At 51.6% G+C, this 90,019-nt stretch carries 75 protein-coding genes; 24 read left to right on the forward strand and 51 right to left on the reverse strand.

The window, feature by feature from the left end; genetic code table 11:
• The first annotated feature begins 261 nt into the window (after nt 1-261).
• Complete coding sequence (locus H6F67_RS21345) at nt 262-411, forward strand: hypothetical protein (RefSeq protein WP_190768669.1); 150 nt, start codon at nt 262-264, stop codon at nt 409-411.
• On the opposite strand, the gene H6F67_RS21350 is transcribed toward H6F67_RS21345, so the two are convergent.
• The 4 genes from H6F67_RS21350 to H6F67_RS21365 all read right to left on the reverse strand — a co-directional run bounded on the left by H6F67_RS21350 (nt 394) and on the right by H6F67_RS21365 (nt 3,214).
• Nucleotides 394-627 carry a hypothetical protein gene (locus H6F67_RS21350; RefSeq protein WP_190768670.1) on the reverse strand — a complete coding sequence of 78 codons (234 nt, stop codon included), beginning with the start codon at nt 625-627 and terminating at the stop codon, nt 394-396. The two genes, H6F67_RS21345 and H6F67_RS21350, sit on opposite strands and share 18 nt — an antisense overlap.
• 100 nt (nt 628-727) lie before the next feature.
• Nucleotides 728-937 (reverse strand): glycogen debranching protein, encoded by a 210-nt coding sequence (locus H6F67_RS21355; RefSeq protein ID WP_190768671.1) that lies wholly within the window; start codon nt 935-937, stop codon nt 728-730.
• Between the two features lie 69 nt (nt 938-1,006).
• On the reverse strand, nt 1,007-1,993 hold the full coding sequence (locus tag H6F67_RS28390; protein WP_190768672.1) for a GNAT family N-acetyltransferase: 987 nt from the start codon (nt 1,991-1,993) through the stop codon (nt 1,007-1,009).
• A 54-nt stretch (nt 1,994-2,047) separates the two neighbouring features.
• Nucleotides 2,048-3,214 carry an RpoD/SigA family RNA polymerase sigma factor gene (locus tag H6F67_RS21365; protein WP_190768673.1) on the reverse strand — a complete coding sequence of 389 codons (1,167 nt, stop codon included), beginning with the start codon at nt 3,212-3,214 and terminating at the stop codon, nt 2,048-2,050.
• Between the two features lie 817 nt (nt 3,215-4,031).
• On the opposite strand from H6F67_RS21365, the gene priA reads away from it, so the two are divergent.
• Nucleotides 4,032-6,521, forward strand: a complete 2,490-nt coding sequence (gene priA, locus H6F67_RS21370; protein WP_190768674.1) for a primosomal protein N' — start codon at nt 4,032-4,034, stop codon at nt 6,519-6,521.
• Nucleotides 6,522-6,576: 55 nt separating this feature from the next.
• Here the strand turns inward: priA and H6F67_RS21375 are convergent, their stop codons facing one another.
• The 10 genes from H6F67_RS21375 to H6F67_RS21420 all read right to left on the reverse strand — a co-directional run bounded on the left by H6F67_RS21375 (nt 6,577) and on the right by H6F67_RS21420 (nt 15,630).
• Nucleotides 6,577-7,017: a ferredoxin gene (locus H6F67_RS21375; RefSeq protein ID WP_190768675.1), complete on the reverse strand. Its 441-nt coding sequence runs from the start codon at nt 7,015-7,017 to the stop codon at nt 6,577-6,579.
• 27 nt (nt 7,018-7,044) lie between these two features.
• Complete coding sequence (locus H6F67_RS21380; protein ID WP_190768676.1) at nt 7,045-7,431, reverse strand: DUF1257 domain-containing protein; 387 nt, start codon at nt 7,429-7,431, stop codon at nt 7,045-7,047.
• Between the two features lie 57 nt (nt 7,432-7,488).
• On the reverse strand, nt 7,489-7,695 hold the full coding sequence (locus H6F67_RS21385; RefSeq protein ID WP_190768677.1) for a DUF2997 domain-containing protein: 207 nt from the start codon (nt 7,693-7,695) through the stop codon (nt 7,489-7,491).
• A 203-nt stretch (nt 7,696-7,898) separates the two neighbouring features.
• Nucleotides 7,899-8,519: a hypothetical protein gene (locus tag H6F67_RS21390; RefSeq protein ID WP_199304560.1), complete on the reverse strand. Its 621-nt coding sequence runs from the start codon at nt 8,517-8,519 to the stop codon at nt 7,899-7,901.
• A 134-nt stretch (nt 8,520-8,653) separates the two neighbouring features.
• Nucleotides 8,654-9,889, reverse strand: a complete 1,236-nt coding sequence (locus H6F67_RS21395) for a type II secretion system F family protein (protein WP_190768678.1) — start codon at nt 9,887-9,889, stop codon at nt 8,654-8,656.
• 83 nt (nt 9,890-9,972) lie between these two features.
• Nucleotides 9,973-11,091 carry a type IV pilus twitching motility protein PilT gene (locus H6F67_RS21400; protein WP_190768679.1) on the reverse strand — a complete coding sequence of 373 codons (1,119 nt, stop codon included), beginning with the start codon at nt 11,089-11,091 and terminating at the stop codon, nt 9,973-9,975.
• 102 nt (nt 11,092-11,193) lie between these two features.
• The gene (locus H6F67_RS21405; protein ID WP_190768680.1) at nt 11,194-13,191 is read right to left on the reverse strand and encodes a GspE/PulE family protein; all 1,998 of its coding nucleotides are present in this window, start codon (nt 13,189-13,191) and stop codon (nt 11,194-11,196) included.
• 487 nt (nt 13,192-13,678) lie between these two features.
• Entirely contained in the window at nt 13,679-14,350 is a 672-nt protein-coding gene (locus H6F67_RS21410; protein ID WP_190768681.1) for a GUN4 domain-containing protein, read from the reverse strand.
• Nucleotides 14,351-14,461: 111 nt separating this feature from the next.
• Nucleotides 14,462-14,956, reverse strand: coding sequence for an adenylyltransferase/cytidyltransferase family protein (locus tag H6F67_RS21415; RefSeq protein ID WP_190768682.1), 495 nt, complete (start codon nt 14,954-14,956; stop codon nt 14,462-14,464).
• Nucleotides 14,956-15,630 (reverse strand): response regulator transcription factor, encoded by a 675-nt coding sequence (locus H6F67_RS21420; RefSeq protein WP_190768683.1) that lies wholly within the window; start codon nt 15,628-15,630, stop codon nt 14,956-14,958. The genes H6F67_RS21415 and H6F67_RS21420 overlap by 1 nt, the downstream gene beginning before the upstream one ends.
• 299 nt (nt 15,631-15,929) lie before the next feature.
• Between H6F67_RS21420 and rpiA the strand changes: the two genes are divergently transcribed.
• Nucleotides 15,930-16,637 (forward strand): ribose-5-phosphate isomerase RpiA, encoded by a 708-nt coding sequence (gene rpiA / locus H6F67_RS21425; protein WP_190768684.1) that lies wholly within the window; start codon nt 15,930-15,932, stop codon nt 16,635-16,637.
• A 35-nt stretch (nt 16,638-16,672) separates the two neighbouring features.
• Here the strand turns inward: rpiA and H6F67_RS21430 are convergent, their stop codons facing one another.
• From H6F67_RS21430 to H6F67_RS21445, 4 genes are all read right to left on the reverse strand, one after another.
• Nucleotides 16,673-17,326 carry a phosphate ABC transporter permease gene (locus H6F67_RS21430; RefSeq protein ID WP_190768685.1) on the reverse strand — a complete coding sequence of 218 codons (654 nt, stop codon included), beginning with the start codon at nt 17,324-17,326 and terminating at the stop codon, nt 16,673-16,675.
• 7 nt (nt 17,327-17,333) lie between these two features.
• Nucleotides 17,334-17,741, reverse strand: a complete 408-nt coding sequence (locus H6F67_RS21435; RefSeq protein ID WP_206753928.1) for a resolvase — start codon at nt 17,739-17,741, stop codon at nt 17,334-17,336.
• 126 nt (nt 17,742-17,867) lie between these two features.
• The gene (locus H6F67_RS21440; RefSeq protein ID WP_190768686.1) at nt 17,868-18,743 is read right to left on the reverse strand and encodes a metal ABC transporter permease; all 876 of its coding nucleotides are present in this window, start codon (nt 18,741-18,743) and stop codon (nt 17,868-17,870) included.
• Between the two features lie 19 nt (nt 18,744-18,762).
• Nucleotides 18,763-19,509 carry a metal ABC transporter ATP-binding protein gene (locus tag H6F67_RS21445; protein WP_190768687.1) on the reverse strand — a complete coding sequence of 249 codons (747 nt, stop codon included), beginning with the start codon at nt 19,507-19,509 and terminating at the stop codon, nt 18,763-18,765.
• 61 nt (nt 19,510-19,570) lie between these two features.
• Here H6F67_RS21445 and H6F67_RS21450 point away from each other — a divergent pair, with 61 nt between their 5' ends.
• The gene (locus H6F67_RS21450; RefSeq protein WP_190768688.1) at nt 19,571-20,641 is read left to right on the forward strand and encodes a metal ABC transporter solute-binding protein, Zn/Mn family; all 1,071 of its coding nucleotides are present in this window, start codon (nt 19,571-19,573) and stop codon (nt 20,639-20,641) included.
• Nucleotides 20,642-20,666: 25 nt separating this feature from the next.
• On the opposite strand, the gene H6F67_RS21455 is transcribed toward H6F67_RS21450, so the two are convergent.
• Both H6F67_RS21455 and H6F67_RS21460 read right to left on the reverse strand, forming a co-directional pair.
• Entirely contained in the window at nt 20,667-22,106 is a 1,440-nt protein-coding gene (locus H6F67_RS21455; RefSeq protein WP_190768689.1) for a TIGR04222 domain-containing membrane protein, read from the reverse strand.
• Nucleotides 22,107-22,294: 188 nt separating this feature from the next.
• Nucleotides 22,295-25,054, reverse strand: coding sequence for a PAS domain S-box protein (locus H6F67_RS21460; RefSeq protein WP_199304561.1), 2,760 nt, complete (start codon nt 25,052-25,054; stop codon nt 22,295-22,297).
• A gap of 220 nt (nt 25,055-25,274) precedes the next feature.
• On the opposite strand from H6F67_RS21460, the gene arfB reads away from it, so the two are divergent.
• Entirely contained in the window at nt 25,275-25,691 is a 417-nt protein-coding gene (gene arfB / locus H6F67_RS21465; RefSeq protein WP_190768738.1) for an alternative ribosome rescue aminoacyl-tRNA hydrolase ArfB, read from the forward strand.
• Nucleotides 25,692-25,761: 70 nt separating this feature from the next.
• Here arfB and H6F67_RS21470 read toward each other — a convergent pair whose 3' ends face one another.
• The 7 genes from H6F67_RS21470 to H6F67_RS21500 form a co-directional block, all read right to left on the reverse strand.
• A complete protein-coding gene (locus H6F67_RS21470; protein WP_190768691.1) occupies nt 25,762-29,022 on the reverse strand; it encodes a hybrid sensor histidine kinase/response regulator in 3,261 nt (1,086 codons plus the stop codon).
• 125 nt (nt 29,023-29,147) lie between these two features.
• Nucleotides 29,148-30,557 (reverse strand): APC family permease, encoded by a 1,410-nt coding sequence (locus tag H6F67_RS21475; RefSeq protein ID WP_190768692.1) that lies wholly within the window; start codon nt 30,555-30,557, stop codon nt 29,148-29,150.
• Nucleotides 30,558-30,612: 55 nt separating this feature from the next.
• The gene (locus H6F67_RS21480; RefSeq protein WP_190768693.1) at nt 30,613-31,344 is read right to left on the reverse strand and encodes a hypothetical protein; all 732 of its coding nucleotides are present in this window, start codon (nt 31,342-31,344) and stop codon (nt 30,613-30,615) included.
• Between the two features lie 39 nt (nt 31,345-31,383).
• Entirely contained in the window at nt 31,384-34,218 is a 2,835-nt protein-coding gene (locus H6F67_RS21485; RefSeq protein ID WP_190768694.1) for a methyl-accepting chemotaxis protein, read from the reverse strand.
• Between the two features lie 156 nt (nt 34,219-34,374).
• Nucleotides 34,375-34,929 carry a chemotaxis protein CheW gene (locus tag H6F67_RS21490; protein WP_242020746.1) on the reverse strand — a complete coding sequence of 185 codons (555 nt, stop codon included), beginning with the start codon at nt 34,927-34,929 and terminating at the stop codon, nt 34,375-34,377.
• A gap of 12 nt (nt 34,930-34,941) precedes the next feature.
• Nucleotides 34,942-35,307 (reverse strand): response regulator transcription factor, encoded by a 366-nt coding sequence (locus tag H6F67_RS21495; RefSeq protein WP_190768695.1) that lies wholly within the window; start codon nt 35,305-35,307, stop codon nt 34,942-34,944.
• Nucleotides 35,308-35,339: 32 nt separating this feature from the next.
• On the reverse strand, nt 35,340-36,506 hold the full coding sequence (locus tag H6F67_RS21500) for a response regulator (RefSeq protein ID WP_206753929.1): 1,167 nt from the start codon (nt 36,504-36,506) through the stop codon (nt 35,340-35,342).
• Between the two features lie 614 nt (nt 36,507-37,120).
• Here H6F67_RS21500 and H6F67_RS21505 point away from each other — a divergent pair.
• The 3 genes from H6F67_RS21505 (at nt 37,121) to H6F67_RS21515 (ending at nt 38,498) form a co-directional block, all read left to right on the forward strand.
• A complete protein-coding gene (locus H6F67_RS21505; RefSeq protein WP_190768697.1) occupies nt 37,121-37,258 on the forward strand; it encodes a hypothetical protein in 138 nt (45 codons plus the stop codon).
• On the forward strand, nt 37,259-37,627 hold the full coding sequence (locus tag H6F67_RS21510) for a hypothetical protein (RefSeq protein ID WP_190768698.1): 369 nt from the start codon (nt 37,259-37,261) through the stop codon (nt 37,625-37,627).
• Nucleotides 37,628-37,787: 160 nt separating this feature from the next.
• Nucleotides 37,788-38,498: an amidohydrolase family protein gene (locus tag H6F67_RS21515; RefSeq protein WP_313926889.1), complete on the forward strand. Its 711-nt coding sequence runs from the start codon at nt 37,788-37,790 to the stop codon at nt 38,496-38,498.
• 275 nt (nt 38,499-38,773) lie between these two features.
• On the opposite strand, the gene H6F67_RS21520 is transcribed toward H6F67_RS21515, so the two are convergent.
• Nucleotides 38,774-43,354, reverse strand: a complete 4,581-nt coding sequence (locus H6F67_RS21520) for a cadherin-like domain-containing protein (protein ID WP_190768699.1) — start codon at nt 43,352-43,354, stop codon at nt 38,774-38,776.
• Nucleotides 43,355-44,113: 759 nt separating this feature from the next.
• Here H6F67_RS21520 and H6F67_RS21530 point away from each other — a divergent pair.
• Entirely contained in the window at nt 44,114-44,740 is a 627-nt protein-coding gene (locus tag H6F67_RS21530; protein ID WP_190768700.1) for a calcium-binding protein, read from the forward strand.
• On the opposite strand, the gene H6F67_RS21535 is transcribed toward H6F67_RS21530, so the two are convergent.
• Nucleotides 44,737-45,537 carry a ChaB family protein gene (locus H6F67_RS21535; protein ID WP_190768701.1) on the reverse strand — a complete coding sequence of 267 codons (801 nt, stop codon included), beginning with the start codon at nt 45,535-45,537 and terminating at the stop codon, nt 44,737-44,739. The genes H6F67_RS21530 and H6F67_RS21535 overlap by 4 nt on opposite strands.
• Nucleotides 45,538-45,836: 299 nt before the next feature.
• Here H6F67_RS21535 and H6F67_RS21540 point away from each other — a divergent pair, with 299 nt between their 5' ends.
• The 3 genes from H6F67_RS21540 to H6F67_RS21550 all read left to right on the forward strand — a co-directional run bounded on the left by H6F67_RS21540 (nt 45,837) and on the right by H6F67_RS21550 (nt 48,424).
• Nucleotides 45,837-46,061 carry a chlorophyll a/b-binding protein gene (locus H6F67_RS21540; protein WP_190768702.1) on the forward strand — a complete coding sequence of 75 codons (225 nt, stop codon included), beginning with the start codon at nt 45,837-45,839 and terminating at the stop codon, nt 46,059-46,061.
• Nucleotides 46,062-46,188: 127 nt separating this feature from the next.
• Nucleotides 46,189-46,383 carry a cation transporter gene (locus H6F67_RS21545; protein ID WP_190768703.1) on the forward strand — a complete coding sequence of 65 codons (195 nt, stop codon included), beginning with the start codon at nt 46,189-46,191 and terminating at the stop codon, nt 46,381-46,383.
• A 220-nt stretch (nt 46,384-46,603) separates the two neighbouring features.
• Nucleotides 46,604-48,424 (forward strand): calcium-binding protein, encoded by a 1,821-nt coding sequence (locus H6F67_RS21550; RefSeq protein ID WP_190768704.1) that lies wholly within the window; start codon nt 46,604-46,606, stop codon nt 48,422-48,424.
• 64 nt (nt 48,425-48,488) lie between these two features.
• On the opposite strand, the gene H6F67_RS21555 is transcribed toward H6F67_RS21550, so the two are convergent.
• Nucleotides 48,489-48,875: a hypothetical protein gene (locus tag H6F67_RS21555; RefSeq protein ID WP_190768705.1), complete on the reverse strand. Its 387-nt coding sequence runs from the start codon at nt 48,873-48,875 to the stop codon at nt 48,489-48,491.
• A gap of 450 nt (nt 48,876-49,325) precedes the next feature.
• On the opposite strand from H6F67_RS21555, the gene H6F67_RS21560 reads away from it, so the two are divergent.
• A complete protein-coding gene (locus H6F67_RS21560) occupies nt 49,326-50,186 on the forward strand; it encodes a GNAT family N-acetyltransferase (protein ID WP_190768706.1) in 861 nt (286 codons plus the stop codon).
• A 158-nt stretch (nt 50,187-50,344) separates the two neighbouring features.
• Here the strand turns inward: H6F67_RS21560 and H6F67_RS21565 are convergent, their stop codons facing one another.
• The 3 genes from H6F67_RS21565 to H6F67_RS21575 all read right to left on the reverse strand — a co-directional run bounded on the left by H6F67_RS21565 (nt 50,345) and on the right by H6F67_RS21575 (nt 53,090).
• Complete coding sequence (locus tag H6F67_RS21565; RefSeq protein WP_190768707.1) at nt 50,345-50,692, reverse strand: hypothetical protein; 348 nt, start codon at nt 50,690-50,692, stop codon at nt 50,345-50,347.
• Between the two features lie 85 nt (nt 50,693-50,777).
• Entirely contained in the window at nt 50,778-52,181 is a 1,404-nt protein-coding gene (locus tag H6F67_RS21570) for a cytochrome P450 (protein ID WP_190768708.1), read from the reverse strand.
• A 111-nt stretch (nt 52,182-52,292) separates the two neighbouring features.
• Nucleotides 52,293-53,090 (reverse strand): hypothetical protein, encoded by a 798-nt coding sequence (locus tag H6F67_RS21575; RefSeq protein WP_190768709.1) that lies wholly within the window; start codon nt 53,088-53,090, stop codon nt 52,293-52,295.
• A 144-nt stretch (nt 53,091-53,234) separates the two neighbouring features.
• On the opposite strand from H6F67_RS21575, the gene H6F67_RS21580 reads away from it, so the two are divergent.
• From H6F67_RS21580 to H6F67_RS21595, 4 genes are all read left to right on the forward strand, one after another.
• Nucleotides 53,235-54,800, forward strand: a complete 1,566-nt coding sequence (locus H6F67_RS21580) for an FkbM family methyltransferase (RefSeq protein WP_190768710.1) — start codon at nt 53,235-53,237, stop codon at nt 54,798-54,800.
• Nucleotides 54,801-54,851: 51 nt separating this feature from the next.
• A complete protein-coding gene (locus H6F67_RS21585; RefSeq protein WP_190768711.1) occupies nt 54,852-56,381 on the forward strand; it encodes an anthranilate synthase component I family protein in 1,530 nt (509 codons plus the stop codon).
• A complete protein-coding gene (locus H6F67_RS21590; protein WP_190768712.1) occupies nt 56,378-56,782 on the forward strand; it encodes a GFA family protein in 405 nt (134 codons plus the stop codon). Before H6F67_RS21585 ends, H6F67_RS21590 begins: the two co-directional genes overlap by 4 nt.
• 238 nt (nt 56,783-57,020) lie before the next feature.
• On the forward strand, nt 57,021-60,161 hold the full coding sequence (locus H6F67_RS21595; RefSeq protein WP_190768713.1) for an efflux RND transporter permease subunit: 3,141 nt from the start codon (nt 57,021-57,023) through the stop codon (nt 60,159-60,161).
• 81 nt (nt 60,162-60,242) lie between these two features.
• Here H6F67_RS21595 and H6F67_RS21600 read toward each other — a convergent pair whose 3' ends face one another.
• A complete protein-coding gene (locus H6F67_RS21600; protein WP_190768714.1) occupies nt 60,243-60,566 on the reverse strand; it encodes a hypothetical protein in 324 nt (107 codons plus the stop codon).
• 172 nt (nt 60,567-60,738) lie between these two features.
• Between H6F67_RS21600 and H6F67_RS21605 the strand changes: the two genes are divergently transcribed.
• Nucleotides 60,739-60,978, forward strand: coding sequence for a hypothetical protein (locus tag H6F67_RS21605; protein WP_206753930.1), 240 nt, complete (start codon nt 60,739-60,741; stop codon nt 60,976-60,978).
• Here H6F67_RS21605 and ruvX read toward each other — a convergent pair.
• Genes ruvX through H6F67_RS21620 form a run of 3 tightly spaced genes read right to left on the reverse strand, consistent with a single transcriptional unit; the run spans nt 60,929 to nt 63,703 of the window.
• Nucleotides 60,929-61,357, reverse strand: coding sequence for a Holliday junction resolvase RuvX (gene ruvX, locus H6F67_RS21610; protein ID WP_190768716.1), 429 nt, complete (start codon nt 61,355-61,357; stop codon nt 60,929-60,931). The two genes, H6F67_RS21605 and ruvX, sit on opposite strands and share 50 nt — an antisense overlap.
• On the reverse strand, nt 61,354-62,493 hold the full coding sequence (locus tag H6F67_RS21615; protein ID WP_199304562.1) for a GNAT family N-acetyltransferase: 1,140 nt from the start codon (nt 62,491-62,493) through the stop codon (nt 61,354-61,356). The genes ruvX and H6F67_RS21615 overlap by 4 nt, the downstream gene beginning before the upstream one ends.
• 43 nt (nt 62,494-62,536) lie before the next feature.
• The gene (locus H6F67_RS21620) at nt 62,537-63,703 is read right to left on the reverse strand and encodes a F420-0:Gamma-glutamyl ligase (protein ID WP_190768718.1); all 1,167 of its coding nucleotides are present in this window, start codon (nt 63,701-63,703) and stop codon (nt 62,537-62,539) included.
• Nucleotides 63,704-64,028: 325 nt separating this feature from the next.
• Between H6F67_RS21620 and cruF the strand changes: the two genes are divergently transcribed.
• From cruF to H6F67_RS21635, 3 genes are all read left to right on the forward strand, one after another.
• The gene (gene cruF / locus H6F67_RS21625) at nt 64,029-64,949 is read left to right on the forward strand and encodes a gamma-carotene 1'-hydroxylase CruF (RefSeq protein ID WP_190768719.1); all 921 of its coding nucleotides are present in this window, start codon (nt 64,029-64,031) and stop codon (nt 64,947-64,949) included.
• Between the two features lie 97 nt (nt 64,950-65,046).
• Nucleotides 65,047-66,252 carry a 2'-O-glycosyltransferase CruG gene (cruG, locus tag H6F67_RS21630; protein ID WP_190768720.1) on the forward strand — a complete coding sequence of 402 codons (1,206 nt, stop codon included), beginning with the start codon at nt 65,047-65,049 and terminating at the stop codon, nt 66,250-66,252.
• A complete protein-coding gene (locus H6F67_RS21635; RefSeq protein ID WP_190768721.1) occupies nt 66,252-67,034 on the forward strand; it encodes a ZIP family metal transporter in 783 nt (260 codons plus the stop codon). Before cruG ends, H6F67_RS21635 begins: the two co-directional genes overlap by 1 nt.
• Nucleotides 67,035-67,177: 143 nt before the next feature.
• Here H6F67_RS21635 and H6F67_RS21640 read toward each other — a convergent pair whose 3' ends face one another.
• A complete protein-coding gene (locus H6F67_RS21640) occupies nt 67,178-67,339 on the reverse strand; it encodes a hypothetical protein (RefSeq protein ID WP_190768722.1) in 162 nt (53 codons plus the stop codon).
• A 95-nt stretch (nt 67,340-67,434) separates the two neighbouring features.
• On the opposite strand from H6F67_RS21640, the gene H6F67_RS21645 reads away from it, so the two are divergent.
• Nucleotides 67,435-69,087 carry an AarF/ABC1/UbiB kinase family protein gene (locus H6F67_RS21645; RefSeq protein ID WP_190768723.1) on the forward strand — a complete coding sequence of 551 codons (1,653 nt, stop codon included), beginning with the start codon at nt 67,435-67,437 and terminating at the stop codon, nt 69,085-69,087.
• Nucleotides 69,088-69,196: 109 nt separating this feature from the next.
• Here H6F67_RS21645 and H6F67_RS21650 read toward each other — a convergent pair whose 3' ends face one another.
• Nucleotides 69,197-70,072 (reverse strand): DUF6997 domain-containing protein, encoded by an 876-nt coding sequence (locus tag H6F67_RS21650; protein WP_190768724.1) that lies wholly within the window; start codon nt 70,070-70,072, stop codon nt 69,197-69,199.
• Between the two features lie 185 nt (nt 70,073-70,257).
• Here H6F67_RS21650 and H6F67_RS21655 point away from each other — a divergent pair, with 185 nt between their 5' ends.
• Nucleotides 70,258-72,051 (forward strand): DUF262 domain-containing protein, encoded by a 1,794-nt coding sequence (locus tag H6F67_RS21655; RefSeq protein WP_190768725.1) that lies wholly within the window; start codon nt 70,258-70,260, stop codon nt 72,049-72,051.
• Nucleotides 72,052-72,275: 224 nt separating this feature from the next.
• Here the strand turns inward: H6F67_RS21655 and H6F67_RS21660 are convergent, their stop codons facing one another.
• The 9 genes from H6F67_RS21660 to H6F67_RS21700 form a co-directional block, all read right to left on the reverse strand.
• Nucleotides 72,276-73,109, reverse strand: a complete 834-nt coding sequence (locus H6F67_RS21660; protein ID WP_190768726.1) for an FkbM family methyltransferase — start codon at nt 73,107-73,109, stop codon at nt 72,276-72,278.
• A 25-nt stretch (nt 73,110-73,134) separates the two neighbouring features.
• Complete coding sequence (locus H6F67_RS21665; protein ID WP_190768727.1) at nt 73,135-74,415, reverse strand: glycosyltransferase; 1,281 nt, start codon at nt 74,413-74,415, stop codon at nt 73,135-73,137.
• A 112-nt stretch (nt 74,416-74,527) separates the two neighbouring features.
• The gene (locus H6F67_RS21670; RefSeq protein WP_199304563.1) at nt 74,528-75,889 is read right to left on the reverse strand and encodes a hypothetical protein; all 1,362 of its coding nucleotides are present in this window, start codon (nt 75,887-75,889) and stop codon (nt 74,528-74,530) included.
• 123 nt (nt 75,890-76,012) lie between these two features.
• Nucleotides 76,013-76,396, reverse strand: a complete 384-nt coding sequence (locus H6F67_RS21675; RefSeq protein ID WP_190768728.1) for a nuclear transport factor 2 family protein — start codon at nt 76,394-76,396, stop codon at nt 76,013-76,015.
• A gap of 60 nt (nt 76,397-76,456) precedes the next feature.
• Nucleotides 76,457-77,335, reverse strand: a complete 879-nt coding sequence (locus H6F67_RS21680) for a bile acid:sodium symporter family protein (RefSeq protein ID WP_190768729.1) — start codon at nt 77,333-77,335, stop codon at nt 76,457-76,459.
• A gap of 54 nt (nt 77,336-77,389) precedes the next feature.
• A complete protein-coding gene (locus tag H6F67_RS21685) occupies nt 77,390-78,505 on the reverse strand; it encodes a DUF2235 domain-containing protein (protein WP_190768730.1) in 1,116 nt (371 codons plus the stop codon).
• A 228-nt stretch (nt 78,506-78,733) separates the two neighbouring features.
• On the reverse strand, nt 78,734-78,919 hold the full coding sequence (locus H6F67_RS21690; protein ID WP_190768731.1) for a hypothetical protein: 186 nt from the start codon (nt 78,917-78,919) through the stop codon (nt 78,734-78,736).
• Nucleotides 78,920-79,096: 177 nt separating this feature from the next.
• Nucleotides 79,097-80,980, reverse strand: a complete 1,884-nt coding sequence (locus tag H6F67_RS21695; protein ID WP_190768732.1) for a S8 family serine peptidase — start codon at nt 80,978-80,980, stop codon at nt 79,097-79,099.
• 9 nt (nt 80,981-80,989) lie between these two features.
• On the reverse strand, nt 80,990-81,412 hold the full coding sequence (locus H6F67_RS21700) for a CAP domain-containing protein (protein WP_190768733.1): 423 nt from the start codon (nt 81,410-81,412) through the stop codon (nt 80,990-80,992).
• A 462-nt stretch (nt 81,413-81,874) separates the two neighbouring features.
• Between H6F67_RS21700 and H6F67_RS21705 the strand changes: the two genes are divergently transcribed.
• Nucleotides 81,875-82,729, forward strand: coding sequence for a C39 family peptidase (locus H6F67_RS21705; protein WP_190768734.1), 855 nt, complete (start codon nt 81,875-81,877; stop codon nt 82,727-82,729).
• Nucleotides 82,730-82,931: 202 nt separating this feature from the next.
• Here the strand turns inward: H6F67_RS21705 and H6F67_RS21710 are convergent, their stop codons facing one another.
• From H6F67_RS21710 to H6F67_RS21720, 3 genes are all read right to left on the reverse strand, one after another.
• Nucleotides 82,932-84,254: an NB-ARC domain-containing protein gene (locus H6F67_RS21710; protein WP_190768735.1), complete on the reverse strand. Its 1,323-nt coding sequence runs from the start codon at nt 84,252-84,254 to the stop codon at nt 82,932-82,934.
• Between the two features lie 372 nt (nt 84,255-84,626).
• Nucleotides 84,627-87,203, reverse strand: a complete 2,577-nt coding sequence (locus H6F67_RS21715) for a CHAT domain-containing protein (RefSeq protein WP_190768736.1) — start codon at nt 87,201-87,203, stop codon at nt 84,627-84,629.
• 10 nt (nt 87,204-87,213) lie between these two features.
• A complete protein-coding gene (locus H6F67_RS21720) occupies nt 87,214-89,712 on the reverse strand; it encodes a filamentous hemagglutinin N-terminal domain-containing protein (protein WP_190768737.1) in 2,499 nt (832 codons plus the stop codon).
• Between the last annotated feature and the right edge of the window lie 307 nt (nt 89,713-90,019).

Here is a 90,019-nt window from a genome sequence, read left to right on the forward strand (position 1 = left end):
CTACGGAAGTCAGGGACTTGCTTGAGCGCTTCAATCAAACTGGTCGGCTGCATGGTCAAACAACGAGCAACCCTTTGATTATCATTTTTCTACAGCCAACGAATCAGCCCTGCTTAACAAGGGGGATTTAGGGGGATCTCCACAGGTCAAACAAACTACCAGCAGGTTTCTAGACACACCCTAGCAGTAAAGCGATCGCTTGCCTTTCCCAAGCGCGATCGCTTATAATTTTGCCACCCAAACTATTCCATGTCGCCACCCATGAAGCCCAGAATTCATGTTTGTCTTTCAATCGACATTGAAAACGCCGTCACACTCGATCCGAATAAACCGGAAGAGCTAGAGGAAAACGTTCGGATTCTGTGTGACTTGCTTAATGACCTCAAAGCCTTGCTAATCCGTCAAATCTAATTTGTTCTCCACCATCGCCAAGCGAGATTCTGTTGCGGCAAGCCGAGATTCTAATGTTCTCAGCCGAACTTCCAGCGACGGCTGATCTTCGCTGAGGTAGTAGCGGATGGCATCGTTGACGATTGCTGTAATCGATCGACTCGTTGTGTTGCTGTAAGCCTCTAGCAATGCCCAAACATCATCGTCATACCGAATGGTGCGTTTCTCGCGTGCCATAACTCCTGTTGCCTACGACAGAGCGATCGTACCTCACAGCGATTCACCGCTTAGAGATTCGATTTCTGATTGGCGCTGTTTTTGGCAGTTGGCGATCGTGCTAATCCAACTTCAAAGCATTAACAGGCACTTCATCCCAGGTGGAAACCGTGCGGAGTCGAGCGATCCAGCCGATCGCCTTTTGCTGCTCAGTCAGATTTTGCTGAAACGATTCGTGACATTCTTGCGCCTGAGTTTGGTCGCAGCAGGCAATGCAGGACGAAATAATACCGGACGGATCAATCTGCTCATTCACCCAAATTGTTTTCATAACGGCCTCGATCGACGCTTCATTTTACTAATCTTGTAGCGGACGAAATGCCGCAATGCAAGCAGTTTTTCACGAATCGTCAAGCGATCCCGCAAGCTGCTTCAGCGCATCACCACCGAAACTACATAATCGCCACTCCTCCATCACGATCGCGCCAACGCGCTGGTACAGCCGCAGCGCATCGTGATTCCACGTGCGGACGCCCCACTCGACTCGTCCAAAGCTGCGATCGATCGCTTGCCGCGCCACCGCTGCGATCAACGCCGTTCCCAATCCACGCCCGCGAAACTGCGGCTTGACAAACAAATCTTCAATGTAGAGTCCGGGCTGCGTCAAAAAGGTGGAATAGCTGGTGAAATACAGCGCCAGTCCTGCAATTTCGCCGTCTTGCTCGATCACGATCGCTTCGGCAAACGCTTGATCCCCAAATAAATCTGCCTCTAGAACCTCTGACTGTCCATTAAATACGCTGCCATCGGCTTCGATGTTGGCGCGAATCAAGTCGTAAACAGCCTGAATATCCGCAGAAGTTGCAAGTCGGGCAGGACTCGATCGTGGCGTCCCGGAACGGGATTGATCCCCAAGCTGCTGCAAGGCATCACCTGTTAATCGACAGATTCGCATGTTCTCAACGATGTTGGCTCCGATCCGCTCGTAGAACTGGATTGCAGGCGTGTTCCAATCGAGTACTGACCAGTTGAGGCGATTCCACTGGCGATCGATCGCCTGCTTCGCCAATGTCGCCAGCAGCGCTCTTCCCACGCCCTGTCCGCGTGCACGCGGCTGGACAAACAGATCTTCGAGGTAAATTCCCGGTCGCAAAATCGTGGTTGAATAGCTACAGAAATACAAGGCAAAGCCAACGGGATCGCCTGCAATTTCAGCAACTAGCGCTTCAATGCAGGGCTGATCCCCAAACAGATGCTTGTCGAGCGCGATCGTGCTTCCCGTCACTTCATGTCGCAACTTTTCGTAGTCGGCAAGGGCGCAAATCTGCTCAAAAATAATCGAAACATCTGCGGGCGTGGCCGATCGAATCGCTACCGAAGCTGTCATTAGAAATGGAAAAAATGCTGCCTCGTTAGTATAGCGATCGACTACCCGCAGCGCTTATTTCAGCCAGCCTTTCAGCCGTGCCGCCACTTGGGGACGCCGCAGCTTCCGCATTGCCTTGGTTTGAATTTGGCGGACGCGCTCCCGCGAAAGGTTGAACAGACCACCGACCTCTTCGAGCGTGTGCGGTTCTCCGGTGGTCAGGCCATAGCGCAGCGAGATGATGTCTTTTTCGCGCTCAGTCAGCACATCGCCCAGCACGCTGTAGATTTCCTGGCGCATCATTGTTTCGCTCATCTGCGCTTCCGGTGACTGCGTGCTGCTGTCTTCCAGCAGTTCCATCAGTTCCGTATCTTCCCCCTTGCCGACGCGATGATTGAGCGAGAGCGATCGCCTACGCACCTGCTGCAAGTTCCGCAACTGATCGGGTGTGATCTCCAGGGCGGCGGCCAGTTCTGCCTCGTTCGGATTGCGGTTAAGTTCTTTTCGCAAATCACGATGCGCTTTCTTGAGCTTGTTCAGCTTTTCAACGATGTGAATCGGCAGGCGAATGGTGCGAGCATCGTTCGCGATCGTCCGCGTGATCCCCTGGCGAATCCACCAGTACGCATAGGTCGAGAACTTGTAGCCTTTGTCGGGATCAAACTTTTCTGTAGCGCGATTCAGCCCCAGTGCGCCTTCTTGAATCAAATCTAGGAACGGAACGCCGCGATTCAGGTAGCGCTTGGCGATCGACACAACCAGCCGCAGATTCGATCGAATCATTTTGCGCTTCGCCGTTCGACTGCGATAAAGCTTGTGTTCAAGCTGCCGCTCGGTCAGGTCGAGGTGAGCAGCGATTTCGGCTTTGCTGGCGGGGTGGCCGAGTTCTTCGCTCAGGCGCTCGCGCAACTGCTCAATTTCGCTCAAAAACTGGACACGCTTAGCCAGTTCGATTTCTTCGCTTGGCTTCAGCAGCGGGTAGCGAGCCATTTCTTTAAAGAACGCGCCTACTGCATCGTCTGAAACGGTTTTGCGATAGCCCGGAGCCGCTTCTGAAAAAATTGCTTCTGTCCCGTCTGCTTCGGGATCGCTAAATATATCGAGCGCCCCATCCAGCGCGTCGTTCAAAAGAGCAACGCCGTCCGCTGCATCCGCACCAAACAGTGCTTCCTCGGTGTTGAGCGAATCGATCGGGTCAGTAGAAACGTCGGCTTGAGATTTTTGATTAAACAGGGCTGTCATAAGAGAACGGCTATCCTACTTGCAAGGTTGGGGTTTGTGCGTTTGAAAAGAAAAATGTGAATGCTAAAGATTCTATAAAATAAAATCCAAAATTGCTTTCTTTCAAAATGGAGAGATTAGTGCAAATCGCAACTGCAAAAATCAATTTCAAACGGTCGAGCGATCGCCCGCAACTTAACTGAGAATTGAGCAGCACGCGCTTTCAAAAGCAACTGCAAAAATGACTTTCTATTAAGTTACTAAAATTTTGACTTCTCGCTGTTGTCCTCACTACCAAACGCGATAAACTCAACAAAATCAAGGTTTTGACAGGTCTCCAGCCCGACTGAGAGCGATCGTGAAGTTTCGTTTTTACCAGCCTAATCGGGATAACGGCACACGATCGCGACCAAAGAGAGTGCAGGCAATTCTTTTTTACAGCAGCCTGGGTCGTCATGTTGCCCAATAGAGCACCTGCTGATCAATTCGCAATTACGAAAGACCAACAACCGCTTTCAACGCTGATAGCCTCCCATATTTGCAGTGAAAAGCAGCTCTACCAATGGGCAGAAAATTAGAAAAAGAATTGTGTTTTCTTCACTACAGTTTGTCAGCTCTACCAATTGATAGATCTATCTTGAAAGCGCCAAATTTCTAGAATCTTTAATATTTTCTTTCGTCACCTGCTGAAAGAAAGCATTTCCATTAAAGCTGGGTGGTTCGCGGCAAGCTCTTGTCTTGGCACATTGCGATCGCCCTAGCAGATCTTCCGAATCCGTTTCAGCAACGACTGGTTTAGACTAGGTGAGCAATCGCTGCCGCTGGCCTGTTTTGCTGCATGAAAAACCTCGAAACGATCGACTACCCGCTGCTAAAAGCTGCTTCTGGACTGCATCTGGCAGAGGCCACCGCTTCCCACTGGGAACAGCGTTACGTCGAGGTACTCGTAGACTGTCCTGGAGCGCAAGACCTCTACACCTATGCGCTTCCTGCCGATCTCAATGTGCAGCCTGGAGATATTTTGAGCGTGCCGTTTGGCTCGCAGCAAGTTGGTGGCATTGCGATTCGCCTGCTCGATCGTCGAACGGGTGACGTTGATCCCCATTCCATCCGACCTGTCGAAGATGTTGTCACTCAAGGATTTTTTCCCGCTCAATTTTGGCAACTGCTTCAGCGCGTTGCCGACTACTACCACACCCCCTTAATGTCTGTCGTGCGCGTTGCCCTGCCGCCCGGACTGCTGGGTCGATCGCAACGTCGCATTCGCCTCAAGCTTGACCTGCCACCACTCGATACCGCCCTGCTGCATCCCGCCGCCCTGCAACTGCTGAATTTGTTGCAGCAGCAAAAAAGCCATGATTACGCTTGGCAGTATTTGCAGCGCCAGATTCGATCGGCCAATCGCGGTTTACGACAACTCTTGCAGCTTGGCTGGGTCGAAAGCTATCTGGAACCACCCGCCACCGTTCGTCCAAAGCAGCGGCAGGCCGTCATTCTCGTTGGCTCAACCACTCAAGCGGGACTGAGTGCCCGTCAGCAAGAAGTCCTCGAAGTGCTGAGGCGGCGCGGCGGCGATATGTGGCTGCAAGAACTGCTTCAGGTTTGCAACGCCAGTTCTTCGATCGTCAAAACCCTGGCGCAAAAAGGCTGCGTCGTCCTGCAACAGCGTGAAGTGCTGCGGGCAGACATGAGCGCCCTGCAAGCCAGCGATCGCCCTCAAACGCTCACTCCTGCTCAATCCGCCGCCTTAGACGCCATTCAGTCTAAACCTGGCTATCGCCAAATTCTGCTGCATGGCGTGACGGGATCAGGCAAAACCGAAGTTTATTTGCAGGCGATCGCGCCCCTCCTGGCACAAGGCCAATCTGCCCTCGTTCTGGTTCCCGAAATTGGCCTGACGCCGCAACTCACCGATCGCTTCCGTGCCCGCTTTGGCGAATCCGTCCGCGTCTACCACAGTGCCTTGTCGGACGGCGAACGCTACGACACTTGGCGGCAAATGCTGAGCGGGATGCCGCAGGTAATCATTGGAACGCGATCGGCTATCTTCGCGCCTTTGCCTCGGCTTGGTCTGATCGTCCTAGACGAAGAGCATGACGGCAGCTTTAAGCAAGACCAGCCCGCACCTTGCTATCATGCTCGCACTGTTGCCCAGTGGCGAGCCGAACTTGCCGACTGTCCGCTAATCCTGGGATCGGCCACGCCCGCACTCGAAACCTGGGCAAGTATGCAGTCAACCGAGCCGCCGACGCTTTACCTTTCGCTTCCCGATCGCGTCCAAGCTCGTCCGCTGCCTGCTGTGGAAGTGGTAGACATGCGCCAAGAGCTTCAGCAGGGCAATCGATCGATCTTCAGCCGCTCGCTTCAGGAGGCGATCGAAAATCTCAACGGTCAGCAGGGATTGCTGTTCATCCATCGGCGCGGCCACAGCACCTTTGTTTCCTGCCGCAGTTGTGGAACCGTGATGCAGTGTTCGCACTGCGACGTTTCGCTGGCTTATCATCAGGTGCAGATTGGCGGCAGCGAACTGTTGCGGTGTCACTACTGCGGCTATACGCGATCGCAGCCCAACCACTGCCCCGAATGCCAATCTCCCTATCTCAAGCACTTTGGCAGCGGAACGCAGCGCGTCATGCAGGCGATCGTCTCTCAGTTCCCCAACCTCCGCGCCATTCGCTTCGACAGCGACACGACCCGCACCAAAGGCGCACATCGAACTTTGCTGACGCGCTTTGCTCGTGGTGAAGCCGATCTGCTGGTCGGAACGCAAATGCTCACAAAAGGAATCGACCTGCCGCAGGTGACGCTGGTGGGCGTGGTTGCTGCTGACGGACTGCTGCACATGGCCGACTATCGCGCCGGAGAACGCGCGTTGCAAACGCTGATTCAGGTGGCAGGCCGAGCCGGACGCGGCGACGATCCCGGTCGCGTCATTTTGCAGACCTATTCGCCCGACCATCCCGTCATTGCGGCAGTTCAGCGACATGAATATGAGCCGTTTGCCCAGGCAGAATTGCAGCAGCGATCGCTGCTCAGCTACCCGCCCTATGGTCGTTTGATTCTGCTGCGTTTGAGTAGTCCGGATGCTTTTGCCGTTCGTCAAACGGCTGAACAGCTTGCTGAGGAACTGCGATCGATTGCTGATACCGACATCCTTGGTCCTGCTCCGGCTGCGATCGCACGAGTTGCTCGTCGCTATCGCTGGCAAATTTTGGTGAAAACGACGCTCGATGCAAAGACGGACTGGCTGGATCTAGCGGAATTGCGATCGCGCTGTCCGGCTACGGTGAGCTTGACGATCGACGTTGATCCGCTCAATTTGCTGTAAACAAAAAGCTGGAGCCATCACCCGATGACTCCAGCCTTAATTAAAGCAATGGAAACTAAGCGTTTTGGTTTTTCTGCCGCTGGACTCGCCGCTTCTGGCGACGCTGCAATGAAGCAATCACGGCTTTATCAATCGGAAATCCTGCAACGGGAATCACCTGGAATTTGCGATCGGTTTCAAGCTTCTTCAGCTCGGTGTAGTCTACCCAGTGGATGCAGTCCACCGGACAGGTATCGATCGCTTCCTGAATAATTTCTTCTGAATCGCCATCTTGCCGCAGAACGCGCGATCGCCCGTAGTCCGGTTCGATGTAGAACGTATTGCGGGCAACATGAGCGCAGTGCTTGCAGCCAATACAGACGATTTCATCGACGTAAACGCCCTTTTGTCGCACCATGCCGCCGAGTTCAGGCTCGAAGCCTGTGCGATCGCCAGCATCACGCCAAATGCCGCCCAATTCAGGCGCAAAGTGAGCAGAATCGTGAGGATCAATCATGTTGCAACCCCCAATCCATCATCCGCTCTAAGCGCTCCAGCGTTGCAGAACCAGCCGAATTGAGCCGTCTTGATTTTGCTTTTGCTCAGTCAGTTGGAAGCCTTGCTTTTCCGTTTCTTTGACGACGGTGTGGTAGGCGTAGCGCTGCGTCACGCGATTCAGGAAGCCTTCAACCGTCAAGGGCTGCTGCCAGTACTGCAAATCCGCAACGAGTTCGTATTCGCGACCGTTCCAGCTAAAGCCGATGTCATAGCCGTTGTCTTGCTCGATCGCAACTTCGGCTTGGCGCGTCTGTCCGCGATAGCCGCGCACTTCCTGCGGCCCTGCTTTCCATTCCACGCCCAGATCGGTGAGTGCCGACTCCAGCGAGGTTAAGTCTTTGATTTGCGTTTTGATTTGGCTAAAGTGCGACATGGGAGTTTTCTATATTGGGAGGTGAACAAGCGAAAATCCAGCGATCGCCGGATGCATCTACCACTGACTAAACGTTTGCGTTGTCACAGTGGTAGACAAATGATTTTGCTGAGCGAAATACTCAGAAGTTTGCTCCTGGCTCATCACTTGACCGAGTTGCGCCTCGATCGCGGCTGTGACCTCGGCACAGGACGATCCAACGATGCCTGTGACCAGTTCCTGCACCCGACCGTCCGGGTAAATAACAAACTCTAGCGTTTCCATGCTTTCAAAATCTTTGTGATTCTTAATAAAAAGCTTAAGGCAGAAGCCGAGGCTATGGGGTATGGCTTGAGACAGAGTTCCTTCGCTACACCTTGGAGATGATTTTATTAAACTTTCTCAGATGTTTTGAATCCATGCAAGCAAAATCTTAATGAAATTTAGCAGTCGTAAAAGGACAGACTTTAATCGATCGCCCACTGCGCTTAATATTCAGCTTCATCCAGTGGATTGCTCAAAAACTCAAAATCTCCGTCACTTTCTGCGGGTTCAGCCGCTGATTCAGGCAAACTGCTCGCGATGAGCATCTGCTCCACAAACGGCAGACTTGCGCCCTTCAGCCCCCGCTTGACTCGCATCGGCGTTTCAGGGAAAACGACAAACAGCGGAAACGTTTGCTCTGCTCCTTCGCTGAGAACGTGCTGGTGGCGGGGCGGAAGAATCCACTCGTATTCGCGGTTAAGCCACACCTGCGTTTGTCGCCAGCGTCCAAGTAAGTCTGAAAAATCTTCTTCAGGGCGATGGATAAAGACGAAAATTTCAACACCCGTTTTAATCTTCCATTCGGGATCGCACATCAGCAGGCCGATTTCGCAAGGCAGGCGCACTGCTTCGCCAGGATTCACCTGAAGCCGTTCAGCAACCGCTGTTGCCGCGCTGCGGATTCGCACGATCGGCAACGGAATGGAAATCACGCTTTCAAACGGACGCCGCATACTCGGAATCATTTCCAGGTAGGGGCGAAACTGCTTGAGTAGGGCGATCGCACCTTGCGGTTCGCTGTATTCGGCCAGCAGTTCTTCATAGACAAACGGCTGAATCGACATGATTTCAATCGGTAAATTTCAATTGTTGCGACAAAAAGCAGGAGACAAAACTGTTTTTAACTGCAATTATTGCTGATTGTAACAAAGCGAGCTAGCTGAAGAGCTAACTCGCTTCGATCGCGTTTAATTCGGTTTTATTGAATGGCATCCATAACAGAGAACATCGGCAGATACATCGCAACCAGAATCGACCCGACCATGCCGCCCAAAACCACAATCATGATCGGCTCCATGATGCTGGTGAGCGCTTTCACCGCCTGTTCAACTTCATCTTCATAGAAGTCTGCTACCTTCATCAGCATCGTGTCAATTTCTCCGGTTTCTTCGCCAATGCTGATCATTTGAATTGCCATAACCGGAAAGACCTGCTCTTTTTGCAGCGCCAAGCTGATCATGCCTCCGGTTTGCACTTCGCGGCGAGCTTCATCGATCGCATTAGCGATCACCTGGTTTCCCGATGTGTCGCGGACGATTTCCAAAGCCGTTAAGATCGGCACACCCGATCGCGACAGCGAACCAAAGGTACGGCAAAAGCGAGCCGTTGCCGTTTTTTGAATGAGATCGCCAAACAGCGGCATCTTCAGAAAGAAGCGATCCATCGTTTCGCGGCCTGCTCGCGTTTTGTAATACTGGCGATAGGCAAATACCATGATGACAATCAGCAAAATCACGCCGCCAACATACTGCGGCGTCCGCAGAATCTCGCTGATCGTCATCATCAACTGCGTAAACGGCGGCAGTTGAGCGTCAAGCTGGGCGAAAATATCGGCAAAGGTCGGCAGCAGAAAAACGGTCATGCCGATGAACACTGTCACAGCAATGACGCCCACCGCGATCGGATAGGCCATTGCCGATTTAATTTGGTTCTGCAAGCGGGCGATATCTTCAAGCAGCGTAGACAGGCGGTTCATCACTTCGTCTAACACACCGCCCACCTCGCCTGCTTCCACCATTGCCGTGTAGAGGTTGTCAAAGCAGGACGGATGTTTTCGCATGGCGTCGGATAGGTTTGTGCCCTGCTGCACATCCGCGCTAATTTCTTGAAGCGCCTTTTTCAGCTTTGGATTTGGGCACTGGTCAGACAGCACGCCCAAGCCGCGCACCATTGCAACGCCTGCATTGATCAGCACGGCAAACTGACGAGAGAACACTGCTTTGTCTTTGACCGTGACGCTGGCGAACGAGCTTTGCACGTCCTTCAGGTCAATCTTGCTCAGGTTGTCAATCAGGCCGCGATCTTCGGTGAGTTCTTGCACAAACAAGCCGCGCTCGCGCAGCAGCGTTCGCGCTTCGGCAGGACTGTTTGCAGTGACTTTTTGCCTTCTGGGGTTGCCTTTAGCATCCCTGGCGCGAACAACGTAGGTCGTCATGGCGAGTACCCAAATGAAAGAAAATCAATTGCTTAAAGCCTCTGCTGCGAGGGGGCGATTGCACAGAGGCCGTTGACAAAATCTTAGCGAGTGGCAGCCGCACCCGGACGGCGATCGCTCATCACGGGCCCACTGCCGATCAAGCGCTGCAATTCGTCGGGACGCGAGGTTTTTGCCATCGCGGACTCAAACGAGATGACGCCCGCCTTGTAGAGATCGGCCATTACTTTCTCTAGCGTTACCATTCCCAGTTTACCGCCCGTTTGAATGGCCGAATAAATCTGCGAGGTTTTGCCTTCGCGAATCAGGTTGGCGATCGCAGGCGTGACGACCATGATTTCTTGCGCCATCTGCCGACCAAATTCATTGGGTTTCGGGTTCTTCTTGGGAACCAGCGTTTGACTGAAGACGGCAACCAGCGAGTTAGAGAGCTGGACGCGCACCTGCTGCTGACGCTCAGCCGGAAACACGTCGATCATCCGGTCAACCGTTTGGGCGGCAGAACTCGTGTGCAGCGTTGCGAAGACCAAGTGTCCGGTTTCTGCGGCAGAAATCGCCAGCGAAATCGTTTCCAGGTCGCGCATTTCCCCGACCAGAATGATGTCTGGGTCTTCTCGCAAAGCGGCGCGGAGCGCGTTGGCAAAGCTCTTGGTGTCTTCGCCAAGCTGTCGCTGGTGGATCAAGCTTTTGATCGGTTCGTAGACGAATTCGATCGGATCTTCGATCGTCAGAATATGCTCGGCTCTCGTCCGGTTGATCAAGTCAATCATCGCGGCCAGAGTTGTCGTTTTACCCGATCCGGTCGGTCCGGTAACGAGAATCAAGCCTCTGGGCTTTTCGGACATTTCGCGCACCACGTCGGGTAGGCCGAGCTTGTCGAAGTTGGGAATTTTAGAACTAAGTGCCCGCAAACAGGCAGCATAGGTTCCGCGATCTTTGTAGACGTTGACGCGGAAGCGAGCTAGCCCTTTAACGCCGTAGGAGCAGTCTAATTCCCAGTTTTGCTCTAGATTTTTGCGCTGCGTGTTGTTGAGCATACTGAAGATCAAGCGCTGGCACTGCTCAGAGGTCAGCGGTTCATCTCCGATCGGTGTTAGATGTCCACTGAGGCGAAAATACGGCGGCAATCCGGCGGAAAGGTGCAGGTCAGAGCCGCCCATTTCGATCAGTTGCTCCATCAAGTCTTCGATCATCATTTCCATGTGGTCTGCTCCTTGGGGTTCGATCGCGGGTTGGGAAAATCAAAAAATGGCTGATCGCAAGGTTGCCCCTTTTGGGAACGGTTGCGATCGCCTGTGTACAAATTAATCGTGGAAGCGCGGCGTCATGCAGTAGGGGCAGTCGAACCAGTCTTGCTGAAGTTCAGCCGTGCAAGTGCGGCACGACAGCGAACTTTTTCGCTTGGCTTTCAGTTCTGCTTCCAATCCGGTATCAGTGAACGTCACTCGTTCGACTTCTTCCAAGGTGGTTGCGCCTTCACGCACCAGATTCAAGCTGTAGGCCAACAGCGTCACCATGCCTTCTTCGACCGCGACTTCTTTAATCCGCTCGGTCGGTGCGCCCTCGGTGATCAGCGTTTGCAGCGGCTCGGTAATCCGCATCACTTCATACACCCCGCAGCGTCCTTTGTAGCCAATGCCGCTGCAAGTGGGGCAAAGCTCGTTGACTTCTTTCGCCGCCTGCGTTTCTTCGAGGGTGAGCGTGTTGGCGCGGTAGAAGGTGACATCCGCTTCGCCCGATGCGGACATTCCGAAGCGAGCGAGTTCTTCAGGCGTGGGAATGTAAGGAATCCGGCAGGTCGAGCAAACGCGCCGCATCAAGCGCTGTGCCAAAACGCCGATCAGCGAACTCGACACCATGAACGGCTCGATGCCCATTTCGTCAAGACGAGCGATCGCGCTTGCAGCATCGTTCGTGTGCAGCGTGGTTAACACCAAGTGTCCGGTCAACGCGGCTTCGATCGCGGTCTTGGCTGTTTCCTTGTCGCGCGTTTCACCCACCAGAATCACGTCCGGGTCTTGCCGGAGAAACGCCCGCAAGATCAAGGCAAAGTCCACACCTTTTTCGCGGATCACCTGCACCTGTGTGAGGCCAGGAAGCGAATATTCGATCGGGTCTTCTGCCGTGCTGATGTTCAATCCTGGATCGTTGCGTTCAGCCAGGGCGGAATACAACGTCGTTGTTTTACCAGAACCAGTTGGCCCCGTGACCAAGATCAAACCAAAGGGACGCGCCACCATGTCTTGCACAACCTGGAGCGTTTCAGGATTCGTGATCAGTTTGTCGAGTCCAAGCTGTGTGGCGGAGTTGTCGAGAATCCGCAGTACCACCTTTTCGCCGTAGCGACTGGGCAAGGTGCTGACGCGAAAGTCAACTTTGCGACTGTTAAAAATCCGGCGAATCCGGCCATCTTGGGGCAGCCGCCGCTCGGCAATGTCGAGGTTGGCAATCACCTTGAAGCGAGCCGTCACTGCGGGCGTGATCTTTTTGGGGAGGCGATCGAACGCTTCACGCAGCACGCCGTCTTTACGAAAGCGGATGCGTAAAAATTCTTCTTGCGGCTCGATGTGAATATCTGAAATGCCTTCTTGCAGCGCTTTCACCATCACCTTGTTGACCAGAGCGATGATTGGCGCGGCTTCGGCATCTTCCAGGGCAGTATCCAGGTTAGCTTCGAGGTCTTCGACGTCTTCGGCCAGTTCTAGATAGCCCAAGCCTTCAAGATCGCCTCGGACATCCACCTTGGCCTGAAAATCAAGCTGCTTTTGGCGTTCGACCTGCTCGTCGAGGTAGGTGGAAATGATGCGCTGGAAGTCTTCAGCCGTGATTACCATCCGCTGAAGGGCAAGCCCTTGGGGACGCAAAATCCGATTGAGGTCATCTTGGGCGGCGAGATCGTCCGGATCAACCATTGCGATCAAGACAGAGGGCGGATCTTCGCTGCGCGAAAGCGGCACGAGTCGATAGCGGCGGCACAGATCAACCGGGATTAACGTGTCAATGAGCTGGCTGACCTGACTGGCTGAAATTTGGCTAATTTCCGGGTCGAGCGATTCCACGCCGTAGAGAATTTTTAGCTCGAATAGCTGCTGCTTTTTGTACTGCCGCAGCAGATCGGGTGGAAGGGCTTGACCTGTGATCAGTTCGAGAATTTCGGTGAGCGGCTTACCGGATTTACGGCTATCGACTAGCGCTTGCTGCATTTGCTCGTTGTTGACATATCCCGACTGCACCAGCTTGTTGCTGAATGGGGAAAAGTTGTGCTGAACGATCAAAGCGCGTCTTTGAGAAGAGTTAGCCATAACGGATGCAGGGGTTGTCCTTTTGTCGGTGGGTAGTGATCGCTGTTTGAGGGTAGCCGTTATCAGATGAAATGAGGCCAGAGCAATCGCGGAGTTGATCAATTGCCTGCTAGCAACTGCAAGAGCAAGGGCGATCGCCCCTCTTCCAGCTTGGCCGAGCGCCACTTTATACTTTCCCTAATGAAAGCTAAAAATTGCACATCGAAATGGCGCGGCTAGATCACCAGCCCTAGTTGAAAGCTTTAAGGAAAATGAGTGCATGGTGTCGGGGAAAAGGATTGTGTCGGTACTGTTCCAGGACGCTGCGATCGCGCCTGTCTCGGCCTAAACCCAAGTTGATGCGAAGTCGCCTTTACAGATGATATCCTCTCGATCGCAATCGCAGCCCCGTAAAAGCACTTTCAGCAATCGAATTTTACTGAAAGTCAGTTCGGAGCTTGGCTTTCAGTAGCAATGAGTACAAAACTGGCTCAAATCAACGTTGACCTTAGCTTGTCCAAGCGGGATGCGCCATCAGCGCGGCGATCGTGCGGACGCCGCGAAGCTGATTGGACAGCGGCAAATGTCCGCGAGGGGCAGACAAATTCCAGGTAAATTCTTGCGGATAGCGCGTCCAGGTGTTGCCCGATCGCCAGCCGATTTTGTCCCAAACCAAATCCCAATTTTTTCCAGTGCTCAGCCAGATTTCGCGCTGAACGGAAAAGCCGAATTTGCCTTCGGAGTGGAGCCGCCACAGCGCATCGATCGTCTGCAAATCGACGGTTGGAAAACGTTCAACTTCGGTGAAATACAGCCACTTGCGCTGAACAGCGGCAGATCCGGCCAGCTCACACATTTTTTGCAGCGTCAGGCGATCGGCAGCCTCAAACTCCTGTTGAGCAAGCAACTGTTGCAGCGGCCAGTAGTCCACGTTGCGATCGCTGTTGAGCGGCACGACGCCTTGGGGAAAATGAGTTTGCAAAAAGGCGATCGTTTCGGGTTGATTCGCTGCAAACAAAACTTGATAGGCTTTTCCAGCCGCCAAATCGATCGAACCGCGCCGCTCTAGCAGAAAGGCTTGCAGTGCGTCGAATCCCTCACGGCCAGCGGCAGCAAGTTCGTCAATGAGCCGGAGTTGATCTTTTGCAGATGCGGAAGTGAGCGATCGAAAATCGAGCATGGTGTTTTGGCGCAAAGCAGGTCAACGAAACAACCTTGCTGCCGACCCTGCAAGTCAACAGCAATCGCAGCGCAAAAACGCCACACTCTATCTACTTTAGCGGCATCGTGCTTACGATCGTGCGGCAAGAATGCGATCAACAATGCCCGATGTGGAACTGGGAATTTCGATCGACACCAATTCCACCTGTCCGCCGTACTGGTGAACGATCGCCGCTTCCGGCAAAGTCGCAATTTGATAGTCACCGCCTTTGACGTAGATATCCGGTTGCAGAGCGGCAATTAATTCGCTAGCGGTTTTCTGCGGAAAAATCACGACGCCATCAACGGCTTTGAGCGCAGCAAGCACCTCGGCTCGCTGGTCTTCCGGCACGATCGGACGCGGCGGCATTCCCATCGGAACAGGTTTAATGGAGCGGACAGAAGCGTCGCTGTTGAGTCCCACAATTAGCGATCGCCCCAGCAGTTTTGCCGCATTCAGGTAGCGCACATGTCCAGCATGAAGCAGGTCAAAGCAGCCATTGGTGAACACAAGCGGACGCCAGCGATCGGGATGGGCGGCGATCGCGTCTTGTAGTTCTTCTAAACCATAAACGCCAGCAATCATCAGGTTTCCTGCATATTTTCAATCACTTCAGGCGGCGGACGATGGCCGCGCTCAAACGCATAGCGAATCAGTTGCGATCGATTTTCCAGTTGCAGCTTGCCCAAAATGTTGCTCAGATGCGTTTGCACAGTGCGCGGACTGACGAAAAGGCGATCGCCAATTTGCTTGTTGGTGAACCCCTGAATCACTTCCCAAAACACTTTTTCTTCAGCAGGCGTCAGCGGCAGCGGATTGGGAGCGGTGACGGGCGCTTCGGCTGCCGCAGTCGGACGCTGCATCAGGCGAATAATTTCGGTGTGGATGCGGCGCGATCGCTCTAGCTGGGCTTCGATTTTGGCAACGAGTTCGCGCGGCTCAAACGGCTTGACAAGATAGTCGTCTGCGCCCATCTTGTGACCCTGGACGCGATCGTCCACTTCTCGGCGGCTCGACAGAAAAATAAACGGCACAAGCTGACCCGATCGCGTTGCTCTGAGGCGGCGACAAAACTCTAGCCCGTCCATCTCCGGCATCAGCACATCCGAAACCACCAGATCCGGCGTATCCTGCTCAAACACTGCCAACCCTTCAACGCCACTGCTGGCATCTTGAACCGCATAGCCACGATTTTCCAAGTAGCGCGTCAGGGCAGTTCTTAAGGTGATGTCATCATCGACAATCAAAATCTTTTTCATCTTGTCACCCGCTTGTCATCTGCCAATTAAAGGAACCCTTGTTCCTGTGAACCGTAGACCCAGTAAGATGACTCTGACTAGGATGGCGTGACCGCATTCGATCGCTAGACTCGCAACGATTGCCACAAGCTAGCTTGTCACGCCGCAATCGCAATCCAACCTGCGACATCGAGTTTTCCCAATTTTAAAGGGATTCGTTCATGATTTGGCGATCGACCCTGCGACGATTCACTTTCCGCTATGCATTCGCACAGCAATCCGTCATGCTAGACGTGTGAAATTTCAGTTAGGAGCAGGGAATGACTTCAGCAGATGCCGTGAAATTGATGAAGCAGCAGGTCGGCAAAGCCGCCGCCGATCGCGTGCAGTCCGGGTCGATCGTCGGACTCGGAACCGGATCAACCACCGCATTCACGATTCAGTTTTTGGGCGATCGCCTCAAGTCTGGTGAACTCAAAGACATCAAAGGCGTGCCCACTTCATTTCAAGCCTCTGTCCTTGCCAAACAGTACGGCATTCCGCTGACGACGCTGGACGAAATCGATCGCATCCACATCGCGATCGACGGAGCCGACGAAGTTGACCCGCAAAAAAATCTGATCAAAGGCGGCGGTGCAGCCCACACTCGCGAAAAAATCATCGATTCACTCGCCGATGAATTCATCGTCGTTGTTGATAGCTCGAAGCTGGTCGATCGCCTCGGCTCTACTTTTCCGCTGCCCGTCGAAGTGCTGCCGCTGGCGGTTGCTCCCGTGACGCGAGCGATCGAGCAGCTTGGCGGCAAACCAGAACTGCGGATGGGCGTCAAAAAAGATGGTCCCGTGATTACCGACCAAGGCTTGATGGTGCTGGACGTGGATTTTGGGGCGATCGACAATCCGGCAGAACTCGAAAAAACGCTCAACAACATTCCTGGCGTTCTCGAAAACGGCTTGTTCATTGGTGTGGCGGATGTGGTGCTGATCGGCGAAATTCAAAACGACCAGCCGATCGTGCGGGAAATGTAGCGGTTTGCATTGTAGGGGCAGGGCACGCCGTGCCCCTAGCGCATTTGTCGCCGCCGCAGTTGCCGACTTACATACAGAAACGCATCACGCCGCAAATATGGATAGTCGCTGACCCACAAATTGTGGTCGGGCAGGTAAATGTCTGAGAGTTTGGAGATGCGGCTGAGGTCTTCCCGGTTGGACATCACGATCATCTCGGCAATGTCGCCGCGCCGAATCACCTTGTGCGATCGCACCAGCGGCACTTGCGTTTGAGTGGTGAAGCCGCTTTCGTCTCCCACTTCCAAATTCAGGCAGCGTTCTCGGTTCTCGACAATCACCAGATCGCCTTTGCTGTTGACGGTTTCTTCTTTGCCGATCAGTTCTTCGGTGACATACACATCCAGCACTTCGCCCTGCCAAAAACCACCATATTGATACTTACGGCATTCGGCGTTGCGGCGGCTGGCGCGATAGGCAGGCTCCCACAGCCAGTAGAGTCCGGCAATCAGACCCAAGCCAAACGTGATGATCGCGAAGCTTTCGCCCAAAACCAATTCAATGATGACGGCGATCACGATCGCAATCACCGAAACTAGCAATCGCTGCAAAAAGTCGCGGGGTTTGCCCCAGCAGTAGCGATATTGTTCGCCCGTACCCACTGGCGGAATTATCTCTTCAAATTTTTTGCGCGTCAGAGGAATGAGCATCGATTCATCACAGCAGGCGATTATGTTCGAGCCTAGCATTTTCGGGTAAAGGCTGCGACGACGGCACATCCTGCCGATCGCTGAGCATCGATCGAATCGTTTGGAGTTCGGTCAGAATCGATCGCAGCAATTCCTGTGTCACCGTTGCTACAGGCTCTTGCACCTGAATCGTCACGGGCTTGATCCCCAGCACGTCGCGAGCAAATCGGGCGACTTCGTTGGGATGAAACAGCAAAACGGCATCTTTGTCGGTACGCAGTTCAGGGTTGAGCCGCTGCGGATCGTAAGGCGGATTGAGCGAATCGGGCGACGTGTTGGCATAACGATAAACCGAAGCTCTAGAGCGATTCAGCACTTTCTGGACAGCTTCGATCGACAGCAACCCTTGGTAATTGTCGGTTTGAACGTCAATCATAATCTCATCATGCTCAAATTGAGACTCAACAATATCATAGCTAGCCTCGATCGCAGCACGAGCATCAGAAAATATTGACTAACCCAATGAAAATGCAATCTGCAAACGCTTTTTCGCTGCTTCAGATTAATCCAACTTCGATCGATTCAGCCAAAATCTTGTCAGACGGTTGGAAGCAGGTTGAGTCAAAATGCCTTGCGAAGGACTAAACAGCAAAGCCAGCAAAAATAGGCTAGACGACACCAGCACGATCGCCGGACCAGAAGGCACATTTTGGTAGTAGCTAATGTAGATACCTGTGACGCTTGCAAACATGCCGATCGCCGCGCCTAATATCATCATCTGGTGCAGTTCTTTGACCAGTAAATAAGCCGTTAGCGCTGGTCCAACTAACATTGAAATCACCAAAATTACGCCGACTGCCTGCATACTGGCAATGATCGTCAGCGTAATTGCTGCCATGAAGCCAAAGTAAATCGCATTGATGGGCAAACCGATCGCTTGCGCCCCAGTTTTGTCAAATGTATAGAACAAAAGCTCTTTATAAAATAGCTTGACTGCCGAAAGAATGAAGACCGCAATGATCAGCGATCGCTGAATATCAGTGGGAGTCACACCCAGAATATCGCCGAACAAAAAGCTATCAAGATCCAACCGATTGCGTAAAACGGTAATCAGCAAAATGCCCAGCGCAAAGAAGGTTGAGAACGTCAAAGCCATTGCAGAATCGACCTTGACGCGAGACTGCGATCGAATCCAGGCAATCAAAAATGCGCCTAAAATACCTGAACTAAACGCCCCGATTAAGATATCGGTTCCCAGAAAAAATGAAATTGATAATCCAGGCAAAACGCAGTGAGCAATTACGTCACCAAGCAGAGCCATTCGCTGCACAATGAGGTAGCTGCCCACAACCGGACACAACACGCCAACGATCAGCCCGATCGTGATCGCATTACGCATAAATTCATAGTCGAGCGGGGCAAACAGCAGATCGAACATGAGTCAGTCGCAAAATGAATTAGCAGAATAAATTTGTTTCGAGATCTGCTTGTCGAGCAGATTGCAGATATGTTCCATAGGCTTGTTGTAGATTTTCAGCCGTCATCACCTGCTGTGGTGAACCTTCGGCAATCAACGATTGATTCAGCAGCAACAAGCGATCGAGCTGATGCAAAGATTGTCCCCATTCATGCGTACTGAGCAGAAGAATTTTGCCTTGCGATCGCAACTCTTCAAACACTTCGAGCATGATGGCTTCGGTTTTTTTGTCAACGCCTGTGAAGGGTTCATCAAATAAAAATAAATCGGCTTGCTGTGCCAGTGCTCGTGCCAAAAAGACGCGCTGCTGCTGTCCGCCCGACAATTCTCCGATGCGGCGATCGCGCAAATTAAACATCTCGACTCGCTCTAGCGCGGCTCGAACAATGTCTCTGGTGGCGCGACCGGGACTGCGAAACCAGCCAAGCTGACGAGTCCGCGCCATCATGACGACGCTCCAAACCGTAATCGGATAGTCCCAGTCGATTTGCGATCGCTGCGGAATGTAGGCGACTTTTTCAAGCTGCTGATGCAGCGGACAGGCGCAATACTTCACCACGCCGCTTGCTTTGGGCACCAAACCCAAGAGCGCCTTTAACAGCGTGCTTTTTCCGGCTCCGTTTGGACCAATAATTCCGACAAGCTGACCCGGTTCAACCTGAAAGCTGACTGCATCGAGTCCACGCACACCTCGGTAATTGACAGCAAGCTGTTGAACCTCTAACATGAAAAGTCAAATTGAAAACGATTATCATTATACTCAGCGATCGTAACACTCGCAAAAGCCAATGAAGATTTTTACCCCTTGGAGATTTGGCCTGCTCGCCCTGACTGCCAGTCTAGTCGCCTGCAACGCTTCAACGTCAACGAATCAGGCTGGCTCCAGCCCCACTGCTCAATCGCCTGCCGCAACGGAAACGCTCAAAGTTGTGGCAACAGGAAGCGTCTTGTGCGATCTGGCTGAGACGATCGCGGCTGAAACGATCGACCTCACCTGCCTCGTTCAAGCCGGAGTTGATCCGCACGTCTATGAGCCAACGCCTGCCGATCGAAGGGCGATCGAAGATGCCGAAGTGATTTTGTATTTTGGCTACGATTTTGAACCGAGCCTAATCCGCCTGATCGAAGCGTCCTCCAGTGCAATTCCGAAAGTGGCGGTTGGGGAAGAAGCCGTTCCCAATCCGCTGATGGGCGAACACAGTCACGCGCATGGCGAGGAAAAGGATGAAGAACATGGACATGACCACGCCGAAGGCGAAGCGCATGACCATGCCGAAGACGAAGCCCATGCGGAAGGCGAAACTCCTGATCCGCATGTTTGGCACAGTGCTGAAAACGGCATTCGCATGGTGGAAGTGATTGAAAATACGCTGTCTGAAGCTGCGCCCGCCAATGCGGAACTCTACGCCCGCAATGCCGAAGCGCTGACGACCGAATTGACGCAGATCAACGACTGGATCAAAGCTCAAGTGGCGACGATTCCCGCGAATTCCCGTAAGCTTGTCACCACGCACGACGCGCTCGGCTACTTTGCGGAAGCTTACGGCATTCCGGTTGAGGGCGCACTGCAAGGACTCAGCACAGATGAACAGCCGACAGCCGCACGAGTGCGCGAACTGACCGAGGAAATTCAAGCGTCTCAGGTTCCGACAATTTTTGCAGAAGCAACCGAAAATACTCAACTGCTGGAGACCGTTGCCAAAGAAGCTAATGTCAAAATTTCCGATCGCGAACTGTTTGCCGATGGGCTAGGCGAAGCAGGCAGCGCAGGCGACACCTACCCAAAAATGCTAATCGCCAACACTCAAGCGATCGTTGAAGGTTTGGGCGGACAGTTCACTCCCTTTCAACCTCAATAGCCTTTGAATCCGGGCGATCGAGCGTTCACCCACTACAGCCGCCGCAGCCGCCGCAGCCACCGCAACCCGCGCCGCCACAGCCTGCCGCTGTCCCGCTGTCGGTACTGAGACTGGTGGAGGTGGACTGTGGAGCCGCTTGCCACAGCGCAGCAAGACTGCTGCCTGCAAGTACCGATCGCCCATCAAGCGCAAACCTCAGCAAGAAAGCGTCGAGATCATCAGGATTCAACGATCGCAGTTCCACCTGCTCTCGCAGCGTTTGGAGATAGCGATCGCCGCTAGGAGTCGATCGCGGCAGTTCCAGCAGTGTCCAGCCCAACATCGCCGTTAGCCAGCACAAGCCCATCAGATAGCCAACAGGTTTATCGCGACTGATTCCCACGCCAATTTTGACGATTCCCAGCAGCAAAACCGCTGCGATCGGCAGCATTGTCAGGCGCAGCAGGCGCACTTGCTGGTTTGTAATCAAAAGCGTGAGCTGCTGGAGGTGCTGCGCGATCGCTGCCGTTGCCGCTTGTGCAGCCGATTCCGTTCGCCAGCGAAGCGCCCAAACAGGGCGATCGGGATCTTCTTCTAAACTGCTGATCACGGCAGCTTCCAGCGGATGCGCCGTAGCCAAGAGCGGTGTGCGGACTGCAACTCGACCTGATTCCTCGACAGGCTGTAGATGCTGTCGCTGAATTAAGCTGGCGATCGATGTGGCGATCGCTCGTTCTGCACTACTCGCCAGATAAGCGACTTCATAGGGGTGCAGATTTGACTCGACGGATTCAACTGTGGATCTCCACACCCGCGATCGCCACAGCCACGTGACTCCAAACGCACTCACCACCGCGATCGTGTAGAACAGCAAAAACTGCCAGCCTACGAAATTGAGCGGATTCGGCAAGGTTGCAGCAGTGCAGCTTGTGAGCAGAACGGCGATCGCTATCCATCCGATCGCCGCTGGCAGCGACCCAAATTGCTGTTGAAGTGCAGACCAGTCAGGCTTGGGGATCACCCAATTTTGCTGAGTGTTGAGCCGGACAAAGCGGCAATCGCGCCCAAAGCGCAGATGTGGCGCAGGCCACAAATCAGCAGGCGGCGTACCAAAGAAAGTTCTGTAGCTGGCGATCGTCCGGGCATACAAATCGTTGAACTTGTTTTGTTCTTGCGCTCCGCCTTTGGTGGGACCGTGATGCAGCGGCATTTGCAAAACCTGTGGACAAAACTCGTCCCAGTACGATCGCGTGTAGGTGAGATGCAGATGCCACACTTGATCTACCTGATCGGAGGGCGTGACCGGATGACCAGCGATCACTGCAAGAAACGCAAACTTTTTGTATTCCTCGATCGCCCGCTTCGCAAACGCGATCGACCAGTTGTTTTCGTGAGCGAGCCGCGCACTAAAGGGAAAATCCGCTTTGGCCTCATCCAGTGCAAATGCCTGAAGACGCTGATAGAGTTCAATCTGCTGCGTGTTCATCGATCGCTCCTAGTAGTCTGCCGCAACGATTATGACAAGGTAGAAGTTGGATAAAGCCGCTTGAATTTTAGCTGCACAGCCGTCCAGCTTGCACACCATTTCTCATGATCGGCGGCTGTATATGAACTTAATCAACGTTCAAGTCTCTACAAACGGTTGTAACAACAAGTGCATAAAATCCGATCGCTTTACTGAATCAAAGACCTGACGACTTCAATAAGCACTTCAGGATCAACTGGCTTGGAGATATGTTTTTGGAATCCAGCGGCGATCGCTTGCTGTCGATCGAATTCTCCCGCATAGGCAGTTACGGCAATCGCTGGAACTTGTTTGGCTAATTTCGATTCCCGCACCTGTTGCAGCAGCACATAGCCGTTCATGTCGGGCATTCCAACATCGCTAACAATTAGATCAAGAGGAGATCGATCGATTTGGTGAAGTGCTTCCGCTCCGGAGGCAGCAGCCGTTACGATTGCGCCCGCTTGCTCCAGCGCAAAGGCAACAAATTCGCGAGAGTCTGTTTCATCATCGACGACTAAAATGCGAATGCCAGTTAAATCATCGGTTGCAGTTGAAGTGGACGCTGAAGACGGCGATCGACTTGATGCAGGCGCAAGGGGAAGTTGCACTGTGAAAATAGCTCCTTGTCCTTCTCCTCGATTTTCTGCACTAATCTGGCCGCCGTGCATCTCAACAATTTGACGAGCGATCGCTAATCCTAATCCCAATCCTCCAAACTTGCGCGTGGTCGAGCTGTCTTCCTGGCGAAAATACTCAAACACATGCGGTAGAAAATGAGGAGAAATTCCTTTTCCAGTGTCAATCACTCGAATTTGAGCGAAATAATCGAGTTGTTGCAGTTCGACGGTAATTTGTCCGCCGCTGGGTGTGAATTTGACGGCATTCGAGAGCAGATTCCACACAATCTGCTGCAACCGTCCAGCATCGCCGTTGACAGTCACGACGGTGGGCGGAAGCGTAGTTTGAATCTGAACAGATTTGGCTTCGATTGCTAGGTGAACCGTTTCCAACGCCGCTAGGATGACTGCGCCCAAATCAACAGGCATTGCTTCGAGATTCAGCTTGCCGCGCAGAATGCGAGAAATGTCTAACAAATCGCTGATCAGTTGAGATTGAAGCTGAGCGTTGCGCTCGATCGCGGCAAGGGCATTCGCCGTTTTGGTTGCATCCAGTTTTCCCTGCTGCAACAGCTTTGACCAGCCCAAAATCGGATTGAGCGGCGATCGCAATTCATGCGACAGCACAGCTAAAAATTCATCTTTAATTCGATTCGCGGTTTCTGCTTGTTCACGGGCAGCTTGCTCTCGTTCTAGCAAAGCTTGCCGCTGCTGTTCAAGTTGTTTTTGGGCTTCAATATCCGTCGCTGTGCCAAACCATTTAACCACCTCACCCTGCTCCCGCAGCGGAATTGCCTCATGCAAATGCCAGCAGTAGGCTCCATCTGCCCGACGTATTCGACCTTCAGCCCGATAATAGCCCTCTTGTTGAGCTACTTCCCACTTGTGGTTGAGCGTTGCAATATCGTCTGGATGCACGATCGCCTCCCAGCCTTCTGTTTGAGCTTGCGCCAGCGTCAAACCCGTAAAGTCTGACCAGCGCTGATTAATATCAATCAGGACACCGTTTGCATTCGCCGTCCAGACCAACTGCGGAATAGTTTCAACCAGATACCGATAACGTTCTTCGCTTTGCTGCAAAGCTGCTTCTGCCTGCTTGCGATCGGTGATATCTCGCTGCGATCCCCAAGCGCGTACCAGCTTTCCATCCTCGATAATTCCAATCAAATTATTCACAAAAATCTTGGGATTTCCTTGTTGATCAAGCTCATAAGACTCAGCATCAACCAGCCGATAATTCGATCGAATAAACGCCCGCAAATATTCCAAATTGCGCGGGTCAGATGGCACTAATAGATCAGCGAGCCGCACCCCAATTAAATCTTCGGGAGCGCAAACGCCATACATTTGAGCCATCACCTGATTACATTCAAATAAGTAACCATGCTGATAGAAATGCTGAATTTGTTCGTCTTCCGGATAGTCGATCGAGATGGGAGCAACTTCAAAGCACCAAATGCCTTCTGAGCTTTGCTGCACAAATGCTCGGTATCGCTCTTCACTTGCCTGTAGCGCTTGTTCTGCTTGCTTGCGATCGTCAATATCAACACAGCCGCCAACCCATTCGACAATTTGCCCGTCACCGTCGCGAACGGGCAAGCCACGACTGAGCAGCCAGCGATAAGTGCCATCGGCTTTGCGGAAGCGGCACTCCATCTCATAAGCTTCGCCGGAATGCACCGCCTGCATCCAAGTCGCTAAAGCGCGATCGCGATCGTCTGGATAAATGCACTCCGCCCAGCCTTGATTTAGCAGTTCGTCACCCAGTCCGGTGTATTCCTGGGCGAAACGGTTGACATAGGTGATGCTGCCGTCTGGTCGCGCTGCAAAGACAATATGCGGCAGCGAGTCCGCCAGTTGACGAAATCGCTGTTCGCTGCGATCGATGACTGGTCGATCGGTGATTGGCAGCAATGAAGCTGCATTGGCAACCGGGCTGAACGTGGTCACTACTGCATCAGGCGTGCTGGCATTCGACTGAAACAGCGGTGTGGCATTGAAGCAAATCCACACTCGCTCACCTGTTGGCTTCTGGAAGCCCAACACATTGCGGCAGGGCTGACCCGACTGCAACGCGACGATCGCTGGAAAATCATCTGGGGCAATTGCTGACCCATTTGGGCAAATCATTCTGCCCATGAAATCCGCGATCGTCATTTCGACAAGCTGCTGGGTGCTGTAGCCTAATAGTTGCTCTGCTACGCGATCGCAAGCCTGGATGCTGCCGCCTGCCGAGTGAAACAGCGTGCCCGTTTCGTCCGCCACGCTAGATGAATTGCCGTTGTGCAGGTTGTTTGCCAGTTGAGCCATTGAAAAGTCCTGCTCGTATGCATCAGTTCCAGCAGTTGACTCAACTGCCAAACTAGCATATTCGCACTCGCATCTTGACGTGCTTGATCGGCCAAGTGACTCCATGCGCCTCCACCTGATTCTTGAAGCGCAGCCCTAGTTGTCAAATTGCCGCTGCGGGCAGATTCACCACTCGACTACACCGTTTTATTTTGGGATCGATCGCGCTTTTGATGAAATCATGCTGCAAATTACGAATACGGTCAGCATTCCTGACGATGAGATTGAAATTCGGGCGGTGCGATCGCAAGGCGCAGGCGGGCAAAACGTGAACAAGGTCGCTACGGCAATTCAGTTGCGCTTTGACATTCAGGCCTCATCCCTGCCCGATGTCTACAAGCAGCGGTTGCTCAAGCTTTCAGATCACCGCATCACTCAAGACGGCGTAATTGTCCTCAAGGCACAGGAACATCGCACCCAGGCGCAAAATCGCCAAGCCGCCCTCGATCGACTGCAAACGCTGATTCAGCGATCGATCGTGCGCCCGAAGCTGCGGCAGGCCAGTCGGCCCACTCGCACTTCTCAAGTCAAGCGGCTCGATCGCAAAAGCAAACGCGGACAGATCAAGGCGCTGCGCGGCAAAGTGAGCGAAGAATGAAGCGTCGTGAGAAGTCAGTTCATTGGGTATCTGGTTCCTAAAATTTGGGACAACCCCTGTCTTTGAGGACTTAAAGCGATCGACTCAGAATTTCCCGAATCTCGCCGAGAAATTCTTGCTCTAGGAACGGCTTGGTGAAGTAGGCGGTTGCGCCGAGCTGTCGGGCGAGCCAGTTGTGTTTGTCGTTGCTGCGCGAAGTGAGCATAACGACGGGAATTGTTGCAAGCTGATTGTCTTGGCGGCGATGGCTGAGAAATTCAAAGCCGTTCATGTTCGGCATTTCAATGTCGCAGACGATCAGCTTCACAAACGGATTTTTCTGAAGCTGGGCGATCGCTTCTCGTCCATCTCGCGCTTGCAGAACGCGAAAGCCGTTTCGCTCAAGCGATAGGGCGAGCGTGCGCCGCAGCGTCACGGCATCATCCACAACGAGAATGGTGGGAACCTGTGGCGTAGGAAGGTGAGTTGGTGGCCGTTGCGGAGCTTGGGTCTGCACCTGATTGAAATTGAGCAGCATCACTGCATCGACGATCGGAACGAGGCTGCCGTCTGCCAAAATCGTGCAGCCATACAGATAGTTCGGTGGCGCGATCGTGCTGCCAAATGGTTTGATCACCAGTTCTTGCTCGGTGATGAGGCGATCGACTTCGAGGGCGAAAAGCTGCTGATCCTGTCGGAGAATCAGCACGGGCAAAGCCCAATCTGTCGGAGTCGGAACGCTGACGAAAGCTTTGCTCAGCGGCATTTCTAGCTGTGGGCAGCCATAAGCAAGCAGATCGCCCAGTCGATAGACCGGAAGCATTTGGTCGTGCCAAGCGAGCAACCGCTCAGCGCCAGACTGTTTCACCTGAGTCGGCTGGGGCGTCAAAATTTCTTCGATGCTGTCAGCCGGAAGCGCCAGCGCAGCAGAACCAACTAGGCAAACAATCAACTTTGTAATCGTGAGCGTCAGAGGAAGCGCGAGCGTAAACGTGGTGCCCTGACCCGGCACAGAGCGAACCGTTACCGCGCCCTTCACCGATCGAAGTTGCGAGCGAACAATATCGAGTCCGACGCCACGTCCCGATAGTTCACTGACGCGATCGACAGTGGAAAATCCCGGTTCAAAAATAAATTCAAGCAGCTGCTCTGGCTGCATCAGCATCAGTTGTTCGGGTGAAAGCAAGCCGAGTTGCAAAATCCGAACGCGGATGCGATCTAGATTAATTCCTTGCCCATCATCTCGAATTTCAATAATCGTTTGACTGCCACGATGATAAGCACGAATTTCAATTTGTCCCTGCTCTGATTTACCCTGCTCCAGCCTGCGATCGATCGATTCGATGCCGTGATCAAATGCATTTCGCAGCAAATGCAGCAGTGGCGCATGTAGTTTTTCTAAAATTGCTTTTTCAACCAGTACATCTGCCCCAGTTAGCGTGAGCTGAACTGGCTTTCCGTAGTTGGTTGAAAGGTCGCGCAGCATTCGAGGAAATCGATCGACCACTTCGCTCAACGGCAGCATTCGTGCCCAAATGATTTCGTCTTGCAACTGGCTGAGGCGATTGCGCTGCTGGTCGAGCAATTGATTCGACTGTCTGGCGAATAAAGTAATGTCATCAATGCTTTCTTCAAGCTGCACTAGATTTTCTAGAATCTCTTGAAACTGCGGGTGAAGCGCTCCATATCGATCCATTTCTAGCGGATCAAATTCCGCTGTTGTTGCTGACGGAATTGCCGGGTAAACGATCGCTGCTGCCTCTGGCATTTTGCTAGTTATCGTTGCAGCATAGCCATAACGCTCTGGAGCAATTAACATCTGATCCGAAATTTCTCGCAACTGTCCGACCATTGCTTGAAATCGTTCAAATCGACTCAATAGTTGACGGGAAATTGCCTGTAGCTGATCGTTTTGAAGGGACAACGCATCGCGATTAATTGCTAGTTCACCGACTAAATTATTCATCTTCTCTAATCGAGACGAATCCACTCGAACGGTAAGATGGCTGGCTGATGCTTGACGCGATCGCCCCTTTTGCGCTTGACGACTAGAACGCTGAACTGGTTGAAGGGCTGGTAATAATTTATCCTCTTCCAGCAAAGGTAAGGCTGGAGCAACTGATTCAGTCAAAGAACGATCGACTGATGCTGTTTCGATCGCCTCCGTTACTTCAAGATCAATCAGCGGATGAGAATTAGAAGCAGTTTCAATTTCAGTGACAAAGCTGCTCTCATCGATTTGAGATGAAACAGCAAAATTTTGAGCTAATTCTGTCTCAGCTTGACTGAATTCTGAAGCCAAATCCAAAGCTGAATCTTCATATTCAATTTCTGATTCGATCGCTTCAATTTCTGCGTCATCAAATAAGTTTTCTAGCGCGATCGCAGCGGTTAATTCTAATGATCCTGCTGTGAAAGCTTCGATCGATTCTTCAACCTTTTGTGGTGAGTCATCGACCGACACAGGCTGTTCGATCGCATCTCCAAAAATTTTCTCAAGACCATCAAGCTGTAACAGTGCCGCTTCGAGATCTGCACCCTCGACTGCGGTAATAGGCGGATCGTCAATCTCAATCGGTACTGCTTCAATAGCAACCGAAGCAGGTTTTTCACTGGAGCGACGTTTGCTGAGAACCGCTTGCCGACAAGCTTCAAATTCAACGATCGCTCGCTTCGCAAGTTCTAAAGCATCGGACGAAGTGTCTAAAGCCTGTTCGATCGATTGAGCGATCGCGCCAAATTCTGGTAGATTTAACAGCTCAGCAAATCCAGCGAACACTTCAATTTGCGCTCGCAGTTCTCCTGCAATTTCATGATTTTCTGGATTGGCGACTGCTGCCGCGAGGCGATCGAGTCCTTCAGCAACATCCACCTCAAAAATTGACGCCACCATATCAACGCCCATATCTTCGGAAGTCGGAATATAGGTTCGCGTTTGCGTCAAGGCATCGCCACAAACCGCCTCAATTTCCTGAAAGACTGGCTCTGCGATCGCGAATGCTTGTTCGACATCAAGATTTCCGGTCGTAATCTGCTCCATCAGCGGCAGACGCAAGCAATCATAAGCCTGAAGCAGATGGCTAACGAGAGCTGAATTAATATCAATGCTATCGCTATAAAGCGCCTTAAAAATATTCTCCAAACGGTGAGCGATCGCTGCAATTGTTTCTAAGCCAACGCTCGCTGCTCCACCTTTGAGCGAGTGCGCTGACCGCATCAAAACGTGAATTTGTGCGGTACTGCGCTCGGAATGAAGCGTCAGCAATTCTGCTTCGATCGCCTGTAAAAGCTCAGGCGCTTCTTCCACAAAAAATTGATAGGCTTGGTCGCGGATGTCAGAATTCATTGCCATCGTTCATCACTCATGCGTTACAGTCGCGATCGAGATTTGCTGCATCAAGAGAATGTCATCGATTTCGAGCGGAGCAGCGATCGAACTCAAAATACAAACGAAGCGTAGGCTAACTATTCATGACGCTAATCGCTGAGTTGTCCTTCGGCTACATCATCACGCTCAATGTTCTTAATGATTTGAGCGCGATGACTTAGCGTTGAGAACAGCCAACCTCCAGCCGCAAGGTAGAGCAAGAAGAAATAGGGAAAGATATTGAAGGGGAAGGATGGAACCGGGTAGAAGCTGCCTGCAACTGGAATTAACATAAAGAATCCAGCCAGAATGGAGATGATTAAATGGTGCGATCGAAGTTCTCCACGCTGCGATAGATAAACGGGAGCCGCGATCGAAACGAGCAGATAAGCAGTCAAAAATCCATAAGTTGAAATGGTTCCCAAGTAGCCATAAATTTCGGTGGGCGCCATGCCAAATAGCAGCATTGAACCCGGAATCAAAAATGCCAGCAGCGCACTGATCGAAACCGCAATATGAGGAGTTCGATTGCGTGTATGAGCGACGCCGAGCGGCGTAGGAAAGAAGCTGTGTCGAGCTAGCGCATAAGCAATTCTGGAGGCCGCATTGATGCTCGCAAGACAGCAGCTAAAGCAGCTAAAAGCAATGCCAACCGTTAAGCCGACGCCTAATAGATCCGCTCGAACTAAGTCAGCCAAAACATTGATGGGAGAAGCTGCTTCATTCAAGGGTGTTTCGTTACTGCGAAAGCCCAGTACTTCAGAGTAGGACAAGAGCATAAAGAAAAGGCCAATTAAGAGTGCGCTCCAAACCAGAGAGCGCGGGATCGATCGCGTTGGCGATTTAGCTTCATCCCCTAAAGTTGCTGCACTTTCAAAACCAACAAAGCTGAAGATGGCGATTACCATTCCCAAACTGATACCGCCTGGCGTTGTGCCAGCCAGCGTCAACTGCTCAACATCTGGGCGAAAACCATGATGTCCTAAAATCAAAAACGCCAGCAGCAAAATAAAGCTCATTGCCACAACTTCGATGATGATCATGAGCATCGCCGCAAGTTGAATGTCGGTATAGGCGTAGTACCAGGCAAAGCCGACGCAGAGCACACACAATAAGAGCGAAGGAACCTGAAGTCCAAACTCAGTTAGCACAATACCAGCATATTCTGCAAAGCCCACTGAAACCGCCGCTGCAACCAGCAGGTAGGCAAGCGTCAGTGCCCAACCGCAAACGATTCCCACTGTTGAACCTAATCCTTTCGCAACGTAAAGATAGAGTGCGCCAGCAGAAGCAGAACGACGTGCAAACTGATTGATGTTGAGGCTAACTAGCACAAGTCCGATCGTGGCAAGTGTAAATGCTAACCACGCACCGTTACCCGCACTTGCAAACACTAAAGGAATATTCAATGCAATGCCGATCGAAGGTGCAGCCAGTGAAACAGACTGACTCAAAACATCCGCAAACGACAAACAGTTTGGACGCAAGCTTGCAGATTTTTTTGTAGGATAGGTTGCCATGTTTTCCTAATAATGAACGTTCTACAATCACGGCGGCATCCTGATTTTGTGGTGTTTAACTACCCGTGAAAACCGCTTTTTTATCAAAGGCGGCTGCGGCAATTCTGCCGTATGCAGAAATCCACTTGAACAAATTTGCTGTATCGCGCGGAATGCTAACTTTGGCAAACAAGATGATGGCAAACAAATTGCCAGAAGGCAGCATTCCACCAAAACCCAAAATCGATCGAATTCCATAGGGAATCACGAAATCTTTTTGTGCAGGGATGTAAGCACTTCCTAATGCTTCAGGAATGTAGAACACGTTGAACGTTGTTCTTTCCAGATCAACCAGCACTTCAGGAGTTGGTTCCAAAACGGTGCTGATCTCTAGGCCAAACTGTTGAATGAGTTGCGAGATCATCGGGGCGCGATCGATAAAGTCTTTGTCGATCAGCGGAATTGCTTTGTGACCGCTTGATTCATGCCTGGAGTTCCAGTGTGGTTCGTCGCCTGCGGTTGCCAACAGCGTCAGGCATTTTGTTCCAAGAGGAATCGATCGACCGCCGATGAGATCGCGAGCATACTCTTGAAGATCACCATTGAGATCTCGATAGGAATAAGTTCTGAAAAACCGCACCAAAGCGCAAGCAGGTTCACCCGTTTCTGGGTTAACAAGCTGCTCATAAAGATAGCGAACCATGCGATTTGCGACCTCTTCCATACTCTGGGCGTTGGCATCCATGTTGCGAAGAGCGATCGCGCAACTTTGCATCTGGCTGTTCGAGAATGACGTTAAATCGTACATGGGTTCCTTGTTCAATTGACACGACACGGTTTGGTCTAACTAGCTCACCTTGAACTGGTTGACGCTTTTTTGCAGCGTTTGAGCGACCTGTTGAAGCTGCTCAAAGGCCGATGACACCTGACTGGTTTCAGTCGAAGTTTTCTCAGCGATCGCTGCCACATCTTTCATCGTTTGCGTCACCACCTCAGAAGCTTGAGACTGCATAACGGTGGACTGCGCGATCGCTTCGACCAGCTTGCTAATTTGAGCGCTGACGGCAGTGATGTTGTTCAAACTTTGGCGAGTTTCATCGACCAGTTTGGTTCCGGTAACAACCTGCTCGATCCCCGCTTCCATGGCGGCCACCACTTCATTCGTTTCAGACTGAATGCTGGAAATCAAGCTGCGAATTTCCTCGGTTGCCTCGGCAGACTGTCGCGCCAAGCCGCGCACTTCGTTGGCAACAACAGCAAAGCCTCGGCCTTCTTCACCCGCACGAGACGCTTCGATCGAAGCGTTCAGCGCCAGCATGTTCGTTTGGGCAGCAAAAGCACTAATCAGCTCAACGACCTTCGAGATCTTCTGAGAAGATTCGCCGAGGTGTTTCACTTTCTTTGCGGTGTCGGCAACCGTTGCTCGAATGCCCTGAATGCCAACAACGGTGCGGTTCATCGTTTCGTCACCGACTTCGACCGTTTGGGCGGCTTGCTGAACGGCCATTTCTGCCTCAGCCGCGCTGTGGGCGACGGTTTGCACGGCTTCGGCCATCTCCTGCACCAGGCTGAGCGCGATCGAAATTGATTTTGCCTGCTCCAGCGCTTCAGCCGACAGCGTTTGAATCGAAGCTTCGTTGGTGTAAGTCGTTGTTGCGACCTGGTTGGCCGCATCTTGCACCTGCAACACAATCTGCCGCAGATTATCGACCGTCACGTTGTAGGAGTCCGCGATCGTTCCAATTTCATCCGCCGTCACTTTGGCGCGAGTCGTCAGGTCGCCTCGGCTAATCGGATCGACTTCCTGAAGCAGCTCTAGCGCTCGCATTTGCAGCCCTTCTTTGATTTGCCGCTGCTCTTCGGCCAGATTCGTAGTTTGCTCCAGCAGTTCAACCCGATAGATCGTCAAGGCCAGTTCACTGCCGAGCCGCTTGAGCAGGTTGATTTCAACTTCTTCCCACTGGTGCGGCTTTGAGCAGGAATGTCCAATCAGCAGACCATAGAGGCGATCGCTCCCTACGATCGGCACAACCAGATTCGCCTTGACTTGCAGGCGCTCCATAAGCTGCATGTAGTCTGGATTCCATTCAGCCTCAGCGCTATCAGGCGTCGCAACCACTCGTCCCTGACGATAGGCTTCCCGCAGTTCGGTGGGAATGCAAGAATCCTTCACGCCTTCTTCTAATGCGCTCGGCCAGCCTGCTGCTGCTGATTCGGCCACGATGCCGTGACCTGAATCGCCCTCAAAGCGGTAGATAACGACGCGATCGAGGTTGAGCAGCGTGCGTGCGCCTTCAACGGCCTGATTAAAAATTTCTTGCAGTTCTGCTCGACCGAGAACTCCCGATCCTTTTGCTGTCGTCAGCAGGCGTTCCTGTGCGGCTTCAAAGGTTTGGGCAGCCAGCAGCGTTTGAAGCTGCGCGGCCATGTTGTTGATGTTGGTTCCCAAAGCGGAAATTTCGTCTCGTCCACCAACTTCGAGGCGAGCATCGAGATCGCCTTCTCCAATTTTCTTGACTGCCTCGGCTGCATCCAAAATTGGGTAGGTGGCGCGATCAGCCAAATACGTTGCCAGCGCAGAAACGACCATTGCAGTGAGGCCAAGTCCCAAAACGAGCGCTAGCAAAAGCTGACGTTGGGCAGCCGAAGCGATGGCGCTATCTTCTGCAACCAAAATGCCCCAATCGAGATCGGGTAGCTGCGCCGTTTCTTTCAGCGGTGCGTAGCTCAGCAAATATTCTTCGTTGTCGATCGCGTTTCGGCTGCGGGTTGCTTCGGCGCGATCGGCCTCAGCAAGCTGCGTAAAAGTCGGAAAGAATTTGTTCAACGGCTGCTCAATTTCTTCGGCATTGGAAGAAACAAAGATTTCTCCTTCGTCATCAGCAATGTAGTAGTTGGTCTTTTGATCTTCGCCGACTAACTCAGCACGAGCCTTAATGCTCGCCTGAATTCGATCGCTGATGTAGCTTGTTGAGGTGCGCGTGCGGATGACATAGAGAAGTTCACCACTTTGGCGATCGAAAACAGGTGCAGCAGCCAGAAATGACAAATCATTGGTGGCTTTTGAACGGCGCACCGGAGCGATCGCGGGCTGCTTGGTTTGAATGACTGCTTGAAAGTAGTCAATGTCGTTGAAGTTGGGAAAAGTTGCTGCTTGATCGGGCGATCGCGCCTCCACCAAAGCATCTCCCGTCTTTGCATTGATAACAACAATACTGTTAACGCCCTGCGTGAGAAACTGCTCAAAATATTGCTGCTGCTGCTGAGTAGAAGTCTCATTCCGCAACTGAGCATCTGTGAGAAACGGAGTTTGCGCTAAAGCTTGAACCGTCTGATATCGTTCTGCCGCAATTCCCGCAACATCCTGGCTGACGGCGATCGCTCGTGCTTTTTGCTCTCGACGCACGTTGGCTTCGAGGGCACGAATCGCAAAATATTCTGAGGCTCCAGTCACGACTAGCACGGGAACTACGCCCAGAGCGATCGCCAGGACGGTTGCCTTGCGGCGAATGCTGATACTTTGCCACCAGCGCAGCAGTTTCAGGTGCGGAGCCTGCGAGTGTCTTGATCCAGAAGAAGCAGGTTGTGCAGGCGAGGAGGCCGTCCAGTTCGACGCATCGCTGATTTCCTCAAATTCAGGATAGACGTTGGAGGCAGTAGGCTTAGAAGGAACTTGAGTCATGAGTTGAACTCCGTCATCAACAGTAATAGATTGCTGCTCGGAAAAAGCTGAATGGGGAAATAGCGGGTCAGTTTTCGATTTTCGATCGCGGTTTAATCTGATGAGAAAAATTGCAATCTTTCCCTGTTAAAAAATCAATGAGCGTGATGGAAACAATTAGGCTGGCATGGCTGCAATCACCGCTGCTCCATCCAGAACGGCCAAAGCTTCACCGTTTGGTTTGCACCAGTAGCCTTGAATTAATGAAGCCAGTTTGCTTGTCACAGCCGTGAAAGGCTGAATTTGATTAGGATCGCACCATTCAATTTCTTCAATTTTGCTAACGACTAGCCCCAGCGTTTTTGGTTTTGCATCTTCAGCCATTTGCAAAACAGCAACCGAATGAATTGACGTATGCGATTGTTGATACCAGGGAGTCAAACCGCCTAAGTGTCCAACATCGAGCATCCAAAGAATTTCGCCGCGCCAGTTGTAAATACCCATCACCCAACTGGGCAAATGGGGAATTGGCACGATTTGATGCGTTTCGATCGTCAAAACTTCTGCAAGCTGATGAACAGGCAGCAGCACGGTTGTTCCTGCCACAAGCTGTAGTCGCAAAAACTGTTCACTGCTGCCTGATTCTTCGATCGCAACTTCAATAGGTGCGGAGGTTGAATCAATAACGGAGACATCAGACATGAAGATATCGGACACGGATACATCAGCCATAGTTGCTTCAAACTAATTTTGAATGAGCTGTTTCACAGTGCGAACAAATTGTTCTTGATCGATCGGCTTTGGCAAATAGGCATCTGCGCCTTGCTTCATGCCCCAAAATTTATCCATCTCGCCTCCCTTGGTCGAACAAATCACAACTGGAATGTTGCTAGTGTCGGCTTCAGCCTTCAGCTTGCGGCAAACTTCAAATCCACTACAGCCCGGAAGGACAACATCCAAAACAACTGCATCTGGCTTTTGAGTTGTAGCAGTGGCGATCGCTTCTTCACCGCTTTGGGCAACCAAAACGTTCAGGCCACCCTGCTGCAAACAGTGAATTAAAATCTGCATATCGGTCATTGAATCTTCAACTACTAGCACGGTGCTCATGTCATTTCCTCCTAGAAACACAAATCAAACTATCAGACAAACTCGGTTTTGAGATACTTCTGAATCACGTTGAGAACAGCTTCAGCATCTAAAGGTTTTGTCAAAAAGTCAGACGCTCCTACAAAATTCGATCGCAGTCGATTGGCGTAGCCATCATTCCCCGTCAAGATGACAATTGGCGTTTGGTGAAACTGTGAAAGCTTCCGAAGCTGCTGACAAATTTCATACCCGTTGGCGTTTGGCATCACCAAATCCAAAAAGATCAAATCGGGTTTTTGAGCAATCAAAATGCCGATCGATCGCAGCGGATCGCTGATGCCCGTGAACTCATAGCCCGCAGAAGTTAGCAGCCCTTTCATCATGTTTTGCACCAAACTACTGTCATCAACGCAGGCAATCTTTGCTGCTTTTTTTTGAATCGATATGGATGGAGCTTCTAGGACATCTTGACGAAACAGCGGAACAGGAAAGTCAACCACCTGAATGAGTTCGACCCAACCCAACTGCACACAGGGCAGCAGCGAAGCCGCAACTTCAACGACATCTCGCTGCATCTGTGTTGCTAACTCATAAAGTGTGTGCTGACCGTTCAGGCGACTGCTCAAGCTTTGATAGAGCTTTGGCAGATGATTCCTCATCGGTTCTGCCTGCCGAATCAGCGGTGCTGTATGAGGAGAACAGCGATCGAGCTTGGCGGTTTGCCACGACTGCCAGCGCAATTGCGCTTCTTCGATCGCATCCGCAATACTGACAGAAACAGCTTCGGTGTCACCCAAAAATGCTGCTAGAGCAGGTAGCTTTGACTCTGGCTGAGTCTGTTCGGTGACAGTCCCAACTTGGGCGACATCGAACAAAATCTCGACCGCGATCGAGTGAATTAATTTCGCGGTTTGCTCATCTGTAATTTTTTGTTTTGCTCTCCATAAATTCAACAGCGCATACTCCCAGCCCATTCCAAATGATTCAGCCGCAAGATTGCCCAAATCGAAATACCAAAGCATTCGATGCCTTGCCATTTGCGGACAGTAGAGTGCTACGTTTCTTCGCCATCTTCTAACAGGATGCTCACCTCCTGTTGCATAGTAGATTCGTCCCTGTGATAGATAGAAGCTCCATTGCGATCCGGCTGAAGATGCTTGAAGGAGTTGCCCGCTAAATCGAACTGCTTCTAGCGTTTTGAGCAATTGACTTGATTTCAAATCAGAAAATCCTCGCACAGGAAATAACGCGATCGACTCAGAGCGATCGCAGCAACGAATTCGATGCACCAATACAAATGGTTCAGGTAGATCACGAAGCAGAACAGCTTGCAAACGATCGCGATTCGATGAACCTTTGATTGCGATCGCAGCGATGCACATTCAAACGCTGTCAAGCAATTCTTAGGCAGAAGTGCCGACAAACTAAAAGCTAAGCAGAGAATAAAACCTGGTAGATACAGTGCTTTGCGGAGCAGAAGCAACTGGAAAAGTGTACGGTTCAGCGGAACAGCAATCCTAGAAGGCCCTGTAGTAGCGGTAGATGGCTCTAGGTGAAACTCAGCACGATCGCTAAAGTAATCTAGCTGTTATATTGTGCTGCATCGATCGAGACTGTGCAACTCCTACCGTGCCAATTAACTCAGTCTTTTCAAAAATGAAATCTTGAAGAAGTTTAGGTAAATTCAACAATAGGCACAAATCGCCGCCTGAGCCGATCAAGGAATTTGTACGAATGTGCCTCAACTCGATCGCGGTGCAGCGATTCCCAAGAGCTATCGCGTGCTGCCTTTGACAATGCCCACTTCAGCATTGTTCATGCGGCATCTTTTGGTGTGGAAGAGCAGCCTCAGCCCGCCCAGTCTGACCTTGTGCCCCTGGAGTTGGGAAAGGTTTACGCGACAGTGCCTGTAGGGAATCCACCTAGCCAGCAGCAGAACCTCAACATTCCAGATAGCCTGACGGTGCGATAGGTGGAATCGACCTGGTACGCCCCCTTTTGCTGCACGCTCAAAATCATCTATCCCAACGGGCTGATGCATTTGATTTTCACCGCCGCGACTCCGGTGAGCGATCGCACGTCGCAAATCATCCAGTTCTGCATTCGCAACGACACCGAAGCAGACGCCAGCACCGAGTCAATTATTGCCTTCGATCGCCAAGTGGTGAATGAAGACAAAGTGGTGCTGGCGTCTACCGACTGCGACACGCCCCTGGATATCACTGCCGAGCAACACATGCCCTCAGATCAGCCAGGAATTATCATGCATCGCCAGTTAGCAGCCCTGATTAAAATTCAGGCGAAGTCGCAGGAAGAGGCTTGTTGCGCTGCCGAAGTGTAAGGGGCGATCGCTTTCCACCGCTGTCACCGTCAACCTCGAATCCTTGTATGCAAACTCTCATCGTTTCATGACCCCGATCGAGGAATTTACGTCGGGCTGGGAGCTACCGGATTTCACCGCTGCACGGATGCGCTGCTCCAAGGCTGTGCCCAACTGAGCGATCGCCACCAGCTTTGCTACCCACCTGCTTGAAACCCGCACTCAGCACCGTCTAGCTCAAGAACGCTACAGCATCAGTGCCGTCCAGCATCTTCACAATCTGGGCTGCTTGAGTCCGCGCACTTCTCTGGCTCACAGCGTCTGGATAGACGATGCAGACATTGCGCTGATCGCCACCACTGGGGCAACTTTGATACTCAATCCGGTGAGCAATCTGCGTTTGGGCAGCGGTTTAGCTCTTATTCTTAAGTGTCTGAAAGCAAGGCTGAATGTGTTCTTTGGCTGCGACGGGGCAGCGAGTAACGATGCTCAAAATCTGCTCGAAGCGATTAAGCTGGGCACGATTTTACATACGGTTTCTGATGGCGACTACGAAAACTGGATTACGCCTGAACGGGCGATCGAAATGGCAACAGTCGGAGGAGCAAAGGGCGTGAATTTGAGCGATCGCACTGGCACGATCGCGGCTGGAATGGAAGCCGACCTGGTACTCTATAACCTCAACCATCCCTCGATGCTGCCCCGCACAAATCCGCTGCAACTGTTGGTGCTGGGACGACCGACTGAAGTAGTTGAATCGGTGTGGATTCGGGGACAGCAAATTGCCGATCGAGGGCGAGTGCTGACGGTGGACACGGACGCTCTACATCAAGCGTTGAGACAGCATTCCTTAGATTTAGAACGTGCAAAGTTTCAGCATCGATTCGGTTGAATCTCCTTATTGAACGGTGATGCTGAGCAGCTAAGGTGAAATTGTTCCGCGTCATTGTCTCCACCGACTCTCGGCGAAGTTTATCGTCACCAACAACCTGACTCAAAATTCAACACATGGCACACAAAAAGCGTATGCCGTATGTTGGAAGATTGAGCAGTTTCAGCCTTGAAGTCAAATAAACAACGGGCATTGAAGCGTATCACTTGCCCTAACCTCCACCTGCGTAAGCCCTGGCACTATTGAAGAGGCATCTTACTTTGCTACCTGAACGTTCAGGCGAAGAAGGTTTCAATGTTGAGGCTTCCGGCAGCGATCGACTCCATGCCCGTAATATGAACGACCAGATCGTGGCGAGGTGAAAAATTTGCGCCTGAAGCCGTTCTGGAACGGAGACTACTATCATTGACAGCTAGGAAAGTTCGGCCTCTCCAAGTTAGAAATGCCGCTTCGTTGGCTCTGAGTGGTTGCTTGCCACGTCGTCGCTGATTCTTGTCTGCAAAAGCGGATTGAATCGCATCCCGCAGGCTACGAGTTCGTTGACGACCTGCATTGAATAAGCCGCTCGGTCGCTCGATCGAAGCCCAATTGCCGTCAAAATCAAGCTGGATGCGATCGCCCTCAGTCACATTGAAGTCCGTGATGCGATCGCGATTAATCACTGTAGAGTCACGTACTCTTGCCACGCCTCCCGTACTGTAGATAAAACGGTCTGCGCCAGTACCACCGCTCAAGGTGTCTCTGCCTGCGCTACCCACAAGGCGATCGTCTCCCCCATTGCCCAGCAGAACATCATTGCCCGCCATTCCCAGCAGAATATCCGCCTCATGACTGCCCTCAAGTGTGTCCGCTTGACTAGTTCCCCTTTGCATTTGTGGAAGTCGCGAAACAGGCGGGTGGTTGCTTAGATCAGGGCTGCCGCTGATGCTGAAGTTGCGATCGCCCAGATCGCTGCCAGTCGCGCTATCGCTGGTGCTACCATTGCCGGAACTGCCTGTGCTGCCACCTGGAGCGAAGTTATTATCGGCGATCGCGATTGCAAACACATCGCTGGCCGTTGCACCCGCGCTGTCCGTCGCGATGACCTTGACGCTGAGATGACTTGCACTTGCTTGGGGTGGTGTGCCGTTGAAGGTGCGTGTGTCCGCATCAAAGCTTAACCATTGCGGCAACGCATTGCCATTTACGAGCGTGGCGCGGTAGCTGAGGCGATCGTTTGCATCGTTATCCGCAAAGGTATCCGCCGCGATCGTGAAGCGGAAAGCGGTTGCTTCAGTAGCGGTCTGGTCGGCGATCGCTTGTCTGAGGAGTGGAGTTTGATTAGGGCGAATCGCGATCGCTGCACTGCCGCCAATGCCTTGGGTGGCAAAGACAAACATATCGATGCGGCCATTGGTGTCGCCGCCCACTAAATTGCTGGCCGTTGAGTAGAACACCACCGACTGCCCATCGGGAGCGATCATCGGTGCGTAAGAATCCCCGTTGCCTTGTGTTCCGTTGTCTGAGAGGCGAGTGAGGACTTCAGTTTGGCGATCGTATCTGAAAATATCGGTGCGATTGTTCGTGTCGCCCTCGACTAAGTTGCTGGCATCCGAGGCAAACGTGATGTAGCGTCCGTCGGCTGAAATCACCGGATCAAAAGAATTGGCATTGCCAAAATTTCCGGCTGCACTGGTCGAAACACCCGTTGTTTCTCCGGTTTGGCGATCGTGCACAAAAATATCAACTCGGCTGTTCGTATCGCCGACTGCCAAGTTGCTCGCTTCCGACTCAAACACCACATAGCGGCCATCCGCAGAGAGCATCGGATCAAGCGAGTCACGATTGCCGAACACCCCTTGGAAACTACGCGAAACCGCGCTGGTTTGCCCTGTGACGCGATCGAAGACAAACACATCATAGTGATTGTTTGTATCGCCGCTCACGAAGCTGTTGGTATTGGAGTGGAAGGCGACATAGCGACCATTACCGGAAATGTGGGGAAACCGAGACAGGCCATACCCTTGCTTGCCATTGGAATCGATCGAGACGCGAGTGGTTTGACGAGTTTCGCGATCGAAGACAAATACGTCGCGCTCAAAATTCGTATCGCCGCTTACCAAGTTGGACGCGAATGAGGAGTAAGCCACATAGCGGCCATCCGCCGAGATGGTTGTGCCATAAGAACCGCCATTGCCCTGAATGCCATTGGAGTCGATCGAAATGCGTGTGGTTTCTCCCGTTTGGCGATCGTGTACAAACGCATCGGCAACCTGATTGGTGTCGTTCTCAACGAGATTGTCGGCCTCCGACCAAAACGCGACATAGCGACCATCGGCTGAGATCGAAGGACTGTCAGAAAGCCTGTTGCTCTGGGTGCCATCGGAGGCGATCGAAACGCGAGTCGTCTGGAACGTTTCGCGGTCGAACACAAAAATATCGCGCTGATGATTGGTATCGCCAACGACTAGATCATTCGCGCTCGAAGCGTAGGTGACAAAGCGGCCATCGGCTGACAGTCCGGGTGTCGTTAATTCAGCGGTTGGATACCAATCACCCCTCGTTTGATTGCCACTGGGGTCAACTGAAATGCGGCTGACAAAATTGCCGTCTGAAACTGTGAAGTCAAAGCGATCGATTGACGCATCTGTGTGATTGAAATACGTAAGGTTGCCGCTGTTAATATCCGTTTGAGTAAAAGTGTCGTTGATTCCCAAGAGTCGATTATTGAGTCGCAATACACCACTGGCAGGCAAGCTAGTGAGTGTGTAAGTCAGTTGCTCAGGATCGCTGTCGGGATCACGCACCTGTAACATTTCACTCGTAATTCTTACGGCTCTACCTGTTTGCGCCAAGATGCTAACATTCGCCAAGGCGGGTGCGTCATTCACGCCGCTGATGTTGATGCTGCGGATGGCGAGCGAGCTATCCATCACCCCATCATTGACTTGAAATCGAATAGTTTGAACCGCAGTCGGACTGTCGTTGCTGCTGGCGTAAGTAATCGATCGCAGTGCCACTTGATAAGCACTGAGAGCAGCCAAACCTGTGAGCGTTAAAACTCCGGTTGTCTCGTCAAAACGCCCCGTAATTCCGTTTTGATCGGTAAAGTTGAGCTGTTCTTGACTGGAATAGTTTTCGATCGCAACAGTCGCACTGATCAGGCTATTACTATCTCCAGAAGTGATGCGAAGTCCGCTGTCAATGATGATAGCGGCTGCGTTCTCGGTATAGGAAAGTGGCGTACTCGAAGCAAGAATGGTTGCGCCATCGCGAACAGGTTGAATGGCGATCGATGCGCTACCAAAAATTGCACCCGCATCATAAACAAACGTGTCCAGTGATTCATTGGTATCTCCACTTACCAAATCACTTGACCAGGAGCCAAAAGCAATGTAACGACCATCCGCAGAAATGGTCGGGCTAGGCTCAGTAATCGGAGAAGTGCCAATATCCGTACTTTGAGTGCCCGTTGCAGTGACAGAAACGAGAGTGGTGCTTCCTGTGAGGCGATCGTGAACATACACGCCACCGCCGCCGCTTCTATCGTTGCCCACTAAGTTGCGAGCGGATGAGATGAAAGTAACATAGCGACCATCGGCTGAAATGCCAGGATTGGTCGAGTTACTATCTCCCGGTGTGCCATCCGAGGCGATCGAAACCCGTGAAGTTTCTCCGGTTTGGCGATCGTGAACAAAGATATCAGAGGAACCCCAAATCCGATCACCAGGCACAAGATTACTTGAATCCGACTCAAACGCAACGTAGCGACCATCGGCTGAAATTACAGACCTTAGCTCGGTAAATGAAAAAAACGCTGGCCGATTTCTTTGGCTGCCATCGGAGGCGATCGAAACGCGAGTAGTTTGTTTCGTTTGACGATCGTGAACAAACAAATCTGCAAGGCTGTTGGTGTCACCTTCAACCAGGTTGGTCGCAGATGAAGTAAACGCGATATAACGACCATCGGCAGAAATTGAAGCTCCAAAAGAGCTGTTGTTGGCTTGAATTCCATTTGTAGCGATCGAAACGCGCTCAGTTAATCCAGTGAGGCGATCGTAAACAAAAATGTCAGAAGAATTGTTGGTGTCGTCGCTCACAAAATTATTGGATGCGGATGAAAACACGACATAGCGACCATCCGCAGAAATGGCCGGATCGTCTGACCAGCTATTTCCTTGAACTCTACCTGCACCCGCTGAAACACGAGTGGTTTCTTTGGTTTGGCGATCGTGAACAAACACATCAATGCTTTGATTGGTATCACCACTCACCAAGTTGCTGGCAAATGATTCAAAGGCAATATAGCGACCATCGGCAGAAATAGAAGCGCGATAAGAGTTGTCATTGGTCTGAATTCCACCTGTGGCGATCGAAACCCGCTCGGTTTTTTCCGTTTCGCGATCGTGAACAAACAAATCTCGCCGATTGTTGGTATCACCCTCTACTAGATTGCTGGCAAGCGCATCGAACAACACATACCGACCATTTGCAGAAATTTGGGTGAGATAGTGGATATATGGGCTGCGCTCACTTTGGGAACCGTCGCTGGCAACCGAAACACGAGTCATCAGACCAGGGCTATCAGACACGACAAAGCTGAATTGGTCACTGATCGTATCGCTGCTGTTGTGCCAATAGGTGAGGCGACCATTGTTAATATCAGCTTGTGTGAAGGTGCTGCCAACTGCGATCGCATTGCCGTTGAACTTCAGCAAGCCTTCGTTCGGCAGGGCTGAGATTCGGTAAACAATTTGGGCAGAATTACTGTCATCACTCACCTGCAACATGGCGCTTGTAATGACGACTTCTTCGCCTTCATTAACAAAAATTTCAGCACTGGTTGTCAAACGAGGACGATCGTTCAAGCTGCTCATTTTGAATACCTAGGTAACGCACACAACCGAGACTGGTTTAGTTATATACGGTAGCAGGCTGATAAAGAATCGAGAATTTGCGGAAATTGTATGATGTTTCTACCTTGAAAAATTTTGGTTTAAGAAGATTTTGTAAAGCTGACAAGAAAGCTTTTTGAAAGGAAGATTAAGCTGCTATAAAGCGATCGCTTTGAGGCAAATCTAGCTTTGCTCTAAGCATCTATAGAAGAGCTTCGCAGTTTCACGGAGATTGCTCACTTCTCCTAATTTCTTCTAATAAATTAAGTGCGACAAGTGAAATAGTTTGTTGAAACAGATGAACCCGATCGCTCCCTCATCACCCGCTTGCTCAAGTTCAGACAGGTTAAAGTACATAAAAATTTGATGTTCGATGAAGTAAAACAGAGAGCATCGAATCTTTTAGAGCAAGCTGAAAATGTTTGCTACTGTCAATTCATTTTTCTGAGTGTTGTTACTAAATCACTTGCAGCAACGCCTCGCTGAGTTAAGAGGAATCAGTAGAAGTACGGTCATATTCTTGCGCTTTCAAGTTTACTTTCGATGTGATTTCTTTCTAAGTAAGTGAACGATGGCTGTCAAGCATCGCCCCGCCAAACGAAACCTGCTACGAGGCACCAAGAAAAACGATCGACTGCATGGAAAATCGAGCAACAATCAGCTATTTGGACTGCTCAGCAATGATGTTTAATCGGAGGCAAGGGCGATGATCTGCTCGATGGTGGGCAGGGAAAAGATCAGTTGAACGGCGGCCAAGGAAATGATACTTATCTAATTGACTATGCAGGCGATCGCATTGTCGAACAAGCCAACCAGGGAATTGATACCGTCCGCTCAACTGTAAGCTGGGTGCTGAGCGCAAATCTGGAAAACTTAGTGCTCAGCAGTACAAACAACATTAATGCAACCGGAAATGCGCTCGACAATACGCTAGTTGGCAATGCTGGCAATAATATTTTGAGCGGCGGTGGTCACGATTTGCTCAATGGGGGTGCGGGCAATGACATCTTGCAAAGCAGTGGGGGCGCGGCTGGAGAAATTGACACGCTCACAGGTAATAGCGGCGCAGATCTGTTCATCCTGGGAACGACAGCAGGAGCACTGTATAACGACACCCATTCTGCTACAGCAGGAACGGGTGACTATGCGCTGATTACAGACTTCAGCGCGATCGAAGACCTGATTCAACTGCACGGATGGCAAACCGACTACACACTCGCCGCCAGTCCCACAGGTTTACCCACCGGAACGGCAATCTATCGCGTTGTGCCCACAGGCCAACTCAACGAACTGATCGCGATTCTGGGCAACCGCACGATCGCGACCGTACCTTTTTTGCGGATAAATTCAATTTTGTCTACGAATTAGACGGAGGTTTTTTGCTTTGACCAGACGCCGCGATCGTCTTCTTCATACTGCTGATGCACAGCATCCCAAGCGGCACGTTCTGCTTTTGCTTCGTCGCTATCTTCTTTTAAGGCGGCGTTGTAGCGATCGATAAAAGTTTGTTGCGCTGCTTCAGATAGGTGCGATCGCACTTCGGGTGCAAGCTGGCTAGCGTCGGTAATTTCACCTTGGCCTTGACGAGGTAAAGCGGATTCGAGCGTGGAAACTTCTTCACCGCCAGTGCTTTCCAGCAGCAGTTGAATTTCGCCTGTTTTGTTGCTTGGCGTTTCCACCATGAGTAGAAAATCGCCCGCTTCTACGCGAGTTTGATAGATGGCAGCTTTGTCTTCTGGCATTCCCAAGGCGACAAAGGCCGACACCAATCCGGCTCCGGCTGAACCTGCGATCGCACCGCTGGCCGCACCCAGCAGCAACGCGCCAATCGGTCCTGCTGCAACGATCGTGCCGACGAACGGTACAAACAGCACGCCCACGCCAGTCAGCAGACCTAAGATGGAGCCAAAGAACGAGCCGAACGCCGCGCCCTGCTTCAATCCACCGAGAATCACGTCGCGTTTGGTGATGAATCCGGCGATGCGGGTTTCGCTGTGAAAATTTTTGCCGATAACCGAGATATGGTCGCGAGAAATGCCGCGATCGATGAGGCGGCGAATGACATCATCAATTTGATTGCGCTCTTTGAAAACAGCAGAGACAGTGCGTTCTGGCGCTTCGACAGACGAATTAAGGTTGCGATCGGTGTCACCAGCAACGGTCATACAGTTCTCCTAAAATGCGATTTTGCTAATCAAATGCGAGCAGTTTAACTGTAGCAAAGGTAACAAATAGGAATAGAGTTACATCGTTCTCAAGGATGATTCAGGTCGTTTCATAAGTTGTTTTACAGGTCTTTTCATCAGTGCTTCGAATGACAGTAGTTAACAGAACTTAACCTATCAAAAGGCAGGGGCCAGAGCATTCCTTTTGATTGAACACCCGCCCAACTGCGATCGCTACGATGAGGGCATAACAAATAAAACTTTTGTTATCCAACTTTGAGGATTTGAGGAAAAAAACAATGCAAACTCAAGAAAAGCGCTCTAGCACCGATCTACCTCCTGTTGCTTCTGAATACAATGGCGTCGATCGCAATGCCTTTTTGTTCGGATGGACTCCCCAAGCTGAACTGTGGAATGGCCGTCTAGCCATGATCGGTTTCACTGCCTATCTGCTTTGGGATTTGGCTGGTTACAGCGTCCTGCGTGACGTGCTGCATCTAGTTTCCTATGCAGTTGGCCGCTAATCCTTTCGCCTTTTGAAAAATGCTTCCCTGGGTAGGATGTACCGAGGGAAGCATTTTTATACGCTGACAATTAAATCAGTAGCAATGCTGTTGGTATTTACGCTGCAATTTTATTTGAGGAAAAAAGATGGCGTTGAAGCTAACGGTTCCTAGTATGACGAGCGAAGATGTGGCAAAGTCGATCGTGGAAACGATTAAAACCACTGAACCCGATGCCAAAGTGGATGTGGATTTGGATGCAAAAACGATCACGATCGAATCTGCTGCATCCGAGGAAACCATGAAACAGTTGATCACAGCGACGGGACATTCGATCGAGTAATTTTCACCTTTCAATTGAATTTAAGAGCAGCCTTGCAAAGTTATCAGGGCTGCTTTTTTTAATGGCAATAGATTTCTAGCGGATGGAAGGGGCGATCGAGCCTCACCAAATCTTCATTTTAGCTAGACAACATTTACGAGAAAAAACGGATACTTCAAGCAGATAGTTTTGGGTATTTTCGGATCAAACCACAACATCTGAAAATCGCTTGAGAGCTTTTATGTCTTATTCACGCGCTTTGCAAATCGTGCTTTCAATGACTCAGAACTGGCTGAACCTCCTTGTTGAAAACCCAAATTTTTTTAGTGTATTTACACAGGCGTTTGGCAACGGAATCGATCGCGCTGAAGTCGAGGCGATCGTGTGGCGATGGCGAATTGGTGATTTGAGTGATTGGCCTGAGATTAAAGTTTTGACTGAAAATCCCTTTGAACGGGCAAGCGGCGGGTACGTCGAAAGCACCAACACAATCTATCTCCATCTGCCCAAAGAAGCTTATGAAGATCCCTGGACTCATACAATTGCAACTGACGAAGTTCTTTTAGAAGCGGTTGGTCATTTTCTTGATGCCCAATTAAATGCCACTGATTCTCCCGGTGATGAGGGTGCAATCTTTTCTGCGCTTATGCGAGGGGAAGTCTTAAGTGAAAGGCGACAGCAGCAACTAAGGGCAGAAGACAGCAGATTGACCCTCGTGCTTGATGGTCAACCTGTTTCAATCGAGCAAGCGAATCTTGAAGGGCGCGATGATGCTGACGATAAGCTCATCGGCTCTATTACTGCTGATTATCTGCGAGGTTACGCAGGTAATGATCGCATTTCCTCTCAGGAAGGTAATGACATTATCGATGGAGGTGAGGGGGACGATCTCCTTGTTGGTCATGCCGGAGACGATACTCTTTTCGGAGGCGACGGAATTGATGAAATTCATGGTGGCGATGGAAATGACACGATCGATGCTGGAGCGGGTGATGAGAAGTGGATTCTAGGTGGCAAGGGCAACGACACCATTTACACAGGCGACGGAGATGATGTTGGTATGGGCGAAGCCGGAGATGACGTCATATTTGGTGGAAATGGTTGGGATACCCTCTTTGGTGGTGATGGTGATGACACTCTTTACGGCGGCGACGGTTATGACGTTCTCTACAGTGAAGCAGGAAATGACACTTTGATTGGAGGATCTGGAAGAAATAATCTTATTGGAGGAGAAGGAAACGACACCTATATAATCGGTGACTCTAACGAGAGCAGCGTTATTATTTTCGATGCTGCTGGTACTGATACTCTACAGTTCGCAAATGTTTCTCCGGTTCCAAGACTCCTTGCTCCTGGTGTGATGGGGTTCTACCGCTCTGCTGAATCTTTGGTAATAGACTCCAATCAAAATGGCGAGGCAGATGGCGATGTTGTATGGATTACTCGCTTTTTTGCTGACTCAATTACCAATTCTCCTGGTGTTGGTTTTATTGAAACCATTGGCGATTTTTCTGGTACTGATATTCTCAAACTCAACTTCTCTAGAATTGTTCTTGGAGGTGACAAAGACGATGCTCTCTCTGGAAAAGCAACCAATGACACGCTAATCGGTGGAGCGGGAGACGATCGCCTCAATGGTGGAGGCGGAAACGACACAATTAGCGGTGGAACAGAAGCAGATCTGATTGTTGGCGGCACAGGAGCCGATTTGCTGACAGGTGGAGAAGGCGCAGATGATTTTCAGTTTGGTGATGTTTCTCGTAGCAGAACGAGATCGACCGGACGGATGAGCATCGATCGCATCACTGATTTTGAGCGTGGCGAAGACTCGATCGTATTGAGCAGATCCGCTTTTGGCAATGTGAAGCGATCGGATTTCAAGCGGGTGAACACGATCGCGCAGGCGCGAAACAGCACTGCCGAAATCACCTACATTCGGAAAACAGGCGCACTGTTTTACAACCAAAATGGAGCCGCAAAAGGATTTGGATCGGGTGGTCAGTTTGCCGATCTAACGGATGGATTGCGGCTGACGACGAGTGATTTTTCGATCGCTCGATAAAGTTCAATGTTGTTAGAAGCAGCGCGATCGATCTGCGAAAAATCGATCGCACTGTTGATTAGTTTTAGGGATTGCGATCGCGTCGCGCTCCCGGAACGGTATCGAGCGGAATGCGTTTAGTCAGAAGCCGCATGAACTCACCAGGATTCGGCGTTGGCAGCAACCGACTCCACTCGTTGAACTGCACAATTCCCGCTTGGTGCAGCCGATGCACGAAGATGTTCACCACTGTTCGCGACCCCACTGCCAGCACCCGCAGCACTTCCGGGTCATCGACGGGCGGCAAAAACTCGGCTCTTGGTGGCGGCGCGTGCCTGTGTTGCATGGACTTGATGCTGGGGTTGGGCAGGCTGATGAACGACACGTCCTCATCCAACGTTTCATCCTCCAAGTCTTCATCGTCCATGCAGTCTTCATCGTTCATGCAGGTTTGCGGCATGAATTCTGGCATGATTGTTGCTCCTATTTTTGTGTATGGGAAAGAAGCAGAGAACCAGTCAAACATGACTGGATTCTCTGCACCACACCTCACACACGAAGCCGCCTCACTGAAAACAGCAAGAGCGGCTAGCGGAGTACAATCAGGCTAGCCTTCAAGCTGGAGTGATCAGTTTTGAGGGTTAGTCCTTCGGGGGTGCTGGATACACTTTCCCGAAGGACGTGGTTCTAGCCTCGTGAGCTAAGAGTGATGCTTGAGCCTACAACGGCTAGAAAAATTTTGCAAGAGGGTGAGTTGATCAATTTGAATGCTGTTGCGATCGCCGCTCAATTGCAACTCAAAAATAGCAATGCGATCGACAATTTTTAATGCGATCGATCGATTTGTTTCAATGGGATAATCGATGCACGAAATGAATTTCTGGCGCATTGTTCAGATGAAAATTCACTCAGTTGCAATTTGATGATTCACATTCGTCCGACGACAACGGCTGACATTGAAGCTTGCGGTCAAATTATTTTTGATGCGTTTCAAGATTTTGCCGATCGCTACGGCTTTCCCTCGGAATTTCCCACCCTGAAATTTTCGATCGACGTTGCCAAATTTGGCATTCAAGACCCACAGGTTTACAGCATCGTGGCAGTGGAGGGCGATCAAATTGTCGGCGTCAATTTTCTCGACGCCTGCAATCCGATCTACAGCGTGGGGCCGATCGCCGTCGCGCCCGATTGTCAAAAGCGCGGCATTGGGCGACTGCTGATGGAGGCGGTTTTGGAGCGCGGCAAAGGTGCGATCGGGATTCGGCTGACGCAAGATACCGTCAACGCGGCCACGCTGTCTCTCTATCCCGCTGTCGGATTTGACATTCAAGAACTGCTGGTTTTAGTAACGGGCAAGCCCAAAAGTCCGCCGACTGCCGAAATCGAAGTGCGCGACTTGACGCTGGACGATCTCGCAGCCTGTGGCGAACTGTGTCAGCAAATCTATGGATTCGATCGCACCGGGGAACTGAAGCGCGGCATTGCATTGGGCTTTTTCAAACCGATCGTCGCCCTGCGAAACAACCGCATCACCGCCTACGCCACGACGTTTGAACTGTGGGGGCACGGCGTCGCCCAAACCGAAATCGACATGCAGGCACTCCTTTTGGCAGCAGGCGATCGCAGCCCGAATCCGCTGACGTTCATTTTGCCGACTGTGCCCGGAAGCTGGTATCGCTGGTGTTTGCAAGAAGGCTTTCGCGTGATCAAGCCTGTGACGCTGATGTCGATCGGAGTTTATCATCGGCCTCGCGGCGTTTATTTTCCTTCAGCGGCTTATTAGGTGTCGGGGGCGTGTTTGCAAAGCGCTAGCAGAAGCGGAAAGTCTAGGGTCGATCCCCCTAAATCCCCCTTGAGAACCCGGACTTTGAGCGGTGGTTCGACTCCCTCCTTGCTAAGGAGGGCTGGGGAGGATCGATGGCTGTTAATACACCCTAGAAGTTAGGACGATCGCGCGATCGCAGTCGGTGCGCCGAAGATGGGACTGGGATCAAGTCCGGTGATCTGCTGAAATTGGGCGGGGGTGATTGTGCTAGCGATCGATCCGGCGTCCCAACCTTTGAGTTTGTCGTGAACCTGCTTGAGAAAAGCCAAGCCGCGCACAAGCGGAACGGCTGCCCAGCCATCGACCAAAGTTTCAACGAGGGCAAGCTCGATCAGGGGCAGCGGATAGCTGTGCAGCAGCGCATCGAGACAGGGAACAAACTGCACCTCGTCCTGTCCGGCAAGCTGGTAGCTGCTGACGATGTGCTTCACACGCTGTCGATCGATTTGTTCGCGAATGCTCATGAACGGCTTCAGCCCTAAATGTGGCGTTGAGATTTCTACGATTAAAGCATCAATTGATTGCTGTGCTTTTTCAAATTTGGAGCAGTTAAGCATTCGTTACAGCCCGATCGCGCCGTTTTGAGGGTTCAGACCGCAATTCGATCGCTTTTAAGCGCAAATGGCGAGACGGCGCGATCGTCAAACCGCGCCGCACAGGTTCGATCGGGCGATCGCTTGCCAGCGCAAAACGGCGATCGCGCAGCAGCGTTGCTAACACTAACTTCATTTCATAAAGGGCAAACGCCAAGCCGATGCAGCGGCGATCGCCACCGCCAAACGGCAAGAATTCATAAGGTGAAAATTGACGTTCCAAAAAGCGATCGGGGCGAAACTGTTTCGGATTGGCGAACACCGATTTGCGCTGGTGAGCAAGATAGATGGAGGGAATGATCACCGTGCCGACGGGCAAATCGTAACCGTCGATCGTCATGGGCTGCTTGACCACGCGCGGAAACGCATTGATGGCGATCGGATAGAGCCGCAGCGTTTCCTGACAAACCGCATTCAGGTAGGGCAGTCGGGCGATGGCGGCGGGTTCAGCTTCGGCTGGCAGCGCATTGAGTTCAGCTAACAGCTTGGTTTGCACGTCGGGCAATTTGTGAATCCAGCAGAGCGCCCAAGCGATCGCGGAAGCCGTCGTTTCGTGTCCGGCAAACAGCAGCGTCAGCAGTTCATCGCGAATTTCGCGATCGCTCATCGGCTGACCTTCGCCATCTTTGGCGGCAAGCAGCAGCGAGAGAATATCTTCGCGATCGGCAGATTGCGATCGACGAGTCTGTTCCAGCAGCGCTTTGCGATCGGCAATTTCGGCATAGAGGAGGCGATCGATCTGAGCGCGGCGGCGCAAAAATTTTCCCCAGGGACTCCACGCGCCCCAGTCCTGCTGCAACTTGGGATAGAACAGCAAAAACGAACTGAGGGGCGAATTAAATGTTTCGAGCAAATCGCTGAGCAGTTGCCGCAGTTGCTCAAATCGTTCTCCTTCGTGCAGGCCAAATACAGCGGTGAGAATCACCCGCAGCGAAATTTCTTGAACCGCAGGCCGCACGGCAAACGCTTGATTTAGCTCGTACTGCTGCATCACCTGCCGCGTCAGGTCGATCATCAGTTGCCCGTAGGCTCGCATTCGATCGCCATGAAACGGCGGCATCAAAAGCTGTCGCTGTCGCTGATGCGGTTCACCGCCCAGCAAAATCAGCGAAAATTCACCCAGCAGCGGCAGCAACACGCGATTGCTCTCGGACGAATCAAGCTGGTTCGCTCCTGCGGTAAAAATCGTTTGCAGCGCAGTCGGACTGCTGAAGTAGATCAGCGGCGGCTCCTGCTTGCCCAACGCGCGAAAGCAATCGCCAAACTGCTGCGATCGCGCATCCAGCACATCGATCGGGCGCAAAATCCAGTTGATCGTTTGCAGAAAAGCTGGCGTCGAGGAACCGTTAGGAAGCCGCATCGCGTTTATCCGGTGGAGAGCAGATTTCTATTATCGCAAATAGGTTTTGGGGTGAAGGGACACGAGATCTCGCGTCTTTACTGGGTGAGGGGTGAGCCGACACCCGACACCTTAGTCTGGCGGCAATTGCACGCTGAAGCTGCCGTCGGGCTGCGGCACGATTTGGCCGCCAAGCTGCTGAATGCGATCGATCGCGGTTTGGCGAGTGCGATCGTCCGGTGCACTGCCCAGCACAAGCACCCATGCGCCAATTTGTGCCTGTCTGCTGTCGGGATTGCGATCGAGCGTTTGCGCGGTTTGTTCTGAAAGGCGGGCGACGTTTTCGGCTTCTGGCAGGCCAGAGGCTCGCGCCCATTCTGCCGCTTTCAAAAACGACTGGCGGGCGGCTTGGGCATCACCGAGAAACAGCAGTTCATCGATCGCTTTGTTGCGCCAAACGTAAAAAGAACCGGGGGGAATCGTCGGCGTCATCGACTGCAAGCCTTGGTTCATCAGCGCGATCGATCGCTCTGGCTGGGCAGCAAACAGCGCAGTGCTGCTCGACAAAAATGGATAGGTCTGCAAGAAGCGGGGATCGCGATCGATCACCACGTCAAAAAATTCGGGACTGAGGCGATAGTCAGTGGCAAGTCGAGCAGGCTGGTCGCCGAAATACTGCAAAAAACTTAAGAACGTCCAGTCTGCCACCAAATTGTCAAAGCCAAACGTCGGCGCTTTTTCTAACAGATTCAGCCGTGCAGTTTGAATAATTGTGTCGCGCTGAATTTGGGCGGGGTTGGGCGTTTCACTGGCCGCTTGAATCTGACGCAGCAGCGGCAATTGCAGCAGCACGATCGCCACCACGCCCAAAACGACGAGTCCAACTGTGATGAAGGGCGCGATCGATCGCGCCTGCCGAGTCAAAGTCATCCCCCCTCTCCTTCCCAATTGGACGACAATTCAGTGATGATTCGATCGCTGCCTGGGTACTCTCTAGCATAATTGCCCCGTCCTCAATTTGAGGATGTCTCAACCTGCCAGCCGGGATGCTAGCAGATCGCTTTTGGAAAGGAAATGATGACTACCACTTTTGTTGATGTCCTCGATGGTTACTGGCAGTATGTGCAGCAGCGCTGTCCGCAAGTCACGCCCGCCCAAATTGAAGCGACGATCGCCACTGCCGCCACGACACGCTGGGACGAGCCGGAAACCGCAGTTGAATTCAACAATATTGCCGTCTTGTCGCTGATCGAAGCGGAACAGTGTGACGATCCGCTGATGCGATCGATGCAGCTTGAAATGGCGATCGCCGCGTTGGAAGAAGGTGAGGCGGTTGCTTCGCAGTCCGGAGATAGCGGCCACCCGCTTTGCGCGGCGCATTTGGCCATTGTCCGCAGGCTGACGGGCGACCTCACCGGGGCAACACAGGCCGCATTTGGCAGCTTGATCAACGGCTTGCCTGCTGCCTGCCTGAATTCGCCCGCTCCGCTCGGTTTGATCTATCTGCCTCCCGCTGCCGTGGAAAGCGATGTGCTGCTGCATCTGCTGCAAGCCTCGGACGGTTCGATGCAGGCGCAGCAGTTGCTCGCTGAAGTGCTGACGCGATCGCAGCTTGCCTTTTACAACAGCAACGGCCTCAGATTTTTGCAGCTTGCCGCTCAACTGCTGCCCGCCTCGTTTGACGTGCAGCTAAGGCTGGGCTTGGCGAAACTCAATCACCACCACTGGGAAGGAATTTGGCATCTCCAGCAGGCACATCAAATCGCAAGCGATCGCCCCAACGTTTTGCAAGCGCTTTGGCTGGTCTATCAGCATCAGCCGGAAGTGGCTCAGGTTTGGCGAGAAATGGCGCGATCGATCGCAACGGACGAACTGGCGTGGCACTGGGCGAACTATCCAGCCGATCGCTTCACGATTGTCCCGTTTGACAATTTGGGGCTGGCGATCGAACCGAGTTTTGAGAGCAAAGTGACGAGCGTTTTGATTGCCGAGGGCGATTGGTTTGAAGCGGAACTGGAATTTTGGCGCGACAGTTTGCAACCGGGAATGACCGTGATTGATGTCGGCGCAAACGTCGGTGTTTACAGCTTCAGTGCGGCACAAAAAGTCGGTAAATCCGGGCGCGTGTTCGCGATCGAACCGTTCTCCACTTGCGTTCAGCTTTTGCAGCAAACCTGTCAGCTTAATCAGCTTACTCAAGTAATCGTGTGTGCAGGCGCGGCCAGCGATCGCAACGGCGAAGCCAAACTCGCGCTTCATGCCGCCAGCGAACTGAATGAAATTGTCACTGACGACACGAGCGATCGCCCCACCGAGACAATCGCCTGCTTCACGCTCGACAGTTTGCTCGACAGGCACCAGCTTCAGCGCGTGGACTGGCTGAAAATCGATGCCGAAGGCCACGAGATGCAGGTTTTGCAAGGCAGCGATCGCCTGTTGCAGCAGTTCCAGCCCGCCATTCTTTACGAAAATATTGGCGGCACCAAAGGCAGCAATTTAGCAGTGGCCGACTATTTGCGATCGATCGGCTATCAGCTTTTCCGCTATCAGCCCTTCCTGAAAAACCTCGTTCCGCTCAGCGATCCCGCTGATTTTGCCGATAGCCTCAACATCATCGCCCTGCCGCCAGCCCATTCCTGACCGGACGCGATTGACTCGGCCACTCGCGCCAAATTGCGGTAGGGTAAACTCATGATTTTTCCTGACTTTGCTCAATTTGCCGCGATTGCTTCCCAGGGAAATTTCGTCCCGGTCTATCAAGAATGGGTTGCCGATCTCGAAACTCCAGTGTCCGCCTGGTACAAGGTTTGTGCCGGACAGCCCTACAGCTTTTTGCTGGAATCAGTTGAGGGTGGTGAAAAGATTGGCCGCTACAGCTTTTTGGGCTGCGATCCACAGTGGGTGCTGGAGGCACGGAGCGATCGCGCTACACAAACGCACCGCGATGGCACAACCCAGGTTTTTGAGGGCGATCCCTTCGCTGCCCTCAGCGCTTGCCTGGAGCCATATCACCCGGTCAAGCTGCCAAATCTGCCGCCCGGAATCGGCGGACTGTATGGCTTTTGGGGCTATGAACTGATTTCATGGATCGAACCTCGCGTTCCCGTTTATGCGCTGACTGCCGACGATCCACCGGATGGCCTGTGGATGCAGATCGATCAACTGCTAATTTTTGATCAGGTGCAGCGGAAAATCTGGGCGATCGCCTATGCTGACCTGCGGAATCCCGCAGTGGATTTGCAGCAGGCGTATCAGCAAGCTTGCGATCGCGTTGATCAAATGGTCGCCAAGCTTCAGTTGCCTTTGTCGGGACGCGACACGGTGCTGGAATGGACGCCGCCCTCGAGCAGCGATCGTCCCCCCGTTCAGTACACCAGCAATACGACGAAAGAAGAGTATTGTGCGAATGTCGATCGCGCCAAAGCCCTGATTCGCGCTGGAGACATTTTTCAGGTCGTGATTTCGCAGCGGCTTTCGACTGAGTATCGTGGCGATCCGTTTGCCTTGTATCGATCGCTCCGACTGGTCAACCCCTCGCCCTACATGGCCTATTTCCACTTTCAAGACTGGCAGATCATCGGGTCGAGTCCGGAAGTGATGGTGAAGGCGGAGCATTTAGGTGAAGCGGATCTAACGGCGACCGTGAGGCCGATCGCCGGAACAAGGCCACGCGGCAAAACCAATTCGGAAGATGCTGCCTACGCTGCCGATTTGCTGCAAGACCCAAAAGAAATTGCCGAACACGTGATGCTGGTCGATTTGGGACGCAACGATCTCGGTCGCGTCTGTACGAGCGGTACGGTGACGGTCGATGAACTGATGGTGATCGAGCGCTATTCGCACGTCATGCACATCGTCAGCAACGTGATCGGCAAGCTGGGAGCGGGTAAGACGGCTTGGGATCTGCTCAAGGCTTGCTTTCCCGCCGGAACGGTCAGCGGCGCACCGAAAATTCGCGCAATGGAAATCATTCACGACCTGGAACCTTGTCGGCGCGGCGTTTATTCCGGCGTCTATGGCTACTACGACTTTGAAGGGCAGTTGAATACGGCGATCGCCATCCGCACAATGGTCGTTCGCACTCAGCCCGACGGTTCTCACTTGGTCAGTGTTCAGGCTGGGGCCGGACTGGTCGCCGATTCGCAGCCGGAACTGGAATATCAAGAAACGCTCAACAAAGCCAAAGGAATGCTCGAAGCCATTCGCTGTTTGGGGTCATGATCGGCGGCTGCTTGTGTGGCGCGGTGCGCTATCGCGTGACGGGTGAACCGAAAGCGATCGCTCACTGTCACTGCCGGATCTGCCAGCGATCGAGCGGAGCCGCCTTTGTGACTTGGGCAACCTATGCGCCGGAGCAGGTCGAGTGGACGCAGGGCAAACTGAAGATCTTTGCGTCTTCCGAAAATGCCGATCGCGGCTTTTGTCCAAATTGCGGCACTCCGATCGCCTTTTTCACATTTGAGAACCGCAGCGATCGCCGTGAACTGAGTGAAATTGATTTGACGGTATGCAGCCTCGATCGACCAGACAGCCTAGCGCCGCAATTTCACATCTGGACAAGCAGTCAGAGAAAGTGGATTCATTTGCATGATTTGCTACCGCATCATCCAGAAGATGCCTAGCGATCGAACTCAATCACTTGCCGCCTGCATTTCACCGCACAAGCGCGATTTAAAAGTCGGTGGTATCCTATCAAAGACAGAGCGCTAAAGTTCAAGTGTTCTGATTGTTCGAGCTAGCGACCGGATGCAACTGCCTACTTTTGAGCAAATTTCCGCTGCATTCTCCTCACCTGTTCTCGATCGCTGTGATGATTCGGCGGTTGTCGGCGCTCGCTGCTAACTTCACCCCTCGATCGCTATGCTCGCCTTTGTCGAATTTTTCATCAAGCGGCCAGTCTTCTCAACGGTTTTTGCGCTGATTGTGCTGCTGCTCGGTGCGATCAGCATTCCGACCTTGCCGATCGCTCAGTTTCCCGAAATCGCGCCGCCGACCGTCACCGTCACTTCGATCTACACCGGAGCGGATGCCGAAGCGGTCGAAAGCAGCGTCACGAACATCCTGGAGCGCGAAATCAACGGCGTACAGGGCTTGCGCTACATGACATCCAGCAGCAGCAACAGCGGCACGAGTACGATTACAGCCACGTTTGACAGTACGCGCAACGTCGATTTGGCCGCTGTGGATGTGCAAAATCGCGTTTCGGTCGCGCAGCCGCAACTGCCACAATCCGTGCAGCGAACCGGAGTCGTCGTCAACAAAGAATCAAGCAATTTTCTGATGGCGATCGGGCTGTTTACCGAAGACGATCGCTATGACCCGATTTTTCTGAGCAACTACACGGATCTCTACATTGCCGATGCGATCAAGCGAATTCGCGGCGTCGGCAACGTGATCATCTTTGGCGAACGCCAGTATGCGATGCGGATGTGGCTCGATCCGGCGCGACTCGCCAGCCGCAGTCTAACACCGCAAGATGTCGTCAACGCCCTCAATTCGCAAAATTTGCAGGCCGGAATCGGACGATTAGGTCAGCAGCCCGCCGACAGCGAGCAGCTTTTTCAGCTTGATTTGCGGGCAGAAAGTCGGCTCAAAGATCCGGCTGAGTTTGAAGAAATTGTGCTGCGTACCGAGGCAGACGGCACATTGATTAAGTTCAAAGATGTCGGACGGGTGGAACTGGGCGCGGAAGATTACAATTCGTTTTTGCGCTTTCGCGGTAAAGAAGCCGTCGGATTGGGAATTACGCAGCTACCGGGCAGCAATGCGCTGGAAACGGCTGAAGCCGTCAAAGCAGAACTGGAGCGGCTGAAAGGCACTTTTCCACCGGGCTTGGAATATCGGATCGCCTTTGACACAACGGCATTTGTGGAAGTGTCGATCGAAGAATTGGTCTACAACCTGTTCGTTTCGATCGCCCTCGTCGTTCTGGTCATCTTCGTCTTTCTACAAGACTGGCGCACCACGCTGATTCCGTTCATCACCATTCCGACCACGCTGATCGGCACGTTCGCCTTTGTCAAACTGTTTGGCTTTTCGCTCAACATTCTGACGCTGTTTGGCCTCACCTTGTCTACAGGTTTGGTCGTGGATGACGCGATCATCGTCGTCGAAGATGTCAGCCGCAAAATTCAGGACGGCATGAGTCCCAGACAGGCGGCGATCGAATGTATGCGCGAACTCGCCAGCGCGATCGTCGCCACGTCACTAGTGCTGATTGCCGTCTTCGTTCCGGTCGCCTTTTTTCCCGGCACAACGGGCGCGATCTACCGCCAGTTCGCCCTGACGATCGCGTTTGCCATCTTCGTTTCCAGTACGCTTGGCTTGACACTGACGCCTTCGCTGTGCGCCTTGATTTTGCGGCGAGGACAGGAAACAGGCGGACTGTTGGGCAGAGTGTTCGATCGCTTCAATCGCGGCGTGGACTGGACAAGAGAGCGGTATGCCCGCTTGCTCGGCGGACTGGTGCGGTTCAAGTCGATCGTCGTCGGTCTGTTCATCGTCTCGCTTGGCCTCACCGCCTGGCTCTATACCAGCGTCCCGACCGGATTTTTGCCCGAAGAAGACCAAGGCTATTTCATTACGGTCGTCCAAGCTCCCGAAGGCGTGTCGCTCAGCTACACCGATCGCGTCATGCGCCAGATCGAGCAGGAGTTGCTGAGCCTGCCGGAAGCAGTCGGCGTGTTTACGGTTGGCGGCTTCAGCTTGGGCAGCGGCAACACGGCCAACAGCGGCGTTGTCTTCACCACGCTGACGCCTTGGGCAGAACGGACACGCCCGGATCAATCGGTGCAGGCGATCGTCGGCAAGCTGTTCGGCGCATTTTCGCAAATCACCGATGCCCGCGTCTTTCCCATCAATCCGCCTGCCATTCAAGGCTTGGGCAACTTTGGCGGCTTCACGTTTCAACTGCAAGACCGTCGGGGCAACAGCGACATCAATTCTCTGGTGCAGGCGATGGGGCAAATGCTCGGACAGGCGAATCAAAATCCAGACTTGCAGGCGGTGTTTAGCACCTACGCCGCCAGCACGCCGCAAATGCTGGTCGAAGTGAATCGCGACGCTGCCGAAGCATTGCAGGTGTCGATCGAAGATATCTTCTCAACGCTGCAAACGGCGATCGGGTCGGAATACGTCAACGACTTTACGCTGGGAACCCGCAACTATCGCGTTTATGTGCAGGCCGATCAAGCATTTCGATCGAAACCCGAAGATGTCGGCCAGCTTTATGTGCGATCGGCCAGAGACGAAATGATTCCGCTCAGCAGTTTGGTGACGCTGACGCCGCGAACCGGAGCGCAAACGATCAACCACTACAACCTGTATCGATCGGTCGAAATTAACGGCACTCCCGCCATCGGATCGAGTTCGGGAGATGCGATCGCCGCAATGGAAAGTGTCGCCGCGCAAGTGCTGCCGCAAGGATTCGGCTATGAATGGTCGGGCACATCGCTGGAAGAAATCGAATCGGGTGGACAGGCTCCCCTCATTTTTGGTTTGGGAATTGTCTTCGTCTTCCTCGTGCTGGCGGCACAATATGAAAACTACATCGACCCGCTGATCATTCTGCTGGCCGTGCCGCTGGCTGTCTTTGGAGCGCTGATTACGCAGTCGATGCGCGGCTTAGTGAATGATGTCTATTGCCAGATCGGACTGGTGATGCTGATTGGCTTGGCAAGCAAAAACTCGATTTTGATTGTGGAGTTTGCCAATCAGCTTCGCGAAACCGGACTGCCAACGGTCAAAGCGGTCGTCCAAGCTTCGCAAGAACGTCTCCGCCCGATTTTGATGACTTCGTTTTCGGCTTTGGCGGGCAACATTCCTCTCCTTGTTGCAACCGGAGCCGGAGCCGGAAGCCGCCTTTCGCTCGGTACAGCCGTGACGGGCGGACTAGTCGTCTCGACCTTCCTCAGCTTGTTTGTCGTCCCAATTCTCTACATCGTGATTTCTGGACTGCGCGATCGCTTCAGCAAACGCTTTGGTGCTCGTCCCCAAGCATAAGTGCCCAAACACAAGTGAAAGATGACAGGAGCGATCGCTTGCTGAAGGCGATCGCTCCTGCTTTTTAGGAGTTGTGATGATTCACACACTAGCGAGGTTCAGTCCCAGCACGATCAAGCCCACTAATCCAATTAAGCCGAGTGCTCGACGGAAATAGTTAACTCCCTCAAAAAGTTCTTGCCATGCCCAAGTGAATAAAGCACCAAATGCTACTAAACCTAATGCTGTTTGAATTCTTCCACTTGGAAGCACGAATTGAAGCAAGGTTGCTGTTAACCCAACCAGAACTGGTAGATTGGGCATTTGAGCAATAACAATATTGCCCTCGCTGTCTCGAAAAGTGCGATCGAACAATGTAGGTTCCTTCACCGCTTCCTTTGGATCACGATTGAGTTGAGATGTCATTTGCTCTGGCTTAAATACGACTGAAAAGTAATGTTAATTTGTTCTACCCAACAGAACCTATATCAAACGTTAGATTAACTAGGTTCGTTCGCAGTTTTTGAAATTGAGGAATTTAGCCAATTTTGCAATGCATTGGCGATCGCTTGGGCTACTCATACCAGCACTGTTCATTGTGGTGCTGTTAGTTTATCAACCTGCTTACGCTCAAACGCAATCAACAAAACGCAGATTTTTGGGCAATCTTGGTGCATTGGTTAAAGTTATTGCTGGCGTAGTTGCTGTTACAGCAATTCTTGGTATACCCGTTGCATTTCTGCAAATTCATAAAACAATTGTAGAAATCCGCAAGACTGAATTATTTGCTATTTCTTCAACTTCGATCGCCGCTCATCCAACCACTGCTGCAAAATAATTGCGGCGGCTTTGCGATCGATCAGTCCTTTCTCATGCCGAAGCGATCGCCCCTGCGAAATCATTTGCTCCTCGGCTTCGTAGGACGTGAGGCGTTCATCGACAAATTCGATCGGCAGTTGCAGCGCAGACGCCAGCCGATTCGCGAATTTTTGCGTTTGCAAAGCGTGCTGATTCAGTTCACCGTTCATCAGGTAGGGCAACCCGACGACGAGAACTTCGGCGCGACGGTCTTGGGCGATTTGGCGCAGTTGTTCGATCGTTTGATTGAAAGAGCGGTGTTCGATCGTCGTCAGTCCGGTTGCAATCAGGCCAAGGCCGTCACAGCCTGCAACGCCGATGCGCTTTTTGCCAATGTCGAGCGCGATCGCAGAAATCATGAAGCAGGTGGCTGTTCGTCCGACTTAGGTGCTTCGGGCTTCGGCGGCTGCATCGAGTCGAGCAGCGTAAAGCGGCTGGGAATCGGCTTGCGGGCAGGCTGGAGACCTTGCAGCATTTCGGCAAGCTGAAGTCCTTCGAGCGAAACAGGCTTTGACTCGCGCAGCTTGTGCCAAACCGATCGCGACATCATCAGCGTGTGTTCGGTGCGAGTTGCGCCAAACTGCTCCAAATATTCTTCGCGCTCCGGCTGATAGTCCGACGAGGCAAGCTGAATTGCCTGCGTGGGAAAGCCCTGCACCATCCGCCCCATCTGCGTTAGCAGTTCGGGATACAGCCAGGTATAAGCGGGATGAACGGTGAGATCAGCGGTGTGAGGGCGATCGCCTTTGCGATTGAGATGCAGCTTGAAGTAGCCGATCGCGGCTTTGCGCTGCGGCTCAAACACATAGCGGCAGACGACCTCACGTCGATTTGCCCAGCGGTTCACGCTGCCTGTTGTTGCCTGAAACAGATTCGTTTTGAAGTCGGCAATTTGGCGATCGAACACCTGACGCACCAAGGGCGGCATCGAGACGGTATCCAACTGGTGCAGCAGGCAGGCGTCGGCATTGCTGACGGGCATCAGATTGGGCAGATCGGGTTCGCGTTCAGCCAGCGTCTGGAGAAGTTCAGGGGCGATCGTCCAGTAGGTCATGTGGGCGAGCGGCTGAAATCCGTTTTGGCGATAGAGTGCGAGTGCGCTGGCATCGTTGACGTTGACTTCAGTGAGCCAGGTTCGCGCCTGCCAAATGGTTTGCAAACAGTGGCGCAGCAGTTGCGTTCCGACTTCGGCTGGCGATTGGTCTTCCGCAACGGCAACGCGATCGACCCGCCAAGTGCTGTGCGTGCTGTTAAACGGCGAAACGTGAATTGCACCGCAGATTGCATCGTTTTCTGCGACATAGGTGCGAAACAGATTTTGCAGCGGATTGGGAAACCAGCTTAGGCTTTTCAGCAGACCATACCAGCGCTGCAAGTTTTGGGCGGGGTGCGGCTGATCGGCTTGCTCCTGCGCGAAGAGACGGGCGATCGCCTCCAGATCGCGATATTGCGAAGCCCGGATCGTCAAATTCGATTGTTCAAGCGCAGGAGCCATAGTGTGCATTGCCCACTAATTACACTCTTAGTGTATCTGCTTTCTATGTTGCAGGACGAATCAGCACGATCGGCGTTTGCTCATCGGCATTGCCTGCGGGATTGCTCAGCAAGGCTTTCTCTAGCAGTCCGGGCGGAATTTTAGATGAACCTGCTAGAACTTTGACGGCTTTGAGGTCGTTCACATCGACGATCGCCGCCAACAGTCCGGTTTCCCGTTCAATCTCGTCCACGACTTCTTGAGGATTCTCTGGCCCCAACACAATGAACTGATCGTAAGGCGGCAGCGTTCCCGTCACGTCGTCAATCAGCCGCGCCTGCTCTCCGGCCAGCTGATAGAAAACGCCGGGCTTGCCGAGAACTTTGGCGATCGCTCCCACCGCAAACGCGCCAAACACCCGCCACGCGCCGACAATATCCACCAAGGTTTGCATTCCACAAGCCGTTGCCAAGCTCGATGTCGGCAAAAAGTAGTAGCACAAACGTTTCGCCAGCCATCCGGGGTTGACCGTTGTGGGGTGATGGAAGCGCTCTTGCATGATGGCGATCGGTGTTTCTCCGATCGTCACCACGTCTCCGGGTTTGGCATGAGGCGACACGTAGCGCTGCACAACCGACACGGGATCGTCTAGATGCGTCAGCAGATGCGTGTAGATTGGCATCACGTCGCCCGCTTCGGTCGATCGCCACTTTTCCGGCGCATCGGGATCGGGAAACTTCAGCGGCACGATCGCATGACGGGTTTTGGGAATGCGGCCTTCTGGCCCATAGGTGATGTAGTGAATTTGAATCCAGGCGGTTTGAAGCTGGTCAAGCTGGTCGCCTGTCAGGTCGATCGCCACTTCCAGCTTGGTTGTCTTCCGCAATTTGACGATGTAGGCAAACCAGTAGCCATCCGGTCTTGCAGCAGCGTCAGGATGATGAGGTGTGATTTGCACCTGAGTTTTGATTCCGTCGATGCTGGCGCGAGAGAGCAGCGTTACTTTGGCTTCAACTTCAGGAATAAAAATTTCTTGGCGCGGAGTGCGGTTTTGCAGTTCCAGCTTTCCGACCAGCCGATAGTGACGGGGATCGCTGGAGTCAAGCTGCCAGTCGCCCGCTGTCATGTGCAGATCGTTTCCGGGACGCTGCCGATATTGCCGCTCGATCAGGGCAACGCTGCCGCCTGCGAGTGCAACTGCGATCGCCAGTCCCGTCGCTACTATGCTCACCTGCTCACCCTTATTGTGAAACTGCTCTCTAGCCAGACTACCGGACTCGTGGCGCGTGTGCAAAAAGTTTAAGAGATTCTATTTTTATCGCGTTTGGGGCAAATCGAATGGAGAAATCGATCGTACCCTCTAGAGTTTTTAGTAATACTTTGTAACAATAATACGGGTAATCCTGCAAACAAAAGTTTTCGCGATCGGCTTTAGCCCCTACACTAGACACCAGCTAAAGCTCTCAGCAGTAACGGCTGCTTGCAGGCATATTCGATCGGTTTGAAACTCTGCGGTGGAGCGGGTTGTGAGCATTTCAAGTTCTGGGGATTCCGTAATGAAACGACTGGCTAGGGTTGAGCAATTCTGCCTAATAGGTCACGTAATGTCCTTGCTGTTTGGGCTGGCAGGGCTGCTGCTGGTGCTGCCCAATCCGCGATTTATTGCGGCCTTGCCGCCGTTTGGTCAGCAGGCGTTTGGCCTGAGTATGTCGGGCGGCGGCGTGGTTTACATTCTGCTGGGTGCGATCACCGTTGCCGTTTATGCCTATCGCGTTTTGGGCTTGCGGCACTGGCTGACGTTCATGCTGCCCGCCGTCTTCCTCTCAGCCGGAAGCGAACTGCTCGGAACCAGCACAGGTTTTCCCTTCGGTCACTATCAGTATCTCAGCGGCTTGGGCTACAAAATCGCTGGACTTGTGCCATTCACCATTCCGCTCTCCTGGTTCTACGTCGGCATGTCTACTTATGTGCTGGGACGAGCCGCACTGGAAGCCAAAGGCGTGAAAGGCTGGGTGAAAATCGTCGGATCGATCGCCCTCGGCGCACTGTTTCTCACCGCTTGGGACTTTGTTCTCGATCCGGCCATGAGCCAAGCGCCCTATCCGTTCTGGTCATTTCAAGATGTGGGCGAGTTCTTTGGAATGCCCTATCGCAACATTACAGGCTGGCTCGGTACAGGCATCCTCTTTATGTCGGTCGCCAGCTTGTTTTGGGGTAAGGCTGACCTGAAGCTAACGCGATCGCAACTCTGGACGCCCTTGCTGGTCTACCTGGTCAATTTCGCATTTGGTGCAGTGATTACGATCGCTGAACTCGATGTCCGCTACTGGATTCCAACTTTGCTGAGCATCTTGGTTGGCGTTGTACCTGCGATCGTTTGCTGGAGCCTTGCCAAACCGAAGACCAGCAGCGAGGCGATCGTGCTGCCGATCGAAACCGAATCTTCTGAAACTGAAAATAAGCGCGTCGCCGTTTAAGTTTCGCCAATCTTTCAATTCTTGCCAATCGAACGACAATTGCAGAACACGGGGATTGAAGCTCTCAGTTCCCGTGTTCTGCTGATAAGGATGCACTGTGGAAAGCTCATCGGTTGAAAACTTATTTGTGAGTGTGATCGCGATCGTCCTCTTGGTGATTCAGATTCCCACTGTCGCGATTCTCCTGTCTCGGTTGCTTAAGGGGCCAGGACGCTATCCGCCCTTAACCCCAAAAGTCGCGCCGCCTGAGTTACTCGGCACAGTGAGCATTGTTGTTCCAACGCTCAATGAAGCGGAACGGATTTCGCCTTGTTTAGCTGGCCTGACTCGTCAAGGGCATGAGGTGCGAGAAGTCGTTGTGGTGGACAGTCGATCGCAAGATGGTACCGTTGATCTGGTCAAAGCTGCTGCCCAGCGCGATCCCCGCTTTCGCGTCATGACCGATGATCCGTTGCCGCCAGGCTGGGTCGGTCGGCCTTGGGCGTTGCACAACGGCTTTTTGCACAGCAGCGATCGCAGCACTTGGGTTTTAGGAATCGATGCCGACACCCAGCCGCAGCCCGGACTGGTTGCCAGCGTTGTCGCCACTGCCGAAGCGGAAGGTTACGATCTGCTCTCACTTGCCCCGCAGTTCATCCTCAAATATCCCGGTGAACTTTGCCTCCAGCCTGCCTTGCTGATGACGTTGCTTTACCGCTTTGGGCCAGCCGGAGCCAGCGTTGGCGGAGCCGATCGCATCATGGCAAACGGTCAGTGTTTCCTCAGCCGTCGATCGCTGCTCTCGGAATTAGGCGGCTACAGCAGCGCTCGCGATTCGTTCTGCGATGATGTCACCCTCGCCCGCAATGCCGCTCATCACGGCGCAAAAGTCGGATTCTTTGACGGGTCACAAATTCTCAAAGTGCGAATGTACGAAGGAGCGGCGGAAACTTGGCGGGAATGGGGGCGATCGCTCGATCTCAAAGACGCCTGCACGGTCAGTCAGAAGTGGGGCGATGTCGCATTTTTGTTTGCCGTCCAGGGAATTCCGCTCTTAGCCTTTGTCGGACTAGCGATCGCATGGCTGACCGGGATTCAGACGCTCCCCGTTCTCGCTGCTCTTGTTGTCAACGTGATTTTACTAATCATTCGGTTTGGAATGCTGCTGGCGATTCAGTCTTCCTACGATCGATCGCAATCTCCGCTACCCTGGATATTCTGGCTGTCGCCGCTGGCCGACCCGCTAGCGGTTGTGCGGATTTTAATCTCGTCGATTCAAACTCCCAAGCAGTGGCGCGGTCGCAGCTATTCTTCAGTAAAGTGATGTTTGAGCATGTTTCACCCGTCACAGCGGGACTGATTGGAAGTGCGATCGCAGGCTTCGGCACCAGCGTCGGCGCATTTCCCGTTTTGTTCATTCGCCGCGTCACGCCCAACGTTCAAGGTGTGATGCTCGGCTTTGGTGCAGGCGTGATGCTCGCAGCCTCCGCCTTCTCATTGATTATTCCGGGCATTGAGGCAGCAGAAGCAAGCGGCGGGCGAACGAATGCGGCTTTGCTGGTTGGCTTGGGCGTGATGCTGGGCAGCATCTTCCTGTGGCTGGCAAATCACTACTTTCCACATGAACATTTTGTGAAGGGGCGCGAAGGCAGCAGTGCGGCAAACCTCAAGCGCGTCTGGCTGTTCATCTTGGCAATCACGATTCACAACTTTCCCGAAGGTTTAGCGGTCGGCGTGGGCTTTGGCGGTGACGATGCGGCGGCGGGTGTGGCGCTGGCGATCGGCATCGGCCTCCAGAATATGCCGGAAGGTTTGGTGGTCGCGCTTTCTTTGATTACCGAGAACTACCGCAGACGCGAAGCGCTTTTGGTGAGTACCCTGACCGGACTGGTAGAACCGATCGGCGGCTTGATTGGAGCCGGAGCGGTTGCGCTTGTTCAGCCGATTTTTCCGATCGCGATGGGTTTCGCGGCAGGCGCAATGCTGTTTGTGATTAGCGATGAAATCATTCCAGAATCTCACCGTCACGGCTACGAAAAAGCCGGAACCGCAGGCGTGATGATTGGATTTGTGTTAATGATGTTTCTTGATGTCGCGTTGGGATAGCGATCGCGGCGAAAAAGCGATCGTGGCGAAGAAGAAAGAAGGAGGAGCAGTTGCCAGAGAGGAACGCCACCGGAATTCCATCTCTTATTGCTAGCAGCAACCGCCTCCTCCATAGCATTCATTCACCTGTGATTAATACCGTATCAGCCGAGTTTGTCACTTCCATGATCGAGAGATGAACTTCGCGTGACAAATTTCTGGGGCAGTCCGGCGGGCACGATCGCAAATGGCTCGATCGCCTGTGCGGGCACGATACTGTCCCCACAGCCACCTTTTGCAAGGGGCAACACCAACGGTTCAATCACAGATTCCCCTCTTGAGACAGTTGTGCGAGTCGAATTGTTAGCCTTAATTAAGAGAATCTAGATTGGTGGATCGATCGATTCGCCGCTTAACCCTTATGTTTTCACGTTTAGTTCAAACCAGTTCCCGCCAGCGCGAAATTGCTGAAGTTGTCTTGCGTAACGGTTGGGATTATATGCGCCAACTGCTTACCGGAGGCAAAGCTGACGAGCCACGCCTGCCTACGCCAGCAGTTTTACGCAACATCCTCGTTGAGTTGGGGCCAGTCTACGTCAAGCTGGGACAGTTGCTCAGCACACGCCCGGATTTGCTGCGACCCGAATACATCGAAACCCTGGGAACGCTGCAAGCCGAAGTGCCGCCCGTGCCCTGGGAAGATGTCGAGGTTGTGATTCGGCAGCAGCTACACCAACCGCTGGCCGAAGCATTTTCCGAAATTAACCCGATTCCGGTTGCGGCAGGATCGATCGCCCAAACCCACAAAGCCGTTTTACGCGACGGTCGCCGTGTCGCGCTCAAAGTGCAGCGTCCCGGATTGGAACAGGTGATTGATCAAGACATTTCGCTGATTCGCCTGATTGCCAACTTGGTTTCGCAAACTGAATTCGGCCAATATTACGATGTGGTGTCGCTGGCGGAAGAATTCGCGCAAGCGCTGCGAAATGAACTCAACTTCATGCAGGAAGCGGAATACACCGATCAGCTTCGCCGCAATCTTTCCACAAGCCGCTGGTTCGACGCGCAAAAGCTGGTCGTTCCCGAAATTTACTGGGATCTGACGACTGAAAAACTGCTGGTCATGGAATGGCTAGACGGCGTTCCGCTGCTGCTGGGTAACTTTCAGGGCATCGGCTATGGCGGCGATGTGGCAGCAGAAAAGCGCGAGATCTCAACAGTGCTGCTGCGGGCATTCTTTCAGCAAATTTGTTTGGACGGCTTCTTTCACGCCGATCCCCATCCGGGCAATTTGTTTTACCTCACCGATGGCCGTGTTGCCTTGCTTGACTGCGGCATGGCCGGACGACTCGATCCGCGATCGCAACAGATCATCCTCGAACTCGTCCTCGCGATCGTCAATCTCGACGCGCAGCGCTGTACGCAACTCACCTTGCAGCTTGCGCCGCCCGCACAACCGATTAACCGCATTCAGCTTGAGCGCGAATTCGATCGCCTTTTGCGGCAGTATTACAGCATGACGATCGCGCAGGTGAACTTCAGCAAGCTTGTTTACGAAGTGCTGCAAGTTGCCCGCAATAACAAAGTGCGAATTCCTGGAAATTTGGGACTGTGCGCCAAGGCGATCGCCAACCTCGAAGGCATCGCCCGCGCCCTTGACCCAGAATTCAACATTCCCAACAAAATTCGCCCGATGATGACTGAGGTGTTTCAGCGTCAGCTAGTTGGGGAAGCTCCGGTTGCCGCCTTGCTGCGAACCGCGCTGGATGTAAAAAATCTCTCGCTCCAGTCGCCTCGGCAAATTGAAATGCTGCTCGATCGCGTCACGTCCGAAACCTTGCAGTGGAATTTCACCATCCGCGAACTCGATCCGCTCCGCCGGACGGTTGATTCTTCGGCCAATCGCTTATCGTTTAGCATCGTGATTGGCTCGCTGATTATGGGCGCGGCGATTATCTCGTCAACTGCTCAAAATAGTCAGGTCTTTTGGGTCAGCGATGTGTTATTTGCGGCTGCGAGTCTGGTTGGGCTGTGGCTGTTAGTAAGCATTTGGCGATCGGGCAGGCTGCGTTAAGGCTAAGAATTTCAATGTGTGTAATCGATCAAACTTCATTACGACATGGCTACCGATCGTGACATCGCGATTGGTAGCAGCGATTGATGAAAACAATAATTGTACTTGTTCAAAACGATTGGTCGTTGTTGAATCCCATCAGAACTAGATGTTTAACAGAGACAACATCTAGTTTGTTGATAGAAATCGTTTCTTTTCTTGCATCCAGAGGAGTGCATTCAGCAATGTAAAAACTGATTTCTTGTCTGCTCTTAGATTTTATCGCCCTAACATAAACAGGAATCATCGGGATGTAACCTGGAACTTTACTTCTTAGTGCTAAAACAGGGTAAACGAGCTTGTGTTTTGCTAATGATTGAAAGCTGCTAGAGGTTTTTGCTTCAACTACAAAAAGAGTCTCCTGAGAGTTGCGCCGTCCCACAAACAAAGCATCTATTTCTACTTGACCTTTATAATGGTTCCATATCAATTCTGACTGAGAATTCGGCTTGAATTCAAACGAGAATATACCCTGTCCAGAAGCAGAAGCAGCAAGACTTTCACTTGTCTCGATATTGAGAGCATTAGCAAGAAGACCTGAAGAGATTGCAAGGTTGATTAAAGAATTTTCAGTAAGATTTGATAGAAGATTAAAGGCGAATAGCTGTCTGATAGATACATTTGGTAGAAAGATCTCTGGTTGTGTATCTTTGAAAATTATTTTGTCTATTAAGAAATACTCTGACCAATCATCTTTATTACTTAGAGCCGCCAAAGCAAAATATGTGTTGTTGTCATTTGGGCGCGAACCAAGACGAAAAACCATGTATCCCTCCTTGCGAAGTTCCGGCTTTAGATCTTCTATCTTCTGAATGGATATATGGCTTGCCGTATTTTGAGAATTAATATGATTTGCTCTTAAATACTCCTGAAATGATCTTGGCTCTGAATATATAACCTTTCTTTCTCTCATCTCAAGCAGTACATTTTCAAAGATTCTACTCATACACTCGATCGGAAGCTTGTTAAATTATATTATTCGTCCTGATTGCTCTCCAAGCCGACAATCACAGGTCGCGCCCAATCAATTCCCGACATTTGTCGGCAGGATGCCAGCAAGTCTTGCCCTGGCAAGTACAACTGCTCTATCGTTGCCAGCAATCCCCTCAGATGACAGCGGTTGGTGCGCGTATGAATTCGATCATTTCCACCTTTGACATTACCAAAGAAGCCCTGCCCGATCTGCTGCTACGGATTGGGCAGGGCAAAGTCCAAATCCCCGACCTCCAGCGATCGTTTTGTTGGAGCGATGAACTAGTCGTTCAACTGCTTGCCAGCATCAGTTTGGGGTGGCCGGTCGGAGCAATCATGCTATTGGAGCAGGGCAATGGCAGTTGGAGTTTTCATCCACGATTGGTCGAGGGCGTGACACTCAAACAGCCTCCGCCGCCCACCCATCTAATTCTCGACGGCCAACAGCGAGTCACTGCGCTGTTCATGGCGCTCTTTTCCGGCAACCCAGTCAAGATCAAAGACAAACGCACACCCAAGACAACCGGTCGCTGGTACTACATCGACATCGCCAAGGCGCTCGATCCGCAAGTGAAGCGATCGCAAGCTATCTTGGGGTTCAACAAAAGCCGGATCAAGCATGGCTTTGGCAGTGAGGGCAAAGCGATCGATTGCTCGACCCCGCAGAAAGAGTATGAGCTTGGTTTATTTCCAGTCGCCAGCAGCTTTCAATATGCCCAGTGGCGTAAACATTACTCGCAGCACTGGCAGTTCGACGCTGCCAAACTTGAACTGATCGATCGCTTTGAGCGCGAAGTGATCAAACGGTTTGAACACTACCAGATTCCCGTCATTCAACTCAAGCACGAATTGCCCAAGCCTGCCGTCTGTCAAGTGTTTGAATGCACCAATACGCAAGGCACAGAGCTGAACTTTTTTGATTTAGCAACCGCCTGTTTTGCCAGTGCCGACTTCTCGTTGCGCGAAGACTGGATCAACAAAGCTCAGCGCCTCAAGCAGCATCGTGTCCTGCACGTCGTTCGTGAAACCGACTTCCTCTCCTGTGTGACGCTGGTGGCAACGCACTACCGTCGTCAGCAAGCCCTCAAAGCCGCCCTGCCACCGCAGAAGTTGCCCGCCGTCGCCTGTAGTCGTGAAGAAGTGTTGAATCTGTCGGTTGAGCAGTATAAGCGTCATGCCGATGCCGTAGCGGTAGGCTACGAAGAAGCCGCCCGATTTCTGCACGGGCAACGGATTGTTTTGCCAGAAGATGTGCCCTACCAAATCCAATTGGTTGCGTTAGCCGCCATCTTGACAGTGATTGGCTACCCGCACGAATCGCAGCGATCGCGCCTAGAGCAGTGGTTTTGGTGTGGCGCTTGCACCGCCTCCTACACCTCCTGGCACGAAGCCCGTGCTGCCCGCGACATGCTCGAAGTTCCCAGTTGGCTGGTGAATGGTGGAGTAATGCCGACGACGATCAGCGATGCGCTTTTCAACACCAACCGTTTGCTCAACGTACAACGGCGTCATGGAGCCGTATACAAGAGCCTCAGCGCCCTACTGCGGAAGCAGGGGGCGATCGACTTTGCGACTGGAGAAGCCCTGTTGGATGTACGGCACTACGATGATCCGATCGAATCGCACCACATTTTTCCGGTTGCCTACTGTAAGCAGCAGGCGATCCCGGTGGCGCAATATCACTGCTTAGTCAACCGCACCCCCTTATCCCGCCTGAGCAATCAAAAAATCGGTGGCAAAGCGCCCAGCGAGTATTTGCGATCACTGGAGGTAGAGGGCATTGCCCGATCGCACCTGATTGAACCCGAAACGATGTGGAATGATGACTTTGACGCATTTCTATCCACCCGCACCCAAAACTTGCTGACCCTAGTGAGTCAGGTCATGGGCAAGGCACCTGCCGGTGCCCGTCTCGAAATTGCCCCGCCGCCCCCAAACCGAGAAAGTGCCTGACTGCTGATACTCAATGTCGCCTCTAAACTTCCCTGAACCCACGCAAGGCAGATGGCGCGACAAACCAACTTCTCAAGATCGCGGCTTGCTCCGCGTTCAGGGTCGTTAAATCGATCGCTGTAGGAAACAGGGACTGGTCGGCTGAATTCGCCCATTCCACCTCGCAACTAACTCGTCCACTGCCAAACGGTATCAAACACAACACAACATCCTTCAATTAATTATCAAGTAAAATTTACTTTGTTTGAGGCGTAGATATTGAAGATATCGCTTCCTTTGAGCATCAATTCCTGTTCCACAACGATATTTCTAAAGCCGTGTTTTTTAAGTAGGGTCGTCACTTTTTCTATTCGATTCTCCAAATCATGCACCTCAACCACGACTTGTTTAATTTTCGGCCAGTCTTCTACTTTAATCCCCAGAAGCACATCTAATTCGCTTCTTTCCACATCAACTTTGAGTAGATCAATGTGCTTGATTTTCTGCTCAACCATGACTTCGGATAGAGTTTTCAATTCACAGTGAACTTGTTCAAATTGAAAGATTTGGTTTAACTTGCGATCGATCATCCACGATCGCAAAAAAGGAGGAAACCACTTTAGTTTTTGTACCGCAGGGGAACTGCTGAAATTGCTGAGAACCGCTTGTTTAAGTTTATCCCGCTCTCGAATAGAATCTTCTGGGTAAGCTGTAGAGAGCGGACTAGCATTCGGATGATAGCCAAACATGACAGATTTACGCTCTTGCGAGAGTCCAAAGGGGAAAACTTTTAGCTGTTCTGTATCCAAGCGCTCAGCATTTTGCTTGAGGACTTCGTAGAGAACTGGGATCGGTTCAAAGGCATAGATATTTAAGTCGAAGTGTAGCTTTTGGTAGAGGTATAGTGAGAACAAGCCGATATTAGCACCGACATCAAATACAGTGTCACCTTGATTTAATTCAATTCCATTCTTGAGATACTCCTGCACCTGTTGATAAACTAGCGGCACCTCTTCTTTTCGCAAACAAAATGCTGTCATCCCATTGGGCAACACTGTCTCTTTAAGCTTTGCACACATCTCTTCAACTTAGCCTCATAACAACTTAATAACTCTGTAAGGACTGCTCAATTATTGCGACCGCTCGATCGACACCGTTCTCATTTCTAATGCTCAGACCAAGCTGGGCAGATTTTTGCTGCATGGTTTGATTGCTGGTCACGATCGCAATTGCGTTCGCAAGAGATTCAACCGTCAATTGCTTTCTGGGGATCGGTTTTGGGCTAACTCCCAACTGATGCAAGCGATCGCCCCAGCCGTTTTGATCCGCGAAATAAGGAACAACAACCGAAGGCAAGCCAGCCCGACAAACCGCCGCAGTCGTGCCTGAACCGCCATGATGGACGACTGCTTTCACTTTAGAAAACAACCAGCTGTGCGGAACCGAATCAATCACAAAAACCTGCTGCTTGAGTGAATTAACAAGCTCTATTTTTCCTAATCCACTCCAGCCTGAAAGAATAATTGCGCGTTGCTTAGATAGTGCGATCGCTTCCAGCACAATGTTCGATGTTGTTTCTGTCGAATCAGTCATACTGCCAAAACCAACACAAATTGGTGTTTCTCCTGCTTCGAGAAATTGAGTAAGAGCGATGGGAGGTTCATATTCCTCTGCGCGATCGAGAAACCATGCACCCGTCACATCAATTGAATCATTCCAGTCTTTGGGTTGCCGAAAGATTGACGGGCTAACTCCATACAGAATGGGTAATGGAGCAAGATAGCGCGGTTGATCCCATCGGAAGCGAGCGCCGAGTGTTGGCAGTGAGGGCAAGCCCCATTCCTGCCTCACATGGTCAATGAGGGCGCGACTTTGCCAGGTTGATATCAGTTCTATGAGGAGATAGCTTCCATAGTTGAGCCAGCCTTTGAATAGGTTCAGATTTGGGTCTTCGCTAAAGCTAAGAAAGGGAAAATTTTGGGTTGCACTAAAGGGAACGGATGAAGCAAGAAAGCAAGGTATGTTCAGTTTTTCAGCAACATGATATCCCCAGAGTGTGAGTTGATTAAAAATAAATACTTCTGCATCTTGAGCAGCGTTGAGCGCATCATACATTTGCTGCCTTAACAAGTCGTCTTCGATCAGCTTTACTCTTTCGCCTTGCAGCAGTTTTTGTCCAAGTTCTGACTTAAGCAAAGCCTGAAAATCGCCAGCGATCGCCGCAAAATCCAGCCCTAAACCACGTACAAACGTTTCAAAGTTAGAATTTGTCGCGACTCGAACGTGATGTCCAGCCTGCTGCAATCCTAAAGCCAAAGCACAGAACGGATAGAGATCTCCAGTTGAGCCAATGGCTAAAATTGTAATCCTATGCGATCGAATCATAGTAAAGTCTCATTTGGCGTGGAGGAATTTAATGCTCATACTATCGTATGCCCGACATATGCCCGAAGATAAATCTGTTGCCCGATGCGATCGACCTCACCTACTGCATTCTCTAGGGTTGACTGATGATGCTCACGTTGGGATCGAGGAAGGGGTTTGTATTAAATATTGCATCGAATGCAGCGCGATCGTTCAGCAGATTGGCTCGCAAAAATAGCCCGCTCCACTGGGCGATCGTTCCGGTTGCTGTGGCTTGATCGAGTGTGGGTCTGTTAGGTTCACGCAGTAAATTATCTGCATTCGTGATGCTGTAGTGGTTTGCGCCTTCTACCGTAATCAATGCTTTGGGTGAATTGAGAGTTTGATCATAAGTTCTTTGAGTATTGCTTGGCAAAGCAACACCATCTAAACTGCCTAGGACTAGGCCGATCGCAATGTCTTCATTGTTGATGGGCAAAGATTCGTTTGTTTGCTGGTCTCGAAAGCTCGTTCCATAGAAAATACCCGCCTTCAACTCTGAAGGAATGGTATAGTCTGGAGAACAAAGTCCTGGCTGGCAAATTTCTGCTTGGGTTGCACCTAATCCAACTGCTCCTCCAAACGAGTGCCCCAGCAGCCCCATTTTGCTCGTATCTACAATTCTGAAAAGTGGTGAAGAAGCATCGACATCTTCCGCTTTCATTTCGGCTAAAACATCATTGACTTGTCTTTGCTCGGCAAACAAACCTGTAAAAGATTGGCCGTTTGGTGCAGAAATTGTTCTTTCATTGTTGGGAACCACGACGATAAATCCATAGCTTGCCACCTGTGAGGCAAAGTTAGAATAGTCGGCCTTATCCACTAAAGCACCCTGCAACATCAAAGCAATGGAAAATTCTGTTGTGTGACAAGCTGAGTCGGGTAAAGCAGGAAAGTAAATGTCTGCTGAATCTCCATCAGGGGCGATCGTGGTCGTGTAGCGTTCAATCTCGCTGTAGCGAGGAGCTAAGCTAGCTGGCAATTCGGATTGCCTGTTTGCATCCGCTCGAAAAATACCCGATCGCTCAACCGCCAATTCTGCCCAAAACGCCACAGAATTGTGACTTAAACCTTTACTTAAGAAGTTTAGATTCACGGTTGAACCGAGTAGCGAACCTTCGTTAACATCAACCCCTTCAAACGAGCGAAAGTTGCCAAGACGATTGGCGATCGAAGTGAGACGGCCTTTCCTTCCGGTCAAGGCTTCTCCACTTGATCTAACCGCAGTGAAAGCAACCGTTTCGCGATCGTGAATGGCAGGTGGACTACTAAACAAAGCAAAGCCATCACTCATATCCGCTGAGGAATCTAGGTTCCGAAATGTCACCTGATTGCGATCGTTGATTGCGGCTGTAGTGGCGATCGATACACCCGTTCGACTAAATTCAAAGGTGACAAAACTCGTCGTCGCAGCAATGGTTGCAAAGATATAAACGAGTTGTTTGCTGGAAGTCATATGTCCTTAATTCCCGCAAGCGTCAAGCTCGATTTTGACATGAATTATTTCTTGCCTTGAGGCATCATAACAGCAGCATTTGCAATCAAGCCCACTGCCATTTTCAAAGCAGGTTTACTGTTTTTAGCTTTTAATTTGAGCCATCATTGCTGCATCATCCCAGTAGGAAGATACTTGCTGAATCTTGCCATCCTGAATTTCAAACACGCTGATTCCTTCAGAAATTCCCTGTTTTCCGCTCTTACCCAATCCTCGCATCGTCCATTTCACTGCTGCCCCATTGCCTGCAATAAAAACATTGTCTTGAGAGAGTTCTAACTTCTCAAACGCCATTGAAAGCAGTCCAAAAAAGGCTTGAGCATTCTCACGCGCTTTGCTCGGTGGATTGCCAACCGGATCATAGATAATCGCATCTTTCGTAAAGTTTTCTGCCCATCCAGATGCATCCATCTCTTGAAGACTCGAAAAGTAGGACGTAATCAGTTTCTGGATTAACTCAGGTGACATTGAAATTCTCCTTCATCGCTATTCGATAGTTATAAGCCATTCTCAATCACGGTGATCCTTCTATTCCAAGGTAGACACACGACTGCTTGCTTTTCTGCCATAAAGAACGGCTCCAAAGCCAGTTACATACATCAACAGACTATAAACCGCAGCAGGCACAGCCATATCAAGATTGTTGAGTAAACCAGCGGTGGTGGCGATCGCTAAGGTTCCATTTTGAATTCCAACTTCGATCGCAATACAAATCTGTTGCTCGATCGGTAGCCGAAACAGCTTTCCAGCCAGGAAGCCTGACAGGATTGCGAGCAAATTAAGCAGCAACACGCCAATTCCAACTTGAACAATGAAGCCTGGAAGCTTGCTGCCTTCCCGAATCAATATCAGCATAATAATCAATGCGAGTAACCCTGCTGCAAGGCGACTCATTTGCTTTTCAATACGCCTCGCTGTGTTGGGAAACTGGTGGCGAATGAGCATTCCGATCGCGATCGGCAACAATGTAATCAGAAAGATTTGCAGCATTGTTCTTCCGATCGGCAGCGAAATTGCAGCGCTTTGATCTAAGAAATGCTGGAGTGCCAAATTAGTAAAAATCGGGATCGTAAATACGGTGATGATGCTGCTGAGTGCTGTCAGCGTGACTGAGAGCGCAACATCGCCTTTTGCCAGATAGGTGAGAAGATTAGAGGAAGGGCCACCCGGACAAACAGCGAGGACAATTAAGCCAACCGCGATCGCACTTTGCATCGGCACAATCAGCGTAATCAATACTCCAATCAGTGGCAATAGCAACACTTGACAGATCGTTCCCACTGCAACGGCTATGGGGTCGCGGGTGATGCGCTGAAAGTCTTTTGGAACTAGACTTAGCCCCATTCCGAGCATGACAATTGCCAGCGCTAGCGGGAGTAGAATTTCAGTGAAAAAATTGCTTTGCATTGGAGTAGAAATTGACGGTTAGAGAGAATTGAATCCGTTCAAAAAGATAGAGATTCATTTTGTGAGGCCGTTTTCGACTGCGATCGCAGCACGACCTTTGTGTGTCAATGGGGCAACAAAAGCATCAAGCCATTGCTGGTAGGGTTCCAAATTCTTGGGTCGGTACAATGGCGCTTGTGTTAGCGCCCAGCGTTGTTTTGCGCTGAGGTGAATGTTGTGATCGAAAAAGGCTTGACTATCATTTTTTGAGCTGCACAATATCCGATCGCTGATGCCTCCAAGTGCGAGTAGGTCTTCAGTTTGCGGGTCAAAAGAGATCGTGTAATCAGGTTTGATGCCGCCATCCGCTACCTTTTCAGGATGATCCACAAATTCTAGTCCTAAACGCAGTTTGCCAATCATATCGATCGTCCACAGTAGCGTAGCATCAGATAGCCCTGAAGAATCCGGTAGTCCACCTCCCACACAACTATGCGTTCCTGGAAACCAAACCTGATTCAGTGTGGTAGTTACACCTTCACTAATCGTCATTGGTGTCACCTCAAACACCTTGCGCCGTTCATCGATCGCGACGGCATGAAGTGCATGTTCAATTTGGCGATTTAGCTTCGTATCATGAAACTGGTACTTAGCGTTTGCCCACTCGCTGAGCCAAGGAATTTGGTTCGGAACTCCCAGTTTGCCGACGGTATCCCAACAGGCTAAAAGTTTGATGGGAACCGCCTCCCCGTGTTGACTTCGGAATGCGATCGCGGCAGGGTGACTCGGCGACAGAGCGCGATCGCGATACAGTTCGTAGGCTTGTGGCACTTTGCGAATGTGGGGACGCTGCAAGAGTCCTGCACAGTAAAGAAAGCCTGCTAAACTGCGTACCGTGTAAGCTCCTCGACTGAATCCAAATAAGTAGATCTCGTCACCGGGTTCATAGTTGAAACAGAGGAAACGGTAAGCTTCCTGAATTTCAGTATCGATTCCCCAACCCAGAATCCCGTCTGTGATTCTGTCAAACTCGCCATGTTCGGTGCCGAGTCCAGGCTGGTAGTAGCTCAGTTGCGGTGTCCCGTCGTGTGCGATCGGCTTGATGATCTGAGCAATTTTGAAGACATTGGTGGGAGCCAGGTTGGTCAATGTTTGCCACGTTCCATCACAGCAAATAATCAATCGTTTCATAATGTGCTCCTGCTGATTGCAATGTGTAAACTTTTCCTCTTGTTGCAGTTTCTTCTAATAGGCTGCTTGACTTAGTAGTAAACTGCAAAAGCGCGATCGACTTCTTCAGGAATTAACATCAACCTCGAATGTAGGGTGGGTTAGCAAAGTGCATAACCCACCCAATTCAGCGGTAGGGATGGTGCGTTTCACGCACGGTTAACGCACCCTACAAAAGCCGCGATCGCACTATCCGTCTACGCAGGCACAGCTCAGCCAGCCGTCGCTAATCGCGTACTTGCCGGGTCCGCAGTTGACAAGATTAGGTCCTCCCGGACAGAAGAATTGAGGCTTCACGCCGTTAGAACCATCCAGCGGACTGTGAGTGGAACTCACTTTTCTGTCGATCGGTTGAGCTTGGATTGGAAGTTTCATGGTGTTTCTCCTTGTGTTGGTTTTGAGTGTTCGTTCTGCGAGGTGCTAGCGAGAAAATCTCTCCCTCACAGGTCATGTCGTGTCTGATAACGGGCAGACACAGCCCGGAAGAATGCTTTGTTCTTGTGATAGTTAGCTGGGTGATAGTTAGCTGGGTAATAGCTAGCTGGGTAATAGCTAGCTGGCGATCGACCAAGAACGAACTCGACCGATCGAAACCGGAATCACTTCGCTGACATCAACCGTGAACCGAAAGATTTTTCCAGCCCTGCGGCTGTCCTCTAAATTAAAAAACTTAACTTTCACGTCGTAGCAGTCGGAATCGGGGCGACAGATCGGACTTTTCTCAACCGTGATCGTGTCCAGACCGATATCCGCAGCCGTTCCCGTAGACATCACATCGGCAATTTGAAACGCATTGGTGGCTGAGAAGTTGAGCGCCCGTTCTTGCGGAGTTGTCCCCAAGTTGCGGAATTCATAGTAGATCCGCTCTAAGTATTCTTGAATCTTGTTCCGATAGTCCTGCTCCGATGCTCCAGATGGATTAGTTTGCATCAATTGTTCAATCAGGGCAGCGATCGACCATCCATACATTCCTCGAACTTCTGGAACTACGACTGGAACTGTTTGACCCGACAGCAGTTTCATACTGCCTGCCACCCGTCCTGGAATCGAAACCCGCTCGATGTTCTCGTCCCGCAGGAAAGAGCGCAGTCGATCATAAATTAAACTGGCATATGCACCCACTGGCACAATTGCATAGATCGGTGTCGCATCCAGATTCAATGTCCAAATCAGCGATTGCGCTTCCCAAGGGTTTTGATCGAGATAATCGAGCAGCGGCATTTCTTCTGGCTTTGCCTGATAAAATGCATCTCGACGGGCTTCGCTGCCAAAATCCGTTCCTAGTTCTCCCAGCGCATAAACAAGTTGAATTTGTTTTACTGCTCCACCGCCGCAGGAACACTCTCCTTCTGCACCAGAAGGAGTAACAGCCGTAGCCACTTCTGGGGTAGGATGACTCATTTCACTAGGTTGAATCATCTCTGGTGCAGGGGTGAATTCTTGAGTCATTGCGCTGGCTTGGATCATGGCTTCTTCTTGGGTTTGGTCAATCATTGCTGAAATTTCTCCTTTAGTAATCAGGGCGTGTGCCCCAGGAACATTGAGCCTTCCGGCTAAAAAGCGCTGACAGTTTGAACTCGGTTGTTGACAGGGCAAAGCACTTTGAAGAATCGACTTGCGAACCGCTTCCGGATCGGGTTTGCTGCCTTGTTTCAACTGAAGACTGAGCAGTAGAGCAGCAATGCCAGAGACGATCGGGGCTGCAAAGCTAGTGCCGCTCATTGTTTTCGTTCCACCACCTGGAACCGCACCTAAAATGTTTTCTCCAGGAGCAAGAATTCCGTTAGTTTGGTAGGCTTCGCCCCAATTACTAAACTCCATTGGTTGTAGTTGAGCATCCATTGCTCCGACAGCGAGTACAGACGCGATCGCAGCAGGAAGATGTAGACAAGCACATCCATCGTTTCCAGTTGCCGCAACAATCAGAACATTGTTTTCTTTACACAATTGAATGGCATTCGTGAGGAAGGGATCAGGTTCACCCGATTGCGTCAACTGGCCGCCGCTAATGTTAATCACATTGGCTCCTTGCTCCACAGCTTGAGTAATGGCGCGGGCGAGATCAAGCTGTGAACAAGGCACTAATTCTTCTTGCCCATCTGCAAACACGGGAACAATTAAACCTCGACAACCAGGAGCAATTCCAGGTACAGAACTATTCGGTTGTCCAAAGATAATGCTGGCAACGTGCGTTCCGTGTTTATTAACAGATTTAGACTTGGCAAAACCCGAAACGAGCGTTTGAATCTGAGTGAGATTTGCGCCTGCAAAGCAGGGATGAGACTGGTCAACGGAACCATCTAGAACAGCGATGCAAATTCGAGGATCACCGAGGGTTTCAGAGTAAAGCGATCGCAATCCAGAGAGTGCATGAATTGATTGAATTGCGATCGCTGAACTAGAAACATTCGATCGGTTTCTAGTTGAAGTATTCACATCTCATCCTTATGCGGGACTTGCAAACTTCTGAGTCCAGAAATTATTGGCAAACCCCACACCAAGATGCTGAAATTTGGGATTGAGCAGATTTTCCCGATGTCCCGGCGAGTTCATCCAAGAGGACATTACCTGTTCAGGTGAAGTCTGTCCTTGGGCAATATTTTCTGCTGCATAACCCCGTGCGTAGCCTGCTTGTGAAATGCGCTCACTAAAATCTGGCTGTCCTGGCAACTGGTGAGTCAATTGGTTGTGCTGCACCATCAGATTAGTATGATGCTGAGCCGCCGCCATCAATTGCGGATGCAGGCTGAGGGGTGGCGCTCCCGCTCGGCTGCGCTCTGCATTTGTCAGGTCAAGCACTCTTTGGGCGATGTCTCCACCTCCGCTAGAAGGCTGCGGCGATTGTTGATTGTTTCCTGGGCACGTCATGGTTGAGTTTTCTCCGTTAAGTTCAAGGTTTCAGTTGCATTGAACGAAAGCGTTTATAATTCGCTTTCATCAAACTTTCCGCCTAAGTTCTGCAACGATTTATGCGGGAAGTTCAATGAATTCAGTATCTCCTTCAGCCTCTAGAATCACCAGGCAAAATCGAGCAGTGAAACCGCAACTTAACATCATGCAGCCACACTATAAGTTAGAGATTGAGAGGCTGATCTTGCCTGGTGCAACTCAAAACATCGCAATAAATTGAACACAGTAGATTGAAAAGTAAGTTGTGTTGACTAACGCTCTTACAATCAATTTTTCCCAACTGCTCAAACTGCACAAGCGATCGAGCTAGCTAAATTATTCAAATTGCAGCTTGATCAACCACTAAGCAGCTACAGCAGTGTTTTGTTGACATCTTCTCCGGCCTGAAAGCACGGAAATTCCTCTAATTTTGGTAACTTTATGACACAGCAACTACTTCGGACACGGCAACTACTTCAAGCGATTGCGTCTACGCCGATCGAAATCAGTCAGCTTCCTGAGCAGGCGGCAATCGAACTGCAAACTCTACTTAAGCAGGCAGGCTACAACGTGGGATCGATCGATGGCATTGTGGGCGATCGTACCCTTGCTGAATTTGCCGAATTCAAGGAAGCCGTTTGGCTCTCGTCAGGTGAGGATGACCCCAATCGCTACGTGCTGGGTCAATCGTCATTCAATAAACTGATTGACATGGCGAGTACGCGGATCGCTCCCACAACGGACGAGGGCATCGGCGCGATTTTACTGCCTGTCGAGTTTGAAGAGCAAACCGACAATCGTGTGCAGCCGCACCGCACCTGCAACACCACATCCTGCTTTATGGTGGCGCGGTTCTTAGGTGCAGAGATCGACAGCGACGATGCGTTTTGGAAGATCGTTAACAGGTTTGGCGACACGACCAATCACGCAGTTCAAACCAAAGCCCTTGAAGCGGTGGGAATTCGATCGCGCTTCCGTCAGGATATGGGCTTTTCAGATATCGACGAATCCCTGCTCAAAGGTCTACCCGTTGTGATTTCAATTTTTCACCGGGGAACATTAGCCGAACCCAGGGGCGGTCATGTGATCGTCTGCATCGGGCGAGACGCGGATGGAGAGAATTACATCTTTCATGATCCGTATGGCTCACTGCTCAACGGCTATCGCGGTCCAGCGACAAACGGTCGATCGGTGCGCTATTCGCGTAAAATTCTCACCCGCCGCTGGCTGTACGCCCGCAACAACGATCGCGCCGCTGGTTGGGGCAGAACCTTCTACGGGAATAGCCGGGAATAACCTGAAAGCTTGACATCCTCTTCCGCTTGGGGCACGGGGATTTCTAGTCCTAAAGCCGCTCTTTGAGAGCGGCTTTTCCAGGACAGGAGGTTTGAGCGATTAATCACAACCCTTTTTTGCCCTCTAAATTTTCCAAAATTGGTTGACTTTGAAGCTCGATGCTTAACCGCTTTAGGGGCAAAAATTGACTCGTGCAAGAGATTTATTGAATAAACCGTTCAAGCACATAGTTGATCACAAATGGTTGCATTGAGAACAGTTCACCATTCTTGTCAACCAGCGATCGCCGCATCAGTGAATAAATTGCTTCTGGTAGCTCTCGTTTGCAGGCTTGGTTGGCAAGATCCTCGCCTAATTCTGCAACAGAAACAGGTTCAGGGCGAGTGGCTAGCCAACACATTGTTGCCTGCTCAGTGTTTGAGAGTCGGTTGAACTGGCGCTCTAGCAAATTCCGAATATCATCAAAGATTAATCCGCCTTGTACCCATTTCAAAACCTTTGCAATGCTGCCATTAAACAATTCTTGCGTTGCGATCGCGACGAGCTTGAGTGCTAATGGGTTTCCAGCATAATGTTCGATTAAGGCATTCCATTCTGCCTCAGTGCCCGTGAATTCGCCATAATGTCGGAACAATTTGCGTCCCTCAGCACCATTCAATCCTGTTAAGCGCAACTCTCGTACCTGAGATTGATTTCCTGACAGCAACGCAAGCTCTCTCGGCTTTTCTTGACTTGTCAGCAGAATGCAACTTTGGTGTGGAACTTCAGCCAATGTCCGCAACAAATGTCGGTAGTCTTCACAGCCTGAGCGATCGCGCCCGACTTGACCAGCATTGCTCAAAACGGACTCAATATTGTCAAGAATAAGCAGACATCGAGACTGTTGTAAGCATTCAATAAGCTGAGACATTTTGCTATCTAGACTGGTCGCAAGTACAAGATTGCAGCACTGTAACTGCCGCAAAGATTGTAGGATATCCTCAACAAACGCTTCTAAAGAAGGCATCGATTGCAGCGATCGCCAGATCACATTCTCAAACTGATTCTGAATTTGCCGCGCCGTTTTCACCGCTAAAGTACTTTTCCCAATTCCACTCATTCCGAACAAGGAAATGAAGCGACAGCGCTCTACACAAATCCATTCATGCAACTGTTTCAGTTCTGTTTCTCGTCCATAAAACATTGACACATCGATCGCGGTTCCCCAATCCTGCTGCGATTGAGGTCGTTCAATTTCCTCTGCTGATGCCATTGGTCGAACGCAATCTTCTGGAGCAAGCTGTAAGCCAAAGCTCCGCATGAAGTATTCGATCGACAGCTTATCAACCGCTTTTTCACGTTTAAGAATGCGAGCAACTGTGTGGATCGATAAACCAGCGCGATCGCTCAATTGTTCTTGAGTAAAGCGCCGTCCCCAGTTGTGTTCTGTTTCTGATTCCTGCATCGCTTGTTGTAGTTTGTACCAGCCTTGAGGGGTGAGAATCACTCCGCGCTCAGCTCGCTTGGTAGAAGATATTGAAGGCATAGATGCACCTTGATGAGAATTCAATAGGCTGCGTGATTGCAGCTCAAACTTTGACTTTTTCCTGGATGAATCTATGGGTGTTCGCCGCTAGAGACCGAGAATTCTGCGTATGTTTACAAAAGTATAAGAATTTTAGTCGTCTGCCGCGTTGCGCTCTTTGGAAAGCCCCCTAAATCCCCCATGAATGGGGGACTTTGAGGATTGTGGGTGGGGGCGATCGAGTGTTTGACAGGTTGCGGTGATGGGTGGCTGCTTGCGGGTCGAAAGTTCCATTTATGGAGGATCTAGCAAACTTTGAGGAAATCGCAGCCATTGCATCGAACTCACGTTGGCAGAATGCCTGGAGCGATGGCAGATGGCGATCGAAATTTTTTATAGCCAATTGCCGATCAAAGCATAGTTACCCCAAATATGAGGCGTAGTATATCCGCTTTGAATGAGCGCAAGTTGAGCTTGACGAACTGCTTCCGCCTTGGTGATTCCGGGTTGAGACAGCGCTTGGTAAAATTGCGCCATAAATTCAGTATTTGGGATATCTTGGGCGATCCATAGTGTTGATAAAACGCTGCGGGTTCCGGTTCTGGCAGCAAGTCCTGCTAATCCCAAAACAGCACGATTATCGCCACTTGCGGTTTCACAAGCGCTTAACACTAATAGCTCTAAAGGACGAACGCCGCTGCGACTGCTGACCTGAATTAAATCGCTTAATGTGTTTGCGGTGATGCGTTCTTGATAGGCAACTACGTAAGTTTCTGCCGGATCAGAACTGAAGGTTCCATGCGTCTTCCAGTGAATGGCTGAGAACTCGCGAGTTTGTAATTGTTGATGAATGTTTTCGATCGTAAAAGCCTGGTTAATTAAAGGAGTCCCGATCGCCACCGATCGCGCAATTCGATCGATCTCTTCTTGCAGCTTCAAAATTGGCGGATATTCCGTTTCATCGATCGTTTGCTCAATGCCAACGCCGCCAATACTGACCCTCAGCGCTTCAGGAGAGGGACTAGGCGTGAACACTTCTAAACGCGGGGCGATCGCGACGGCATAGCTTTCGATTAGGTATCGATCGCCATCGTGAAGAATGGACATCGGCACATTTCGCAACGCACCATCTAACACAAATACCAGCGTTTCAACAGAGGTTTGCGTCAGTTCTGCCTCTAGCGGTTTGATAATCCAGCTATATAGCGTTTTTGCGCCTGCTAATACTTCGGGTGTGCGACTGGGAATTTCTAAATTTTCTCGCAGCGATCGAATCGTTTGTTCAGTCGATCGCGCCTCAATTGAAGTTTCAGCGTAAATTAATTGATTCGGTTGATTGGGAAATTGAGCGATGATTGCAATGCGGTCGTCGCTGTCATTTTGCAGCAGAATCGGGTAAATAATTGCAGCTTTGTTATCTTGAATTTCGCTGACTTGTTCAAGATTCGCTAACGTGCAGCCTAGATAGTTTTCTAATTCCGCAAGCTGTAATCCATCGACGGTTTGAATTGCTTGCTGAAGCTGGGTTTGACTAGGTGACTGCCCTGAATTGTCACTGAGTAACAGTGCAATAAATTCACGATACACAGGTTCAACATTATCGCGAAACGAGAACTGCACATCCGGATTGACGCTGAGTAGATCGGCACGAATCGATCGCAACGTCGCGATCGCAGCTTGATAGGAAGCGATCGCATCCTCGCGCTGATTTTCCTTTTGCGCTAAACGTCCCAGTTGCCACTCCCAGCGATAGCGAATTTCGGGAGCCTGAATGGTTTCCATTTTCAGCAACGCCTGCTCGGTGAGTGTTTGAGCATCTGTCCACTGTCCAGTCTTTTCGTATAGGCTGCCGAGTTGCCCTAGCGCATAAGATTCTGCCCGCAGATCGTTCAATGTTTTTGCTTGTTGAATTGCGGTTGCAAGAAGTTGAGCAATGCCTAAATCTGAATCATGACTCTGGGTCAGTTTCATCCAGCTTTCAGTGAAATGAATGGCCGTATAAATTGCGGTTCGACCTGTCGGTAGTTGCTGAATGTTTTGTTCGAGAATGGGCAGTTGACGCAGTGCAGTTTCGGTCTGCTGCATGGCAATCAGAAGGCTGAAGCGATTAAGCTGTGCGGGTAATGAACCGTCTAAATCATGCGCTTGCTGATAGTAATTGAGTGCTGCTTGCAGATGTTCGGCGGCAGGTCGTCCGATCGCCAACAGTCGATCGCCTGTTGCCCATTCGGTATTGCCTAACTCCAGCGAAATCAAGCTGCGGTTGGCTGGATTGGTTGCGATCGCTAAGCTTTCTTTAAGTCGATCGCGGGAGCCATCGAGATCGCCAATCTGCCGCAGAACACTTCCCAAATTCCGTAAAACAATGGCTTTTAATTCATTCGGTTGCTGTTGAATTTGCTGGTAAATTTGCTGTAATAAATCGGCTGACTGACGAGTGAATCCTAATGCTTGTAAAGCTCTGGCCTGATTGATTTGGGCGATCGCGATGCCCTCTTGATTTCCAGCTTGAGCATAGGCCTGAGCCGCAGTTTGCCAAGCGGTGAGCGCGGCTTCTAACTGATTTTGCAGCCAGTAAAGTTTGCCTTGCGTATTCAAAGCTTTGGCGTAGATTTCAGCTTGGTCTGAAGTTGGAGTTGCTTCAGATAAAAGCTTCAAGCTGGCCTCGATCGATGTTTGTGCAAGTTCTAGCTGGCCGAGTTGCTGATAGGCGAGCGATAAGTTGCTGAGCGTGAGTGCTTGACCCAGCGGATTTTGTTCGGCAATGAAATTTTGATTGGCCTGCTGCCAAAGCGCGATCGCTTCAGAAAACTGTTCGCGATCGTAAAGCGTAATGCCTTGCTGAAGTAATGACTGAGCCGAATTCGATCGAACAGTTGTTGCAGTCACGGGCGTAAAATTGGCGATCGCAGGCGCACCGATCGCAAGCATCAAACTCAGCAGAAAAATCAGGATCGATCGCAGCATCATTGCCTTCTCCTTATCGTCCACAGTGACTTGGCAGCGTGGCGGCGACGAGCATGACTTCGCCGCGATCGTTCACCTGCCAGCCCTGTGCTTCGACAATTTCAGCGGTTGGATCAGCGGATGCGCTCCAGGATGCGGGCGGCTGCAAGTCTTCAAGAATGTCGCTGCTGGCGATCGGGTCAGTCGGGGATGGAGCAATGCCGCCGCGTCCGGTTGCGTAGAACTCGCCTCGGCTGGCTTGGGCGGTGGCGGTGGGCGAGCAGCCGATCACAATCTGGTCTGAGGCATCCACGACATCGGCAGGCAGTTCAGTTAAGCCTTGAGTTGGATCGACATCGGGCGTGTTGAAGGTGACTGTGCCCTGTGTGCCGAACTGGGAGCTAGCGGTGATGTCGCTTTGAGACGTTAAGCCAGGACGAAATTCAAGCCCAAAGATTGCTTGTGCGGTAATGTCCACGCTGCCGCCGCTTCCGGTGAACGCATTAGCAGTAATGTCGCTATTTTCTGAGGGAACCGCGACGATGAAATCGCCGTTAAAGGTGATGTTGCCGCCATCGCCGCCTGCTTGATCCGTTCCCGCTGTGGTGGAGATGAAGCTACCGCGCCGCAACAGCAAGAAATTGGGCACTTGCAGGATGATGTTGCCGCCCTGCCCCGATGTTGTTCGTGCCTGAATCGATCCCTGATTGTCGAGACGAAGTTGACGAGCCGTTACCTCTAAGTCGCCTGCCGCTCCTTGACCTTCAGAAGAGGCGGATAATTGCGCTCCATTCGTGATGGAGAATCGATCGGTATTCACTGCGATCGTTCCTCCCTGACCAATGCCTCCAGATACCACCGTGCTAACAGCACCGCTGCCAAATCCATCGCTGTCCACCCCATCGAAGGACACCGCATCGCTTGCCGTAATCGTGACATTTCCGGCATTGCCTCGTCCAGATGTGCTAGCACTTACTACCCCCCCGTTGGTGACAGAAAGCGTGCCGGTAGTGATGCTGATGTTGCCCCCCTGACCAACACCTCCAACTCCCACTAAGCTAAGAACACCGCTGGGAAATCCATTGCTGCCTACCCCATCAAAGGACACGGCATCTCTCGCCATAATCGTGATATTTCCGGCATTGCCTCGTCCATACGTGGCAGCATTCACTGTCCCGCCGTTGGTGAGGGAAAGCGTGCCTGTGGTGATGCTGACGTTGCCGCCCTGTCCAACACCTCCAAACACCCCGCTAAAAGCACCGCTGGGAAATCTATAATCAACGCCGGAATCATCGCTGGGAAGTACCTTGCTGCCCATGCCATCGAAGGATATCGCATCGCTTGCCGTAATCGTGACATTTCCGGCATTGCCTTGTCCAGACGTGCCAGTACTCACTTGCGCCCCGTTGGTGAGGGAGAGCGTGCCTGTGGTGATGCTGATGTTGCCGCCTTGACCAATGCCGCCAGGTGCCACAAAGCTAGAAGCACCGCTGCCAAATCCATTGCTAGCCACCCCACCGAAGGACACCGCATCGCTTGCCGTAATCGTGACATTTCCGGCATCGCCTTGTCCAAACGTGGCAGCATTCACTGTCCCGCCGTTGGTGAGAGAAAGCGTACCTGTGGTGATGTTGATATTCCCAGCATTGCCTGTGCCGCCTGGTGCAACTTGATTGGCGATCACTGCTCCATCAAGATTAATGGCTTCTGTGGCGTTGATATCAATGTCTCCTGCTTGAGCATCGACAGTCCCTAACCCTGCGCCTACCCCTGTTTCGGCTCCAGTGCCCGTGAAGTTGCGAGCGGTGATTGCAATGCTACCACCGCCACTAGAACGAACATCCACGATCGCATCATTGCCGATCGCCACATCCGCCCTCGCCAATCCATCTGGGACACTCAACCGCCATTCCTGCCCCTGCTGCCTCAATCCCACCTCGCCTGGAGATGCCACCCCTGCCAATTCCACCCGTCCTCCGGGTGCGAGTAACTGCCCACCTTCCACATTGACCGCCCCACCAAGCAACGTTAAAGTTTGACCATCGGGAACCTGTAAAGTGGCTCCTTGAGAGATAATTGGCTGCGGATTAAGCTGGTTAAACAGTAGAGCGTTGGGATTGACGTTGAGCAGTGGCGTGGGTGCTGTGGGATTGGTGGCGCTAAACAGATCACCATTGGGAAAGGCGATCGCATCTGCGGTGGATGAGACAAATGCACCGCCCACATCTAGACGCGCATTTGCACCAAAAATGATGCCGTTGGGATTGAGCAGAAATAGATTTGCTGTGCCGTTCGATCGCAGCAGTCCGTCAATATTCGAGACAGAATCGCCCGTCACTCTGGTCAGAATGTTTTCAATTTGCGGCGCGTTATTGAATGAAGCTGAGCCACCAGTGGGAACTGAAAATTCGCGAAAGCTGTGAAACAAATTGCTGCCTCGCGTTGCGCCGCCATCGATTTGAATGTTGGAATCACCAGATACTTGCGATCGCTCTCCGACAGGCAACGTTTGATCCGGTACGACTTGAGCCATGCAAGGGCTGCTAAGTACGATACTTCCAGCACACCCCAGCATGACTGTAGCGATCTGACCCCGCACCCATTGAGTTTTCACAAGATGCCCTCCAAATGCAGTAGGTCAAATGCAATCAAGTTTGTTCAACGATCGTTCAGTTCAACCAAAAAGCATGGTGAAACTCTATCATTTTTTCCTACGATCGCAAGATATACAGCAATCCTAAATAGGAGATGAACAGTAGCCGTACATAAATGCTTTGGCAAAAGCAAAGGTTTGACAATGTGTGACTAATTGAAACAGAAACTTGACCGACCCAAATCTT

It is taken from the genome of Microcoleus sp. FACHB-1515 (genome assembly GCF_014696105.1).
Lineage (GTDB): Bacteria > Cyanobacteriota > Cyanobacteriia > Elainellales > Elainellaceae > JAAUTJ01.

Bases quoted from the DNA above. Each gene is read 5' to 3' on its own strand.
- H6F67_RS21650 (WP_190768724.1), bottom strand. From the start codon at position 70,072: ATGAGTAGAATCTTTGAAAATGTACTGCTTGAGATGAGAGAAAGAAAG.
- H6F67_RS21440 (WP_190768686.1), bottom strand. From the start codon at position 18,743: ATGTTCGATCTGCTGTTTGCCCCGCTCGACTATGAATTTATGCGTAAT.
- H6F67_RS21395 (WP_190768678.1), bottom strand. From the start codon at position 9,889: ATGACGACCTACGTTGTTCGCGCCAGGGATGCTAAAGGCAACCCCAGA.
- H6F67_RS21575 (WP_190768709.1), bottom strand. From the start codon at position 53,090: ATGACTTTGACTCGGCAGGCGCGATCGATCGCGCCCTTCATCACAGTT.
- H6F67_RS21555 (WP_190768705.1), bottom strand. From the start codon at position 48,875: ATGCCAGAATTCATGCCGCAAACCTGCATGAACGATGAAGACTGCATG.
- H6F67_RS21705 (WP_190768734.1), top strand. From the start codon at position 81,875: ATGACACAGCAACTACTTCGGACACGGCAACTACTTCAAGCGATTGCG.
- H6F67_RS21680 (WP_190768729.1), bottom strand. From the start codon at position 77,335: ATGCAAAGCAATTTTTTCACTGAAATTCTACTCCCGCTAGCGCTGGCA.
- H6F67_RS21470 (WP_190768691.1), bottom strand. From the start codon at position 29,022: ATGGCAATGAATTCTGACATCCGCGACCAAGCCTATCAATTTTTTGTG.
- H6F67_RS21720 (WP_190768737.1), bottom strand. From the start codon at position 89,712: ATGGCTCAAGTCGTACCGGATCAAACGTTGCCTGTCGGAGAGCGATCG.
- H6F67_RS21655 (WP_190768725.1), top strand. From the start codon at position 70,258: ATGAATTCGATCATTTCCACCTTTGACATTACCAAAGAAGCCCTGCCC.
- H6F67_RS21535 (WP_190768701.1), bottom strand. From the start codon at position 45,537: ATGACCGTTGCTGGTGACACCGATCGCAACCTTAATTCGTCTGTCGAA.
- H6F67_RS21615 (WP_199304562.1), bottom strand. From the start codon at position 62,493: ATGGCTCCTGCGCTTGAACAATCGAATTTGACGATCCGGGCTTCGCAA.
- H6F67_RS21420 (WP_190768683.1), bottom strand. From the start codon at position 15,630: ATGAAAAAGATTTTGATTGTCGATGATGACATCACCTTAAGAACTGCC.
- cruF (WP_190768719.1), top strand. From the start codon at position 64,029: ATGAAACGACTGGCTAGGGTTGAGCAATTCTGCCTAATAGGTCACGTA.
- H6F67_RS21410 (WP_190768681.1), bottom strand. From the start codon at position 14,350: ATGCTCGATTTTCGATCGCTCACTTCCGCATCTGCAAAAGATCAACTC.
- H6F67_RS21600 (WP_190768714.1), bottom strand. From the start codon at position 60,566: ATGACATCTCAACTCAATCGTGATCCAAAGGAAGCGGTGAAGGAACCT.
- H6F67_RS21415 (WP_190768682.1), bottom strand. From the start codon at position 14,956: ATGATTGCTGGCGTTTATGGTTTAGAAGAACTACAAGACGCGATCGCC.
- H6F67_RS21485 (WP_190768694.1), bottom strand. From the start codon at position 34,218: ATGACTCAAGTTCCTTCTAAGCCTACTGCCTCCAACGTCTATCCTGAA.
- H6F67_RS21665 (WP_190768727.1), bottom strand. From the start codon at position 74,415: ATGATTCGATCGCATAGGATTACAATTTTAGCCATTGGCTCAACTGGA.
- H6F67_RS21405 (WP_190768680.1), bottom strand. From the start codon at position 13,191: ATGGCTAACTCTTCTCAAAGACGCGCTTTGATCGTTCAGCACAACTTT.
- H6F67_RS21710 (WP_190768735.1), bottom strand. From the start codon at position 84,254: ATGCCTTCAATATCTTCTACCAAGCGAGCTGAGCGCGGAGTGATTCTC.
- H6F67_RS21660 (WP_190768726.1), bottom strand. From the start codon at position 73,109: ATGTGTGCAAAGCTTAAAGAGACAGTGTTGCCCAATGGGATGACAGCA.
- H6F67_RS21480 (WP_190768693.1), bottom strand. From the start codon at position 31,344: ATGTACGATTTAACGTCATTCTCGAACAGCCAGATGCAAAGTTGCGCG.
- H6F67_RS21550 (WP_190768704.1), top strand. From the start codon at position 46,604: ATGTCTTATTCACGCGCTTTGCAAATCGTGCTTTCAATGACTCAGAAC.
- H6F67_RS21430 (WP_190768685.1), bottom strand. From the start codon at position 17,326: ATGCTCATTCCTCTGACGCGCAAAAAATTTGAAGAGATAATTCCGCCA.
- H6F67_RS21565 (WP_190768707.1), bottom strand. From the start codon at position 50,692: ATGAGCATTCGCGAACAAATCGATCGACAGCGTGTGAAGCACATCGTC.
- priA (WP_190768674.1), top strand. From the start codon at position 4,032: ATGAAAAACCTCGAAACGATCGACTACCCGCTGCTAAAAGCTGCTTCT.
- H6F67_RS21345 (WP_190768669.1), top strand. From the start codon at position 262: ATGAAGCCCAGAATTCATGTTTGTCTTTCAATCGACATTGAAAACGCC.
- rpiA (WP_190768684.1), top strand. From the start codon at position 15,930: ATGACTTCAGCAGATGCCGTGAAATTGATGAAGCAGCAGGTCGGCAAA.
- H6F67_RS21435 (WP_206753928.1), bottom strand. From the start codon at position 17,741: ATGATTGACGTTCAAACCGACAATTACCAAGGGTTGCTGTCGATCGAA.
- H6F67_RS21375 (WP_190768675.1), bottom strand. From the start codon at position 7,017: ATGATTGATCCTCACGATTCTGCTCACTTTGCGCCTGAATTGGGCGGC.
- H6F67_RS21580 (WP_190768710.1), top strand. From the start codon at position 53,235: ATGATGACTACCACTTTTGTTGATGTCCTCGATGGTTACTGGCAGTAT.
- H6F67_RS21670 (WP_199304563.1), bottom strand. From the start codon at position 75,889: ATGACTTCCAGCAAACAACTCGTTTATATCTTTGCAACCATTGCTGCG.
- H6F67_RS21450 (WP_190768688.1), top strand. From the start codon at position 19,571: ATGAAGATTTTTACCCCTTGGAGATTTGGCCTGCTCGCCCTGACTGCC.
- H6F67_RS21475 (WP_190768692.1), bottom strand. From the start codon at position 30,557: ATGGCAACCTATCCTACAAAAAAATCTGCAAGCTTGCGTCCAAACTGT.
- H6F67_RS21690 (WP_190768731.1), bottom strand. From the start codon at position 78,919: ATGAAACTTCCAATCCAAGCTCAACCGATCGACAGAAAAGTGAGTTCC.
- H6F67_RS21545 (WP_190768703.1), top strand. From the start codon at position 46,189: ATGGCGTTGAAGCTAACGGTTCCTAGTATGACGAGCGAAGATGTGGCA.
- arfB (WP_190768738.1), top strand. From the start codon at position 25,275: ATGCTGCAAATTACGAATACGGTCAGCATTCCTGACGATGAGATTGAA.
- H6F67_RS21350 (WP_190768670.1), bottom strand. From the start codon at position 627: ATGGCACGCGAGAAACGCACCATTCGGTATGACGATGATGTTTGGGCA.
- H6F67_RS21445 (WP_190768687.1), bottom strand. From the start codon at position 19,509: ATGTTAGAGGTTCAACAGCTTGCTGTCAATTACCGAGGTGTGCGTGGA.
- H6F67_RS21460 (WP_199304561.1), bottom strand. From the start codon at position 25,054: ATGGCTCAACTGGCAAACAACCTGCACAACGGCAATTCATCTAGCGTG.
- H6F67_RS21365 (WP_190768673.1), bottom strand. From the start codon at position 3,214: ATGACAGCCCTGTTTAATCAAAAATCTCAAGCCGACGTTTCTACTGAC.
- H6F67_RS21700 (WP_190768733.1), bottom strand. From the start codon at position 81,412: ATGACGTGCCCAGGAAACAATCAACAATCGCCGCAGCCTTCTAGCGGA.
- H6F67_RS21400 (WP_190768679.1), bottom strand. From the start codon at position 11,091: ATGGAAATGATGATCGAAGACTTGATGGAGCAACTGATCGAAATGGGC.
- H6F67_RS21560 (WP_190768706.1), top strand. From the start codon at position 49,326: ATGATTCACATTCGTCCGACGACAACGGCTGACATTGAAGCTTGCGGT.
- H6F67_RS21715 (WP_190768736.1), bottom strand. From the start codon at position 87,203: ATGATGCTGCGATCGATCCTGATTTTTCTGCTGAGTTTGATGCTTGCG.
- H6F67_RS21685 (WP_190768730.1), bottom strand. From the start codon at position 78,505: ATGAAACGATTGATTATTTGCTGTGATGGAACGTGGCAAACATTGACC.
- H6F67_RS21380 (WP_190768676.1), bottom strand. From the start codon at position 7,431: ATGTCGCACTTTAGCCAAATCAAAACGCAAATCAAAGACTTAACCTCG.
- H6F67_RS21570 (WP_190768708.1), bottom strand. From the start codon at position 52,181: ATGCGGCTTCCTAACGGTTCCTCGACGCCAGCTTTTCTGCAAACGATC.
- H6F67_RS21495 (WP_190768695.1), bottom strand. From the start codon at position 35,307: ATGAGCACCGTGCTAGTAGTTGAAGATTCAATGACCGATATGCAGATT.
- H6F67_RS28390 (WP_190768672.1), bottom strand. From the start codon at position 1,993: ATGACAGCTTCGGTAGCGATTCGATCGGCCACGCCCGCAGATGTTTCG.
- H6F67_RS21590 (WP_190768712.1), top strand. From the start codon at position 56,378: ATGATCGGCGGCTGCTTGTGTGGCGCGGTGCGCTATCGCGTGACGGGT.
- H6F67_RS21540 (WP_190768702.1), top strand. From the start codon at position 45,837: ATGCAAACTCAAGAAAAGCGCTCTAGCACCGATCTACCTCCTGTTGCT.
- H6F67_RS21490 (WP_242020746.1), bottom strand. From the start codon at position 34,929: ATGGCTGATGTATCCGTGTCCGATATCTTCATGTCTGATGTCTCCGTT.
- H6F67_RS21585 (WP_190768711.1), top strand. From the start codon at position 54,852: ATGATTTTTCCTGACTTTGCTCAATTTGCCGCGATTGCTTCCCAGGGA.
- H6F67_RS21675 (WP_190768728.1), bottom strand. From the start codon at position 76,396: ATGTCACCTGAGTTAATCCAGAAACTGATTACGTCCTACTTTTCGAGT.
- H6F67_RS21390 (WP_199304560.1), bottom strand. From the start codon at position 8,519: ATGTCGATTCAGCCGTTTGTCTATGAAGAACTGCTGGCCGAATACAGC.
- H6F67_RS21645 (WP_190768723.1), top strand. From the start codon at position 67,435: ATGTTTTCACGTTTAGTTCAAACCAGTTCCCGCCAGCGCGAAATTGCT.
- H6F67_RS21595 (WP_190768713.1), top strand. From the start codon at position 57,021: ATGCTCGCCTTTGTCGAATTTTTCATCAAGCGGCCAGTCTTCTCAACG.
- H6F67_RS21520 (WP_190768699.1), bottom strand. From the start codon at position 43,354: ATGAGCAGCTTGAACGATCGTCCTCGTTTGACAACCAGTGCTGAAATT.
- H6F67_RS21385 (WP_190768677.1), bottom strand. From the start codon at position 7,695: ATGGAAACGCTAGAGTTTGTTATTTACCCGGACGGTCGGGTGCAGGAA.
- ruvX (WP_190768716.1), bottom strand. From the start codon at position 61,357: ATGATTTCTGCGATCGCGCTCGACATTGGCAAAAAGCGCATCGGCGTT.
- H6F67_RS21635 (WP_190768721.1), top strand. From the start codon at position 66,252: ATGTTTGAGCATGTTTCACCCGTCACAGCGGGACTGATTGGAAGTGCG.
- H6F67_RS21455 (WP_190768689.1), bottom strand. From the start codon at position 22,106: ATGAACACGCAGCAGATTGAACTCTATCAGCGTCTTCAGGCATTTGCA.
- H6F67_RS21355 (WP_190768671.1), bottom strand. From the start codon at position 937: ATGAAAACAATTTGGGTGAATGAGCAGATTGATCCGTCCGGTATTATT.